Source organism: Streptomyces kanasensis (genome assembly GCF_043077165.1).
In the GTDB taxonomy this organism is placed as follows: Bacteria; Actinomycetota; Actinomycetes; order Streptomycetales; family Streptomycetaceae; genus Streptomyces; species Streptomyces changanensis.
Map to the genome: position 1 here is coordinate 162,454 of NZ_JBIBSF010000011.1, position 115,343 is coordinate 277,796.

A 115,343-nucleotide genomic window follows, 5' to 3' on the forward strand; every position below is an offset into this window, starting at 1 on the left:
CCATCGGGTCCTGCCGCGGCTGGCAACCGTTCGGGGCGGTCGTGTCCGGTGCCGCCGAGCTCGTATTGCACACATGATCTTGGAAGGGCAGCATGGCCTGACGGTGGGACGCGCCGCGGTCGTCAGGGGCGCGCGGTGGCCGCCGTCGGAGGGGGCGGGCATGATCAGGCTGGTGGACGGGCCCATGACGTGGGTGGCGACCGGGGACAGCATCACCCAGGGCGTGTTGCACACCCACGGGGCCCGCGGCTGGGTCGAGCACCTGCAGGAGCGCGTTCGGTGGCAGCTGGGCCGGCTCACCGACACCGTGGTCAACAGCGGTGTCTCCGCGTGGGGCGCCGTCGACGTCCTCGCGGCCCACGACCGCCTCATCGGCCGGTTCGAGCCGGACGTGCTGTCCGTGTCCCTCGGCACCAACGACTGCCTCGCCGGGGAGGAGGGCCTGCCGGAGTTCCACGACGCGATGCGCCGGATCGTCTCCGGGGCGGGCCCGCGGACGCAGGTCGTCCTGCAGACACCGGCGCTGGTCGGTGTCTCGGGCCGGGAGCGGCGCGCGGCACTGCCGGCGTACTGCCAGGCCGTACGGGACATCGCGCAGGACACCGGGTCCCTGCTCGTCGACCACGAGGCCCACTGGCGGGAGCACCACGGTGAGGCCGATCCCATCCCGTGGCTCGACGACCCGGTCCACCCGAACGCGGTCGGCCACCTGCGGATGGCGAACCACACGCTGGACGCCCTGGGCCTGGGTCCGCTGGACCCCCTCTGACCGGTACGTTCTTCGACGCGTTACGGCGCCCTGATCGCCCGCGGCGGTCAGCGGCCGGGAACGGTCCGCCGCACTGTCGGCGGACCGGACGGGAGAGAGCATGACCTTCGATCCGCAGCTACGAGCCCTGTACGACCAGCGTGCCGCACAAGGCGTCGTGCCGTTGTACGAGATGACTCTCGCCGAGGCCAGGGCGGCGGACCTGGCCGCCGTCCAGGACGCCGCGGGAACCCCCGAGCCGGTGCGGGAGGTGTTCGACGAGGTGATACCGGGCCCCGCCGGAACACTGCCCGTCCGCGTCTACCGGCCCGGGGCCGACCACGGACCCCTCCCGGTCCTCGTCTACTTCTTCGGCGGCGGCTGGACGCTGGGGAGCATCGAGACGAGCGACGCCATCTGCCGGAGCCTGACCAACGCGGCGGGCTGCCTCACCGTCGCGGTGGGATACCGCCTGGCACCGGAGAACAAGTTCCCCGCCGCGGTCGAGGACTGTTTCGCGGGCTTGCGCTGGACCGCGGAGCACGCCGCACGTCTGGGCGGCGACCCGTCGCGCATCGCTGTCGGAGGCGACAGCGCCGGTGGGAACCTCGCCGCGGCCATGACCCTCTTGGCACGGGACGCGGGCGGCCCCGCCCTCCTGGCCCAACTGCTCGTCTACCCCAACACGGACTACCACGCGGACACTCCGTCGCGCCGTGAGAACACCGACGCGCTGCTGTTCAACGACAAGTCCGTGCAGTGGTACTGGGACAACTACCTGACCTCCCCCGAGGAGGGAGGGAACCCTCTCGTCTCCCCGCTGCGCGCCTCCTGCCACGCGGGTCTGCCGCAGGCTCTCGTCATCACCGCGGAGTACGACCCCCTGCGCGACGAAGGCGAGCAGTACGCCCGGCGGCTGCGCGACAGCGGCGTCCCGGTCGAGTCCACGCGCTACCCGGGGGTGGCCCACGGCTTCTTCGCCATGTCAGGCGCCCTCGACGCGGGCGGCCGCGCCCTCGACCAGGCGGCCGCCTACCTGCGCGCCGCCTTTGCCGGCGGCTCCACCGCGGCCTGAGGAAACCGGAGGAGGGACCGCGTTCGCGCGGTCCCTCCTCCGGTAGGGCGGCCCCTTGGGACCCTGTCCCGCGCGGCCGTGTGGCCCAGGCGGTCAGCCGTCCGTCCGGTGCGGGCCTTCGGCGGCCGCGTCGAGCCGGTGCTCCCGCAGTGTCGCGCGCAGTGCGGCGGGGCCGGTGAACAACGCACCGCGCAGGCCGGCGGCGCGCGCCGCGTTCACGTTCTCCTGCCTGTCGTCCACGAAGAGGACGTCCGCCGGTTCGACACCCAGCGCCCGCACACTCCAGGCGTACGCGCCCGGACGGGGTTTGGCGTGACCGATCCGGCAGGAGAACCCGCACACATCGAAGTGCCTCAGCCAGGCGTGGTGCGCCTCGTAGTGCGAGGCCAGCTCCGGTGGGATGTTGGAGAGCAGACCGAGGCGCCGGCCCGCCGCCGCGAGTTCCTCGACGAGCGTGACCATCTCCCCGTCGACCGCGCTCCAGCTGCGGACGTCGGTCTCGATGAGCGTCGCGATCCGGGCGGTGTCGAAGCGCGCGCCCAGCGCCGTCCCCACCTCGCGCCAGTAGGCCGGACCGGTCAGCTCGCCCCGGTCGTACGGCGGGCGCAGTCGCCAGTACGCGTCCCAGAAGGCGGGCGGGGCCGCCCCGGAGGTCGAGACCAGCACCGCGCCCAGGTCCGGGGACTGGTGCCGCGCGATGACGCCGAACAGGTCGAAGAGGACCGTGCCGGGAGATGTCATGGTCCGTCTCACACCTTCCGTACGATGACGCCGGCCGCCGCCAGCGCGTCGGTCACCCCGGTCGGCGCCGTCTCGTCGGTGACCAGGGCATGGAGCGCGGTGGGTGGCGCCACGAACGCCAGGGCCGTGCGGGAGAGTTTGGCCGCCTCGGCGACGGCGACGGTACGCCGCGCGGATCTGATCGCGGCGCGTTTGACGGCCGCGTCGGCGAGGTCGTAGGCGGTCAGCCCGTCCTCGCCCGTGAGGCCGCAGCAGCCGATGACGGCCGTGTCGAAGCGGACCGCGGCGAGGGAGGCTTCCGTGAGGGGCCCAGTCAACGCCAGCTCGCCCGGCCTCGGCTCGCCGCCCGGGAGCAGCAGCCGCACCGACGGGGCGCCGGTCAGCGCGTTGGCGGCGTGCAGCGACAGGGGCATGACGGTGACGCTGCGGTCGCGAAGCGCCCGGGCGACCTCCAGGCACGTCGTCCCGCTGTCGATGACGACGGACTCGCCGTCGGCGATCAGCGCGGCGACGTCCGCCGCGATCCGGCGCTTGACGTCCACGCCCTCCTGCGCCCGCAGCCCGAACGGCGGCTCCTCGCCGCGGAGGAGCAGACTGCGGGCACCGCCGCGGAAGCGTTCCAGCACGCCCTGTTCCGCCAGGACCTCCAGGTCGCGGCGCACCGTCATCTCGGAGCAGTCGGCGAGCCCGGCCAGCTCGGTCACGCTCAGCTCGCCCGCCTCCCGGACGGCGGCTGCGATCCGGCGGTGTCGTTCAGTGGTTCCCATGAGGAGATTGCACACATTCCATGTGCGAAAGTCAACCTATCGAACGTTCAGGCTGTTCGTTATGCTCGCCGCCATGAATGCATCCCTGAAGGCCGCCCGGCGTGCCACGTTCGCCTTCTTCGCCCTGAACGGCTTCGTGATGGGCGCGTGGATCGTCCACATCCCCGCGGTCGAGTCCCGTACCGGGATCAGTCATGCCGTGCTGGGGTGGCTCCTGCTCCTGCTGGGCGCCGGTGCGTTCGCCGGGATGCAGCTGTGCGGCCGCCTCACCGACCGCGTGGGCGCCCGCCGGGTCGTGCCCGCGGGGGCCGTGCTGTGCAGTGCGGCGGTGGTGCTGCCGGCCCTGGCCGTCGACGCGGCGACCCTCGGGGCGGCGCTGTTCCTGCTGGGATTCGGCAACGGCTGTCTCGACGTCAGCATGAACACCCACGCCGTCCAGGTGGAGCGTGGATACGGCCGACCCGTCATGTCCGCGTTCCACGCGGTGTTCTCCCTGGGCGGCGTCCTCGCCGCGCTGGTCGGCGCGCGGCTCGTCACCTGGGGTTGGGACCTCGGGGTGACCCTGACCGCCGTCGCCGTGACCGGTCTCGTGGTGACCCTCTGCGCCACTCCGGCCCTCCTGGGTCCGCCCGTCCCCACTGGGGGAGGCGCGCGCTCCGACGGCACGGCGGCCGCCGGTGACGGCGCGCGCCCGGCCGGGCGGCGGCGGACACCCCGACGGGTGTGGGCCCTGGCCGTGCTGGCCTTGCTGCTCATGCTCTGCGAAGGCGTCGCCAACGACTGGAGCGTGCTGCACCTGGAGGACGTGCTCGGCGCGCCCGCCGCCACGGCGGCCTTCGCCTACGGTGCCTTCGCCACGGCCATGACGGTGGGCCGGCTGCTCACCGACCGGGTCGCCGCCCGCACCGGACCCGTGTTCGTGGTCCGCTACGGCGCGTCCGCCGCGGGCGTCGGTCTGGCCGTCGCCGCGCTGTCGCCCTGGGTGGCGCCCGCGCTGGTGGGATGGGCGGTGTTCGGGCTCGGACTGTCCGGCTGCGTCCCGCAGTTCTTCAGCGCCGCCGGACACGCCGACGAGGACGCGGCCGGCGCCCATGTCTCCCGGGTCGCGGGGCTGGGCTATCTCGGCATGCTGGCCGGACCCGCCGTGATCGGCCCGCTGACCCATCTCGTTCCCCTGAACCTCGCGCTGTTGCTGCCCGTGGCGCTCTGCGCGGTGGCGGCCGCGGCTGCCGGCGTGCTCCGCGCCGACCCGCCGCGCGAGGCGGACCGGAGCGGCAGGTGCCGGACCGAGGCGGTGTGACGACCACCCCCGCGGCAGGCGGCCGAACCGTCCCGTCCGACGGGTCGTACGGGCATCGGGGTCTCCGGGGCCGTGCGGATCGTGCGTCGCCGTGCGGCCGGCGCGGTCGAAGGCCGCGTCCCTCGGGACGCTCGTGGTGCCGACGGCGCGGCTGTCCGGGGTCGCCGACGGGACGGCCGGACCGGCGAGCCTGCCGTCGGTCGGCTCCGCGGGCCTCGGCGCGAGCACCGGCGGGCGGCGCTCCCGCCGCTCCGTGACCCACATCACAGCTGGTTCCTGTCAGCAATCGGGGCCCTGTTCCGCTCAAGTCACCGAGAGCAAGCGAACCGACAGGAGCGACCCATGAAGCACCGCATCGTCATCCTCGGCGCGGGTTACGCCGGGGCCCACGTGGCCGGGAACCTCGCCCGCCGGCTGTCCCCGGCGGACACCGAGATCACCGTGGTCAACGCCGAGCCGGACTTCGTCGAGCGGCTGCGGCTGCACCAGCTCGCGGCCGGCCGGCGGATCGAGGCGCGGAAGCTCACGGACGTCTTCGCGGGTACGGGGATACGGCTGCGCCTGGCCCGTGTCACCGCCGTCGACCCCGAACGCCAGGTCGTCGCCGTGGCCGACGCCGCCGGCGGCGGCGAACTCGGATACGACACGCTTGTCCACGCGCTCGGCAGCCACGTCGCCGACCGCGGCGTCCCCGGCGTGTCCCGGCACGCCTTCGACGTCACCGGCCGGCCCTCGGCGCTGCGCCTGCGCGAGCGCCTGGACGCCCTGGGCAGGCGGCCCGCAGGCGGGAACGTGCTGGTCGTCGGCGACGGGTTGACCGGCATCGAGACCGCCACCGAGATCGCCGAGCTCCGTCCCGGCCTGTCCGTGACGCTGGTCGCCCAGGGCGAGCTGGGCGACCGGCTCTCCGCCGGCGCCCGCCGCCATCTGCGCCGGGCCTGCGACCGGCTGGGCATCACCGTCGTGGAGCACACCAGCGTCGAAGCCGTCGAAGCGACACGGGTGCTGTGCGCCGACGGCACGGCCCTGGCGTCCGACGCGACCGTGTGGACGGCCGGGTTCGAGGGCGGCCCCCTCGCCGCCGCCGGCGGACTGGAGGTCACCGAGAACGGTCGGATCGTCGTCGATCGCACGATGCGGTCCGTCTCGCACCCGAACGTCTACGCCGCCGGCGACAGCGCCTACGCCATCGGCGACAACGGTCGGCCGCTGCCGATGTCCTGCGCCTCGGCCGGCTCCACCGGCATGCAGGCCGTGTCCGCGATCGCGGGACGCCTGACCGGCCGCACGGTCCCGAACACCAAGCTGGAGTACCTGGGCAACCACATCAGCCTCGGGCGGCGGGACGGGATCCTGCAGATGGTCGACGACGAAGGACAGCCGAAGCCGACGTACGTGGGCGGCCGGAAGGCCGCGCGGGTCAAGGCGGGCATCCTGACGATGTCGCTGTGGGCCACCTCGCACCCGACCTTCGGCCTGCCCAAGCGCAAGCGCCGCCTGACCACCGTGCCCGGCGCGTCCGCTGAGTCCGCCCAGCGGGCGATGGCCTAGTCACCTGAGGTGATCCCCGTGAGCAGCACCGCCACTGATCGCTTCGACACCAGCCGGTTCGAGGCCAGCCGGACCCGGCTGGCGTCGCTGGCGTACCGGCTGCTGGGCTCCGCCACCGACGCCGAGGACGCCGTGCAGGACGCGTTCCTGCACTGGCAGGCCGCCGACCGGCAGCGGATCAAGGTGCCGGAAGCATGGCTGACCAAGGTCGTCACCCACCTGTGCCTCGACCGGCTCCGCTCGGCACGGGCCCGCCGCGAACGCGCCGTCGGCGCCTGGCTGCCCGAACCGCTCCTCGACGGCGACCCGATGCTCGGCCCGGCCGACACGTTCGAGCAACGCGAGTCGGTGTCGCTGGCCGTGCTGACCCTGATGGAGCACCTGTCGCCCGTCGAACGGGCCGTCTACCTCCTGCGCGAGGCGTTCTCCCACAGCCATGCCGAAATCGCCGGGATCCTCGACATCACCGAGTCCGCGAGCCAGCAGCACCTCCACCGGGCCCGGCGCCGCGTCACCGCCGCCCGCCGACCCGGCGGCGAAGGTGACCCGGCGTCCGCCCGCAGGATCGTCGAGGAATTCCTCGCCGCTGCCACCTCGGGCCGCACCGAACGGCTGGTGGCACTGCTCACCGACGACGCGGCCGCCATCTCCGACGGCGCCGGCCTGACCGAGAGGCTGCTGCGGTACGACACCGCGCAGCGCATCGCCGCCGTCGCACGGGCCGGCTTCACGCCCACACCCGCGAAGCGGCGACTCGTCGGCGGCACGCCCGCCATCCACTACACGCTCGTCAACGGCGCCCCCGCCATCCTCGCCGTGCTCGGCGACCGGGTCGTCGGCGCGGTGACGTTCGACCTCGCCGACGGCCGGATCGCCACCGTGCGGGGCATCGCCGCTCCCGCCCGCCTCACCCGCCTCACCGAGGTCTGGCGGCAGCACGAACCGGGGGCGCCCCTCATCGCCCAGTGGTGACCCGACACCGACCGCGGCCGCACCCTCGGCGCGCCGAGGGTGCGGCCGCGGTCGGTGGTCGGACCGGGCGTCCGGCCGGCACCGCGGCGCGGGCCCCGCCTCCGGTGCCGGCATCGACCGGACACCCTCCGCGGCCCCGGTACGCCGGGCCGCCGCACCGCGTGGCCGTCCGCGGTCCCGCGCACGGGGTGGGTGCGCCTCCGGCAGTCCGCGAGGCCCGCGGCCCACGCGGGTCCGTACGGTACGGCCGCCCTCACCCTGACCGCGCTGTGCGTGTCATCGAGCGCCACCCGCGAGGGTGCCCGGCTGCGCCCGGCACGCCGCGCCCGGCTGCCGGGTCGCGTCCCCCGGTCCGCTCAGTCGTCCGAGGTCGACTTCACGCCCTTGCACGCGTCGGTGTCGTCCGCGGCCCCCGGGACCGCCGCCGCCTTCGCCGCGTTGAAGTTCGCCACGTACGCGTCGTGATGGGCGGAGTCGTCGATCTTGAGGAGCGCCTCGTCGTTCTCGCGCAGCGCCGGCCCCGAGTAGTTGTGGCTGCCGGTCCAGACCAGCTTGTTCACCGCGCCGTCGTACTTGCCGTCGATCAGCAGGTACTTGGAGTGGATCACGGAGTTGGTGGTCTTGGGATTGCCGTCCTCGTCGTGGTTGTGACAGCGCAGCGTGGGACCGCCGGAGGCATGGAGGGCCTCCCAGGTGCCCGGGCTCCCGGAGCCGGCGGCGCTGTCGGTCTCCGCGTAGAGCACGTCGACGGCGCAGCCCGCCCTGCGCAGCGCCGTCAGCTTCTCCGCGACGCCCTGCCGGGTCAGCCGCAGCACGGCGACGCGGATCTTGGTCTGGCGGGTGGTGGTGCCCTCGGTCCACTTGCAGGTCACCTTGTCGAGGGTGTTCCAGATGGTGTCCCGGGAGTTGCCCGTCCCCGAGTAGGGGAAGAAGTACGCCTTGAAGGGGGAGTGGGCGACCGACGTGTAGTTCCACGCCCGCCAGTCCATCGCGACGAGCTTGTCGAAGTGGCTCGCGTACGTGCCGTACACGGCGGGGTTGGACGGAATCACGAAAGCGTCGTTCCACATACGGGTGTACGCCGAGGGCGACATGTTCGACGAGCTCTGCACCACCAGGTCGGAAGCCCCGTCCACCTGGGAGAACAGCCAGAACTTGTTGTGGTTGAGGCCGTTGCTCGGCAGCGCGTCGGGGTTGCCCAGACAGGACTGCTTGGGCGGGCACAGGCCCACGAACGACGCCTTGGTGCGATCCGTGCCCAGGGCCTCCTTGAGGATGTCGTACGAACCGTCCGTGGGGATCACGCTCGTCGAGTCGAGCATGACCTGCACGTTCACCCCGCGCTGGGTGTGGGCGTCGGCGAGGGCCCGGGCCACTTCCTCGTCGTACAGGTGGTACAGCGCCACCTTGATGTCCGACTTGGGGGCGGCGGTGGATACGTAGGTCAGCAGCCGGATCCGAATGGCGTGCTGCTCCTCGTACGTGCCGGTGGGCTTGTTGAAGATCGGCCCCTGGGGCACGACCGCCGCCGCCTCCTCGGCGTCGCCGAGGTGGATCCCGGCAGTCAGCAGGATCGTGCTCAGGGCCGCGGCGAGCCGGCGTGACCTCCAGCGGGATGCCGTGCGCATCGTGTCCCCTCCCCGTTCAAGCCGCCGCCGTCGGCGACGGTCCTGAGGTGTTGTTCGGCATGGCCGATGGTCGGCGCATGACATGTCGACAGGGAAACGATCTTGCCAGAAGCAGCGGAACGCACCGCACGGGGCACCCCACCCGCCTGCCGGAACGGGAGGGAAGGCCCTCGCCGGCCGGGGGGGGGCCACTCGCCGGCCCGGTGCCCCGGCGGCGCGGCCGCCGGCCGGTCGGCCCGTCACATGGCCGGCGTGGGGACCGGGGCCTGCCCAGGCGCGGCCCCCGGACGGCACGGTCCGCGTCGCACCACGCCCGCCGGCCCCGAGGGGCGCTGCCCCTCGGGGGCCGAGGACCGCCGGCACTCCTCACGGCGTGCGGAACTGCTCCACCAACGCCACGTATCCGCTGGCGCCGTGACCGGCGGTCACCGCCCGCTCGGCCAGTGCCTTGACGAGTCTCGGCAACTCGGCGTTGACGCCGAGCGACTCACTCTCCTCGACCACGTGCGCCATCGCCGCCAGATGGGTGTCGACCGTGCCGTCGTCGGCCGGGTAAGTGCCGTCGTCGACCTGCCGCGCGTAGCCCGGCAGCCACCCGGCCACCGTGTCGATCGCCGTCTGTGCGACGGGGAGGTACGCCGTGGCGGACACACCGGCCGTCCCCAGGATCGCGGCCCCGTTGAGGAAGCCGTCGAGCATGCCCCACATGAGGACGAGCGTGGCCATCTCGTGCGTCGCCGACAGTCCGGGGTCGTCGCCGAGGTGGAGGCCCGTGCCGAGACTGCCCAGCGTGGTCTCGTGGGCGTCGTACAGCGGTCGCGGCCCGCTGTAGGCGACCACGGCGGCGGCCGTGCCGACGGCCTCCGGGACGGCCATGATCCCGCCGTCGAGGTATCCCCCGCCGCGGCGCGCCACCTCCTCGGCGAGCGCCCGCGCGCGCGAGGGCGTGCCCGAGGTCAGGTTCACCACGACCCGACCGTCGAGCGGTCCGTCGAGGACGTCCGCCACGGCGTCGTAGTCCGACACGCAGACCACCACGAGCGGGGCGGCCGCGAGCGCGTCCGCCGGAGACTCGGCGAGCGTCGCGCCCATGGCCACCAGGCCGTCGGCCTTGGCCCTCGTGCGGTTCCACACGGTCGTCGGGTGTCCCGCGCGCAGGAACGCCCCGGCGAGGGCGCCGCCCATCAGGCCGAGACCCAGAACCGTGACGGGTGTGCCGATGTGCGTCATGTGCTCCTCCTCTGATCGGTGGGACGATCGTCGACGTTCACACCGGTATGAAGGTCAAGGGGGAGTGCGCATGCTGATCGGGGAGCTGAGCCGGCGGACCGGGGTGAACCCGCACCAACTGCGGTACTACGAGGCGCAGGGCCTGCTGGTGCCCGACCGCGGCGACAACGGCTACCGCGCGTACGGCGACGACGCCGTCCTGGCCGTGGCCCAGATCAGGAAGCTGCTCGACGCCGGGCTGTCGACCCGGGAGATCGGGTACCTCCAACCGTGCGTCAGCGGCGCGGCGCCCGACCTGAGGCCCTGCCCCGAGACCCTGGACCTGTTGCGGGCGCGCATCGCCGCACTGGACGAGCAGATCGACACGCTCGTCGAGTCCCGCGGGACACTGCGGGAGTACCTGGTGGCCACGGAGCGCCGGCTGGCCGACCAGTAGCACCGTCCCGCCATCCGGCTGCCGAAGCAGCTGCGGGTCCTGCCCCCCGCCCACCCCGTCCCGCTGTTCGCACGCGGCGATCCGCCGTCCTCCCACGGGCCCCGTGCGGGTCCCACAGGCCCCCGTGCGGTCATGGGGACAAGGGCAGTTGGTCGCCGGTGGCGCCGACCTCCAGGCGCGCGTAATCGGGATGGTCCAGTCGGTGGTGCACGTAGATCTGGTCGGCCCACGGTGGGTCGAAGGGCGTGAACGCGCGCAGCCCCAGCACCCGGCCGATCGGCCTGGCGGGGTGGTCGGCGTTGAAGTCGGCGATGGCGGCGGCTTCGCCGATCTGCTCGATGGTGCCGGGCAGGTCGTCCAGGTAGCAGGTGACCCGCGGCAGCAGGTGCTCGTGCGCCGGACGCCGGAAGACCTCCAAGGCGGTCACGGTCGAGGAGTAGTAGTCCAGGTCCAGGCTGACGAAGCCGAGCGGGTGATGGCGCAGCAGCTCCGCCCGGGAGGTGAGGTACGCGGGCAGGGTCTCGGCGAGGTCCCCCAGTACCAGCTCCGCCTCGCCCAGGCGGGCGCGGAGCCGGTCGTGGTCCATGGTGTAGAAGCCGGGGCCGAACAAGTAGGGGATATCGCGAGGGTCCGTGGCGGCGGGCATGCCCGCACCGCTGTCGAAGCCGACCACCCGCACCGCCACCCCGGTGGCGGCGGCGTAGTACCGGGCGTGCTCGGCCAGAGCCAGCAGCCCGTTGCCCCCGGCCACCCCGAACTCCACCACCGTCACCCCCCGGTGACCCAACCGCGCGGCCAGCTCGGTGGCCCGGCGCACCCCGTAGGCGTAGTGCGGCCGCTGGACCAGACCGAACCGGTACGCCCCCGCGGAGCCGGTCCCGGGCAGCCGTCGCAACAGCCGGTGCAGGGCGGCGTGCCGGGTGCCGGACTTCGACCACTCCCACAGCACGTCCGCCACCCCTCCCTGCGGTCGACGGCCGAAGGGATGACCCTTCTGAGCGGTCGAACGTGAGCTCCTGGGCACCACGACACCCCCTGCACGACGGGCAATGGTCACCCGCAGCCTTCCCTCCCTCCCCCCACGCCCAACCGCGGGCCGTGCCGGGGAGCCCGCGCGTCCGGCCCGGCCCGGTGGGCGCGTCGCCGGGCCGGGAGCCACCGTGCAGCCGGTAATCCGAGGGCCGGAGCACGGGCCGGTCCGCATGGCCCCCTGACGGACACCGCGGGCCCGCGCGAAGCGGCGAACGCATCGCCGTACGTGCTCCGACACCGCCCGCACCGGCCGGCGGCCACCCCCGCGGCACCGCCCGCCGCTCCCGTGACGCGCCTGCGCCGTCACCTGGGCCGTCCGCCCGCGGCGCCCTCGATGGGGGGACGCGCGGGCCCGGCGCGGGCTGTCAGTAGAGTCGGGCCCATGCAGCGCACGACCGTCGACGGCGTCACCGTCCTGTGGGCCCCGGGACCGGCCCCCCTCAGCGCGGCGCTCACCTTCGGGTGCGGCGCCCGGGACGAGAGTTTCCGCACCATCGGGGTCACCCACCTCATCGAGCACCTGGCGATGAGCACGCTGCCCCGGCTGCACCACGAACACAACGCCTCCGTCGACCTGGAAGTCACCCGCTTCACCGCTTCCGGCCGCCCGGAACAGATCACGGCCTTCCTGGCGGCGATCTGCGCCGCCCTGTCCGACCTGCCGCTGGACCGCATCCGGCACGAGGCCGGCATCCTGACCGCCGAGGCGTCCTCGGTCACGTCACCGGCCGCCGCCTTCCTGCTCAACCAGCGGTTCGGGGCCCGAGGCCCCGGTCTCGCGCCCTACGTCGGACCCGGTTACGACCGGCTCCCCGCGGACGCCGTCCGGGCCCACGCCGCCGCGTACTTCACCCGCGTGAACGCCGTCCTGCAGCTCACCGGGCCTCCGCCGGAAGGTCTGCGGCTACCCCTGCCGGATGGCCGGCCGCCGCAACGCACGACTCCTGCCGCGCGTACCGGTCCGTCCTGGGACGAGGCGCCGATCGAAGGAGCCGCCATCGCCCTGGCCACGCCCGTGGGCTCACCGGCGGCCGCTCTCGGTCTCGCGCTCCTCGAGCACCGGCTCACCGAGCTCGCGCGGCACCGCCGCGGTCTGAGCTACGCGGTCCAGGCCGAGTCGAGCCTGCGGGACGCTCACACCGTGGACACCCTGCTCTCACTGGACTGCCGCCCCGGACAGGAAGCCGAGACGGCCGAGCTGCTCTGGCAGGAAGTACTGCGCCTGGGTCGGGAACTGCCCACCGAGGCCGAGCTGAAGGACGAGATCGAGGGCTTCCGGGAGAGCTACGAGGACCCGCGGGCCCTGGAGGCCGAGCTGGACCGGGCGGCTTGCGCCCAGTTGTTCGGACTGCCGTCCCGGGACGCCGCGGCCCGGCTGGCCGCCCTGCGCGCCGTCGTGCCCGAGGACGTACGTGCCTGTCTCGCGCGAGCCACCGCCGGCGCGCAGTTGGCCGTGGCGCCGGACGTCGAGCCCCGGCTGGCCGCCCCCGACGGACGGCCGCTGCCTCGGGGTGCCTGCTGGGAGCACGGCGTGCTGCCCGCGGGCGAGGTGTTCCGGCCGCCGCTGTCGGCGCGCGCGAGGTACGGCGCGGCGCGCCGCTCCCGACTGGTGCTGACCGGCGACGGTGTGGCGGAGATCGACGGGGACGGGCGACTGCACCACATACGCTTCGACGAGATCGTCGGCCTGGAGCGGGATGGTGACGACCGCACGCTCTTCGGGGCGTCCGGCTGCCTGATGGAGCTCTCGCCCCGGAAGTACAGCGGGTGCGGCAAGGTGATCCGCGCGGTGGACGCCGCGGTGCCGGCGGGTCTCGCGTACGAGGTCTCGGCACTGGCGCCGCAGGACCCCGAGAAGACGTAGTTCACGGACGGGCCGGGCGACGGGCCCCAGGGGGCGTCGCACGGGCGGGGGAGGAGCGCGGCCGTGCCGGGGGTCCTGGCGGCCCGGACGTACGGCGGGGGCCCTGCGGCCCGGACGCACGGCCGTGCCCGGCCCGCCCCTTGCCGCCCGCGAGTAGGTCACCGGGCCCGCCCGGCCCGGTGACCACCCGCCGCTCGGTATCCGCCCGCCCGTGGTCGTAACACCGGGGTCGGGGTCGGGCCGGTCACGTCGGGGTCGCCCCGCTGCCGGTGCCGCTGCCTGTGTCGTGTTCGGCCAGGGCCAGCCGGGCCTGCTCGACGGTGGGGGCGAGGGTCAGGATCTCCGGTGCGCCGACGAGCGTCAGGAGGGACATGAGCCGTTCCGGGGCCGCCGCCACCACCAGCCCTCCTCCGGCGTCGAGGACGGCCTTCCGGACCAGCAGCAGGATGGTGAAACCGCGCGAGTCGCAGAACTCCAGCCCCGCGCAGTCCAGTACGAGGCGCCGGTAGCCGGCTGCGAGCAGCTCACCGACCGCACCGGTCAACGGCGCCTCGCCGGCCATGTCGAGCTCACCGCCCAACGCCAGCACCGCGTCCCGCTCCACGATCGCCGGCGTGATCTCCAGCCTTGCCACCGGCATCCCGCTCTCCTTCTCCCTCGGCACGGCCTGACGGCACCCACCCTACGAAGCCCCCGACCGGAGCACCCTCCCTCGCGCGAACACTTCGATGCCCACCCCCCCCGCCGCACGAGCCCGCTGATCAATCACGGTCGCCGTGGTCACCCCCGGCGAGCAGCGGGAGGGCGAGGAGTGGCCGCGGCTCACACGGGAGCATCACCGTCCCGTCCGGGGTCGTCGGGAGGCAGCAGGTCGTGCACCCGAGCCGCCTGGCGGCGCACCCGCGCCACCGCCGCCGACATCTCCTGAGCCGCCTGCTCCGCGGCGTCCTCGCCCGCGGCAGCCGTCTCCGCTTCCGTGTCCTCCTCGCGGTCCCTGTCCATGGAGGGGTGAGTGCCCTGGCCACACACGGGTTAACGCCACCCGAACGGGTGACTTGACCAGCTCCTGGCTGAATCCCGCCCAGCGACGGAGCCTGCACGAGGCGCCTTCCGAGCCCGCACGAGTGGCGCGGCGTCTCCCGAGCCCGCGCGGCCGACCGGCGCGGCCGTCGTCCGCCGGGGCCGGGCCATTCGGCAGCCGGGTCCGGCGGGGGTGGGGGTGACGGACGCGGCCGGTCGCCAGGTCACGGAGGTGGCAACGCGGCGTCGGGGCGGTCGCCCGCTCGGCGGGTGGGAAACGCCGGTCCGAGCGCCGGTGGGCGCGCGGCGGCGGTCTCGCTGCGACCGGCCCGTGCCCGGCAGCCGGCCGGAGCTCCCGGGGACGACGTCCTCACCCGGCGCCCGCGCACGCCTCCGAAGGGGGGTGGGGGAGAGGTGGGTCACTGACGCAGGTGGGTGAACCAGGGCACGATGCCGCATGGAGGGGTGGTATGCCTGGGGAGGTCCGCCGCCCCTCCACACTCCTGCACGCCACGAGACCTCCACGGCAGGCTCCCCCCGTCGCCCGACCCGGCCGCCCGGCACGTGCCCCCCGGCGCCCTACCGGAGACAGGACACACCGCCCTTCCTCGACCGGCCGCCACACGCCGGTGAAAACGGCCGGACCATCCCGGCGTCGACTTCCTGATGCCGGGGCACTCGGTAGGACACCACCACGCCCGGACCCTCATGCGCACGGGAAGCGATCCATGACCCCCCACGAGCGTTCCCTCGACTTGACCGGCACCGCCACGGCATCCGCGCGGGCCCGGGAGACAGCCGCCGCCTTCCTCGCCGAGTCGGTACGCCGCCGCGGCCGCCCGGCAAGCCCCGCCGCGAGCGACGCGGTGCTCCTGGTGGCGAGCGAACTCGTCACCAATGCCGTACGGCACGCCCCCGGCCCGTGCACCCTGCGCCTGACCGCACACGAGGAGGTGGTCGTCGTCGAGGTCACGGACACGAACCCCGCGCCGCCGGAGCCCCGCGCTCCGGACATCACCGGCCGGCAGGGCGGCTGGGGCTGGAAACTGGTCACGCGCCTGGCCGATGACGTCCGTGTGCTGCCCGCCCCGGACGGCGGAAAGACGGTGTGCACCCGGCTCCCCTGGTGACCGGTCGACCGCCCCTCACGCCGTGGCAGTCGGCCCCCGGGGCGGTGCAGCGGTCGGCGCCGGGGGTCCCGCACCACCGCCCGTGTCTGCGGTCGTGAGCCCGGTTGCCGCGGTGCTCGTCGTGCCGCCGCCCGACCTAGGCCGGCCTCACCGCCCGACCCCGGCCGGCCTCACCGGTCGACCTCCGCCGGCCCCACCGCTCACCCACCGCGCCCTGACCGCCGCGGTCGACGTGCCCCGGCCGCGAGCTCCGGTCACCCGTCCCCTTCCCGTTGCGCTTCGACCGCGCCGCACCGCGCCGCACCCCGCTGCCCCGCCGCCTCACCGGCCCGGCAGCGCGGTGCGGCGCGGTGTGGATCGCGAGCCCGTCGCGGTCATCGAGTGCCCGGCCGGCAGGAGGGCACCGGCGCGGTGTGTCCGGTGGGCGTGCCGTGCGGTCAGGGAGCCGCCGAGGCGGGTGACTCCCCGGCCGAGCCGGAGGCGTGCCAGCCGACCGTGCCCACGTCGAGCCCCCGCTGCGCGGCGACGACGACGGCGGGGGCGTGAGACCGGCGCGGACGCTCGCCCCTTCCTACCGGCGATGCGCTGACGTGCTGCAACACCACCGTTGCTCCCGTCGGAAGCGTTGTCAGTGGTGACGGGCACGGTCACGCTTTCCTCGTACAGCCACGCCGAACGGGTCGTCTGGCGGGCGGCATTCGGCATGCCGGCAGTCAGGCCCTCCACCTACGCAGTCCGGGCGGGGGCGTGCGGGCGTGGCCCCCGGGGCCGATCGGGAGAGGGGCGGGGATGGTTTGGCTCGCGTTCGGGTACTTCCTTTCCTACATTCCCTACGTGCTGCTGTTGAAGGCGCTGACGGGCGGCATCCCTCCGGTGGCCGGCGTGCCGGTCGACGGAACGGTCCTGCTGCCGGCGGCCGCGCTGGGGCAGCTCGCCGTCATGCCCGTCTTCCTGGCGGCCAGCGGATGGTGGCGCTACGCGCGCGCGACCGGCACCCCGGGTACGGACCGCACCGTGGTGTCCCTCGCTCACGTGGTGGGGGCGGGGTTCTTCACCTCCCTCGTCATCGGCACCACCGCGCTCAACTTCACCTTCACCGGCGTCTCCGTGTTGCTGGTGCTGCTGCTCATGCGCGGGGGTGTCCTGATCGCCTCGCCGCTCATCGACAAGGCCCGCGAACGGCACGTGACACCCTCCGCGTGGACGGCCCTGCTCCTGAGCCTCGCGGCGGTGCTGGTGGCCGTCGGCGGGGTGCGGGACTTCCACCTCCCCCCGGCAGCAGTCGCGAGTGTGTGCGTCTACCTCATCGGCTATGCGGGCCGGTTCGAGATCATGAGCCGCGTCGCCAAGTCCGGTGTGGTCGCCAGCGACCGCCGGTACTTCGTCCTTGAGCACGCCACGGCTCCCGTCTGCCTGGTCGTGCTCCTGGTGGCCGGGGCCCTCGCCGGCCAGCCGGGACTCCGAGCGGGCTTCACCACCTTCCTCACGACCCCCGAGGCCTTGACGGCGGCAGCGGTCGGTGTGGCCTACGAGGTGCTGTTCGTCTTCGGCACGCTGATCTACCTCGACCGTCGTGCGTTCTCCTGGTGCGTCCCGGTGAACCGGTGCGCCAGCCTCGTCTCGGGCGTCATCGCCGCGTACCTGCTCCACCACGTGGCCGGGTTGCCGACCCCGACCACTGCCGAGCTGGTGGGCCTGGCCCTGGTCGTCGCCGCGATCGGCGCCCTGTGCTACCCGACGGTGGCCTCCCGGCGACTCCGCTCGGGCGGCGGCGCACGGCGGGTGCTGTTCGTCTGCGGGGGCAACACCTTCCGCTCACCCCTCGCGGAGCTGGTGGCCCGCGACGAGGTGGCCCGGCAGGGGAGGGCCGCATCCTCCCTGCGGATCACCAGCGCCGGGGTGACGGTCCCCGCGAGGTGGTGGGGGGCACGGATGTCGCCCCACACCACGACCGCCCTCGCCGGTCTGGGCATCCGCCCGGCCCCCGGGGCCGGACACCCCCGCCTGCGCCGCGCGCGACCGGTGACGCCGCGCCTGTGCCGCAGCAGCGCGCTCATCTACTGCATGACCCGCGACCACCGGGACGCCGTCCTCGCGGTCGCGCCCGAGGTGGCCGGCCGCACCCTGTGCCTCGACCCCGACCGCGACATCCCCGACCCGCACGGCGCGTCGGCGGACGTACACCTGCGCTGCGCCCGGCACATCCAGCGAGCGGTCAGGCAGCGGCTGCGCCAGTTCCCGGGCCCCGACCAGCACCCGCCCGCCCTCGGCACCGGCTGAACGGGACGGGCCGGCCGGCGACGTCCTCCTCGCCGCCCCCAGCCCGGGAGGCCGCCGTCCACCGCTGCGGCACCGCCCCCGTGCACCTGGCCGGGCGGTCGACCTCGCCAGAGCACGAGCCCCGGACGCAGCGGAGTGGCCGCGCACTCGGGGGAGGGGTGTGCCGGGGGACAGGTGCACCGGTGCCGGGAGACGACCGTGCGCAAGCGAGGTGCGTGGGCCCCACCACCTGCGCGGTGGCGGTGACAGCCGTCGCCGTCGTCCTGCTCACCGGTGGGTTCACGGGGCAGTCGGCGCCTGGTGCCCGCGTCAGCCTCAGCCGTCCCGCCGGCGGCTGCCGGCATGACCCGTCACCCGCCACACGACGGGGTGCGCCCCCGCTCGTCACCCCGTCACTCCCGGACCTCCTCAGTGGGCACGCCGCCACGCCTGGAGCCCGACACCCCGCCACGGGGACCACGGTTCCCGCTGGGTACTGCCTCCCCTCACACGGGCTGATCAGCCGCGTTCGTCGTCTCGTCGTCGGCCAGTGCGCACAGGGCGAGTACGGTCGCGTGCTGTTCGGCGGTGAACCCGAGGGGTTCGACGCCCTGCTGCTCGTACCCGAGCCACATGTCGCGCTGGCCCTCGGCGTACTCCCGGAGGATCTGCCGGGCCTCCTGCGGGGTGACGTAGAGTGCGACGGCCACCTGCCGCCAGGTGGCGCCCAGTCCGAGGGCCACGTGGATGCGGTTGCCGCGCCCGCACTCCACGTCCCGGCGGATGGACTCCCGTAGCGCGAGGACGGCCAGGGCGTCGTCGACGTCGCCGCCTTCGAGCTCGTGGGGGGACCGGGTGGGGGTTCGACGGGCGGGAATCCGGTTGCGGTACAACCGGTCCTCGTGGCGGCTCACCTTCTCGATCTGCCAGGACAGCGGGGTGGCGGCGGGCACGTCGTCGGGGGAGCGGACCTCCAGGCGTGTCCAGTCGGCGTGCTGGTCGGTCGTCATGGGTGCCCTCCAGGCGGTGGTTCGGTCGGGTCAACGAAACCACGGCGCCGAGGACCAGGCCGAGTGGGGCGAGCTGACCCTCGGTGATCCCATCACGGTGGCGGGGACCGCGAGCGCGCGCCCGTCGCGATCAGGGCGTTCGCCGAGCAGCACGGGTGGAAGTCCTCCCACTCGAATCGACCTTCGCGACGGTGGGGCCGGGGACGAGGCCACGAAGGGCGCCGGCTCCTGCGCGGCCGCCCTCGCATGGACGTCGGGCCGACCGAGTCCGCTTGAGGGCTGTGAGCGCACTCCCCTCGCCGCCCTGGTCGGGCCGGCGCCCGCTCCGACCGCGGTCGCCTCGTGGACCGCTCCGGGGCTCCCGGGCCTGGGCCACCCCGACGGACTGACAGATGCGGTCGGTCACTCGACCGAACCGACCTGTATGTAGGGCCGGATGCCCACCGTGACGTCCATGTCGAAGGCGTTCGACCCCGCCGCGGACGGCAGGCCGAGGGCCCGGTCGAGCACACGGCGCAGGGGGCCGCAGCCACGGGTGCCCGGGGCTGCGAAGCTCGTGTCCTGGGCACCGAAGGCGACGACCAGGGGGTCCTTGGTGATCACGCGGGTGGGATCGGTGTCCTTGAGCACGAGGTGGACCGCGTCCTCGTGGCTGCCCACCGAGCAGCCCGGCGACGGCACGGCCGGCGACCCGTGTGCCGAGCCGATGGCGAACGTGATGTCGAACTCGCCGCGCCGGGTGTCGTCGGACAGGAAGTCCGAGTAGCCGCCGTACTGCGGAGTCAGCGTCAACGGGGTGCCTCCCACCCGGATGGGCGCGGCGGTCATCTCCCCGAAGACCTGACGGAACACACCCCCCACACGACCTTCCGCGAAGGCGATCTTCATGGGCTCGGTGAGCGGCTCGTCGACGGCGCCCAGGCGCAGATGCCCCGTGGCGTGCATGACCTCGCAGCGCCAGGTACCGGGGTCCGCGCCGGCGGGCAGTTCGTCGATGGCCGGGCAGGCGGAGAAGTCGAACGGGGACGGTGCCGGCAGCCGTTCGGCTCCATGTGCGGGTGCGGCGACCAGGGTGAGGCCGGCCAGCAGGGCTCCCGCAACGGCACTGGCGCAGCGGCGGGCGACCGGACGGAAGGTCTTTCGGTTCGGCGTCATGCACCACAGCATTGCAGAGATTTCTCTGCAGAGGAAGCTCTGCAGAGAAATGACTGTGATCCGGATAGACTGCCGCCATGACGGACGAGCGGAGAACGGAAGCCGTACCGCGGCGCACGGTCGACAGCCCCGAGGTGCTCAAGGCCCTCTCGCACCCCCTGCGCCTGCGCATCCTGCGCCACCTCGGTGCGGCGGGCCCGGCCACGTCGACGACGCTGGCCGCCGCCCTCGGCGAGAACACCGGGACGCTCAGCTACCACCTGCGCATGCTGGAGCGCAGCGGCCTCGTCGAGGACATCCCCGAGCGTTCCGCCGGGCGTGAGCGCTGGTGGCGCGGGGTGCGCGGCCTCGACATCCGCAGGCCGCCGCAGGGCGAGCTGACGGAGGCCGAGCGCGCCATGTCGGCCGAACTGGACCGGATGAGGATGGAGGAGGACGTCGAGCTCGCCCGGCAGTTCACCGCCGGGCAGGCCGATTCCGAAGGCTGGATGCGGGGTTCACGCAGCCTCGTCCATCTCACGAAGGGGGAGCTGGACGCGTTCCACGACGACTATCTGGCGCTGCTCGCGCGCTACGCCCGTGACCCCGAGGACGCCCCCGGCGACGCACGACCCGTACTCCTGCGCTGGTTCGGCCTTCCCGCTGACTGACCGGCAGCGGCTCGCGAGCCGTCTGATCGACCGGCCGGGCGGCCGGGCCGGGTGACCGGACGGGTGGGAACGGAGGAACGCGCGCCGGTGAACCGCCCCGCTCCGCGTGCCGTCCGCGGGGCGGCTGTGTCCCCGCGTCGGTCGGGGCGCCGCAGCCGCGTTGCCGCGTCACCGTGCCGTCCGGCCGGCCGGCCGCGCGTCACCGTGTCGGCCGGCCGGGGGTTGCCCGTGTACCAGTGGTCAGCCGGGTTCGACAGCCCGGTCGAGGTCGGCGTCCCACTCGGGCCCGGCACGCCATCGTCGTCACGTCCGTCCGGCGGCGCCCGCGGGCGTCCCCTCGCACCGGGAAGTCAGGGACGTGAGCCGTTTCGCCACCTCGGGCCCCCGTCCCCCTCCGACCCCCTCCCCCCGACAGGGTTTGCTGCATGTTCTTGCAACAGCCTTGTCCAGTGGGGCTGTTGGTGCCAATGTGGTGCAGTCTGAATCAGACCTGTCAGCGGGAGGCGCAATGCGCAACGCGAGACGACTTCTCCTCAGATTCGGCGCCATGGCAAGCTCCGCACTCACCGTCGCAGCGATCGGCCTCATCGCAGCCCCTCCGGCCGCGGCCGTCGACCACTCCTACGAACTCCCCTACCCCTCGGGTGAGTCCTACCTCGTCACCCAAGGGCCCGAGGGCACGTACTCCCACACCGGCCCGTACAACGAGTACGCCTGGGACTTCGGCTTGCCGGCGAACTACGAGGTCTCCGCCGCACAAGGCGGCACGGTGCTCGTCTCCGACTGGTCGCCGTACTGGCAGAACGGCATCGAGGTCATCATCCGCCACTCGAACGGCCAGTGCACCCACTACGCGCACCTCAACCGCGCGATCTACAACACGGGCGACTGGGTCCCGCAGGGCCGGATCATCGGCTGGTCGGGAGCCACCGGGGCGGCGAGCGGCGCGCACCTGCACTTCCAGGTCATCGACTGCAACACCCGCGTCGGAATCCCGGCCACGCTGCAAGGCTGGACGCCGCCCACCGGATCAAGACCGGTGAGCGTCAACACGCGCGCCTGACAGCGGTCCCGCCCCCGCCGGGTGCCCGGGGTGAAGAGCGACCGGAGCGGCGGGGGCGTGCCCCACCCGAACGCCGGGCTCACGTGCGCCCGGATCCGTGTGCTGAACGCGTCGTCGGGCCGTTGTGCCGGTAGCGCTCGCGTCGAACTGTCGCTTGGTGGTGCGCGCGCACGGTCTGACCAGTACCAGAAGGCGTTGTACTGGTGGCCGTCCCCGAGGGCTCGTCTGCGGCATGGATGCCCCCCGCTGTCCGGCGCTGCGGGCAGCGTCGCGGCGAGGTGATCCGCCGCATCCGTCCGGCGCCGTCCGGCCGGACCTCCCCGCCCGTCAGGTCGCCGATCACGTCCACACCGACCTCCTCGTGGAGTGCGGCCGGCAGCCCGAGGGCGCCGCACTGGTCGCCCGGACTGCCGGCGGGCAAGGCGACACCGAGACCCGTGAGGGTGCCGCTGTGCTGCTGCGTGGTACCACCGGCACGAGGGCCGCCGATGGTGGCGCGGGCGCTGTCGAAGGCCGCGTCGCCGAAGCCGATGACCGACGTGGCGGCCCCGGGGACAGCAGTGGTGCGAGTGCTGACGGCGGGGGCGAACCGAGAACGCCGGTGCGCCGGCGACGTGGTGACGGTTCATGCACCGTCAACGGATGCCCGCGCAGGTCGCATACGGCTGACGGTCCCGGCCTGCGCCTCGGGCTCGGGCGTCGGGATGCCCCCTCCGCCGTCCGCGGACCGGTCGGCGGTGTCCTCCCGGGACCCGGGTGCCCGAGGCAGGTCTCGTACGCGGCGGGCGCGGGCCGGCGGCGCGGCGGCGCGCTGGTACACGGGTCGCCAAGCGCCGCGCGCACCGCGCGGACCCCGAAGCCGGACGGCAAGCGCCGGGCGCCTGGAGTGGCGCCCGGGGTCAGGGGCCGGCCGGAGCGTCTTCGGTGACGGCTGCGGGGGTGTCGCGCAGTCCCAGGCGCAGGTGCTCGACGTGGTGGAGCGCCTGGTCGAGGAGTTCGGCGACGTGGTTGTCGTAGAGGGCGTAGATGATGGAACGGCCGTGGCGTTCGCCGGAGACCAGGCCGAGGTTGCGCAGCAGGCGGAGCTGGTGCGAGCAGGCGGACGTCTCCATGCCGACGGCCTCCGCGAGGTCGCCCACGGAGCACGGGCCTTCTTGGAGATGGGCCAGGATGCGGAGCCGGGAAGGTGTGGCGAGGGCCTGCAGGGTGGCAGCGACGTCTGCCGTGCCGACGGCCTCCAGGCGTTCCCGGGTGGTGGCACTGTCGGCGGTGTCGATTCCGTGGCCCATGGTGCCATTGTACCTGCGACACTTGAATAGCTGTTCAACTGTTCCTGTATGGTGGTGAGCCAAGCCGACCTCCGCCCGTGAAGGGTTGTTTTGTCATGTCTTCTGCCGTGGAAGAGCGCCCCCCACCCCTCACTGCCGGGCCGAGTCCGGCACTCCCGCGACGGCGTACGCGGGTCCTCGCGCTGCCGGAGGCCCGGTGGGCGCTGGCCGCGCTCGTGCTGTTCCTGATCGCGCTCCCTCTGCACCTCGCGGGAGCACCGGCCGGGCTCTGGGCGCCGCTGTACGGCGCCGTCTACCTCACGGGCGGCTGGGGACCGGGACGGGAGGGCCTGAGGGCCCTCAAGGACAGGACCCTGGACGTGGACCTGCTGATGGTGGTGGCCGCGCTCGGCGCCGCCGCCATCGGCCAGGTCCTCGACGGGGCACTGCTGATCGTCATCTTCGCCACCTCCGGGGCCTTGGAAGCCGTCGCGACGGCGCGGACCGCCGACTCCGTGCGCGGTCTGCTCGATCTCTCGCCGACGACGGCGACCCGTCTCCTGCCGGACGGCCGTGAGGAGAGCGTCGCGGCCGGCTCCCTGACCGTCGGCGACACCATCCTGGTGCGGCCCGGCGAACGGGTCGGGGCGGACGGCCGCATCCTCGACGGGGCAGGCGACGTGGACCAGGCCACCATCACCGGCGAGCCGCTGCCGGTGCCGAAACGGCCCGGGGACGAGGTGTTCGCGGGCACCGTGAACGGCACCGGTGCCCTGCGGGTGCGGGTCGAACGTGATCCGGCGGACTCGGTCATCGCGCGCATCGTGAAGATGGTCGAGGAGGCGTCCGAGACCAAGGCACCCATGCAGCTGTTCGTCGAGAAGGTGGAGCAGCGGTACTCCATCGGCATGGTCCTCGCCACGCTGGCCGTCTTCGTGGTTCCGCTCGCCTTCGGCTCCGGGCTCCAGCCCGCCCTGCTCCGGGCGATGACGTTCATGATCGTCGCCTCCCCGTGCGCGGTGGTGCTGTCCACGATGCCGCCGCTGCTCTCCGCCATCGCCAACGCCGGCCGCCACGGCGTCCTCGCGAAATCCGCCGTCGTGATGGAGCGCCTCGGTCAGGTCGACGCCGTGGCGCTGGACAAGACCGGCACGCTCACCACCGGCACGCCCCACGTCACCGACATCCGCCCCCGGTCCGGTTCCGGCCTGGACGAAGAGGGGTTGCTGGCGTTGGCCGCCGCAGCCGAACACCCCAGCGAACACCCCCTCGCCCGATCCCTCGTCCGAGCGGCTCACGAGCGCCGGCTCACCCTCGACGAGGCGTCCGGCTTCACCTCCGAACCCGGCCGGGGCGTCACCGCCGTCGTCGGCGGACACACCGTCCAGGTGGGATCTCCGGCCCGTCTCGGCCCCGTCGGCGGTGACCCGGAGACGGGCGGTGTGGTGCGGGCACTCGAAGACGAGGGCCGTACCGCCGTCCTCGTCCTGCGCGACGGCGAACCGGTCGGAGTCCTGGGCGTCGCCGACCGGCTCCGTCCCGACGCGAAGAGCACCGTGACCGCGCTGGCCGGACTGACCGGTCGACCGCCGGTCCTGCTGACCGGTGACAACGAGCGTGCCGCGCGCCGCCTCGCCGCCGAGGTCGGCATCACGGACGTCCGCGCCGGTCTGCTCCCTCAGGACAAGGTGGCCGCGGTCAGGGAGTGGGAGGCGCAGGGGCGCCGGGTGCTGGTGGTCGGTGACGGCGTCAACGACGCTCCGGCGCTGGCCGCCGCGCACGTCGGCATCGCGATGGGCAAGGCCGGCTCGGATCTCGCGCTGGAGACCGCCGACGCCGTCGTCGTCCGCGACGAACTCGCCACGATCCCCGCCGTCGTGGCCCTCTCCCGCAAGGCCCGTCGCCTCGTCGTGCAGAACCTGGCCATCGCGGCGGCGTTCATCGTCGTTCTGGTGGCCTGGGACCTGATCGGCACGCTCCCGCTGCCACTCGGTGTCGCCGGCCACGAAGGCTCCACCGTCATCGTCGGCCTCAACGGCCTGCGCCTGCTGCGAGAGCACGCCTGGACCGCTCCCGCGGCGAGCACGTCACACGAGTGAGCGCGGCGGCGGCGAGCAGCGAGGCGGCGCGCAGGCGGCGGGCGGTCACGTCATCGGGACGGCTCGGCCGGTGTGCCGGCGCGGTCGTTGCGCCGCTGCCGCTGCCGCTGCCGCTGCCGCTGCCGCTGCCGCTGCCGCTGCCGCTGCGGCGCTCGGGACCGGGGGCGGTCCGTGCGGTCCCTGCGGCCGCGGCGGGGCCGGCCGCGAGTCGTGCTGGTCCGCCCGCCCGCCCGCGCCGCCGCCACGCGGTCAGGCCGACCACGCCACCGAGACGCCTGACGGCCACACGCGTCAGGGAGGTCGCAGGCGAAGGAGGCGCTCACGGTGGAATGGGCCGCGCCGGGGGCCGGGCGGGGTCGTGGCGAGTCCGGGCGAGGGCATCGTCGGCGCGGCGGACGACAGCGGGCCGGGGGGTGCCGGCCGCACGCTCAGGGAATGCTCCGCGACCGGCTCGTCGCCCTCGTGCCCCGTGCCCCCATCGCGTCCGCGTGCCTGGACCCGGAAGCGATACCAGCCCTTGCCCGCGGTCGCGCAGTTCCCCGCCTCCTCCTCCACGTCGTCACCACCGGAACAGCCGCAGGTTCCCGCTCGTGCTGTGGATGCTCACGTCCACACGGTCTCCCACTCCGGCCCCGGCGGAGGAGGTCCCTCTGTGCACTGCGCGGTGGTGAGCGGATCCAGCCGGTGTGCGTGCCGGCGAACAGCGTGAGGTGCTCCGGGCCTCCTGCCGCCAGGCTGTTGCCCTCGCAGATCCGCACGACCGTGTCGGCGTCGTCGTACGGAGTGAGGAAGTCGTCGCCCTGCAGGTAGCACTGGCAGTACGAGACGAACATGCGCTCCGAAGTCCGCCGTGTCCCGCTGATCCGGCAGATCATGCCCTGCCCCACCGACGTCCCCGACAGCCCTGCACGGCCCGACACGCACGGCGTGATGACGGGGGAGATCGCCTTGGCTTCGATCACTCCTGACGCATGGCCGACGAGCTGGTGAAGGGCGACTGGCCGAAGGCGTGACGGCTGACCGGCAGGGACGTGACCCCCAGCGGATGGGCGAGGGCGAGCAGCTTGATCGGTGGACGGGAGACGCTCCGTCCACCGCCGCCGGAGCGGGGGAGAGGTCCTGACGGCGACGTCGACGCGCCACGACGGGATCGCCGCCCCGCTCCGAGGCCACGGTGGGGAACTGCGCATCGCACCGATCCCGGGCGGGCGCCGGCCGGCGCCCCGATCCGTCGGACCGCTCCCCGGGAGATCACGATCCGGTCAAGAGGTGCCCTGGGGGTCTTGATTCACTGGCGTGTAATCGATTCCATGCTCCCGTCGATGTAATCGATTCCACGCGTGCCCGCCCCGTGCCGGCACCACTGATCCACAAGGAGGTGGAGCGGCGATGGCCAGTATCAAGGACGTCGCAGCGGAGGCCGGCGTCTCCGTCGCCACGGTCTCGCGCGTCCTGAACGACCACCCGTCGGTCAGCGCCGACGCACGCACCCGCGTGCTGGCCGCCGTCGAGACCCTCGGCTACCGCCCGAACGCCGTCGCCCGCTCCCTGCGCACCGACCAGACCCACACCCTCGGCCTGGTCATCAGCGACGTGCTGAACCCGTACTTCACCGAACTGGCCCGCTCCGTGGAGGAGGAGGCCCGCGCGCTCGGCTACAGCGTCATCATCGGCAACGCAGACGAGCGGCCCGACCTCCAGGACCACCACGTGCGCAACCTCCTGGACCGCCGGATCGACGGCCTGCTGGTGTCCCCGACGGACGGCGGCTCGCCGCTGATGCTGGACGCCGCCCGGGCCGGGACGCCCATGGTGTTCGTGGACCGGTGGATCCCGGGCGTGGACGTGCCGGTCGTCCGGTCGGACGGGCGGGCCGCCGTACGGGACCTCGTGGCGCATCTGCACGGGCTCGGGCACCGGCGGCTCGCGATCATCGCGGGCCCGGCGGCGACCACGACCGGCCAGGAGCGCGTGGCGGCCTTCCGCGAGGCGCTCGGCGCGTACGGGCTCGACCTTCCCGACGCCTACACAGGGCAGGGCGACTTCCAGGCCGAGAGCGGCCGCCGGGTCACCGAGGGGTTCCTCGCCCTGGCCGAGCCGCCCGAGGTCGTGTTCGCTGCCGACAACCTGATGGCGCTCGGCGCACTGGACGCGGTACGGGCGCGCGGCCTGCGCGTACCGGACGACCTCGCGCTGGCCGCGTTCGACGACATCCCGTGGTTCGTGCACACCGATCCGCCGATCACGGCGATCGCCCAGCCGACGGGCGAGCTGGGCCGGGCCGCCGTACGGGCCCTGGTCGACCGCATCGAGGGACGGCCCGGCGAGTCCGTCACCCTCCCCGCCCGCCTCGTCGTGCGCCGCTCCTGCGGCGAGAACCCCGACGGGAACCCCGTGACGAACAGGAGCCAGTCGTGAGCAACACGGAAGAGTTGCTGCGCATCGAGGGCATACGCAAGACCTTCCCGGGCGTGGTGGCGCTGGACGGCGTCGACTTCGACCTGCGCCGGGGCGAGGTGCACGTGCTGCTCGGTGAGAACGGCGCGGGCAAGAGCACCCTCATCAAGATGCTCTCCGGCGCCTACACCCCCGACGCCGGACGGATCCTGGTCGGCGGCGAGGAGACGCGTGTCCAGGGCGCGCAGGACGCCGAGCGGCTCGGGATCGCCACGATCTACCAGGAGTTCAACCTCGTACCCGACCTGACGGTCGCCGAGAACATCTTCCTGGGACGCCAACCGCGCCGCTTCGGCATGATCGACCGGAAGAGGATGGAGGCGGACGCCGAAGTCCTCCTCGCACGGGTGGGCGTGAACGTGTCCCCCCGCGCGCGGGTGAGGGAACTCGGCATCGCCCGCCTGCAGATGGTCGAGATCGCCAAGGCGCTCAGCCTCGACGCGCGCGTGCTGATCATGGACGAGCCGACGGCCGTGCTCACCTCCGAGGAGGTCGACAAGCTCTTCGCGATCGTGCGCAGGCTGCGCGAGGACGGCGTCGGGATCGTCTTCATCACGCACCACCTGGAGGAGATCGCCGCCCTGGGCGACCGGGTGACGGTCATCCGGGACGGGAAGAGCGTCGGGCAGGTCCCGGCCGCCACGCCCGAGGACGAACTCGTACGGCTCATGGTCGGCCGCTCCATCGAGCAGCAGTACCCGCGCGAACGGGCCGACCGCGGCGCCGCGCTGCTGTCCGTCGAGGGGCTCACCCGGGACGGCGTCTTCCACGACGTCAGCTTCGAGGTGCGCGCCGGCGAGGTCGTCGGCATCGCGGGGCTCGTCGGAGCCGGCCGTACCGAGGTCGTACGGGCGGTCTTCGGGGCCGACGCGTACGACCGGGGCACCGTGAAGGTCGCCGGCACCCCGATCGCCAAGGACGACGTCAACGCGGCGATGACCGCCGGCATCGGGCTCGTCCCGGAGGACCGCAAGGGGCAGGGCCTGGTGCTCGACGCGTCGGTCGAGGAGAACCTCGGCCTGGTGACGCTGCGGTCGGCCACGCGCGCCGGGCTCGTCGACCTCAAGGGCCAGCGCGAGGCCGCCGCGCGGATCGCCGGGCAGCTCGGCGTGCGGATGGCCGGACTCGGTCAGCACGTGCGGACGCTCTCCGGCGGCAACCAGCAGAAGGTCGTCATCGGCAAGTGGCTGCTCGCCGACACCAAGGTGCTCATCCTCGACGAGCCGACGCGCGGCATCGACGTCGGCGCCAAGGTCGAGATCTACCAGCTCGTCAACGAACTCACCGCCGCCGGCGCGGCCGTCCTGATGATCTCCAGCGACCTTCCCGAGGTGCTCGGCATGAGCGACCGGGTGCTGGTGATGGCCCAGGGCCGGATCGCCGGCGAACTCTCCGCCGAAGAGGCGACCCAGGACGCCGTGATGGCACTCGCCGTCAGCACTCCCACCAGCACGACCGGAACGGAGGCCTCCCGTGGCCACTGACACGCTCAAGAGCACGACGGGCGCGGGCGGCGCCTCGGGGGGCCTGCGCCGCCTCCTGCTCGACAACGGCGCACTCACCGCGCTCATCGTCCTCGTCATCGCGATGTCGGCGCTGTCCGGTGACTTCCTCACGACGGACAACCTCCTCAACGTCGGCGTCCAGGCGGCCGTGACCGCCATCCTCGCCTTCGGCGTGACCTTCGTGATCGTCTCGGCGGGCATCGACCTGTCGGTCGGCTCGGTCGCCGCGCTGTCGGCCACGGTCCTCGCCTGGAGCGCCACCTCGGCGGGCGTCCCGGTCTTCCTCGCCGTGCTCCTCGCCGTGGCGACGGGCATCGTCTGCGGCCTGGTCAACGGCATCCTGATCTCCTACGGCAAGCTGCCGCCGTTCATCGCGACGCTGGCCATGCTGTCCGTGGCCCGCGGCCTGTCCCTCGTCATCTCCGAGGGCTCCCCGATCGCCTTCCCCGACTCCGTCTCCCACCTCGGGGACACGCTCGGCGGGTGGCTGCCCGTGCCGGTGCTGGTGATGGCCGTCATGGGCCTGATCGCCGCCTTCGTCCTCGGCCGGACGTACATCGGCCGCTCCATGTACGCGATCGGCGGCAACGAGGAGGCCGCCCGGCTGTCCGGCCTGCGCGTGAAGAAGCAGAAGCTCGCCATCTACGCCTTCTCCGGCCTCTTCGCCGCCGTCGCCGGTGTCGTGCTCGCCGCCCGGCTGTCCTCCGCGCAGCCGCAGGCCGCCGACGGCTACGAACTGGACGCGATCGCCGCCGTCGTCATCGGCGGCGCCTCCCTCGCGGGCGGTACGGGCAAGGCGTCCGGCACACTGATCGGCGCGCTGATCCTGGCCGTGCTGCGCAACGGGCTGAACCTGCTGAACGTCTCCGCGTTCTGGCAGCAGGTCGTCATCGGTGTCGTCATCGCGCTGGCGGTGCTGCTCGACACCGCCCGCCGCAAGGCCGGCGCGACGCCGGCCCCGGCCGGCACGGGTGGCGACAAGGGCAGGCAGGCGGCGACGTACGCGCTCGCGGCCGTCGTCACCGTCGCGATCGTCGGCGCCACGTCCTTCCTGCACAACGGCTCCTCCGCCACGAGCGGCCCGAGGATGGGCCTGTCGCTGTCCACCCTCAACAACCCCTTCTTCGTGCAGATCCGGGCCGGCGCCGAGGCCGAGGCGAAGAAGCGGGGTGTGGACCTGACCGTCACGGACGCCCAGAACGACGCCTCCCAGCAGGCCAACCAGCTGCAGAACTTCACCAGTGCCGGCCTCGACGCGATCATCGTCAACCCGGTCGACTCGGACGCGGCCGGCAACTCGGTGAACGCGGCCGGCAAGGCGAAGATCCCGGTCATCGCGGTCGACCGGGGCGTCAACAAGGCTCCGGTGGACACGCTCGTCGCCTCCGACAACGTCGCCGGCGGTGAACTCGCCGCCAGGACCATCGCCGAGAAGCTGGGCGGCAAGGGCAAGATCGTGATCCTGCAGGGCCAGGCAGGCACCTCCGCCGCCCGTGAGCGCGGTCAGGGCTTCGCCAACGGCCTCAAGGCCTACCCCGGCATCCGGGTCGTGGCCCAGCAGCCCGCCGACTTCGACCGCACCAAGGGCCTCGACGTGATGTCGAACCTTCTCCAGGCCCACCCGGACGTCCAGGGCGTCATCGCGGCGAACGACGAGATGGCCCTCGGCGCGATCAAGGCGCTGGGCTCCAGGGCCGGCACGTCGGTCTCGGTGGTCGGCTTCGACGGCACGCCTGACGGTCTCAACGCGGTCGGGGGCGGCACGCTGTACGCGTCCGTGGCGCAGCAGCCGTCCCAGCTCGGCAGGATCGCCGTGGACAACGCCCTGAAGGCGCTCCAGGGCAAGGAGGTCGAGGAGACGGTGAAGGTGCCCGTGAAGGTGGTCACGAAGGAGAACGTGGCCGGCTTCACCGGCTGACATCGGGGAACGGCCGGGCGGTCCTCCACCACTGGTGGGACCGCCCGGCCCTGTCACTCACAAGGGGAGACAACGCATGTACGACTACGACCTCCTGGTCGTGGGCTCGGCCAACGCCGACCTGGTGATCGGAGTGGAACGCCGGCCCGCTGCCGGCGAGACCGTGCTCGGCTCCGACCTGGCCGTCCATCCGGGCGGCAAGGGCGCGAACCAGGCGGTCGCCGCCGCCAGGCTCGGTGCCCGTACGGCCCTGCTGGTCCGGGTCGGCGACGACGCGCACGGCCGGCTGCTGCTGGACTCGCAGCGTGACGCCGGCGTCGACACGGTGGGCGTCGTGGTGGGCGGTGCGCCGACCGGCGTCGCGCTGATCACGGTCGACCCGTCCGGGGACAACAGCATCGTCGTCTCGCCGGGCGCGAACGGCCGGCTGGCCCCGCAGGACGTACGGGCCGCGGCAAGCCTGTTCCAGGGCACCCGGGTGGTCTCGGCGCAGTTGGAGATCCCGCTGGAGACCGTCGTGGAGGTCGTGCGGAACCTGGCGCCGGGCAGCCGCTTCGTCCTCAACCCCTCACCGCCGCGCCCCCTGCCGCCGGAGGTGCTGGCGGCCTGCGACCCGCTGATCGTCAACGAGCACGAGGCGAAGGTGATCCTGGGCGGCTCCGCCGTCGGGGACGCTCCCGAGGACTGGGCGCGGAACCTGCTGGCGAAGGGGCCGCGGTCGGTGGTGGTGACGCTGGGCTCGCAGGGCGCGCTGGTGGCGTCGGCGGAGGGCGTCAGCCGTGTCGCGTCCGTGGAGGTGGACGCCGTGGACACGACGGGCGCGGGCGACGCGTTCACGGCCGCGCTGGCCTACCGGCTCGGTGCGGGCGAGTCCCTGGTCCAGGCGGCGGCGTACGCGGCCCGGGTCGGAGCGGCGACGGTGACGAAGGAGGGCGCGCAGGCGTCCTTCCCGACGGCGGCGGAGGTCGCCGCCCGGTGAAGAGGACCGGAATACTCAACCGCCACCTCGCCGGCGCGCTGGCCGAACTGGGCCACGGACACGAGGTGCTGGTGTGCGACGCGGGCATGCCCATACCGGACGGCCCGCGTGTGGTGGACCTGGCCTTCCGGGCCGGGGTGCCGGCGTTCGCGGAGGTACTGGAGGGGCTGCTGGCGGAGCTCGTCGTCGAGGGTGCGACGGCGGCGGAGGAGGTACGGCGGGCGAATCCGCAGGCGGCGAAGCTGCTGGACGGCTGCTTTCCCGCGCTGGAACTCGTCCCGCACGAGCGCCTCAAGGAGCTGTCGGCGAGGGCCCGGCTGGTCGTCCGCACGGGCGAGGCACGGCCGTACGCGAACGTGCTCCTGCGCTGCGGCGTCTTCTTCTGAGACCACCGGGCTCGCCCCGCCGCGCCCGGGCCCGGGCGGGCGTGGTCGCGCCCGTCCGGCCGGCACCCGGGCCCGGTTGCCGCATCGCACCAGCCCTCGCCGCGGTCCCGCCCTCGGGGACCCGATGCCCGCCCTGCCTGCCGACCCGTCGACGACGCGCCACCTCGGCCCGGCGGACGTACGGGAGGTCCGCGCGTGATCGGTGCCGTGCGACGATCGCGCGTGAACCCGAGGAGGAACCAGTGCAGTTGCGCGAGGTCTCACCCGGCGACGTCGATGTCCACGTCCGGATGCGGTGCGATCCCGTCATGATGGCGGGCCTCGGTGGGCCGCTGCCGCGTGAGGGGATGACGGACAAGGTCCGCCGGGACACCGAGCAGGCGAGCGCCGACCTCGCCTGGATCAAGATGATCGTCCCCGACCCCGCCACCCCTGAGAAGGTGGCCGGGACGGTGACCCTCTGGTCCCATGACGCCGGCCACGGCGAGGACGACGGACCACTGTCGGAGATCGGCTGGATGGCCCTTCCGGAGTTCCAGAGGCAAGGATGGGGCAAGCGTGCCGTCCGCGCCCTCCTGGAGCAGGCCCGGGACCGGAACCGCTGGGGAGTGGTGCACGCCTTCCCGGCCACGACCAACGCCGCGTCGAACGGCATCTGCCGCTCAGTCGGCTTCCGCTCTTCGCCGGCCGGGCCTTCAAGGCCAACCACTGGACCGTCGACCCCAGGAGGGACCCGGCCTGACGACGCCCTGCGCGCCGTGGGGTGCCGGTGCCGCCTCCGGCGCCGCGGCGAGGGGGCACGCGGCAGGGGACCGCGGGCTTCCCCATCCCGGCGCTCACGGACGGGCCGGCCCGTCCGCTGCCGGGCGTCGGCGCCGAGGCCCGGCACGCGTTCGCCACCGCGCCGGAACCGGCGGCCCGCATGAGCACCGGGATGCCGGGGTGTCGGGATGCCGGGGCGCCGGCCACCGCCACCGGCCGGTCGGAGAGGACGGCGCACTCACGGCAGGTTCCGGCCCGGACGGTCCCACTGGCGTCGCCGCCACCAAGCCCGGTGCGAGCCGGCCACCACTGCGGTCAGCCCCCGATCTGCCTGAGCGCACCCGCGCCCGTGAGCAGCGGATCCCCAGGCGCGGTCCCGCGTCACGCGACGAGCGGGTGGGCGGCGACGGCGCCCGCCCCGGGCCACGGCCGCGGTCCCGGCCGCTCGGTCCCCGGGTGGAACGCCGTCGTCTCGAACGCGGACGTGTCCCCACGCCGTCCCACGGACCCCGCCCGCGGCATCAGTACGCCCGGGGGCCGTCCGGGGTGGCGCGCATCGGCTGCGGGTAGTACACCTGCCCGTCCTTCATCACCTGCTGGCAGGTGTACGGGGTGGGCCCCATGGGCACCGCGACGGCCTCGGGGATGTCGTTGCACCGGATGTGGGCCAAGGAGTCACCGCCGTTGCCGAAGATGATCCGCTGGACGCCCTCCTTCGAGATGATGCCCTTGCGGGGTGTCGCCGTGAACTCCACGTAGTTCTCCGACCAGCCCGGCTTGTCGCCGATGGCGACGTCCCACTCCACTTCCGCGCCCTTGTAGCTGGACGTGCAGACGACCGTGGTGCCCTTCTTCGAGCCCACGTCCGCCGGGCACTTGGCGGTGACCTCACCCGTGGCGTTCGCCAGGGTGAGGGTCTTCTTGCGGAGCTCGTACTCCAGGTTCGCCGCGAACGGCGCGTCAGCGGCCGGTGACGGCTGCAGTTCGCCCTCCGGCTTGGGAGCCGGACGGTCCAGCTTGTGCGGGAGCCGGCTGACGGATGGCTCCGGCTTGGCGCTCTTCGTCTCGGAGCCTCCACACCCGGCGGCCAGCACGCCGACGCTCAGCACGCCGCCCACGATTGCCATGATCTTCATACGCATGATCGAAAGGGTAGTGCGCCGAGGTGGGGCGCCCACGGCGCGGGCCGTGCCTCAGGGCCGGCGCCCGCTGCCGCCGATCGTCGTTCCCGTCCGGACCGCTGTCCGGCGCCCGCTCCGCCGTCTGTCCCACGTCGGTCCTTCGCCGGGGAACCCCGCCGGCCGTCGGATTGTCGGCCCTCGTCCCTCTTCGCGGGCCGGTCAGCGGGTGAGCACGTGACCGTCGTGGGGGGGGGCGGTGGTCGCGGGAGCGGCGCAGGTCGGTGGTGACGTAGGTGCGTTGCAGCCAGCGGTCCGACCTCACAACCGCTCGGTGGTACGACCGGCTGCGCGCCGGACCGAGGTGTACTCGTCACCCTTGGGTGTGTTCACGGCCCCTCGACGTACAGGAACTCCGGGCCGTACGTCCTGCCGCTTCCGTCGGGCAGTTCCCGCTCCATCAGGGCCCGCGCCTTGGGGCCCATCTGGAACATGTGGCCCACGGCCTTCCCCACCTCGGCCTTGGCCGCGTTCGGGTCATCCGTCTGCCACGCCTTCTCCAGCGCCCGCAGCATCGAGCTGAACTCCCTGTTGAACAGGTCGAGGGCCTGCTGGACCTCGGGACCGGGCGCGTTCTCGCCGCCGTTGACCCACCCGCCTCGCGGAACCCTGCCCATGGGGTGGGCCGGGGGGAAGGGCACCTCGTCACCCGTGAAGTCCCACATGTCCGGGGATTCCGAGACCTTGACCAGCTTCCTGCCGTGGAAGAGCTCCCGGAACGCGTAGAAGTGCGCCAGCTCCCCTTCCTTGCCGGGGAAGGGGTTCTCGGGTGAGGCGGAGGTGCCCTCGCCCTGTTCCTTGATGACCTCGATGGCGCCGCGCACCCTCTCGATGCTGTCGAGCGGGAGGATGTCGTTGCCCTGTCCGTGATGGGTCATGGAGTAGGCGAGCTGCCGGGTGCCCCTGATCAGGTGCTGGTGCGCCTCGAACGCCTCCTCCACCGCGGTGTAGAAGGCTCCGATCGAGGTGAAGGTCTCGAACTCGGCCACGGGGTGGTCCGGGCGCTCGATCTCGGAGAACATCTCGACCGAGTCCTTGCTCAGGCCCTCCAGGAACACGGTCAGTTCGGGCCGTACGCCACCGGGCAGCGGGTACTCGTACTTCGGCGCCACGTTCGGGTCGGCGAGGATCGGAGAGCCACCGATGGTGGTGAGCATGTTGCACACCAGCCCCATGTGGCTCATCTCGTCGAAGATGACCCTCCGGATGGTGTCGTAGACCGGCCCCGAGCCCTCCTTGATCGACCACATGGCACTCGCATAAGGGCCGATGGTCGCGATCTCCACCATGATCGCCTGTTGCAGGGCGTCCTTGAGCCAGGCCTCGTCGCGGTCCACGGGGCGGACCTCCATCAGTTCGACGATGGCGTTGCTCTCGTATGCGAGAACTGTGGTCATGGCATGCCCTTCGGGTTCACTGGTGGACTGCGTTCGGGTGTGGTGTGCGCCAGGTCCGCTTGCGGGTGGCGCCGATCCGTTGCCGTGTGCGTGCCGGGCCGGTGACGCGCGTACAGACGACCAGGGGGTTCCCGGGGGGAACCGCCGCGCGAGATGCCGGCGGTCGCCTGGACGCTCGGGTCACCGGCCGGGCATTCGGCCGTATCGGTACGTCCCGGGCGGGTCGCGCGGGACGCGGGGCTGCCTGCCGGCGGCGGGCAGGTGCTCCGGGTGGGGCCTACCGCGTGAAGTTCACGTCGATGACCTGGTAGAAGGCGTGGCCGGTGTCGGCGACCTCCCACACGCCGAGGATCACGTGATAGCCGGAACGCGCCGGCAGCTTGATCGTGTGCGGCTTGTCGAGGTTCGGGTCATGGGGGGCCTCCGGCATCTCCCAGTGCGGGATGTCGCCGTACGGCTTGTACGTCGCGAACGGCACGGGCTCGAACTGGTCGCGGCTCAGCGGCGCCGCGGGGTCCCAGCCCTCCTTGGTCACGAAGTAGTTGAAGCGACGTGTCCGGTGCTTCATCGTGAAGTTCCACTGGAACGGAACCTCAGCGCCTGACTGCAGGTCGTTCTTGGGCCAGTCGCGCACCTCGTCGAGCCTGGCCGCCGCCGGCTCGCTTCCGCCACTGGCGATCCGGCCGTCCGGCGGCACCGGCTTGGGTCCGCTGGGGGTGTCCGTCGGCACCTCCGGGTCGGCCATCCCGACCTGGGTCGCCGGGAAGAACTTGCCCGCTTCCAGCCCGCTGGACGGCCAGCCGCCGTTGAAGGCGATGTCCGCCCGGGAGCGCGGGTGCGTCATCCACCCGTGCCGTGGAGCGGCCTCCACGCGATCTTCCGTGGCCATGTCTTTCTCCGTTCTCCGTCGATGCGTTGGGCATCGGTGGTGTCCGCTCACGAGGCGGCGAGGCGCGCGGCGTCAGAGCGGCCGCTTCGCCACGGCGTGAGCGCGAGGTCACCGAATGCTACTCTCCGTACATGGAATTTTTACGGAGCGTGACCAAAAGGGGAGTGTCGTCGGCCTCCGGAGTGCTGGCCGAGCCGGGCCGGGGGAGCGTGCACCGATGCTCGCGCTGCTGCGCCGACCGCCTCCCCCGCGGAGCCGTCCGGTTGCCGCGCGGTCTGCTTCGGGCCGTCGACCCGTTCGGCGACTACCGGGCGTTTTCGGGGTAGGCGGGCGCCATGTTCTTCTTCAGTAACCGGGTCGGCTGTCTGGGTTCGCTGCTCATCAGCGTGACGGCGACCGCCATCCTGTACATGATCTTGGCACGCTGATCCGGCTGCTCGGCTCCGGCTCCGACGGCCTGTCGATCGCAGCCCTCGGCCGGCCCCCGCCGTGCGGCGGCCTGCCGGGGCTGTCCGGCCCGAGCCCGGCCGGCTGGCGCCGGGACCGCCCACGATGGCGCACGAAGGTGAGGGATGCGAGTGCCGTCATGCCTCCGGCACTGCGGGGGATCTCGGACCGCGTGGACGACCTGCCGGACAGGACCTAGGCGTCGGCGAGGAGGGGGTCGTACGGGGTGCTCGTGCGGCGGCCCGACATGAAGGACACGAAGTCGCCCACGAAGGCGTTCCGGCCGTAGGCGCCGTCGGTGACGGTGAGGTCGCGGTGGAAGGCGGTGCGGAACAGGGCCCGGTACTCGTCCGCGTCGATGCTCCCGCTGCCGTCCCTGTCGGTGGCGTCGAAGAGCACCTCGGCGACGCGGATGAGTGCGGGGCCGGCGAGGGAGGGGACGGCGGCGGCGTACTCGTCGGCGCTGACGCGGCCGTCGCCGTCCGTGTCCAGGGCGGCCTGGAGTTCGCGCCACCAGGCGGCGAAGGCGTCGTAGAGCCGGGTCTCCTCGGGTTCGTCCAGGTCGAGGCGGGTGGAGAGCTCACGGGCCATGGCGGCGAGGTCGGGCCAGTCGAGGTGGCCGTCGCCGGTCTGGTCCAGCACCTGGCGGAAGAACGCCTCCGCCGAGCGTCGGGCCTCTCCCGTGCCCGCTGAGGGTGCCGGGTCGGGGCGGAGGTCGGCGTCGCCCAGTGGGGTGAGGAGGCGGAGCAGGGCCGAGGCCCGCTTCATGCGGGCGCGCAGGGCGGCGACCGTACGGGCGCGAGGGTCGTCGCTGCCGGGCGAGAGGGAGAGGGCGTCGATGATGCTCTCGGCGTTGATCCAGCCCTCGGGCAGGAAGCGGGCGAGCCCGGCCGCGAGGTAGGCGCCCTGCATGAGGGTCGGGGCGCCGGGCATCTCCGGCAGACCCGCTCGGCGCCGGTACGGCTCGGGGAGCGAGGCGACGGTGATCGCGCCGAGGAGCGGTCCGGCGACGGCCCGGCCGGCCGCCCACAGCGTCGGCGCGCCGTCGAGCAGCGCCGGGGCGGGCAGGTGGTCGAAGAGACGGTAGAGGATGATGCGGACCGCCTCGGTGTTCTCCAGCTCGTCCACGACGACCCGGTCGAAGTACCGCCAGAAGTCATGGAGGTCCTCCGGGAGTTCGCCGGCGTCGCCGTCGAGCGCGGCGAGGTACGCGCGGTACTCGGCGTACATCCGCTCCATCGTGTCCTGGTCGAGCGGCTGGCCGCTCAGCCTGCACATGGTGACGGCGCTCTCGAAGAGGGTGGCGACCACCCAGGCGCGGACCTCGCGGTCCATCGCGTCGTAGGCGCGGCCGCGGGAGTCGGAGCCGCTCATGCGCGCGTGCAGCCGGTTGAGCCGGGCGGCCTCCCGCTCGCGCACCGCCGGGTCGCTGCCGAACATGCGCCGCATGCTGAGGAAGGTGTTGCGCAGCCGGCGCCAGGGATGGGCGACGAAGGTGGAGTTGTCGACGAGGGCGGCACCGATCTGCGGGTGAGCGGCCTCCAGCACGGTGGCGCGGATCACGGCCAGCGCCCAGCGCGGGTCGTCGAAGAAGGTGGCGAACTGTGATCCCGGGCCGAACAGGGGCGGCTCGTCGGCGGTTCCCGTGGTTCCGATGGTCATGCTGGGTCTCCGTTCGTCCAGGGCGGCACGCCGCCGAAGCGGCGGTCGCGGCGCCGGTAGGTGTGCAGGCAGGCGAGGAAGTCGGGGGCCCGGAAGTCCGGCCAGAGCACCTCGGGGAAGACCCACTCGGCGTAGGCGACCTGCCAGAGCATGAAATTGGAGATGCGCTGCTCGCCGGAGGTGCGGATGACGAGGTCCACGTCGGGGGTGTCGGGGAACGGCAGGTGGTCGGCGAAGAGCCGCTCGGTCACCTCGTCGGCGGGCGTCCCGCTGCGGATCAGCGACCTCGCGGCCTCGACGATGTCCCGGCGCCCGCCGTGGTCGAAGGCGACGGTCAGCGTCATCCCCCGGTTGTCGGCGGTCAGCGTCGTCAGGTCGTCGAAGTCCCGGGCCAGTCCCCGGGGGATGCGAGGGTCGGCGACCCCGAGGAAGCGGCAGCGGATACCGCGGGCGAGGAGCAGCGGCGCGTGCTTCCGTACGACCCGGCGGACCAGCCGCATCAGGTAGTCGACCTCGGTGCCGGGACGGTTCCAGTTCTCGGTGGAGAAGGCGTACAGGCTGAGCCACTCGACGCCGGCGGTGCGGGCCGCCTCGATGATGTCGATGACGGTGGTCTCGGCCGCCTGGTGGCCCGCCGTGCGGGGGAGCGAACGCTGCTGCGCCCAGCGGCCGTTGCCGTCCATCACGCAGGCCACGTGCCGCGGCACCGCGCGCGCCGGTCCGTCGTCCCGCTGCTCGCCGGGCCCGTCACCGCACTGCCGCCCGTCCGGCCGGTCCTCGGTCGCCACGCGTGCGCGCGGGACGCCGTGGTCCGTCACACCTGACCCCGTCCCGACCGGAGCGGCAGGACCGGTCGTACCGCGTTCGGCCACGCTCACCCCCTCTCGCCCGTCCCCCTCGCCCACGCGTCGCCCGGGCGCTCCTTCGGGGAGTCTGGCAGTCCCAAAGGGCCTGACCGGCCGAAACAAGTGACCGTCACCCTTGGTCCGTACGTCCGAGTCCCTCGTGTCGGCACCGGGCAGCCGGCAGGGACGGGCGCAACCGGCCCGCCGGCTGGGAGCGGCGCTCCCTGGTGTGGGCGTGCGGGCTTGGTGGGGCGCGATGAGCCCACACGGTCGTTCGTGAGGCGCGGCAGGAAACCGACCGGGGCAGGGCCTCCGGAGGTCTCCCGCGCGGCGAATGAGATCATGAGGGCCGGAAACGCCGCCGTGCGGCGACGCGGGGGAGGACAGAGCGTGGCCCAGGGGCGGATGACGTACAACGTGCGGTACGGGACGCCCTTGCCGGTCGTCGTCCGCAACGGCGACGGCACGGGGCGCGAAGGGGATGCCACCGTCGGACTGCTCCACCGCGTGCCCGGTGGCCACGGGGGCGCCGCGCACCCTTCCACCCGTACCTTCGACATCCTCGATGTGGGCCGGACCGTGATCGCCCGGGTGTCGACGGAGGAGACAGGCTCGCCCGTGAGCGGACGTCCCGCCGTGTACCGCGTCGACGACCCATACGGCGTCCCGCTGGGTCGGATCACGTACCGGCGCGGACTCGCCCTGCGTGGCGCCCGCGCGCGCTGGACCGTCGAGTCGGTGACCGGACACTCCGTGCGCGGTTTCCGTGGGCGCCTGTTCTGGTGGGTGGTGTGGTGGCCTGTCGGTCTGCCGGTGAGCCTGGTGTGGCTGGTCCTGTCCCTGCTCGGCGAGGGCGACGACGCCTTCGGCAAGCCGCGCAGGGTGATCTGGCGTGACTCCTCACGCAGGGCGAGCCTCGTCTTCCGGGGAGTCGCGGACGAGTACCGGGTCCTCGACGGGAGCTGGGACCCTCGGCTGGTGGCCGCGCTGCTCGGGCTGCACCAGTCGTACGACCCGTCGGAAGGCAGCGGCGAGAACGGCTGGTACGCGCGACCCTGAGCCAGGACCAAGGGCTTGACCACGGGCTGGGGGAAGCCCGCCCCGTTCCCCGCCACCCAGCCCCGGACCGCCTGGTTTCCCACCTCCGCCGTACCACCGTCCCTCGCGCCGCCACCGTCCCTCGCGCCGGCACTGTCCGTCGCGCCGCCACCGTCCGTTGCGGGCCGCCTGTCCGTTCCCAGGGCCGCCTGCCGCCGGAAGCGATCCGGGTGCCCCGCAGTGACCGGGGCGGCCCACGGTCCGGCCCGCTCACTCATCGGTGACAAGGCTGCAGCCCTCATCCTCGCCTCCCTCCCGAACGGGCGTGACCTGCGACGGAGCGTCCCAGGCCGGTGGAAGGCGCGGGGCAACAACACATCCAGGTCGCTCACCAGCTGGCGCACATCCTGCGGTTGCGCATCGAGAGGACGTCCCGCTGGTCTTCCTCGCAAGCCCCTGTCCGCGGAACCCACTCGCGGCCGGCTCCGGCATCTCTGTCGGCACCGCCCGGCACACGGCGAAGCCATGTTCCTGGTGCGGCGGAAACTCCAAGCGGCGGTCACCCTCCCGGGTGGCGGTGAGCATCGTGACCGATTCGGCCCGGGTGGGAGGAAGGCCGAGTGCGGCAGGATGGGCAGTCAACTTGGTAAGCATGTCCATGCGTTGAGAGCGGACTCCCGCGCCCCGGCCACCCACACGGAGAAGACGGCCGACGGCCTTGGCGGCCAGGCCAGACTCGCCCACCACATTGTCCGCTCCGACCTTCTGGTCCAAGACGGCGTGGGCCGCGGCAGCCGGCCCGGTCGGCCCGACCCTCGCCCCCCGACGGTACGGAAGGCAGACACATGCTGTTCGACTGGGCCGCCTGGCAGCACTCCTGGAACGCCCCGCACTCCACGTCCGACCTGTTCTTCCGAAGTCTGTTCGCCATCATCCTCGCTGTCGCATCGACCGGACCGTTCAGAGAGCTGAACACCGCCTCCAGCTGGCGGGCAGGCACGGTGGGGGCTCGCTTCGGCGGCTTCCTCACTCCCGCCTGGGCCCGTGTCGCACTGTGCTGCGCAGTGCTGCTGTCCGGCGGCGCCTTCGCGGCGAACGTGCTCGCCCCGGTCGCCGTCGCCGTCATGACGGTGTGCTTCCTGCTCCTGGCGACGGTCTACCTGTCGCAGGAGTTCGCCGGGACCGTCACCGAAGAGGACGACGGCAGACGCCACTTCACAGTTCACCACCACCTTCACCTGCTGGGGATGGCGGCGCTGGCGATCACGGCCACCGGGCTGTGTGCCGCAGCCGCGGGGTACGGCGCCACCTCGCATCGGACCACGGTCTGGATGGCGCAGGGACTGTGGGGGGCGATCCCCGCGCACTACTTCGTGTCGGCCGTCTCCAAGGTACGCAAGCGTGGCCTGCGCTGGCCCGATCCGCGGCTCTTCCCCTTCTACGTCACGCTCTTCGCCCGCTTCGAGGCCGGCGACGGCAAGGCGGTGACGCGAACCGGTCCGGGCTGGGCCCTGGCACGCCGGCCGCGCTGGGGTGTCGTGACCCTGTGGGCCGTACTGCTGCTGGAACTCTCGACCCCGTTGGCGGTCCTGGGCCCGGCACCCCGCGCCGTGATCTGCGGGAGCCTGCTGCTGTTCCACCTCGGTTCGCTGTGGGTTCTGTCGGTCGACTTCCGGGAGAACGCCATGCTGGTGGCGCTGGGCATGCTGCCGCTCCCGTTCGTCGGCGGCCCCTGGGTGGGCCTCGGCCCGCAAGCCCCGGCGGTCATGGTGTTCGCCGCCGCGACCGTGCTCTCCCTCGCCTTCGATGACCGGGTCTACCCCTTCTCCAACCTCCCGATGTTCGCCGCTGCGTACCGGCCCGCGTCCGTGGTCACCCTGCGTTCCCCCGACGGCTCCGAGATCTACCCCACCCCCGAGGTCGCCAACTGCTCCACCTCCGGCCTGTCGCGGGAGTACTCGGCCGCGGAGTCGTCCTCCGACGCGTTGGACGCCTTCGTCGACCGGGTCGGCCGTAGAAACGCCGCCGCCCCCTCCTCGCTGCCTGACGGCGCCACGCTCTGGGTGGAGACCGTCGACGTCGACCCCACGGGTACGGTCCGCACGTCGCAGCGCAGGTTGTGCTCTCTGTTCCCGTCGACCGCAGACGGCCGCTGAGCGGCCCACCGGGGAAGCCGGCTGCCGTGGTCGCCGTGCCGTCCCTTGCCTGCCGGGCCGTCACGGGGGCGGGCCGCATCTCCGCCGGGTTGCCGGTCACGTGCCGCCCGGCCGCCGCCCCTCGCGTGTGCCGCGTACCGCCTTCCGTCCCGAGGGGGCCGGTCGGGCATTCACTCGGTACGTCCGCAGGTCGGCAACGGTTCGCGGTGAGAAGGGATCGGAAGTGTCTCCCCCAGTCGCTCCTGCCAGGACGGCGTACGGGAACACGGGCGGGCAGGCGGACGAAGTCTGAGTGAACCGTTGACGCGCAAGCGCTTCGATTCTACGGTCTCGTCCGATGACACGATCGCCGTTCGGCATATCGGACAACCTGTGGCGGCGGTCCCCACCATCGAAAGGAGACCGGAGTGAGCCGTCACCACTGCCACGACAGCCAGGACAGCGGCACGCACAAGTCCGGCGTCGACCCCTCGAATTGGAGCTACGGATGGCCCGTCGCCTCCTGACCCTGCTCGCGGCCCTCCTCCTCGGCATCGGCGTGGCGCAGGCCGCGCCCGCCGCCGAAGGCCGCCCGTACACCAACCCGATCAAAGCCCAGAAGGGCGCCGACCCCTGGATCTCCTACCACCAGGGCAACTACTACCTGGTGACGACGAGCTGGACCCACGTCATCACCATGCGCAAGTCACCCACCCTGGCCGGGCTCGCCACCGCGCCGAGCGTGCAGGTGTGGGACGGCAAGGCCGACCACGCCTCGCGCTGCTGCAACATCTGGGCCCCGGAACTGTACTTCGCCGGTGGCCGCTGGTACCTCTACTACACGGCGGGCGAGGACAGCACCGACTTCGGCTCGCAACGCATGCACGTCCTGGAGAGCAGCGGGTCCGACCCGCAGGGCCCCTACCACTACAAGAGCCGCCTGCAGCACTCCTCGCAGAGCGGCTGGCTCATCGACGGCAGCGTCATGACGGTCGGCGGCAAGCTGTATCTCCTGGCCAGCGCCTGGCAGGGCAGCAACCAGAACGTGCTGATCGCCCCGATGTCCAACCCCTACACGGTCAGCGGCGCGTTCACCACCATCTCGTCCCCCACCCACGCCTGGGAGAAGGTGGGTTCGAACGTCAACGAAGGCCCTGAGGTGCTCCAGCGTGGCGGCAGAACCTTCGTGATCTTCTCGGCCAGCGGCTGCATGACCCCCGACTACAAGCTGGGGCAGCTCGAACTCACCGGCCCCGACCCGCTCGCCGCGTCCTCCTGGACCAAGAAGTCCACGCCCGTCTTCCAGCGCGACGACGCGGCGGGCGTGTACGGACCCGGTCACAACGGCTTCTTCACGTCACCGGACGGGACCGAGAACTGGATCGTCTACCACGCCAACGACTCGGCCTCCGACGGCTGCGACAACGGCCGTACGACGCGGGCGCAGAAGTTCACCTGGAACGCCGACGGCACCCCGAAATTCGGGAAGCCGGTCGCTCTCGGCACCACCCTGCCCGGCCCTTCGGGCGAGAGCGCGGTCACCCCGACGGCGTACACCCTCACCAACCGCAACAGCGGCAAGTGCCTTGAGGTGGCGGGCGGTTCGACCGCGGACGGCGCCAACGTCCGGCAGGGGGGCTGTGACGGCGGCAGCGACCAGAAGTGGCGGATCGAGGACCGGGCCGACGACACGAGCCGCCTGGTGAACGTGGCGAGCGGCAAGGTCCTCGACACCGCCGACTGCTCCACCGCCGACGGCGCGGCTCTGCGTCAGTGGTCGTGGCTGGACAACACCTGCCAGAGGTTCCGCCTCATCACCACCGACGCAGGCTGGATCCGCCTGACCAACCAGGCCACCGGCAAGGTCGCCGACGTCGCCGACTGCTCGACAGCGGACGGAGCCGACGTACGCCAGTGGACCTGGCTCGGCAACAGCTGCCAGCAGTGGCGGCTCAAACCGGCCTGACCTCGTTCCCCTCGCCGCCGGCGGGCTCGTTCACGCGGGAGGCATACGGGGCTCCACGGGCCCGGCACTGGTCGCGCACGGCCGAGGCCCGGCGGTGGGGTGCAGGAACTGCTGACCGGTGATCACGACGCGAGGCGGCAGGCTCCGGACGCGGGGATGTCCCCCGAGGGCTGGCGGCACGACGTGACGCCCAGCCCTCGGGGGACCCCGTCGCGAGCCCGCGCCGAAGCCGGCGGTCTCGCCGGCCGTGTGGCGGAGTCGGTGCCGGTGCACACTTCTTCGCTGTGGAGACCGTGAGGGCGGGCTACGGCGCCTCCGGTCCGGGCCTAGAGCCGAGGACGGCCGGGAGCGGTCGTTTCTCGTACGGGCCTGGTTCACCGCCGGGGACCCCGCCCAGGTCGTCGCCGATGTGCGTACGGTGCTGACGCGCGTGGTCGAGCGGACAGGCGACCGGCCCGCGGGTGAGCGGTGGCCGCAGCCGGCTGCTGCCGACGTGGTTCATCCAGCGGTGCGCACCCGAGCCCGTGGAGCCGGGGCCTGACGAGCCGTTCGTTGTCGGGGCACGGCTGCGGCAATGGCAGGCGATGACGCCGGGCAGAGGGGTGGCCGCTGACCAGGGGCGACAGGCCAGATCACGATCCACGGCTGGAGTGCCAAGGGTTCAGGTGATCGACAATAGGCGCATGGACGTCCCTGAGCTGCTCCGATCAGTGTCCCTGCTGGTTCCGGAGGAGACCGCCACCGGTGACGACATCACGGTGCGAGACATCTGGGACTACCTCGTCCACGACGAGTGGGAGATCGCCCTTGGCCTGCTGGAGGAGCTCGGGGACGGTCGCTCGCTCCCTCTGGCGTTCTGGGAGCGGCTCGCCGAAGCGGCTGAGCAGCTGCGGTTGGAGCGGAGCGCGGCCTGGTGCCACTGGCGGTGCTCCGAGATCCGCAACGGCGTGATCCGCGCAGACCTGACGCTCCGTCCTGCCGCCGAGGCGCGACGCACGACGCCGATCCCAGGCGCCGGTGTTCTGCGACCCATGTGGGACATCGGACACCTCTCGCCCACCGGCGGACGTGCGGTCAGTATCGCCTCGCTCTGGGTGGAGAACACGCCCATGCCGGAGCCCGGCGGGCGGGCCACGGTTCGCCTCGTGCCCCTCACTCCCTCCCACTGGACGCACGTCCAGCCTGGCCGGCGGATCACCATGCACGAAGACCGAAGCGTGGCCGGCACCGCCGTCGTCCTGGAGGTTCACGGTCCCGTCACCGACATGCCCACGGGATGACGTGACTGGCTCACAGCCCGTCTGCTGGTGCGCGTATCTCGTACGTGGTGGAGCACGCCAGGCCCTGGCCACCCCCGCCTGCCCATGACTCCGACGGCCCCGACGCCGCGGACGCGACCTAGCCCTGCGCCGGGTTGTCGTGCAGCTTGCGCCGTTCCCGGCGGTCGGGGTGGCGGATCGCCACTCCTCCCGCGCCGCCGGACCCGGTGAGCCGGATCAACGGAGTCCCCGGGAGCCGGTCGGGGGTGGTCTTGTCCGTCAGGCCGCCGACGCCGGGATCCATGCCGCTGGTGTCTGCAGCCCAGGCGTCGGGGATGACGATCGTGACACCGGACGTCTCCCCGTACGCCTCCACCGTGACCTCCGTGCGGCGGCACTCGACCCGGGTGAAGTCGATCTTCACACCCCCCAGGCCTCCGCGAGCGATCACGTGCCCGGGAACCTCCCAGCGTCCGGGGCCGCGAGACGCGCCGTACAGGCCGCCCTTGAGTACCAGTGGGGACTGGTTCTCAGGGGAGGTCAGCCTCGGCAAGTCGGCGGTCAGGACGGCCAACTCGGCGTGGGTCTTGGCCGTCAACGCCTGTTCCAGACGGGAATCCAACTCACCGAAATCGATTCGCCCCTCGGCTGCCGCATCACGCAGCTGCTCCACCACTGCCTCCCGGTCGTCGTGAGAGGCGCGGAGTTCTCCCGACGGGGCGGGTCGCGGAGAGGGCTCCGGAGGCTGGGTAGTCATGGCCATGAGGATAAGCGGCCGGCGAACAGGGTGACCGGACCGGGATCGGGCGGACTGGGCGACGGGCGGGCCGAGACGGCACATCCCAGGTGGTGCCGATGAACGCACCCGTTGTCCTCGCTGCTTCCCACGGACGTGCGCCTGCGCATCGTGAGCCGGCGCGCGGAGTCGGCGGACGTGACCGGGTGCCTTGCTGCGCGGGCTTCCGTCGGGAGGCCGGGGCGTTTGACGGCGGCCGCAAGTCCGTCCTGCTCGGGTACTGCTGCGGACGCGGCGGCCGGTCGGATGCCGGCGAGCCCGTTCCCGGCGTGCGGGAACGGGCTCCTACGGCGTCGGCCCTACCGGGCCGGGGCCGGCTACTTCAGCTGGAAGAGCTGGTTCCTGACGTTCTTGCACTTCCACAGGATGAGGCGGGCGCCGTTGCTCTTGCTGCCGCCCTCGACATCGAGGCACATGGTGCCGACGTGGATCTGGAAGAGGCCCTTGCCTCGGGCGACGGGGTGCCACGCCTGGTTCAGCTTGCTGTGGCACGTCCACTGGAGAACCTTGCGGCCCTTCTTGCCGTCACCGCTGTCGAGGCACTTGTTGCTCGACTCGGACTTGATCCAGTAACGGACGTCGTTCTGGACGAACGCCCAGCGCTGGTTCCTCTGCCCCTTGCAGGTCCACTGGTCGATCTTCGCCTTGGTGCTCGTGTCCCAGCCGTGCACGGTGACGCACATGTTCGGCACGTGGGCGGGCCGGATCTCGTGCACTCCGGGAATGGGCGCCGCGGCCCTGGCGGGCGCCGCGGCCCTCGCGGGGGTCACCGCGGTGGGTGCCGACGAGGCCGGCGCCACGGTCGTGAGAGTGCCGGCCACGGCGAGTGCGGCGAGCAGGTGGGGGCCACGCTTGATCATGGTTCTTCGTCCTCTCCGAACGGTGGTCAGGCGCGGACCGGCTTGAACTGCTGGTTGGCGACTCCCTTGCACGACCACAGCACCGCGCGCGTGTTGTTCTTCTGCGAGGCGCCGGGGATGTCCAGGCACTTCGTCGAGATGTGCAGGGGCTTGATGGCCATGTGACCGGTGAGGTTCCGCACGTGGAACGTCTGGTTCTTTCGGCTGTTGCAGTCCCAGGTGATGAACTTGGCGCCGTTCGCCTTGCTGCCGCCCTGCACGTCCAGGCACTTGCCGCCGTTCTCCGACACGATGTAGGCGAGCCCCCACTGGTTCGTGTGGAGCAACCGCCACCGCTGGTTCGCCCGGCCCAGGCACGTGTACTGGTCGACTGCCGCGCCCCTCGCGGTGCTGGCCCCGTGGACGGTGAGGCACTTCCCGCTGTGCTTGGCCCTGAAGTACCAGACCCCACCGTCACGTACCGCCGACGGCCCGGTGACGGCCGGCCGGGTGCCCGCCTCCGCCGCGACGGCGGTGGCGGGCGTCTCCTTCGGCGACGCCCCCGCCGGGGCCGTCACGGTCAGGCCCACGCCGACGGCGGCCGACACGACCGCCACCCCCCAGCGCCTACTGCTCCACTTCATGTTCGTCCTCCCGTTGGACGCGCCCCACCGGGGCCCGTTCGTGTGCCGCCCCGGAGCGGGCCGGCGGGACCGAGTCCACCAGCCGTGCCGTTTGTTCGGCAGGCCCCTTCCCTGGGACCGAACAAAGACGAACGCCCCGGTCGCCGGCCCGGGGCGGCGCCTTGAACGGCGCGGGGGAGGCTTCCTAACGTGACGGGGCGAGGGAACAGGCCGAGGGGGGCTCCTCGGCACGGGGGTGGGGGAGACACGTATGGGACGCCGCGAGACACCGGTCGATCCTGCCGCGGGGCCGGTACAGCGCCTGGCACACGAGCTGCGCGCGTTGCGGCGGGAGGCCGGCGGACCGACGTACCGCGAGATGGCACGCCGGGCCCACTACTCGGTGACGTCCCTGTCGCAGGCCGCCGCCGGAGAGGCCCTGCCATCGCTGGCGGTCACCTTGGCGTACGTGGAGGCGTGCGGCGGCGACCGGGCGGAGTGGGAGCGGCGGTGGCACGCCACACGCGAGGAGGCGGCCGCCCGGACGGCCGAGGACGACGACACGCCGCCGCCCTACCAGGGGCTCGCCCGCTTCGAGCCAGGGGACCACGACCGGTTCTTCGGGCGGGCGGAGCTCACCACGGCGCTGTGCCGTGCGGTGGCCGGGCATCGCTTCACGGCCCTCTTCGGAGCGTCCGGCAGCGGCAAGTCCTCCCTCCTGCGAGCCGGGCTGATCCCGGCCCTGCGGCGGGGCGGGGACGCCGGCGGTGGCGAGAGGGTGCGGCTGGCGGGGATACGCATCCTGACCCCGGGCGAGCACCCGATGACCGCCCACGCCGACGTGCTGCGACCGCGCGGGAAGCACCAGGACGTGCCGGCCGGGGGCTCCGGCACGGTGCCGGGCGTACCGGCCGCGGGCTCGGAGGTGGCGCCGGCCGTGAGGGCCGGCGGCTCCGGGGCAGGACCGGAGGTACACGCGGGGGGTCCCGGGGCCGGGCCGGTGCGGGGGCCGCGATCCGGGCGGGGGACCGGCTCCGGAAGCGGACCGGGGACGGGGGACACCCTGGTCGTGGTCGACCAGTTCGAGGAGCTGTTCACGCTCTGCCCGGACGCCGCCGAGCGCGCGGCGTTCATCGACCGGCTGCTCACGGCGTGCCGGCCGGACAGCGGGCTGCGGGTCGTCGTGGCCGTGCGCGCCGACTTCTACGGCCGGTGCGTGGAGCACCGCGCTCTGGCCGAGGCACTGCGGACCTCCACCGTCCCCGTCGGTCCCATGACCCGTGAGGAGCTGAGGGAGGTCATCGTCCGGCCGGCGCAGGCGGCGGGCTTCATCGTCGAGCGGCCCCTCACGGCCCGACTCGTCGACGAGGTGCACGGCACCCCCGGCGGCCTGCCGCTCCTGTCGCACGTGCTGCGCGAGACCTGGCGCCGGCGCCGGGGCCGCGTCCTGACGGAGGAGGCGTACCGTGCCGCAGGCGGGCTGGAGGGCGCCATCGCGCAGACCGCCGAGGACGTGTACGCCGGGCTGTCCCCCGACCGGGCGGAGCTGGCCCGGTTCGTGCTCCTCAGGCTCGTCGCCCCCGGTGACGGAACGGCCGACACCCGCCGCCCGGTGGACCGCGCGGAACTGGAGACGGGTCGCGTCGAACGGGCCGCCGAGATCGACGCGGTACTGGAGCGCCTGGCCCGCGCCCGGCTCGTCACGTTGGACGGAACCACCGTCCACCTCGCCCATGAGGCACTGATCACCGCCTGGCCCCGGTTCGCGGCGTGGATCGAGGACGACCGGAACCGGCTGCGGATCCTGCGCCGCCTGACGCAGGCAGCCGTGGCCTGGCATGACCTGGGACGCGACAGCGGAGCGCTGTACCGCGGAGTGCGCCTCGGAGAGGCCGAGGAATCCTTCGGCGGCGACCTCGGCGGCAAGGACCTGACTCGGCTGGAACGGGAGTTCCTCGACACCAGCCGGACCGCCCGCGCCCGGGACCGGCGCCGCCACCACGGACTGGTCACCTCCGCCGTCCTGCTGCTCGTCCTCGCCGTGACGGGCGGCGCTATGGCGTGGCAGCAGAATCGCGACGGTGAGGAGGCGCGTGTCGCGGCCGCCGCACGCCGGGCCGCCACGACCGCAGACAGCCTCCGCCCCTCCCAGCCGCGGACCGCCCTGCTCCTCAGCGTCGCCGCCTGGCGACTGAGCCGCACGCCGGAGACACACTCGGCCCTGCTCGGCGCCCTGGCACAGCACGAACGGCCCCCGTTCACCCCTCCGGGAAGCTCAGCGGACACCGACCTCCTCGGCGCTGACGGCCGGACGCTGCTCACCACCCGGGGGGACGGGTTCGTCCTGTGGGACCTCCACACCCGCCGCGTCACCGCCACCCACCGGGGACCGACGGACGCGGACACGTTCGCGCTGGGCCACCAGCTCTCACCGGACGGCCGCTACACGATGGTCGGGACGGAGACCGGCACGGCGCAGATGCGCCTGTGGGACGTGCGCGCCCAGCGCTACCACGGCCCGCCCATCGGACCCGGCCACCTCCTGACCGCCGGACCCGACGCGGACGTGGGCGTGGACGGGGGCGTTGGCGCAGGCGTGGACGGCGCCGACCTGGCGTCCGCGCCGGCGTCGTTCGCCCATGGGTTCAGCTCCAGCGGACGCTCCGTCCTCTTCCACGTCGGCGACCGCGTGGAAGTGTGGGACGTCCCCAGTGGCACGAGGCAGTTCGCCCGCGCGTACCCGGGAGCCGAGGACTCGGCCGCGGGCGACGTCTCCCCTGACGGCCGGTTGTTGGCCCTGTGCCTGCCGGACGGGCTGGAACTGTGGGACCTGCGCACCGACCGCCGGGCGGACACCGGCTGGCGTGGCAAACCGGACTGCGGGGATGAGCTCTCCCCGTCGTTCACCCCCGACGGCCGGACCGTCGCCCTGCAGGACGACCACGGCCTCCGGCGCATCGACGTCACCTCCGGCAAGGAACTGCCCAGGCTGGAGCAGGTCGCTCCGGTGGCCTTCGCCTTCAGCCCCGACGGGAGGTTCGCTGCCGGCGCAGGCTCCGGCGACATCCTGCTGTGGCGCCTGGACCGCCCCCACGGTCCGGTGTTCCGGCACCCCCTGGCGGAGGACCAGCCCGAGGACGTGCGCATCGACGTACGGGCACGGGCACTGCGGTACACCACGCAGAGCGCCGACGGCACGCAGACCGTGCACAGCCTCGACGTGGGGGGTGCGCTGTCCGCCCCCCGGCAGGGCACCGCGGTCACCCAAGCCGTGCACAGCGCCGACGGCAGCGTCGTCACCGTCCTGCGTGCCGGGCGCCTGGCCGTCCTGGACGGTCGCACGGGCCGACACCGGACCACCCTCCCGGCCGCAGTGTCGACGGGTGCCAGTGGGGAGGCCCCCCTGCTGCTGTCGCTCAGTTCCGACGGTCGGCGCCTCGCCTTCGGCTGGACTCCGGACGAGTCCCCGGACCGGCCCACCCGCGTCACCGTGTGGGACACCGTCCGCAACCGCCGGCTCACCGACGTCACCGTCCCGTCCCCGGACGTCACGTTCACCGGACTCGCTCTCAGTCCGGACGGCCGGACGCTGCTGACGACGACCGACATGGACGACGGCATCACGCTCCGGGACGCCGCCGACGGCAGGAAGCTGCGCGTCCTGCGCCAGGGCAGGAGCGACGCCGCCTTCGGGGGAGGAGGCGCGCTGTCCGCCCTCTCACCCGACGGCGGCACGGTCCTGACCGACGCGGGAGCCCTCGTGAGGACCGCGGGGGAGGACGTCGAACGCTCGGCGCTGGACAACTGCGCCTGCACCACGGTCTTCAGCCCCGCCGGGGACCGCGCCGTCGTGGTCGAGTCGGAGAGCGACATCACCCTCTGGGACGGGCGGCTGCGCACCTCACTGGGACTGCTGTCCGGCGGCCTGTCCAAGGGCCTGCCGGGCGAACCCGAACAGACCACCGCCGTCGCCTTCTCGCCCGACGGGTCCACCCTGGCCGCGGCCGGATCGTACGGCACGATCCGACTGTGGGACGTCGCCTCACAGCTGCCCCTGGGCACCGCCCTGCCCGGTGCGGGAGACGCCGTCCTCTCCCTCGCCTTCGACGAGGACGGCAGGACCCTGTACGCGTCGGGTGCCCACGTACCCGTCCAGAGATTCGACGTCGACCCCGAACGGGCCGTCACGGAGGTGTGCCGGCGGGCTGGTGGCACCCTCACGCCGACGGAATGGCGGACCTACCTGCCAGGTGTCCCCTACCGGCGCGTGTGCTGAGCGCGGCGGCGGCCCGGTCCGTGGGGCGCCGCGGTCGGCGCAGGCGCCGCTCGACTGCCCGGGCCGGCCGCCGCCGGAGCCGGCCCGCCGCCACGCCGCACGCCGTCGTCCCGCGACCGGTCCACCCGCCTCGTCGGGCCGCGCCCCCCGCCGGACGCGCGCCTTCACCGGGCGGGGCGGGCCCCGCCCGCCCCCGGCGCCCCGCCGGGCCCGGCTCACGGCCGGGTGCCCGCCCGCACGTCGCCCGGTCCGCGTGCCGGCTCCCGGCGACCCGGGGCCCGGCGCCCACCCGTTCCCGCCCGGCGCCGGTCTGCTCCCGTTCCGCCCCTGGGGCGGGTCCGCGTGCACGACACACACCAGAGCCTGGCAGGATCCTCCTTATGTCCACCAACGTTTTCTTTGACATCACCATCGACGGCGACGCCGCGGGCCGGATCGTCTTCAAGCTGTACGACGACGTCGTCCCCAAGACGACCCGGAACTTCCGTGAGCTGGCCACCGGCGAGCACGGCTTCGGCTACGAGGGCTCGGGCTTCCACCGGGTCATCCCCGACTTCATGCTCCAGGGCGGCGACTTCACCCGGGGCGACGGGACCGGCGGCAAGAGCATCTACGGCGAGACGTTCGCCGACGAGAACTTCACACTCAAGCACGACAAGCCGTTCCTGCTGTCCATGGCGAACGCCGGCCGGAACACCAACGGCTCCCAGTTCTTCATCACCACGGTGCTCACGCCGTGGCTGGACGGCAAGCACGTGGTCTTCGGCGAGGTCGTCGAGGGCCAGGACCTGGTGACGAGGATCGAGTCGCTGGGCTCGTCCTCCGGTGCCACCCGGGCGAAGATCGTCATCGCTTCCTCGGGTGTCGTGGGCGAGTAACGACGAAGTCCCGGCATCACCGCGCCCAGCCGATCCCAGGCTCGGCGGGCGCGGTGAGCGATGCCACACCGCCGGCCGGCGCGCCGTCCCGCGCCGGCGGGGCGACGGGGCCGAGGGCCGTTGGCGGGGGCGAGCGGCCCGACGAACGGCTCCGGCCGGCCCCCGCCGCCCGTCGTCCGGCACCCCGGCCCCCGCCGCCCGTCGTCCGGCACCCCGGCCCGCCCCGGGTGGCCGCACCACCGGCCGCCCGTCATCCCGTACGCGGGCCCGCCCCCCGCCCCTTGGGCTCCCCGGCTCCCCGGATTCCCCAGACCTGCCGGGCCGGACGTTCCTGCGGGCGCGCGCCGGTCGCCCACGAGCCCTCGGTCGCGGGCGCCGAGTCGAGGGCCGCCCGCCTGACGGGCGGTCGACGGCCCGGTTTCCGTCCCGTGACACCCCGCCGCCTTCGCACCCGTCGTCCGGTGGGAGAGCAGCCGCGCGTGCTGCTCCGGGCGGACGACGGTCACCGGCCCGGCCCCCGCCCGTTTCCGTCGCTCCCAGCCCGCCCAGCCCGACGCGCGGGCCAGGCCCGCCTACCCGCACCCGCGCGCTCGTCCGGCCGACCGTCACGTCCCCGACTGTCCGCGTCCTGGCGTTCGGCGAGAGACCGGCCACCACCCGCCCACCGTCTGCACGAGTCGTCGCCAGGACGCCGCCACGGCCGGAGCCGCCCCGCTGGTCCGCCCGGGCCGGTGCTGTCGTTCCGTACCGGATCCGCCCGCGCGGACCTGCCGCTGCCGACGGGGTGGTACTGGCCCGCCTGGCGGCCCCCGCGACCGGGGTCACCCCCGTGCCCGTGGCCACCACCCCGGCCACCGCCGGCGAAACCCTCATCGCGGCGCGATTCGGCCGGACCAAGACGGAATGGGACCCGCTCCGGCTCCACACCGCCACCTTCCACGTGGACGGGGTGGCGGACACCACCATCGACCTCACCGGCAAGACGGCGGGGGACGCCATCTGCAAGGGCGACACCGGTGGCCCCTGCTGCGCCAGCGAGACGGCCGGTTCGAACTGGTCGGCATCAACAGCCGCTCCTGGCAGGGCGGCTGCTTCGGAGCCGACCCGGGGCCGAGACCCGCACCGGCGCGATCGACACCCGGGTCGACGGGCTCGGCGCGTGGACCGCCCTGACGACGGGCGCGCGCTGGGGCCAGGCCGGCGAGAGCGCCGACGCCTCCCAGGAACTCGCGGGCGACTTCGACGGGGCAAGGCCGACACCGCCGTGCTCCACACCTACCCGCCCGCCGCGGGCGGCGCCAACCACACCGCCCTGTGGACGTTCTCCAGCACCGCCACGAGCACGGACAACCCGGTCAGGCCCTGGGACAACCTCGCCGCCGGGCCGGGACCGTGGAACGGGGACGCGTCCAAGCCCGTGACCGGTGACTGCAACGGCGATGGCAGGACCGACCTCACCGTTCTCTACGACAACGGTCAGCAGACGGACGGCATCCACCGCACCGCCTGTGGCGGTTCGCCGGCACCGGAACCGGGTTCGCCAACCCCACGCGAGTCTGGGACAGCAGCAACATCGCCCGCTGAGCAGGCCGTCGCCCGCTGGGGACGGTTCCCGCGACCGGCACCGTCCCGGGCGTCGCGGGCCCCTGCGCCGCTGAGGCACGCTTGCCCGTACGAGGAGGCCCCGGGCGTTCCCGCCCGGGGCCTCCGGCATGGAGGGGCTCCGTGGGAGGACCAAGCCGCGGCCGACCGCCCCCCCAGCACCCCGGACCACCTCTCGGGATCTCGCGGCACTCCGGGCCTGCGCGCCGGGGAAGTCGGTGGCCGGAGAACGGTGACAGCCCGGGGGCAGCTGCGGGCCGGCGGGTCAGAAGAGGGCGTCCTGGTCGGGCTCCTGCCGGGGCAGGTCGGCGACGTCCTCACCGCGCCACTTCGCCTCCAGGTGCCGCCGCCACCCCTGCGGCGGCGGAAACGGAATGCCCCACTCCGCGAGTTGCTTCTTCGTCCACCCACCGTTCTCGGTCATCGCGGCGGTCACTTCATCCGGGGAGGGCACGTAGCTCGGCACGCGTCCATCATGCACGGCCCGGTGCCCCTCCACGGTGCCTTTTCGCCTGCACGGGATTGCCGGTGGCGACGCGGTCCTGGAGGGGATTCACGCCGTTCTCCAGGGTGGCCCCGTCATACCCGAAAGCCGGGGACCTCCGCAACGTCCGTCGATCCTGTGACGTCGCATGACCCCTCCCGCCGAGCATGGCAGGCCGTCCGCGCCGGACGCCTCTGATCACCCGAACCGGCGGGAGCTGCGGCGCCGGGCGGCCGGGGACCGACCGTCTCCCCTGTGCCCGGGGCAGCGGCTGCAGGCAGGTATTTCGACGGGACGGCAACCGTTCTCGATCCTGCGGCAACTGTCGAGCAGCCCGTTCCTCACGGGCGCCCCCCACATACGGACAGATGGGTACACACGCATGACAGAGCTGCACGGCCGCGGCAAGGCGCGGCACCGCCGAAGGAAGACGGTCCTGCTGGCAGGGATCCCGCTGGCGCTGGCCGCGGCGGGGGCCATGGCCTACGGCACGGCTTTCGGGGTGTTCGGAGAGGAGGCACAACCGAAGGCCGCGGCGGCGCCGTCGAGCGCGTCCGCCTATCCCGGTCCCGGGCGGGTCACCGGTGACGTCGTCGTCCACGACCCGACCATGTTCCGCGCGCCCGACGGGCGCTACCTGCTCCACTCCACCCACGGGAACCTGGAGGTCCGCACCTCCACCGACCGCGTCGCCTTCGGCCGCAAGGGCGACGCCTTCTCGAAGCCTCCCGCTTGGTGGTCGCGCTACTCGGCCGAAAACGACCCGTGGGCTCCCGACCTCTCCCACCACGGCGGCCGGTACCTGATGTACTACTCCGTCTCCAAGTTCCACTCCAACACCTCCGCCATCGCCCTCGCCACCTCCACGACCGGCAAACCGGGCAGCTGGAAGGACCAGGGCATCGTCTACTCCTCCACGGCCGGCAACGACTACAACGCCATCGACCCCGACCTGTTCGTCGACGACGACGGCAAGTGGTGGCTCGCGTTCGGCTCCCACTGGAGCGGGATCAAGATGATCCGCCTCGACCCGCGGACCGGCAAGCAGCACGCGGGGGACAAGACCCGTCATTCGCTCGCCTCCCGCTCCAAGGCGCCGAGGGCGGTGGAGGGGCCGACCGTGGTCAAGCGGAACGGGTACTACTACCTCTTCGCCTCGTACGACACCTGCTGCAGCGGCACCGCCTCGACCTACAAGATCAAGGTCGGCCGGGCGACCAAGCCCACCGGGCCGTACTACGACCGCAAGGGCGTCGCGATGACCAACGACGGTGGCACCGTGGTCATGGCGTCACACGGATCCGTGATCGGCCCCGGTGGGCAGGACATCATGCCCGACGGCGGCAAGGACCTGCTCGTCTACCACTACTACGACGGCAAGGACAAGGGTGCTCCGAAGCTCGGGGTCAACCTGCTGAACTGGAGCGGCGGTTGGCCCACCGCCTACTGACCGGCGCTCGGCCGCGAGGAGACGGCGGTCCGACGTGGGGACCGCCTGTGTGCTGCTCCCCGTGCCCGCGGGGATCGGCCCCGGCCACAGAGATGGATCTGCGGCCGGGGCCGTCGTACGCGCGCCGTGTCGGCACCGGGGCCGGGCGGGTCGTACGGTCGTCCCCCTTTACTCGACGCGCCGCTCGGCAGCCTTGTCCGGCGCGTTGTCGTGCCGCGTTCCCGGCTCGGCCACCGCGTCCGGCCGTTCCCCTGGGCGGGGGCCGTGTTGCCCCGTCCGGCAGCCCCCGGGGTCTCTCGTCCACCGCCGCGCCGCCGGGCGGGCCGGGCCAGGTGCCGCTCAGCCGGCCCTCTGCGGGGAGACGTCCTGCGGATCGGTGGGGTGTGCGGAGACCGGTCGCTCGAAGAAGGTCTCCAGGACGACCGTCGCCTGCGTCCCGCTGACGCCGTCGATCGCGTAGATCCTGCGCAGTACGTCCTGGAGCTGCTCGGTGGTCGCGGTTCTCACCTTCACCAGCACCGACGCGCTGCCCGCGATGACGTGTGCCTCCATGATCTCGGGGAGTGCGGCGAAGCTCTCCGCCGAATCCCCCATCCATGACGTCGACTCGACCATCACGTAGGCCAGGACGCCGCACCCGACCGCCGACGGGTCCACCTCGGCCATCGTGCGTCGGATGACCCCCCGTTCCCGCAGCTTCCTGACCCGCTCGTGGGCGGCACCGGCGGACAGGCCGGCGGCCCGGCCCAGCGCGGCGTACGACTGGGTGGCGTCCTGCTGAAGCTGCGTCAGCAGGATCCGATCGATGTGATCCACAACTCTCCGTTCGGCGTGGCCTTGTGTGAACCATATGACATCCTGCAGTCTCGCACTTGAGTCGAACCAGATTCTCCACAATCGCCATTTGTTGGACGGAAGGACATCCGATGTCCGGTGAGAGCCCCGCGCTGTACGAGAGCTTCGACGACCGGTTCCGTACCGGCCAGTGCATGAACGGTGACGAGGGCCTCGAGGTCCTGTACACCGGCTGCCGCTGGGCCGAGGGGCCGGTCTACCTGCCCGCCTGGCGGCAGCTGATCTGGAGCGACATTCCCAACGACCGGATGCTGCGCTGGGACGAGGAGACGGGTTCCGTCAGCGTCTTCCGCCGCTCCGCCGGGCACACGAACGGCAACACCCTGGACCTCGAGGGACGGCTCGTCACCTGCGAGCAGGGAAACCGCCGGGTGACGCGTACCGAGCACGACGGCACCATCACCGTGCTGGCCGACCGCTGGCAGGGAAAGCGCCTGAACAGCCCGAACGACGCGACGGTGAAGTCCGACGGGTCGATCTGGTTCTCCGACCCGGACTTCGGGATCACCAGCGACTACGAGGGCTACCGTGCGGAGAGCGAGATCGGTGCCAACAACGTGTACCGAATCGACCCGGTCACCGGCCGGGTGAGCCTGGTCGCCGACGGCTTCGGCGCGCCGAACGGCCTCGTCTTCTCGCCCGACGAACGGCAGTTGTACGTCTCCGATACCGGGGCCGGGTTCATCCGGGTCTTCGACGTCCGGGAGGACGGCACGCTGTCGGACGGCAACGTCTTCGCGGCGACCGGAGCCCGTACGGCGGCCCGCTTCGACAACCTTCGCTTCGACGATGACGGCCGGCTCTGGGCCGCCGCGATGGCGGACGGCGTGCACTGCTACGACCCTGACGGCACACTGATCGGCCGGTTGAACGTGCCGGGAGCGGTGTCCAACATCTCCTGGGGCGCCGCCAAGCGGAACCGTCTGTTCATCACGGCGGAGACCAGCCTCTACTCACTGCTCATGGGCGTCACGGGGACACATCCGACAGGACCCGGGCGCAGGCCCTGGCTTCCGGCGCGCTGAGACACGCGGCCGGCGGACGGGCACAGCCGTCAAAGGGCGCACGCCCTGGGGGAACGGCCGGGTCCCGGGCCTTCCTCACCCCGGCGGGCTGACGCGGACGCTGGCGATGACGACTCGGCCCGGACGTAATCCTCGCGGTGGCCGGGGTTGACGAGGAAGGCCAGGGGGCGGCCGTGTCTGTCGCAAACGCGGTGGTTGGTCAGTCCGCCGCGCCGGCGCCCGAGTGCCAGGTGGCGGATGAAGGTGGCGAGGAGCGCGCGATCCGCTATGCCGATGCATAAGGAGGCGCGGCTGGGGTGGCGATCGGTCCGCCCGAACTCCCGGGGCTGCTCCTGGTCGCCCGCGGTGCTTGGGCTGGCGAGTCGGATGCCGGAGCGTCGGCAGACTGTTATGAGTCCGTGCGGGAACCTCCAGGCCGGCAACCCGGCCGGCATCGTGCGGCGGTGGCGTCGGAGGTTGAGGCATCATCCGGCTGGCAGCGGATCCGGGTGACATTCCTGGGATCCGGGAGGCTTCGACCTCTTGTCCCTCTGTCGGCAGAACGCGGTGAGCCAGTCAGACCACTGTGGTGGTGCGGGGGTAGCGCCGCGATTTATGGTCGCGGAGCACGGGGTGCCCGCCGATCGAGGTGTCGCGATGTGGATTCGGAAGGTTTCCCTTTCTCCCCTGAAACTTCTATTGGTGGGCTTCAGTGCTGTCCTTGTCGCTCCGGTTCAGGCGGTCGCGGAGCCCAATCCTGGCCGAGTTTGCGCTGAGGCAGCCCAGCTCATCGAAGCGGGATACCTGACGGAGGCCCGGGCGCTGTTCAAGCGTCTTCCGGATGAAGCCCCGGTCCCTTGCATGGCCGAGAATCTCCAGCTGATCGACGCGCGCCGGGCAGCGGCAGCGGCCAAGGTGAAGGAGGGCCTGAAGGCGCACGACGCAGGGAATGAGCACAAGGCGGTGACGGCCTTCGAGGCTGCCTTGGCCCTGGAGAGAGACAATGCCGCTGCTCTTGCCGGCTTCCCCAAGGGGCTATCGACGGAAAAAGGCGACTGGGATGCCTATTACCGCGACTGGCTGGTGCCACTGCTCCAGTTGGTCGCTGCGGGAGCGGTCGGCGTCGTCATCCTTGGAGCGCTGAGCGGCCTGTTCGCCCGCTTGGTGGTCAGGTCGCCGTCGGTCGAGTGGCCCCGAGCAGCCCGCATTGCAATCGGAATGCTCGGGGGTATTTTGCTTGTCGGCTGCGGAGTGATGCTGCCGGTGTATGTGATGTTCAAGCCGTTCACCGCCTCCCACCTCCTACTTGCTCTGGCGGTACTGGTCATCCTCCTGCTCCTGCTGTCAGTGGTGGCGACGGTCGCCTGGGTGGCTGCCAGGGCAGGGCAGTCACGCAGAAGGGTATGGGCCGACTGGTGTCCCTTGCTGGTTTGCCTCGCTGTCACCAGCATCGCTGGTCTGCCGGCCTTGATGGCAGTGTTCTCCGAGTCGTACGAGAGTCTTGGGGCCGTGTATGTCGTTCTGAGTTGCTTCGGTGTCTTGCTGACGGCCACCGCGCTCGGACAAAGTCTCCGGCTGCAGGTGGAGGTGCAAACGGAGGCGGGAGAGGCGGACGCAGCTGCCACTGATTACCTGCTGGCACGGTTGCGAACTCTCGGCATGGAAAGACGGCAGGAATTGAACGCTGTTCCTGCGATCACATCGCTGTCGAATATCCGCACGGAAGATCTGAGCGCCCTACCAGCCGGAAAGGTTGCGAGCACAGTTTCTCGGCTGTTCTTCTCGCTGCGTCCTGACCGCACTTGGCGGGCTCGGGTCACCTCCATGGACGCGAACCGGATTGCCGTGACCCTCAACAGGAACGGCCGGCATGCGGAAAGTCTGATTTTTAGTCGCCTGGATCTCGGTCTTCCCGTAATCGAGGATGAAAAGGCAGAAAGTCGACTTCGCGCTCAGCTGCTCACGGGTGCCGCTGCGATCATTCTTGTTCGGCTCAGTCAATCGCATCCCGTGCTCCGGCCCGGTCTCCTCGGTGCGCGGAACTGGAGGAGCGTCACTCTCCAGGTCATCGCGAGCAGCGAGTCACTCATCGACGCTCCGGATCAACGGGTCCCCATGTTGGGGCGGGCGGTCAACGAAGATCCTGGAAACAAGCTGGCGCGCCTGGAATATCTTTGGGCCCACCAGGACTCCACCTCGTTCGACAGCCCTCTGGCTCGCCAGATCACCGAGGCCACCGATAAGCTGCTGGAGGACCTGCCCAGCACCGATGTCGCGCGCGCCCTGCGCATCCGCGGCCACTACCGCAACACCGCCCAGTGGCTGAACATGCATGCACAAAGCGGCTACACCGACACCGGCCTGCTCGATCACGCAAGCGATTCTCTCAGCCGGCTGGAAACTGCCTGCAAGCCCTCCGGTGATCAGAACTCACCGGTTGCCCAGCTCGCCGATCGCGCCAGGCCACTTGCAGGCGCTTTCCGCGGCGCCATCGATGCCTTGTCGCCGCCGAAAAAGAAACCTGCGACCGAACCAAGTCATCCGCCTCATCCCACTCACTTCCAGTCGCCCCGGCTCGCGTATGAGAACGCGTGCTTCGAGTGTGCATTGCTATCAGACAGCAGGGCGGAGCAGCCGCACGCGCCAAAGTTGACCGACAAGGCGCTCCACGTCGATCACGCGGTGCAGCACCTGCGGGTGGGACTGCCCACCTCGCGGGATGTAGAGCTGGCCATCAAAGATCCCAGCCTGGCCCTGCTCCGGGGCGAGGCGGAATTCCAGTCGCTGGCGGGCACCACACCGCCCGCTGAGTTCTTGAAGCTGCAGACGTTCACTGCTCCGGACTTCGCTGGTGTGGCCGAGAAGCTCGACTCGGCGGGCCTCAGTCAACCCGAGGAGATCATTCGCCGCACCAACAGATCGAAAGGACGCGCAGAGCTCGCGACCTACCTCGGGATCTCCTCACTTCTGGTCGACCGGATCCGTCAGATCGCCCTCTTGGCGAAGGTCCATCCGGACCTGGGTGATCCGAGGATGCTCAACTTGCTGCTGAGAACCGGGATCGATTCGCCGTCACGATTGAAGAAAGAAATCCGGGAGGGCAGGGAGGAACTCGTTAATCGACTGAAGAAGTTGGCCGAGACGGAGGGAACGTCAGGTCTGAAGGGCATCGAGCGCCCGAACGGCTGGCTGGCCGCCGGAAGGCGCTGACCTGGCGGGCCGGACAATCGCGACCCGCCATGCGCACAGCTTGCCCGGCGGACAGGTCCCGGACCTTGCCGGCCGGCGGCCGTCCGGCTGGCCACCGTGCCCTGCCCGCCGCCATCGGCTTGCGCGCCCGGCCGCCGCGCCGCCTCTCCGCCGGTCCGACCTCGGGCCAGTCTCGCCGGTCCCGAAGTCATCGTCCGTCCATCGCCGCGCGCCGCCGTCCACCGCAGCCAGGTCGCCGCCGCGCGGGGCCCGGTTGGTGGCCGCCGTTCTGGCGGCCGTGGCTCCGCCGCCTCGAGACCGCCGCCCGCCGATGGGGCTGCTGCCCGCCGTCGTCCGGTCGCCCGCGCGCGGCCCGCCGTTCGGGTCCCGCCGCTGCCAGGCCGCACCGCTCGACAAGGTCGCCGTTCGGCTGCCTGACAATGGCTCGTTCAATGGCTCGTTGCCGGCGCGTCGCGGCAGGGCCGACGGATCGCCGCGACGGACCGCGGCCGACGCCCCCTCGTAGGGATGCGGCATGGGCACCGATACGGAGCCATGGCTGCCGCAATCTTTCGATTGGGCACCCTACGCCGTCGACCGTCAGGCCGCCGACCTCGGCTCCATGCTCACCCTCTACGGCACGGAGAACCTCCACTGCGTCGTGAATCTCCTAGCACCGAACCTGTCGGCCAGCCCGCCGGTTTCCGGCGCCGCGCGCCCGCCTTCTGCCGTGCCGCTTCTGCGTGCGGCGACCATGCCGCCGCCGCCCGGGGTCCGCCCGAGCGCCACTACCTCCGCCCTGGACGTCTGCGTGGTCGCGATCCTGGACGCCGGCCGGGCGCCGGCGTGCCGAGGCGGCCACTCACCGGACCTGATCCTGTACGGCCGGGCCCGCGGATGTCAGTGCTGCGGGCCATACTCGTGCCGCGGCGCCGCTCGGGTACCGCAGAGCGAGGGGGAGCAACATGGCCGAGGTGCTGGTCTTCCACCATGGACACGGGCTGACCGCAGGCGTCCGCGAGTTCGCCGAGAACCTGCGACGGGCCGGACACACCGTCCACGCCCCGGACCTGTACGAGGGGCAGGTGTTCGAGAGCCTCGACGAAGGCATCGACTACGCCGGGAACGTCGGGTTCGACACGTTCACCGAGCGTGGAACCGCCGCCGCCCAGGGGCTGCCCGCGGCACTCGTCTACGTCGGGTTCTCACTCGGCGTTCTGCCGGCGCAGAAGCTGGCTCAGACCCGCCCCGGCGCCACGGGCGCGCTGCTGCTCGAGGCATGCGTCCCGCTCTCGGAGTTCGGCAGCGCCTGGCCCCGGGGTGTCCCGGTCCAGATTCACGGCATGCACGCGGATCCGTTCTTCGCCGGGGAGGGGGACGTGGACGCCGCCCGCGAGGTCGTCAGGACGGGTGCCGATGCCGAGCTGTTCCTCTACCCGGGTGACAGGCACCTGTTCACCGACAGCAGCCTCCCGTCCTACGACGAACAGTCCGCCGTACAGGTTCACCGCCGGGTGCTCGATTTCCTCGACCGCGTCGAACAGGGGGTTTCGACAACCTGATCCGGTCGGCGGCGGGGCGGCCGCTCGCATGGGGCCGAAGACGAAGTCACCGATACTGCTCGAGCCCGCGTCGCGCTCATGATGGGGGAGACGCTGCCAGGACCTCGGGCTTCCGGTCAGCGACATGACGGCCGACCATCCGGGGCCCACAAGGCCGCCGACCGGGGCGGAGCCGTATCCGCCGCGCCACCGCAGACCCGGCAGCGCCCCGGGGGCCACCCGTGGCGCTTCCCGCAGCGCCCGCACCACGACGACGGTTGTCCGTCCGGTCCGCCCGGCACACGGCCACGACGTGGACGATCGCTGCGCAGATCGCGCTGAGGCAGAGCACCAGGAGCAGCACGGGCGACCGGCGGGCCCCCTTCCGCACGCGCGAGCAGGCCGGTGTGTCCGTCGACGGCTCCGAACGCCGGTACGACCACTTCGCCTGAGCGCCACCTCCATCAGCCCGACGACATCGCCACCCGGTACAACCTTCTGATGTGATCAAGAGTCTGATTGGGCGCGCAGCTCCTGGTGTGCGCCCGGTAGCTTGAGAGGAACCCCGTTTTGAACCATGTTCGTCCCGCCCGACAGCAGCTCGTCGCGGCCGTCTCCACCGTAGTGGCCGTGACCGTCGGTGCGGGCCTGGTGACGGTGCCCGCGCTCGCCGCGACGCCCACCGCTGCCGTCGCCGCGGCCGCCGGATCCGCCGACGCACGGGCGAGCGTCGACGGCGTGATCGCCATCCCCCGCACGGACCAGATCCTCAGCGTCGGCCCGACCGGGTTCCTGTCGGTGGAGCGCCGGTGGGACCACACGTACTACCGCTGGACCAGTACCGTCGACGGCACCACCACGACGCTCCCGGAGTGGTACAGCGGGTACCGCGGCGGCGGTTCCGACACCGTCGTCGCCAAGGAGGACGGCACGACCCGCTACCTGCTCCATGACATGTCGTCGCCGGGCAGCGACCCCGCGGTCGTCGACCAGACCGACACCCGGCTCTCCTGGAAGGGCGTGGTCGGCAGGACGCTCGTCTTCTCGTCCTGGGACAGCCAGAGCAAGGTGGGCGGGCTCCGTCTGATCGGCGAGGGGAACCAGGCGGGCAGCGACCGGCAGGTGACCGGCCTCGGGCCGAACTCGAGGGTCCAGAGCGTGGAGGCCCTGTCGGACGACTCGGCGCTCGTCCGGTACGTCTCGGCGGATGCCGACACCGACCGCTCCTACCTCGCCGTCGTGGACGTCGCCACCGCCACCGTCGTCGAGAAGCGGGAGGTGGGCGTGTCCGCGTACGACACCGACACGGCCCTCTCCGGGGACCGCTGGGTCTGGGTCGACGCACCGACGTCCGCCCATGCCAAGCTCATGCACGCCACCCGCGACGGTTCGGGGAGCACGCCGGCCGTGGAAGCGGCCGACCTGGGCAACTCCGTCCGCCCGCACATCGGCGTCCTGGGCGACTGGGTGACGTACGCGGCTCCGGGCGGGGCCGCCGCGACCGAGGCGTCCCCGCGCTTCGCGCTCAGTGCCGTCAACCTCGTCGACGGATCCACGGTCAAGCTCCTCGACCACGCTTCGTCCACCGTCCCCACCGCCGACGGCGCGCTCCTGGTGCGCGGCGGTACGGTCGCCCACGGCGAGGGGGTCTACCGGATCGCACTCGGGGCGGACGGCAAGCCCACCGCCACGCTCATCGCGAGCACCGGCGAGCCGACCGCGCTCACGCTGGACTCCGCGGCGACTCCCCAGGTCGTCGACCTCGACAAGGACAACGGTCAGGCCCTGCTCCGCTGGGTGCTCTCCCGGACCAACGCCCAGGGCTCGGTGACGATACGTCATGTCGCCACGGGCCGCAGCGTGCGGCACGACTTCGGGCAGGCGGCGACCTTCGAGGGCAAGGGGTCCGTCGACTTCCGCTGGGACGGGATGCTCCCCAACGCCGACGGCATGAAGGAGTTCGCGCCCAGCGGCGACTACGCCTGGGACTTCACCGCCTCCCCGCTCAACGGCATCGGTCCGGGCGTCGCGCAGACCGGTACCTTCAAGGTCGCCCGCACGGCCGGCCTGCACGACTACACGGACAACAGCACACCGGACCTGCTCTCCCGTGACGCCGCGGGCGTGCTGTGGCGCGACGACTCGGCCAAGGTGGCGTCCGCGCCGCAGCCGTACTCGACGGGGCGGGTGAAGGTCGGCGGCGGCTGGCAGATCTACAACCAGCTGGAGGCCGTCGGGAACATCGCCGGCAGCCCGGCCGGCGACCTCGTCGCCCGTGACAAGGACGGCGTGCTCTGGCTCTACCAGGGCAACGGAAACGGCAACTTCGCCGCCCGTACGAAGATCGGCGTCGGCTGGCAGATCTACCCCGGCATGACCGGCGGCAGCGACCTCGACGGCGACGGGAGGTCCGACCTCCTCGCGACCGACGCCGCCGGCGACGTGTGGTTCTACAGGGGCACGGGCAGCGCGAGCGCGCCGTTCGCGTCCCGTAAGAAGATCGACTCGGGCTGGGGGATCTACAACCAGCTCACCGCCACCGGCAACATCACCGGTACATCCGCCGGAGACCTCGTCGCCCGCGACAAGGCCGGTGTCCTGTGGCTGTACGAGGGCAAGGGCGACGGCACCTTCGCGCCGCGTACCAGGATCGGCGCGGGCTGGGGCGTCTTCACCCACCTCGTCGGCATCGGCGACGCCGACCGCGACGGGCGGGGCGATCTCTACGCGGTCGGAACCTCGGGCGCCAAGTTCTACGCGGGCACCGGCGACACGGCGGCCCCGTTCAAGGCCGCTGCCCCGGGCAACCTGCTCTGGAACTCGGCACCCGTCGACTCGGTTCTCTGACGACGTCGACCTCCATCCGGTGACCCTGTCCTGGAGAGGATGTCGGGCGCGGTCGCCGGGACGGTCCCTTCGCCGCGGCGGTCCGTGGCGGCGACCCGGGCGCCGGGGAGGGCGGATACGAGCAGCAGCCCGCATCCGCCCTCCCCAGGTGCCGCGGGGGACCGGCTTCCTGCCCCGGCGCCCGCCCGCTTGCCGTGAGCCACCGGCTTCCCGGCCGCGCGCCGCCGAGTTGCCGATCCCCGGATCCCGCCGTGCCGGGCGTCCCGCCGCGCCGCTCCGTGCTGCCACCGCACGCTCCGGGCCCGGACGTCTGCCTGCACCGCCCGGGCCGCCACCGCCTCACCACCCCGCTCCCCGGTCGCACGCCGCCGCCCCGTCACCGAGGTGTACGTGAGGCGCGGTGCGTGCACGCGCCACCACCTGGCTCTTCGAAGTCCGCCGCCACCTCGCCCACGCGCTGCGCGGCCGACCCCACCGGGCGGGCCCGGACGAACAGATCGTGCAGGCGGTTGTCGACGGCCACACCCGCCCGTCGGTCGACGGATGCGGGCGCCGACCTGCGCACGTACCCCTCACCGCGACACCGAGGACGGCCTTGCTGCGCCCGCTGTCCGGCGAGCGGAGCGCCTCGCTGGACGAGGACCAGGAGCCACGGCCCGATGAGCCTCCGGGACGGCAACCGGTCCGGAAGCGGCCGACGCGGAGTGTTGACGGGTCGGGCGGCACCGGGCCTTCCCGCGCGGGCGGAGCGCGGCGGGGTCTCAGCGCCAGTCGTCGATCACGTAGGCGTCGGGGTGACTGTAGCCGGGTTCGTTGGGCCTGTGCATGGCCACGCCCTGCAACCAGGTGCGGAATCCGCGGTCGACCATGCGCCGGTAGGCATCGTGTCGGGACAGGTTCGTTCCGGCGTCCAGTTGCCCCAGGCCGCGCTCGGCTGCGAGCCGCTCGCACGCGGTGAGCAGTCGTTCGAACCTGTCGCCCGCCTCCGGGCCGGGACGCACGGCGCCGAATTTGACGAAGCACACGTCTTCTCCAGCCTCCGACCCGGCTCCGCAGTGGCAGACGGCCAGGCCATCGAGCTCGGAGCCGGCCCCCTGGAGCAGGATGGTGTCACCGAGTCCCTGCGCGTGCGTGGCCACGATCTCGCGTTCCAGGCTCAGGCCCTCGAGCACGGTCCCGGTCAGTGCGCGACAGAGGCTCAGGGCGTCGAGCCGCTCGGCGGCGGGGATCTCGCTGTACAGCACTCGGCCGGGGGCCGCCGCACTGCCTGTGACCTGCTTCTTCATGATGGCTGTGAGAAATCGGGGCCAGAAACCGTACCGGCGGTAGAGCTCCAGGTGCTTCGGACTGTGCGAGAAGGTGAACAGACCCAGGTGTCGGTTCCCCCAGGTCTCGAAGCAGTCCATGACCGGCTCCATGAGGCGCCTGCCGATGCCCTGGTCCCAGAGGTCCGGATGGACGGTCAGCGGGCCGAAGTAGCCGACGCTGCCCCAATTCACGGCGAAGTTCGATGCGACGACTTCGCCCTCGACCGTCGCTGCGAAGGCCGCCTGTGGATCGGCCGCCCAGCGAGTGCGGACGTAGTCGGCGGTCCCGAAGAACGTCTTCGGATCGGGATCCCCGAGGAACGTCCCGAAGGCGACCCTGAAGATCTCGTCGGCCCGATCCAGGTCCGCCTCACCCAGCGGGCGGACCGACACAGGGCCCGTGCCACTCTTGCGCTCCGCTTCCGATGGGATCATCGCTCTCTCCTTCCCGACCCCCCGTTTCATGGCACCACGGGCGTGCGCGGCAAGCGAGGCGGGAGCTCCACCGAAACCCGGGGACCGAGGATCGGGCCCACCCCCCTGCTCAGTCGACGGGTGCTGTCCGGGATGGACAACTCCCGTCGTGATCCGTGAACGAGAACCAGCCGACCGACCCTGGCGCGCGGGCCGGGCACCCGTGGCCGGGATCACGGGCAGGTCGTGCCGGTGGGGAGAGAGTGTGCGGGGCAGGCCCGGTGCCCGGACGCGTTCCGGGGGCAGGACCACCGGGCCGCCTCCTGCCGCCGCCGGCCCGCCGGGCCGGGTCGGGCGATGATCGGCCCGCCCAGCGGCATCGGCGCCGTCCTGCCGGACCGGGCCCGCGCCGAGGACGGTGGCCGTGGAGCGGGAGCGGGCAGAGGCCCGGCGTGGCGCCGCCCGCGCGCCCTGCCGCCTGTCCGGGTACCGCTGCTCGGGTCGGCGCGACGGCCGGACCGCAATGGCGGCAGGCCCGTGGCGATGGTGGCGGGCCCGGTCGGTGCTGAGTCCGGAGGTCAGCCCGATCGCTGTGTTCGCCTGGTCCGGATCGGCGGGCCGGCTGCCTCGTTCACGGGGTGTGAAAGTGGATGTGATCACTGGGCAGGACGATCAGATCACCGGCTGCATCGGTCGACATGATGCTCAACCCGTGGCTGGCCAGGACTGCTGTGACCGCGGTACGAACGATCGACCCCGTGGAGCGTCCGGAGGAAGCCGTTCCGCAGACTTCCGAGGCCCCGCCGAGTGCTGTCCAGCGTACGAGCACCCCGGAGGGGATCTTGCTGACCCGCATGCCGGGTGTCTCGTCGTCAGCCGTGTCGACGAGCCGGAACCCGGCGTGCTGGAGCACGCTACGAACATGCGACAACAGAAGGGCAAGAGCAGCAGACACCCGATTCCCTTGCCCCGAATGTGCCTGATCACTCGGTGTGCGTGAGCTCCGGGGCCGCTCCCACCATCATCCGCAGGCCCGGGCTTGCACGCACGCTGAGGGCGGTGCACGGGTCCGCTGCCCAGCCAAGGCAGAAGGCCGGCCGCGTTCCGGGGCAGACGACCGACGTCGCCACGGAGGAGCAGACCCGGCGGGCGGTCGCCGCGGCCGCCCCCGCCAGGGCCCGGGAAGGCGCCCGGGAGCGTGCCCTCGTCCACGGCCCCCGCCGGATCTCGACCCAGCCCGGCGACGGCCCCACCGCCGCAGACCCATCAGCCGGGCGCCGTCAGCTGCACGCGGTGTCTCCACGCGGTAGCCGGCCGAAGAGGTCGGGCCGTGACCCGCTTCCCGGCCCGGTCAAGGCCGCCGCCCCGGGCCGTGACCAGGCCCGGGGCGGGGCGGGCGCGTCACCATCGGCGCCCTGGAAGCGGGTCACGCACCGGAGAGCGCGAGGAAGGGCATGAGGGACGGCCGATTCGTCGTTCCGTACCGCATGTCGTCGAGGTTCGCGTAGCGCCGGCCGTTGACCGTGACGGCGTCACCGGGGGTCAGGGTGTTGTTGATCGAGCGGTGCACGAGGCGCGAGAGGCGCGCCCAGTTGCGCTGGAGGTCCACACCGAAGGGGCCGAGGTGGGAGACGTAGTTCTGTCCGTCGTAGTCGCTCCCGGCACCGATGCTGCGGGCGATGCGGTTCTCGATCCAGCCGAAACGGGCCGCTTCGGACGTGGCGTTGATGATGAAGGCGAGCTCGGGCGCCCGCTCGTACCAGTTGCCCGGCGTCAGCTGCGACACCGCGTTGAGGTACGACTGCAGACTGGACGGGGAGTAGCGGGCGTCGGCGCGGGACAGGTCGCTGGCGAGGTCGCCGTAGTTCCCGGTGTAGGGGAGGTTCCGGAACAGCATGTTGCCCTGGTTGTTGTAGTGCCGGGTGAAGCCCGTGACCAAGGCCGCCGGGGCGTTGCTGAAACGGTAGTTCTGCCCCACGACCGTGAAGCCGTCGAGGTAGAGGTTGTCCGCGCGGAAGTACAGGGTGAGCCGGTACTGGTTGCTCTCGCTGCGGTCCCTGACCCTGACCTCGATGTAGCGGCCGGTTCCTGCCGGCATGCTGTCCCGCACGTCGTTGACGATCTGGTGACTGGAGATGTCCCGCAGGCGGGCGATCATCTCCCGGTACCGGCTGGAGGCGCCCGCGCTGGCGCTCGCGCCCCTCATGCCCGTGATGTCCCACTCGATGACGGTCCACGGGTTGGTGGTGTCCGCGTGGGCCGGTGTCGCGTCGGCGTTCACCAGGGCGCAGGTGGCGATCAGCGCCAGGCACAGCGCGGTCAGGCGCCTGCCGGCGCGGCGTACGACGGCGATCAGTTGCATGGAGGGGCTCCGATGGGAGTGGGCGGGCGCGCACGCGCTCGTGCGGCGAGAAGGCCACGGACCGGGCTCGCCGGTGGTTGCGGCCGCACGTCCGTGGTGCCTTCAGCCAACCCGATCGGCCGGGGGTGAACCAGGAAGTTCCACCGGCAGGAGCAGCTCCGTGCATACTTCTGCCGGGGAGGGCCCGCTGTTCTGGCGGGACCACGTTGACCAGGGGATTTCCAGTCATGAGCACCGGCATATCGGCCACCGGCGGGTTCGGGGAGCGCCTGCGCGCCTTACGGACGGGCGCCGGGCTCAGTCAGGAGGAGCTGGCGCAGGCCGCGGGGGTGAGCGTGCGGGCCCTGTCGGACCTGGAGCGCGGGCGCACCCGGGGGCCGCAGCGCCGCACCGTGGAGGCCCTGGCCGACGCCCTGCGACTGGACGCGGCCGGTGCGGGGGAGTTGGAGCGGGCCGCGAGCCTGGGCCGCCCCCGTCGGACCGCCGCGTCCGGCACCGGGCCGGCCGGCACGCCGGGGGCCGCCCAGGCCCTCCCCCACACGCTCGCGCTCCCGCGCGACCTGCGCGACTTCACCGCCCGCGGTCCGGCCCTCGACCGGCTCCTCGCCCTGGCGGACGGCATCGATCCCGCCCGTCCGCCGGTCGCGGTGGTCTGCGGGCAGCCCGGCCTGGGCAAGACCGCCTTCGCCGTGCACGCCGCCCACGCCCTCACCCCGTCCTTCCCGGACGGGCAGTTCGCGGTCGACCTGCGCGGCATGGACGCCCGGCCCACCCTTCCGCACGACGCCCTGGCCCGGTTGCTGCGCGCCCTGGGCGTGGCCGGCGGCGCGCTCCCGGCCACCACCGACGACCGCGGCGGCCTGTTCCGCTCCCTGCTGCGCGACCGGCGCGTGCTGCTCCTGCTGGACAACGCGGCCGACGAGGAACAGGTCCGTCCCCTGCTGCCCGGCCACGGTCCCTCGCTCACGCTCGTCACCAGCCGCCACTCACTGGCCGGTCTCGAAGGGGCGCACCGCACCGCACTCGCGCTGCTGCGCCGTGAGGAGTCGGTCGAACTGCTCACCCGGATCATCGGCCCCGAGCGGGTCGGCCGGGAGAGCCAGGCCGCCCGCGACCTCGCCGAGCTGTGCGGGCACCTTCCCCTGGCCGTACGCATCGCCGGGCAGCGCCTCGCCTCCCGGGCCGGCGAGCGCATCGCCAAGCTCGTCACGCAACTCGCCGCCCAGGGACGCCGACTGGACACCCTCGAGGCCGGTTCCCTCCAGGTCCGGGCCGCCTTCGCCCTGTCCTACCGGCAGCTGGACCCGCGGGCCCGCACCGTGTTCCGCCGCGCCGCACTCGCCGACGGCCCCGACTTCGGCCCCGAGACCGTCGCGCTCCTGGCGGACGTGCCGCTGCGACAGGCGGCCCGGTGCGCGCAGGACCTGACCGAGGCCGGGCTGCTCCAGCCCGACCCCGCGGCCGACCGCTACCGCTTCCACGACCTGCTCGCCCTGTTCGCCACCGAACAGCTTGCCGAGGACGACGAGCCCGCGCAGCTCACCGCCGCCCGGGAGCGGGCCGACCTGTGGGTCCTGCGCCGGGCCACGGCCGCCGCGCGGCTCTTCGACACCGACCGGCGCCCCGACGGCCCCGCCACCACCGGCGGCCCCGCCCACGGCGACGACCCCGACCCCGCCACCGCGCCCGCCGACCTCGAGCAGGCGCACGCCTGGCTGGAGTCCGAGCGGGCCCAGTGGCTCGCGGCCCTGCGCCGGGCCCAGGCCGCCGGCCGCCACCGCCAGGTCGTCGACACGGCCGAGGCGATGCACTGGTTCTCCGACCGCACCGTGCACTGGGAGCTGTGGACGGAGGTGTTCCGGCGGGCCGTCGATTCCGCCCGGGCCCTGGGCAGCAGACGGGACGAGGCGGTCCACCTCAACTACCTGGCCTGGGCCTACAACCTGTGCCGCTACGACCACACCGCCGCCCTGGCCACCGCGGAGGCGGCACTTGCGGTGGCGCGCGAGGTCGACGACCAGGTCCAGGTCGGCTGGGCCCTGGGCTATGCGGCGGGGGCGCTCCACCGGCTCGGCCGGACCGACGAGTCCATCGCCCGGCTCCGTCAGGCCGCCGACCTCCTCGGCCGGCAGCCGGGCGCGGCCGGCAGCCTCGCCGAACTGACCATCCTCAACATGCTGGGTCAGTTCCTGCGCCAGGCCGGACGTGCCGTCGAGGCGTTGACCATCCACCGGCGCAGCGAGGAGGTCTGCCTCGCCGGCGTACCGGGCCAGTCGCGTGAGCTGGTCGACCTCTATCTCGCGGTGACCCGGCAGCACATCGGCAACGACCTGGCCGCGCTCCGGCGGTGGGATGAGGCCGAGGTGCCCCTGCGCTACGCGGTGACCTACTTCGAGGCGGCCCGGATGCCCGCCTGGAGCGAACCGGCCCGTCTCGACCTGGGCATCGTCCTGCGCCATCTCGCCCGCCACGGCGAGGCCCGGGACACCGTCTCGGAAGCCCACGACGCCCTCGTCCGGCTGAACAATCCGCGCCGGCACGAGGCCGCCGAAGAACTCGGGCGGCTCGACGAGCCCGTGGGGCGGGGGTAGGACGGCGCCGCCCGTGACGCCGTACCGGACGCCGAGCGAGGGGACCCGTGTCCGTGGTCCCGCGCCTGGAAGGAGCCGATCGGGGCACCGAACGGGACACTCGCTTCACCGTGCGTCGTCCTTCGCGGGTGTGGGGGTGGGCATGGCGGTCAGGCGGCGGACGGGGGAGAACCACAGAAGGCCGGCCGGGACTACGTGGAGCGCGGTCCTGACGAGCAGCGCCGCGTGGACCGAGAAGGCGGCGGCGATGCCGCCGGCGGTCAGGGCGGCGGCCGGCCGCAGACCGGTGATCAGCCGGACGAGGTCTGCTGCGCGCGGGACTTCAGCTCGATGCCTCCGGGCGGCGCGCAGGCCGCAGCGCTGCCGCCCCGTCCGCTCACGACCGGCCACGGGCCAACCCGCCCACGGCCCGTCCCCGCGCCGCCCCGTCATCCGGCCGCCGGGCGGTCCCGTCCGCCGTGCCGCCGAGCCCGGGCCACCCGTTGGCTCCCAGCCCGTCCCCGCTACGGTGCCGATCGCCGGCGTGTCAGTCCACGCCGCCGCCCGCTCCGGCCGTCCCCACGCTCCGGACCGCGGTCCACCCGCCGCGCCCGCGCCGCCCCGCCGCCCCGCCGGGCTGCCGTCCGGCCGGGCTGCCGTCCGGCGGCCACACCGTCCGGCTGCGCTGTGGTCCCCTTGCCGGGCCGTGCCCGCGACCCCCACCGGCACCGACGCTCCGCACTGTCCTGCCTGAGCCCGTTCCCCGCGCGCCGACCCCCGCCGAGAAGCAGGACCTCGACAGCGAACTGGAGCGGCGGCGGCAGGCCGGACAGATCGGCGGCCCGGGCCGAGGCCTCTCCGGCCCGGTCAGCCGTACATGGCCACGCGGTAGAGATCCGCAAGCGCGTCGTCGATGGGATGGGGCTGCGGCTTGCCGGCGGAGTCGAGCCTGTTCCACCTCTGCAGGTTCACCGCGACGGCCATCTGCCGCTTGCCGTCGTTTCGGGTCATGGCCAGCGCCCCACCACCCCAGACCGTGCCGCCATGGCCCCAGAAGGTGCCCTGACCGGGACCCTCCATCGGGTGCAGCCCGAGGCCGTAGTCGATCGTCTTTCCCTCTTGGGAGATGACCGGGACAGTGCGTTGCATCTGCGCCAACGACGACCGGCTGACGATCTCCCCGGCCAGCAGCATGCGGTAGAAGCGGTTGAGGTCCGCGACGGTTGAGATCAGCGAGGCCGACGGCCCCACCCACGACATGTCGTAGACGCTGTAGTCGCGCGGGGGGTCGATCATGCCGAACCACGCCTCGTAGAGCTGCGAGTGCGGCCCGCCGACGTACGGCCCGTCGGGGAGTTCGGTGTCGCGCAGCCGGGAGCGCTCGATGATGTTCCGGGTGATGTACCGCTCGGCAGTGGTGCCGGTCACCTGCTCCAAGAGCTGGACCAGGAGCAGGTAGTTGGTGTTGGAGTACACCCCCGGAGTGCCGCCCGGGGTGCCGACGGCAGGTGCGGTGACGCCCATCTCGATCAGTTCAACGGGGTCGAACCGCGTGAACCTGTGGTCGTCCAGGCTCTGGGGTCCGGTGTCCGCGAGGGCGGGGAACGCCTTGAGGGAGGGGTAGGCGTACGGGAGGTACTCGGCGAGGCCGCTGGTGTGGTTGATCAACATCCGCACCGTGATCGCGTCACCGCGTTCTCCCGGAATCATCTGGGGAAGGTACCGGCTGATCGGTGTGTCGAGACCGATCTGCCCGCTCTCGACCTGCTGAAGGACCGCTGCGGCGGTGAAGGTCTTGGTGATGCTGCCGACGCGGTGCCGCATGTCGGCGGTGACGGGGCGGCCGGTGGCGACGTCGGCGACCCCGGCGGCGCCGCGCCAGACCTCGTCGCCGTCACGTACCTCGGCGAACAGGCCCGGCATCCCGGCGCGATGGACGTTTTCGATGGCTGCGCTCAGCGCCGCGGGATCCAGTGGGTTCTGCACGTCATGCGTCCTTTCCTGTTCACCGAGACGGGCACCGCAGCGGTCGCCTGACCCGGACAACCAGGGCACGAGTGGCATGCCGGCCCACCCGGCATGCTCATGTCCTCATTATGCACGCAGTGCGTGCAACGCCAAGTGCACCGGTAGTATGAGGTTCGGCGAGAGGAGCGGGATGGCAGGCCGAAGGCGTTGGTCAACCGAAGAGATCCTGGATGCGGCGGCGGTGCTGCTGCGCACGAGCGACGCGGATTCGTTCAGCGTGCGCAAGCTGGCCGCGGCCCTCGGGACCGATTCCTCCAGCCTGTACCGGCACTTCCGCAGCAAGACCGAACTGCTGCGCGCGGTCGCCGACCGGATCCTCCTGTCCGCGATGGACGGCCACCACCCCGAGGGTGACTGGAAGCAGCGCATCACGTCCCTGGCCCTGCGCGTGAGAGAGGCCTTCGGGCAGCAGCCCCAGCTCGCCGCGGTCTGGGGGCGCTACGCGTCAAGCGGTACCGGTTCCCGGCTGGTCATGGAAGAGGTGCTGCAGGCTCTGCGCGCGGCGGGACTGCCCGACGAGGAGATCCCGGTCCGCTACCACCGGATCGCGGTCCTCATCGCCGCGTTGATCGCCTCCGAGGCCGGGGTCAGCACCGTCACCCCCGAAGAGTACGAACAGGGCATGGAGTTGTTCCGCGTCGCGGTACTCGGCGCCGACCCCGAACGCTTCCCGGCCCTGGCTCACTTCGCCCGCGACGTCCGCCCTCTCGGGGCGGACCGCCGTGCCGCGTTCGAAGAGATCCTCGCCGCCCAACTCGCCCATATCGAGGCCGCAATCGGCCCGAGCCAGCCGATCGGCTCGGGAGTGTCGGCAAACGATCGAATGACGACAGACGAAACGGGCGTCCGATGAACCCGGACTTTCCGGGGCCTCGCGGCGGTCCCGATCCCGTCGGAAGCAATGACGGCTGATGACATGGTCGATGACAGCCGGAGCCTGATGCGCTCACACGAACGGGAAGCGGACCACCACAAGGACCCGGACGAGGATCGGGACTGGCACGCGCCTGACGTACCGTCGCCCGCACCGCCAGCCGGTGTGGGCCCCCCGGAGACGGGGCCCACACAGGCTGCCGCGCGTCGCGGCGGGCTCAGCCGCCCTGGAGCCGCAGCCGGAAAGCCGGACAGACGACCGGGTGGGCACTGCGCGCCCGCCAGCAACGGCGGCGAGCCAGGCTTCCGGCTCGTCGTCTGCGGACGGCTCGGGCCCGGCCTGGGCCGCGGTGCCGGCTACCGGCTCGTCCGCGAAGCCGTCGTGCTTGGTCCCCTCGGGTGGCTGCCCGGTGAACCGCATGACGGTGCACACCACCGACTGGTGGATCGGCCGCGCGGCGTGCTATCCGGCCAGGTCCGATGGCTTTGTGCCATTCGTCGGCGACCGGCCGCCGGTATCAGTCAGACCCGGCTACACAAGAGGGCTGAGGCGGCGAGCCATCGGCCCCGGGTGTTGGCCGAGGGGGAGGTCTGGACGGTTGCTGACCATCAACGTGGCCGTACTGCTGGCAGTGATCGTCTTCTTCCGGCTGCGGCGCCGTACGCAGGCTCGCAGCCGGAACGAGGAGAGGACCACTGCCGTCATCATCCTGGCGCTGGGCGTCGTGCTCGCTCCCACTCCGGTCGGCCAGGGCATCCTCGATGTCCTCGGGCAGTTGGCGAGCGGCGTCACTCAGGCCAGCCGATGAGCCCCCGCGCGCGCAAGTCGAGGGCGACGACACCCAGGCGCCCACCGGCGCGGCGGCGCACCCGCAGGCCGGCCAAGCGGCGGCAGGGTGCGGAGGACCGGCTGCTCGGTCCTCTCATCGCCGTGGTCCCGGCCGTCGCCCTGGTGGTGGCCGTCGTGAACTGGCTGCCGGCCCACTGGTGGGTTCTGCTCGCCCTCGGCGTGCTCGCGTTGCTGGCGGGCGGCGCCTGGCTCCACCACAAGCAGCAGACGGCGCGGTGGGAAGCGGTCCGCGCGCGGGGCCTGCGCTACGGGCTGGCTCAGCTGGACGCCTTGCACCACTCCCGGTTCGAGGAGGCGGTGCGGGACCTGATGCGACGCGACGGCTGCCCGGACGCGGTCCGCGTCGGAGGCGGCGGGGACCTCGGCGCGGATGTGAAGGCCACCGACCCCTACGGACGTCGTTGGGTGATCCAGTGCAAACACAGGCGCGACGGCCTCGCCGGCTCCGCGGTGGGCACGCCGGACCTCCAGGTCCTCAACGGCACTGCCCGCCAGGTCCACGGCGCCGACGTCGCGGTCCTCGTGACCAACGGCCGAGTGACCGCCCCGGCCGTCGTCTTCGCCCGGCAGCAGCGCCTCCACGTCGTCGACCGCCACACCCTGGGAGCCTGGGCGGCCGGCTCACGCCCGCTGTGGGAGCTGCTCAAGACTGTTCCACCGCCTCGGAGGCCGACCGCTTTGTCCTGAACAGGACCTGCCCAAGCGACGGACCACAGTGCCGGCGCCGCCCACCGGGGCGATTGCCGGGCCGGCGCCGGCGGTCAGTGGTACAGGTCGTTGGGCCGCAGGTCGACGGAGAGGGCGTTCACATCGGTCACCTCCGGGGCTCGTCGACGTGATCGACTGGCGGCCGGACTCCCCGCCACGCTCGCCCACCTCGGGCCGTCGGACTGGGGGAGTGGCACCCTGGGGCACGCCGCGGCAGTGAAGCCGCCACGGAGGGGCGCAGCTCGGGGCCCCGGCGCGGCAGCCCGAGAGCTCGTGACACGATCATGTAGAAGTGCCCTGGCCGGGCGTGACCGTTGGGTGGTTCGGCCCTTGCTGTGAGCGAGCGGCTCACGTGATCGCGAGGTGGCGGGTCCCCCGAATGGCTCGCCGATGCGACAGGCGCCGGGGCAGGGCCTTCACTGGGAAACATGTCCCGCCTTGACCAGGCGCATGCCCTGCGCCTTCCCTCCGCTGCGGCACTGGGCCTGGTGGCGGCCTTGGCCGGCGGCGGCTGCACGGGTCCCGACGCCTCCGCCGTCCACAGGCCGGCCGCCCAGACGTCGCCACTGCCCACCGTCCCGCCGGCCCAGCCGCCGCCGCGACTCACACGGGACGAGGTCGACGCCGCGGTGGACCGGCTCGACGGAGTGGTACGGGACGCCATGCGCAGGACCGGTGTGCCGGGGGTCGCCGTCGGCGTGGTCCATGACGACGAGGTGCTGTATCTGAAGGGCTTCGGCGTACGGAAGGCCGGCGCGGAGGGCCGGGTCGGACCCGACACCGTCTTCCAGCTCGCCTCGGTCTCCAAGCCGGTCGCATCGACCGTGGTCGCCGCGGCCGTGGGTGAGAACACCGTCGCCTGGGACGACCCGGTCGCGAAGCACAGTCCCGGCTTCGCCCTCAAGGACCCCTGGGTGACCCGCCACGTCACGCTGGCCGACCTGTTCTCGCACCGCAGCGGGCTGCCCGACCACGCCGGGGACCTTTTGGAGGACCTGGGCTACGACCGCCCGTACATCCTGGAGCATCTGCGGTACGAACCGCTGGATCCGTTCCGTGCCAGCTACGCGTACACCAACTTCGGGCTGACCGAAGCCGCGGTCGCCGTCGCGCGGGCGGCGGGCACCAGCTGGGAGAAGCTGTCCGCCGACAAGCTGTACCGGCCGCTGGGCATGGACTCCACCAGCTCCTCCTTCACCGACTACGAGAAGGCCGGGAACAAGGCCGTCACCCATGTGAAGCAGGGCGACACCTGGCAGGCCGAGTTCGTGCGGGACGCAGACGCCCAGAGCCCGGCGGGCGGGGCCAGCTCCACCGTCCGGGACATGACGAAGTGGCTGCGCCTGCAACTCGGCAACGGCAAGTTCGAGGGGCGGCAAGTCATCGACAGCGACGCGCTGGACGAGACCCACCTGCCGCACGTCGTCTCCGAGCCGCCGCACGCGCCCGCGGGCAGGACCGGGTTCTACGGGCTTGGCTGGAACGTCAGTTACGACGACCAGGGCAGGCTGAAACTCGGCCACTCCGGTGCCTTCGCGATGGGCGCGGCCACCAATGTGACGCTGCTGCCCTCGGAAGACCTCGGCATCGTCGTCCTCACCAACGGCGAGCCCGTCGGCGTACCCGAGGCGATCGCCAGTACCTTCCTCGACACCGCGCAGACGGGCGGGCCCACGGTCGACTGGCTGACGTTCATCGGCCCGATCCTCCAACAGGCGGCGCAGGGCGCCCGCTCTGAGACCGACTACGCCAAAACTCCGCCACGGCCCGCACCGGCCAGGGCGGACAGCGCCTACACCGGAACGTACGCCAACGACTTCTACGGCCCGATGACCGTGAGCACCCAGGGCGACGACCTCATCATGCAACTGGGGCCGAAGAAACAGCGGTTCACCCTGCGGCACTACGACGGCGACACCTTCAGTCACCGCACCACGGGCGAGAACGCCGTCGGGCTGTCCGGCGTGACCTTCAGCGTCGGGTCCAACGGACGCGCCGACAAGGTCCGGGTCGAGAACCTCGACACGACCGGCCTCGGCACCTTCACCAGGGAATGAGTTTCAGCGGACCAGTCCAGCTCGGCGAGCAGGATGCGGCGCGTCGTACGCCGCTGGGCCAAGAACATGGACGCCGCCGGCCGTGCCCTCGAGGACGCCGGTTTCGACGCGCCCGTGTGGAGCCGGCGGGGTGTGGGATCTCAGCGACCAGCTGCTCGCCGCCGCCGCGCCGGGCACCGTGTGCGACCCGGACACCGACGACGACGTCCAAGCTGAAAACTCATCGCCGGGGCCGCGGCCGCCCTCATACGCGAGGCGCAGGGGCTCGTCGCCCGCACCGACGAGCCGCTGCGTGAGCTCAGGGCCGGAGCAGGCCAAGCCCTGCGGGGGCGACGAAGCCGTCGTTCAACGTGCCGCCCGTCGCCGCGGGCGGCGGCTCGGACATTCCGCCGCCCGCCGACGGGCCGCCGTCGGCGACATGGCAGCGGATGTGGTGCACGCCGCGTTCCTGGTGGATCAGGCCCACCCAGCGCACCGGGTAGGCGTCGGTGTGGATCAGGCCCGCCCAGCGCACCGGGTAGGCGTCGGTGTCCAGGCTGGTGACGTGCCAGGCCGGCGCCCGGCCTTCGTTTCGGGGACGGACTCGGCGACGGCGGCGACCGGGGTCACGGTTCTCACTCCTTCGAGGGGCGCGCTGGCACTCCAGCCACGGTGCGGAAGGAACAGGTGCACCGGCAGCCGCGAGCCCTGGGACGAGTCCCACTGAGCCGTTCACGGGTGCAGGCGGCATCCGGTGTGCCGCCCGCCGACGTGCAGCGCCATGGCGAACAGATGAGCGCGCGCCGCGACCCGTGCATCGGTCGCGACGCGCGCTTCGCCATGTTCCGTCCGCTCCGGCGACGGGCCGTTGTGTGCCGAGAGAGCGTGCGGACGCCGCCCCTGCGGGCGCAGGGGGGTTCAGGCTGTGGTGTGGTTGTCCTGGCAGGCGGCGAGCGCGGCCTCGGCGCTGGGATGGGTGGGCAGGAAGGTGTCCATCCCGGTGGTGGCGAGCAGTCGGCCCAGCCGGTCGGGGATGGCCGCCAGGGTCAGGGAGCCGTCGGCGTCCTTCGCGCAGCGCCAGATGCCGACGAGGGCGCCCAGCCCTGAGGAGTCACAGAAAGTGACGCCCGACAGGTCGGCGATCAGGTCGGGGTGTCCGGCCGCGATGAGGTCCAGGGCGCGGGCCCGGACGGCGGGGGCGGCGGCGATGTCGAATTCACCTGACAGCGCCATCACGGCCACGGTGCCGTCGGCGTGGGGGACGTCGAGGTGGAATGCGTCGGTCATGGGCGTCGGTTCTCCTGCCCGACGCTGGCGTCGGCGGGTGCGGTCGGGGCGGCGGCGCTGTGGGCGGTGGTGGTGATGCCCGCAGGAGCGGCGTCCGCGGTGGGGACGGACAGAGCCAGTAGCGCCACGTCGTCGCGTTCGGTGTCGGGGAGGGTGTCGAGCAGGGCGACGGTGTCGTCGATCAGGACGCCGGCACTGACCGGTGCGGGCCGCCGGGCCAGGAAGTCCGTCAGGCCCGTATCGGCGAGCATGTCGCCGTCGGCCGTGCGGGCCTCGGTCAGCCCGTCGGTGTACAGCAGCAGTCCCTCGCCGGGCGCCAGGTGCAAGGTGCGTGAGGCGAAGGCGGCTTCGGCGAACGCGCCGACCAGCATCCCTCCCTTGGCACGGACCGCCTCGACCCGCACACCGCCACCCTCCCCGGTGGGGCTGAGGTGGTAGGCGGGCGGGTGGCCGCCGGTGGCCAGCGTGACCGTGAAACCGCCGTCCCGGGCCGGATCGAGCAGACCGAAGATGGCGGTGCAGAAACGGGTACCCACCGCGGCGTCCAACAGCAGCGCGGTGTTCAGCGCCTTCAACGTGGCCGTCGGGTCCGCGTCGACGAGGGCCGCGGCCCGCAACGTGTAGCGGATCAGTGAGGTGACCGAGGCGGCCTCGGCGCCCTTGCCGCACACATCGCCCAGGAAGAATGCCCACCGGCCCCCGCCTACGGGGAACACGTCGTAGAAGTCGCCACCCACTTCCTGCGGGGAAGCGGTCTTGTAGTGGCAGGCCAACTCGAGCCCGGGTACCGCGGGCAGCACGGGAGGCACCAGGGTGCGTTGCAGGGTGGAGGCGAACGCGGCGATGGCCGCCTTGTCCCGCTCCGCACGCTGCCGGGCTTCCTCCTCGGCCTGGCGCTTCTCCTGCTCGATCCGGCGGCGCTCCTGCTCGGCGCGTACCGCGCGCAGTGCCGACAGCCGCAGCTCCAGCTGGTCACGCACTACTGCTGCCAGGTCCTCGAGGGTGGAGGAATCGGCCCTGCTGATCTCGCGGGGGCGGGTGTCGAGGACGTTGACCGTACCCAGGCGGTGCCCGTCGACGGTGATGATCGGAGCGGCGGCGTAGAACCGCACTCCCATCGGGCCGGCGACCAGGGGGTTGGAGCAGGCGACCGGGTCGAGCAGGGTGTCGGGGATGACGGTGGTGTCGTCGGTCAGCACCGCCGAGGCGCACAGGCCCGGATCCCGGCCGATCTCGCTGACACCTTCCAGCCCGTGCGCGGCCTTGAACCATATCCGGTCCTCGTCCACGATCGTCACCGTCGCCACCGGCACCTCGAACAGGCGGGCGGCCAGCGCCGCGACCCGGTCGTAAGCGCCGTCCGGCGGAGTGTCGAGAATGTCGTAACGGCGCACCGCCGCCATCCGCGCCGCCTCGACCGCTGTGGCCAGAGGACCGTTCGGTGCTATCGCAGGCGGGCTCGCTTGCTCCGGCATGTCCCTCGTCTCGCTCATCCCCCCCGGGAAGGCACCGACCGGACAGCCAGCACCCCGGAACCATACCGAACACCCCCGGACCCGCCTGATCGGACGACGAGCTTCGTAGTGCACATCCAGGCTCGTGGCACAGCCCCCGGAGCGCCGGCCCAACCGAATGCACCTGGCAGTCCGGGCGCCGCCGACGGCTTCGACCACGTCGGGCAAACGCCGACGCGAACGCGTCGGCCAGCGGGGAAGACGAGAAGGGCGCCGTGCCCGGCGCCAAGCGCAGCAGGTCGATCAGCTCCTCACCCACCACCACCGCCGGCGGCACCTCACCGAGCGGGACGTCGAACTGGTCGTCGAAGAGGAAGAACCAGCCGTACACGTCGAAGGCCAGATCAAGGTCCGTACCTGCCGCGTCGGGATACGAGTACGCGGCCACGTCAGCCGCCTGCGCGAACCGGTACCGCCGCTCAGCCTCCCCGCCACACACCAGCCCCATGTGCCGCGCCCATGCAAGGTGCCGCTCGCGGGCGGCGGCCAGCTCGGGGGTGGTCCAGGAAGGCAGGGGACGTCGAACTCCACGTCCTGCGGCACGCGTCCTCCTCGAGGCTGCTGATCTCAGCCCGCACAGCGCCCTGACCAGCGTGGATGTCGAAGTCAGCGTCTCGCGGTCCGCAGGCGTACCCGAGCTGACTTTCGGCCGGGTCGGGGCCGCCCGCTCGTCGGCCAGTGCGGAACCGTGGCTCACCCGTGCGCTGCTAGGGTCGCCTCGTGAGCGAGATCGTGGTGATACGTGATGGCTCTGGGCCGGAGGTCCTGTTCGTGCATGGCGGTGCGGGCCCGCGGACGACGTGGGGCCCGGTCGCTCCACTGGCCGACCGGTGGACGCTGGCCTACGTCTACCGCCGTGGCTATCCGCCGAGCCCGCCACCGCAGGAGCGTCAGGACTTCGCGGTGGACGCCCTGGACCTGGCACCGCTGCTCGACGCCCGCCCGCATGTTGTCGCCCACTCCTACGGCGCCCTGGGGACATTGATCGCAGCCGCTGCCGCGCCGGGCAGCGTGCGCTCACTCACGCTGATCGAGCCGCCGCTCAACTACCTTGTCCCTGACGATCCCGAGGTGGCACGGCTTGAGCGCCTCGGCGACACGGTCCTCGCCCACGGGATGGATACCGCACCGACCCCACTGCGCGAGTTCCTCCGACTCGCGGGTGCGCCCATCGGCGACGGTCCTCTCCCCGAGAACGTGGTGACCGGCGTCAGGCGGGCGCACGGTGGCCGACCGACCAGCGAGGCGCGCCCACAGCTCGACGTGATCCGTGACGCCGGCATCTCCGTGCTCGTCATGTCCGGAGGCCACGCGGCCGCGTTCGAGAGGATCTGCGACGCGCTCGCCGATGCGCTCAGCGGCGAGCGCAGCGTGCATCCGGGCGCCGGTCACTTCGTCGCCGCAGCACCAGGCTCCACCGAAAGGCTTGAGACCTTCCTGCGCAAGAACGGCACGTGACGAGCTGCTTCCACGAGGGGAGCGTGGCGGCGAGGGAGAACGTGACGAACCAGTTGGCCGTGCGCCCGTAGCAAACGATCAGCCAGGCAGTGGGGCGTTCCGTCTCCTGGAGTCCCCCCTGGCATGGGCAGGACCGCCCAGGGCGCACGCGGTGATCTGCTCGCCGAGGGTGGGTTCCAGCAGGTGGAGACGGCGATCTCTTCGGCGAGTCCGGTCGTGCCCCCGCGGACAGCGACGGGGTGCCGGATCTTCGAGCGGGGCCGCGGCGAGCGCGCCGCTCAGCGCGCCTTGGCCGTCGGGCAGCCGCACGGCCAAGGCGCCACGGGTGGGCGGCCACGCCGACGTGGCTGACGATCGGCACATCCGTCTCCGGGCGAGCGCCGGTCATTCTGTCAAACCTCGACGCACCGTGCCGAAAGTCGGGTCGCTTCGGTCCCTGCCGGTGAACTGCCTGAACCGCACCCTGGCGGTGCTCGAAGCGGACCGCATGGTGAGACCGCGAACCTCGCCTCCGCCCTGAACCGGTTCCAGGCCGGCCGCGTCCGCTCCGCACGCGGCGTGGGGCGGGTACGGGCCCCAGTGCGCACGCGTCGACGCCGGCGGCGGGCGGTTCGCCTATGTGGTGCGACCGCCAACGAGCGCGGCCTCTGTCGGGGTCGTGTCACTACACTGCGCCGGGGCATCACAGGACGTCCACGGCATGTGGCCGGGATGAAGGGGAGTGGCATGGCTACGGGGGGATGGGGGCCGGGCAACGGTCCCGGTCAAGCTGCCGGCAACGGACCGGGGGACCTGGGCGGCCGGGGCGCTCCCCACGGACCACCGCAGGGCGGCCCGTATGGTCCACCACCACCGAATCCGGACCCCAACCGGCCGGTGTACCCCTACGGTTCCCAGCCCACGCGGCCCCCCGTCCGGCGTTCCCGCGGCTGCCTGTCGTACGTCTCACTCTTCGGGCTGGTCTCCGCGATCCTGCGCTCCGCGCACCGCGTCGCCACCCGGCTCTTCGCGCAGGAGGGTGAAGGCCGGATCATGGACCGCGTCGCGGACCGCGTCCAGCTGGCCCGCACGGTGCTCGGTGCTGCCGCCACCATCGCCCTGGTCCTCGCCTACAACGTGGACTGGAAGCGCTTGGAGGCCGCGGCCTGGGGCGGCGTCGCCAATCTCATCGTCGCTCCGTTCGTGCTGCTCGTCGCCGGCCCTTTGGTCATCGTCGGATTCATCTACTACGCGCCCCCGCACCTGCGACCGCATCTGCGCTCCCGGCTGCGCGCTCCGCTCAAGGCGGTCGGCTGGTACGTGCTGACGTTGGTCGTCATCGGCGGGATCCTCGGTCTTGCGGCCCAGATCGACGACCGCGACGGGAAGAGCTGGTGGGAATACGTAGTGGCCGTCGCCGCGCTCCTCGTCATCGTGTGGGGTTTCCCCTTCTTCTTCCTGGCGTCGCTGTACTCGGCTCGAAGTGCCTTCAACAGCGCCCAGGTCCACCCGATGCTGCCGCCCGTCCTCACCTTGGCGCTGGTGTGGGTGTTCGCGGCCTTCAACCTGATCGGCGACGGCATGCCGGGGGGCCCGCCCCTCGTCCAGTTCTGCTCCATGCTGGGGGGACCGCTGTCGGTAACGGCCGTTTCGTTGTGGGAACTGCGGCGGATGAGGACCCGTTTCGGCGTCACCCTGCGCGCCTGATGCGGCTTCGGCGCCCCCCGCTCGCAGCTGACGCGCCGCGCGGCGTGGCGAGCGGCGTGGCGAGCGGCCCAACTGATCGTTCGGAATGAAGTCCGTATCCCGACCGGGCACGCAGGGGTTCTTCCGACGCACACAGGTCGCCCAAAGGCCCTTCAGGAGCGACCACCAGCTCCCGCGAGTGCCGTGAAGGCCGCGCGCGGGGTCCTGCCCGGCGCGCTCGCGTTCGAGGCCCGGTTCGACGGCTACGGGTGCCTGCTGTTCACCCGGCCCGGCCGGGGCGCCGGTGCTCCTGCAGTCCCGGGGGAGCGTGACCGGTGTTGTTTCCCCGATCCGTCACCGGGGTGGCGCAGCTGCCGTACAGCCTGGTTCTCGACGGCCAGTCGTCGTCTGGCCGTAGGGGCAGCCGCTCCTCGTGCTGATGGCATCGGTCCGGACGCTTTGCCCCTGCTGGCGAGTCCGTGGCGCGTAACGCGGCTTCCGGTAGCGCAACCGCCGTGCTCGACAAGCCGTTCGGGAGTGCTTCGTTTGATCGCCTTTCAGACAGTTCCGGTTTTCTCCGGTCCAGGCAGGAGACCGTGGTGGTGCTGGATCGCATGGCGGGTGCGATGCCGCGCCACGGTTTGAGGCGGATGAAGCACCGTTCCACTACGCTGCGGCGTTCGTAGGCCTCGCCGTCGAAACGACATGGGCACCGGTGGTGCGTTCCTGTGGATCCTTGGGGAACTCGTCGCGTCGCGGCGTCCCGCACGCCCGGCAGTATGGTGGCGGCCGTGATCAAGAACAGGTTCCTCACCACCCTCCTCACCGTGGGCCTCCTCATGACCGGTGCGCCGGCCGCCACCGCGCAGGACGAGACGTACGTGAAGACCGGCGTCGTCTTCAACAAGCCGACCGGCACGACCGCTGAGCAGGGCGCGATCCTCAGCCACCTCGGTCGCCTCGTCAACGGCGCCCCCCATGGGTCGACCATCCGCATATCCCTGTACGCGTTCGGGTCGTCCTGGCTCGCCGACCAGCTCGTGAAGGCGCACCAGCGGAACGTGAACGTGCAGGTACTCGTCGACGACACGAGCATCACCGCGGAGTGGATGGGCACGGCGGGGAAGACGGTCCGGGACAAGCTCCAGGCCGCCTTCGCCGCGCAGTCCGTGCCCGGTCAGACGTCGTGGTTCCGGGTGTGCGCGGCGGGCCGACCGTGCCTGGCCGCGGGGACGAGCGGAGTGAACCACAACAAGTTCTTCCTGTTCTCCCGCTCCACCGGCAGCGGCTCGCCGACCACGGGCGCGGTGGTCGAGAACATCGTGGTGCAGTCCTCCGGCAACCTCACCACGTGGGACCGCGAGTCCGGCTGGAACGACGCGATGACCGTCACCGACAACGCCGCCCTGCACGCCGGCTACGTCCGCTACTTCGACCTGATGGCCGCTTCGCAGGCTCAGCCGGACGGGTCGAAGACGGTGAGCGACCTGGCGATCGACGTGGAGGCCGGGCAGGCCAAGGGCTACTTCTTCCCGCGCTCCTCGACCGACGTCGTCGAGAACATCCTGAGCATGGTCGAGACCCGCGTGCCGAACGCCGACGGGACCGCCGCTCCGGTCTGCTACGGGAACACCCCCGGCCACGGCACGGCGGACGGCCGCACCGTCATCCGCATCGCCAACGGTCACATCTCGCGGCCGGCCGTGGCGGAGAAGCTGTGGAAGCTCGCCGACGCGGGCTGCTACGTCGACGTCGTCTACGGCAAGCTCTCCGACTACTCGGCCGTCGGCACGCACCGCGAGACGGCGTACTGGCTGACGCGGTCGACCGCGAAGGGGAAGATCTCCCTCCACCGCCTGCAGAACGACGACGTGACGAACCCCGCCGAGCCCGAGGTGTCCGGCACGGCCACCCACACCAAGTACCTGCTGATCGAGGGCTCGTACAAGGGCGCGAAGGACCAGAAGCTGGTCTTCACGGGCAGCCACCCGTACACCGGCCTGGCGCTCACCGCCAACGACGAGGCGCTCCTGAAGTACGTCGGCCCCGAGATGCACGACGCTTACGTGACGAACTTCCGCGACCAGCGCGCCGCCGCCCTGGCGGAGTCCCAGTACGGCGGTGTCTTCTAGTGCTGTGACCGGGATGGTCCGCCGGGTTGCCCGTCGCGCTGGTTGGACATGAGACGCCGTTGGGTCCGATCTCGGTGGGGTGGTCTCTCCCGCCTGCCATGAGGTTCAGTCGCGGACCTGGTGGTGGTCGAGGCCGACCTGCCTTGGCTGCCTGGAAGCACTCCTCGACGCTCCAGCGTGTCTTCGGACCGGTTGATCCGCTGCCGGCCGCGTGCCGCGGGCCTGTCGTCGCTTGTCGGCCGTGCCGGGTTTCTGTCTCTGCCGCGGGTCCTGCTGCCCGTCCGCGACCGTGTCGGGCCGGGGAGGGCACGGCGGGCCTGGACGGCGTCCAGTCCGCCAGGGACGGGTCGCACGGGTCGCACGGGTGCGCGGCGTGTTGCCGTGCACCCCTTGTAGGTGTGGCGGCTCGTGTCTGCGCCGCGGAAACGGTCGTTGAGGCGCGGAGCCCTTTCGAGCAAGGCGTCCCGACGCGGCTTCGGGTGGCGTCCGTGGCCGCGCGTCGGGGTCATCCCGTACGGTGTGTGCCGTTCATGGATCAGGAACGTCCGGTCGAGTCGCTGGTTGATGGCGTCCGAGACGGCTGGTCGGCCGCGGATCCCTCCGGCGGTTCGGGTTCGTTCGCGGTCGGCGGGAGCCCGGTGAGAAAGGCGTGGATCTCGTCGGCCTCGGGTACGGCGAGGGCGGTGTAGAGGTCGAGCGCCCGGCGGGCGTGGTCGCGGGCGAGGTCGAAGCGACCGAGGTCGCGTTGGACGTGCGCCAGACCGTCATGGGCGCGGGCCTGCTCGGGGCGGTAGCCGGACTCGCGGGCGAGGGCCAGCGCGGAGTCGTGTTCGGCCGCGGCCCGGTCGAGCTCGCCCATGGACCGGGCGGCTTCCGCGAGGGCGTTGAGCGACTCGGCCTCGTCTCCGGGGAAGTCGAACCTGCGGCTCAGCTCCAGGGCCTGGTGGTGATGGCGTCGGGCCTCGTCGTAGCGGCCTTGCCGTTGGTACACCAGCCCGATGTTGTTCAGCACGACGGTCTCGCCGATGCGGGATCCCGTCGCGCGGTGTACCTGCAGTGCGTGCCGGTGGTTCTCGTGGGCGGCCTCGTACCGTCCCTGGCGTTCGTCGATGATGCCGAGGTAGGTCAGGCATCTGGCTTCGCCACTATGGTCCCCGAGCTCGCGGAAGAGCAGGAGGGCCTGCGTGCCGTGGTCGTGGGCCTGGTCGTATTCCCGTCGCCGCGTGGAGACGGCGGCGAGGGCATGCAGTGCGTCGGCCGCTGTGCTCCGGTCGCCGATCCCGCGCGCGAGGTCCAGGGCGTGCCGGTAGTGCTCGGCCGCCTGCTCGTAGGCGCCGTGCCACCAGAAGTGCACCTGGCCGCGGTCGATGAGCGTCCGGGCTTCGGCGGCTGTGTCGCCGCTGCGGCGGGCGGCTTGCAGTGCCAGGTCGTTGAGGGTCAGTGCGTCGACCTGGTGGGCGTGACCCAGCAGGTAGCGGTGCAAGGTGGCGGTCAATTGGCTCGTGTGGGACAGCCAGTCGTGTTCGGCCGCGTACTGGCCGGACGCCATGAGGTTCGCCCGTTCGGTGTCCAGCCAGCTGAGCGCCTCGGGCTCGTCCCGTGGGGGCGAGGTCGGGAAGTCCGGGGCGGGAACGCGCGGTCTGCGGTTCTTCCCCTCGGGGTAGAGGTGGTCGACGGCCGTGCCGGCGGTGTGGAGATAGTGGTGGAACAGCCGGCCGAGGGCCTCGCGCTGGGCGTCGGGAGACTCCTCGGCGGCGGCGGTGGCGAGGGCGTGTTCCCGCAACAGGTCGTGGAAGGTGTAGCGGCCGAGCTGGTGCTGGGTCAGGACGTGCGCGTCCAGCAGGTCTTCCAGGAGCGTCTCGGCGTCGTCGAGCGGGAGGTCGGCCAGCGCGGCTGCCGCCTCGGGGCTGATGTCTCGGCCCGGCTGGAGCCCCAGGAGCCGGAACATGCGCTGCTGGTCCGGGGTCAGCTGTTCGTACGACAGGGTGAACGCCGCTGCCACCCCCCGCTCCGACGTAACCAGCTCGGAGAGTCTGCGGCGCTGATCGCGGAGCCGGTCCGCCAGGTACGCGACGGTCCAGCGGGGGCGATGGTGCAGGCGGGCGGCGGCGATGCGGACGGCCAGCGGCAGGAATCCGCACAGCTGCAGGACATCGAGGACGGCCAGGGGTTCGGCGGCCGCCCGCTCGCCGACGATCGCCGTGAACAGCTCCACGGCGTCCGCGGCGGGCAGCACGTCCAGGGACAGCGCGTGCGCACCGTCCAGGTCGGTCAGCCGTCGGCGGCTGGTGACCAGGACCAGGGTGCTGGAGACCCCGGGCAGCAATGGGCGGACCTGGTCGGCGCCGAAGGCGTTGTCGAGTACGGCCAGCACGCGGCGGCCGGAGAGTTCGGACCGCCACAGGGCGGCGCGGTCGGCGGTCGAGGCGGGTATGTGCTGGGCGGGCACACCGAGTTGGCCGAGCAAGGCGCCGAGCGCCGCACCGGCGTCGAGCGGCGCCTGACCGGCGGTGTGCGCCTGCAGGTCGACGAAGAGCTGTCCGTCCGGGAACCGGTCCGCGAGGCGGTGTCCCAGGTGGACGGCGAGCGTCGTCTTGCCGACCCCGGCCATCCCGTCGATCGCCGAAATCGTCACGACGCCGGCGTTGTTGCCGGACCACAGGCGGATCAGCGCGTCGAACTCGTCCTCGCGTCCGGTGAAGTCCGGGACGTCGTACGGCAGGAAGCTGACTCCCTGCGGCTTCGCCGGAGCGGTGACCGGCGGCCGCAGGTCGGGGGCGTCCCGCAGGATGTCCTGTTCGAGCTTGTTGAACGCGTGGCCCGGGTCCAGTCCCTGCTGGTCGGCCAGGGTCTCCCGGAAGGTCCTCGCCACGTGCAGCGCGTCCGTCTGGCGTCCGGCGCGGTGCAGGGCGAGCATCAGCCGGCAGCACAGCCGCTCCCGCAAGGGGTTGGCCGCCGCGTGGACGGACAGTTCGTCGATGAGGTCCTCGTGCCGCCCCCGGGCGAGTTCCAGTTCGGCCAGGCGCTCGACGGCGGTCAGCATCTGCCCGTTCAGACGTACTCTGGCACTCTCGACGTAGTGGGCGGTGATGCCGGCCAGCGGCTCTCCCCGCCACAGCGCCAGCGCGGCACGTATCCGGTCCGCGGCACGCCCCGGGTCGTCGGAGTCGGCCGGTGACTTGGCGGTCAGGCTGGTGAACTCGTCCAGGTCGAGTCGTCCTGGCTCCGGGGTGATCACGTACCCGGCCGGGCGTGTGGTCAGCATCCGGTCGGCGTCCGCGGCGCGCAGCATCCGTCGAATCGCGGCGATCGTGGTCTGGATCTGCGCGCGGGCGGAATCCGGCGGCAGCGGCCCCCACATTGCGTCGATCAGACGATCCGTACTGATCGCGACCCCGGCGTGCAGCAGCAGATAGGCGAGCACCGCGCGATGGCGGGGCGCCAGGGCGGGCACGTCGGAACCGGGAGCCACGGCCTCCACCGGGCCGAGGATCGTGAACCGCATGCCGTCACTCCAGGGGTCGTCATCGCGTGCATCGAAGAAGCATCGGGAATGTATCAAGATCAACCGTCAGGGTTACCGGCATGCATTCACTCCACACCGTCGAACCCGAGAGCGCGACTGGTGAGACCGCAGCCCTGTTCACCGCCACTCACCAGGAGCTGGGAATCGTCCCCAACCTGGCCCGAGTGATGGCCAACAGCCCGGCCGTGCTGAAGGGGTACCTGGGCGTCGTCGGCGCCCTGAGTACGCGGGGAACCCTGCCGGCGCACGTGCGCGAGAGCATCGCGCTGCTCGTGGCGCAGGAGAACGGGTCCGACTACTGCCTGTCGGTGCACATGTTCCGCGGAACCAAAGTGGCCGGGCTGGGTACGGACGAGGCCACCCGCGCGCGCCATGGCAAGGCCGACGACCCGTGGGACGCCGCCGTCCTGGATCTGGCCGCCGTGATCGTCCGCAACCGCGGAGCCGTCACCGACGAGCACCTGGCCGCGGCCCAGCGCGCCGGCCTGTCCGACGGGCAGATCGTCGAGGTCGTCGCCCACGTCGCTCTCAACGTGTTCACCACCTACCTCGCCACGGCCGCCCGCATCGACGTCGACTGGCCGCTCGTGCGCCACACCGACGGATAGAACGCGAAGGCGATCACGCGGTCAGACAGCCGCATCACCTGAACCGGGTCACACCCACCCTTCCAGCACTCGACCACGAAGGCCATCACCTTGTCCATCTCAGTACGTGTCCGTCCGCTCCAGCGCGTCACGCCCGCCGAAGCCGCCGCCTGGCATCGGGTCGTCACCGCCTCTACCGCCCACGACCTGCCCGGAGTACCGACCCCCGACCCCGGACAGATCCACGCCCAGCTCACCGGCCCCGCACTGGGCAGCCGACGGCTGGCCTGGCTGGCCACCGGTGCGGATGGCACTCCGGTCGGAATCGCCGGCCTGCGGGTATTCACCTCCCCGGGCCAGGAGCACCTGGCCGAACTGGAACTGCACGTCGACCCCGCACACCGCCGCCGGGGAACCGGCTCCCTCCTGCTGTCGGCGGTCGTCGCGGCCTGCCGCACCGAGAACCGGCGCAGCCTGATCGCCGCGGCCGCGGCCGGCAGCCCGGGCGAGGAGTTCGGCGAACGCCACGGCTTTCGCCGGGCGCTCACGCTGGATCACCTCGTCCTGCGCCTCGACGAGCCGGCCGTGGCCGACCTGCTGCGGACCGCCGACGCGGAGCACCCCGGTTACCGTCTGACCGGCTGGACCGGAACAGTCCCCGACGACCTCGCCGACGCCTTCGCCGAGGCCAAGAACGCGATGAACGACATGCCCGTCGGCGACCTGGACTACGGCGGCGTGGCGTGGGACGCCGACCGCGTCCGCACCATGGCCACGGTGGTCGCCGACCGCGGCGACACCCTGCTGACCATCGCCGCCGTCCACGACGACGGCACCATCGCCGGCTACACCGAGATCCTTCTCCCTCAGGGCTCCGGGCCTCGCGCCCAGCAGTACGACACCGCCGTCGTGCCCGCACACCGCGGCCACGGGCTGGGCCGGTGGGTCAAGGCCGCCATGGTGTGCCGGCTGCGCGCCGAACATCCCGACGTCGTCGAGATCGAGACGGACAACGCCGAGGACAACGCCCACATGCTCGCGGTCAACCGCGCCCTGGGCTTCCGCCCCTACCGGCGCACCCGCGAACTCCAGCTCGACGTGCCGACCGGCTGATCCGTACGACGAGATCCCTACAGCAAGATCATTGAGGCATGATCATCAAAGGTCGGGTCATTCGGCAAGGCCATGCCGCCCGAACCACGACGACGAGATCCGCACCCCGGCCCGTCCCCCTCTCGAAGAATCGAGCCAGTCCATGCGCAAGCTGACCTACTACGTCGCCGCCACCCTGGACGGCTACATCGCCGGCCCCGACGACCAGTACGACTTCTTCCCCTTCGAGGGTGAGGAAGCCGCCGCGGTCCTGGCCGACTTCCCCGAGACGGTGCCCGCAGCCGCACGCGAGCCGCTGGGCATCGCCGATCGCGCCGCCGAGCGCTTCGACACCGTCATCATGGGTCGCGCGACCTATGCCCCGGGTCTGAAGCTGGGGTGGACCAGCCCGTACGCCCACCTGAAGCAGTACGTCGTCTCCCGCACGCTCACCAGCCCCGATCCGGCGGTGACCGTCACCGACGACCCGGTCGCGCTCGTCCGTGAGCTCAAGCAGCAGGATGGCATGGGCATCTGGTTGTGCGGAGGCGGCAAGCTGGCGGCCGTCCTGCGCGACGAGATCGACGAACTGATCATCAAGCGGCACCCCATCGTCCTCGGCTCCGGCACCCCCCTGTTCGACGGCCCGTACAACCCGACGCGCTTCGCCCCGGCCGGCACGCGCGCCTTCGGCTCCGGCCTCACCATCACCCACTTCACGAAGGACCCGTCATGAACGTCTCCTCCTCCACCCTCTCCCTGACCGTCGCCGACGTGAACGCCTCCCGCGAGTTCCTGTGCACCTACCTCGGCTACGAGGTGGCCATGGCCGACGACGGCTTCGTGTCCCTGACCCGCGGTGACGCCGCCGTCCACGTCGTCCTCCTCCGCGGAGGCACGGACGTCCTCCCGCCCGAGCAGCGCGACCAGCGGGCGGCCGGCCTGATCCTGGCCCTCACGGTCACCGACCTCGCGGCGGAGGAGGCCCGGCTGCGCGGGGCGGGTGCCCCCATCACCATGCCGCTGCGCGAGAAACCGTGGGGTGAGCGACTGCTGCAGATGACCGACCCGAACGGTGTCGTCGTCCAGCTCGTCGAATGGGCGGCCCCCGCCGACGCCGCTGGTCCGGCCGATCCGGCCGACAACGACGAGAGCGCCGCCGGGATCGTGATCACGCCCTCCGCCGACCACGTCACCGTCTCCCCGAACGCGACCATGACCGGTCTGGCGTCCCCCGGCCGCGGCAGCACGGAACTCAGCACCTGGACGGTCGTCATGGACGCCGGCGCCACCGGCCCCGAGCACTCCATCAGCCGTGAGCAGGTCTGGACGGTCACCGCGGGCGCGCTGGAGGTGACGTGCGGCGGTCGCACGGAGAAGGTCGCGGCCGGCCAGACCCTGATCCTTCCGGCCGACCGCCTCCGCCGGATCCACGCCCGGGAACGTGCCGAGGCCCACGTCTCGATGCGTTCCGACGGGGTCGCCTCCGTTCCCGGCACCGAGGGCACCCGTGAACTGCCCTGGGCTCGGTAACTCAAGAAGCACAGGTAACACCATCCGCTACCCGGGCCGTACCTCAGAACGATCGGCCGGGTCAGAAGACCACGAAACAGGAGATTCAAGAAGTGCGTGTGCTGTTGTCGACGTATGGGTCGCGTGGCGACGTCGAACCGCTGGTGGGGCTCGCGGTGCGGTTGCGGGAGCTCGGCGCGGAGGTGCGGGTGTGTGCGCCGCCGGACGAGGTCTTCGCGGAGCGGCTGGCCGGGGTCGGGGTGTCGGTCGTGGGCGTCGGCCCGTCGGCACGCGCGCTGATGACCGGGGCGCCACCGCCGTCGAAGACCAACCTGCCGCAGCGCGCGGCGGATCTGATAGCCAGTCAGTTCGCGGTGATACCCGCGGTGGCCGAGGGATGCGACGTGCTGGTGGCGACGGGCGCCATGCCGGCTATCGCCGGGGCGCGGTCGGTGGCCGAGAAGCTGGGCATCGGCCACGTGTCGGTGACCTTCCAGCAGCTGACCCTGCCCTCACCGCAGCGCCCGCCACTGGCATACCCGGGGCGCCCGTTTCCGCCGGAGGTGACCGACAACCGGGCGCTGTGGGACCTGGACGCCCTGAGCATCAACGCGCTGTTCCGTGAGGCGCTCAACACCAACCGCGCGACGATCGGCCTGCCCCCGGTGGACAGCGTCCGCCACTACGCCTTCGGTGACCGGCCGTGGCTGGCGACCGACCCGGTGCTGGACCCGTGGCCGGAGACGCCGGACCTCGACGTCGTACAGACCGGTGCGTGGGTGCTCCCCGACGAACGCCCGCTGCCCTCCGACGTGGAGGCGTTCCTGGACGCCGGCACGCCGCCCGTGTACGTGGGGTTCGGCAGCATGGCCGTGCGGGCGGGCGAGGAGGCGGCCCGGGTGGCCGTCGAGGCGGTCCGATCCCAGAGCCGCCGGGTCCTCGTCGGACGTGGCTGGGCGGAACTGGGCCTCGTCGACGACCGGGACGACTGCTTCGCCGTCGGCGAGGTCAACCACCAGTCCCTGTTCCCCCGGGTCGCGGCCGTCGTACACCACGGCGGCGCGGGCACCACGACCACTGCCGCCCGGGCCGGCACACCGCAGGTGGTGGTACCCCAGTTGGCGGACCAGCCGTACTGGGCCGCCCGCGTGGCCGAACTGGGCATCGGCGTGGCCCACGACGGCCCGGTACCGACCTACGAGTCCCTGACGGCCGCCCTCAAGACGGCCCTGGACCCCGAAACCGCCGCTCGGGCGAAGGCCGTGGCCGGCACGGTCCGCACCGACGGGGCGATGGTGGCCGCGAGACTGCTCCTCGACGCCGCCCGCTGAGCAATCCGAGACGGGGCCCGGAGGACCGGGCCCCGGACCCTCGCCGGCCAGGCCGGCACCCGCAGAAGAGAGAGGTCATGCGTGTGCTGTCGATGACCTACTGATCACACGGCGACATCGCGCCGCTTGCCGGACTCGCGGCGCAGTTACGGTACGTCGGCGAGGGGATCCGCGTGTGCGCACCGCCGGACGAGGAGTTCGCGGAACTGCCGGCCGGCGTCGGCGCCCGCGCGCCCCTTCTCGTCGGCGCCGGGCGGCCGGCTTTCTGGCGCCGCTTGCCGCCGGTGCCGTCGTGCTGAGCCGCACTCGTGCTGCCGACCGCTGGCCGCCACCGCGTCCCGAGCCGGTGTGGCGGCCGCCACCCGGGGCCTCCCCGCGGCACCGGCCTCCTCCGGTACGACCCACCCTGCTGGGCCGACCGAAAGCCGCTCGCCAAGATCACAGCAGTCCGGGAAAGAACCGGATCCCGGATCTCGCGCAGGGCGACGCCTGCCCCATGGCCCGGCCGTCTGACTGGTACCGGCCGGTGACCACCACACGGTGACCACCCACCGGCCGGAACCTGCCCGCCCACACCGCCCCGGCACGAGCCGCCCTACGTTCGTGCCGGGGAAACGTGGGGCCGGGGCGGGGTTGTCAGTCCCTCCAGCAGTGGAAGGCCCAGATGGCTCTGGTAGGCGTGGCGGCCCGTCCCGCTTGTCCAGCACGCAGTCCAGGAAGGTGCGCACCAGCGGTGCCTCGTCCGGGCAGACCAGGCGAGCCGTGGCCAGCCCGGGTCTGGCCGCGGTCGCTTGCCGTCGGTACCCCGCTCCGCCGTGCCGTGGCCGCGTGTCGCCGAGTTGCCGATCCCTGGAGCCCCGCCGGCGTTGTAGGCCGGGACCGACGGGGTCCGCTTCCACGCCCCCCTACGGGGGCGCCGTGCTGCCGTCGTGTGGCCGTGGCCCCGGCGCCCCGCCGCCGCTTCCCGACGGCGCGCCGCCCATGCCGCTGCGCTGTCCGCTGTTTCGGCACCGTCCACGGCCGCCCCCCGCTGCCCGGGCTTCGGCTCGGCTGTTGGTACACGCACACCATCGTGCCTGGCCCGTCGACCTTCGGGGCCGCGCCGTCGCTCCAGTCCTCGGGCCGCCGTTCCGTTGCAGCCCGCGCGCCGCCGGCCGGCCGCCGCTTCGAGCCGTGCCGGGTTTCTGCCTCTGCCGGGGGCTGCCCGGTCGCGATCCCGGCAGCACCGGATCGGCAACGTAGCAGCTCGCCGCGAAGCGCGTGCTCTGTCCCGGGTGCGGCACTCAGGCGCCTGGCTGTGGTGACGATGCCGGGTGCGGCGGGCGTCCGGTCGTCGGGATCACCGTGTGCAGGAGGCCGGTCGCCGTACCCCCGTCACGGATGCGGGCCGTAGGGCGACCGAACCGCCCGGCAGAGGCTGAGGGGGAGCGGCTGCTGCCGCCACGTCGGCACGTGGGCTCTGATGCGGTGTGCGGGCGGGATCCGGCCTGTGCCACGGAGGACAGGGGTCCACGCGCACCTGACCTGTTGGCCCGTTGCGGCCGGCCCGGTGAAGTGGAGGGCGTCTCTCCACCCGTCCGGGGTCCGGTACAGGACGAGGCTGGTCGGCGTCCCGAGGGTGCGCCAGTACGGCGGCCGTTTGCTCGCCGTGCCGGCACGCTACTCGGACTCACTGCCCATGCGGCGCGTTCGCCGTCACCGGGGACGTACGCGCCCCCGACCGTCCGGACAAACGGATGGTGGGGGGCGAGCGTGACGCGGCAGGATGCTCCGCATGACCTTGCCCACCCCCGAGCTGCACACCGCCCGCCTGCGACTGCGGCCGTTCACCGACGCCGACGCGGCGCCGCTCTACGCGCTGCACAGCAGCGCCCACGTGCTGCGCTACTGGGACTCCCCGCCGTGGACCGAACCGGCCCGCGCACAGCGCTTCATCGCGACCTGCCGGACGATCGAGGAGGAAGGCACGGGAGCGCGGATGGCCGTCGACCGTGTCTCCGACGGCGCGTTCGTCGGCTGGTGCGGCCTGACCAACTGGAACTCGGACTTCCGCAGCGCGTCCCTGGGCTACGTCTTCGACGCCGCCGCGTGGGGCCACGGCTACGCCACGGAGACCGCGCACGCCGTCCTGCGGTGGGCGTTCGACACCCTGGACCTGAACCGCGTCCAAGCCGAGACCGACACCCGCAACGTGGCGTCGGCCCGGGTCCTGGAGAAGCTCGGCTTCGTCCGCGAAGGGACCCTCCGCGAGGACTGCGTCGTCAACGGCGACGTCTCCGACTCCTGGGTCTTCGGCCTCCTCCGCCGCGAGTGGCACCCGACGGCCACGCCGACCGCCGGCTGCTAGGACCGAGTCCGGCCTGCCTTTCGGTCCGCAACCCCCACCGAGGTCACCGTGGGAGGCTCCGACGAGCTCAACGTCTTCGCTCGCCCCACCGATCCCGACCATCCGCACCGCTGGAGCATCCGGCGGCTCGTAGAGTCCCCCGTGAGCGGCAGCATTCTCATCGGCGTGCGCGGGTGCTGTCGCTTCTCGTGAACATCGGACAGGCCGCGGCCGGGATGTCTCCCGAAGACTGAACAACGGCTGTCGAAGCCGGTGAACAAGGCCACCTCATCGACCGCGGCCAGTGGCGCCGCGCGCTCCAGGTCCTTGCCCAGACCGCCCTTTCGGCGCAGGTTGGCCATGTACTGCCCGATCGGCATCATCGCCTCGCCCTCGCCCCACACTGCTTCCTGCCGCGGCGCGAGGCGCCCTGTGGCCCGTCGGCAGGACCGGAGCGCGGCGAGTTTGTTCTCCCACGCCTCTTCACCCGGCTCCGCACCATCCCGGCCTCCGGGGCGTCCAGCAGCATCTTGCGCCGCGACTCCAGCTCCCCGGCCCGCGGGCGCCTTCCTCTGCTCATGAATCATCGGCCAAACGGGAAATCCTTCGTGACCCTCACGTCGACCTCGACGCCGTAGGGGACGGCGTAAGCCGGCCGGAGTCGCTGGTATGTGGTGCAGCGTGTACCTGGCTGCCTCGTCAGCCCGCCCGTGCCCCTCTGGACGGGGGCACCGACGTGCCCGACCCGTGTGCTCCACGGCCCATTGGGCTACTGCTCACGAGCCGGTCGGCGCCCAGCCAGGAGCCGGACGTGGGCGGACCCCCGGTATCCGGCACAGTCACGGTCTGGTCCTGGACGTCGCTGCACGGCTTTTCAGGACACCACCTGGCCGTCGATGTCCAGGCTGATCAGGACGGGTCCGTGACCGCCTCCAGCACTCGGGGCAGACCTCCGGGAGGCCGGTGCGCAAGGTGCCGGAGGACGGGGCTCCCACCCAGAGGGGGGTGGGAGCGGTGATGGCCCTGTCGCGGTGCGGACCCGGCGGCGGCCGCCACCCCGGCCGCGCGTGCGCTGTCTGCCAGCGGGTGGTGCTACTGACTTTGCTCCGGCTCCGGGCCAGCGGGGCGAAGGAGTTCATCGTTGAACGAGCAATCAGAATCCGGGTCGACCACGAGGCAGAGGTTGTAGCCGTGCTCGTCCCGTCGAACGACTGCTGACAGCGAGCAGTGGTCTTCCATGCTGGTGGTGCTGATGTTGACGGTGTCGCCACTGGTCAGCGAGGCGTCAGCAGCGCTGAAGCCCTCATCTGTCGGGGCGCTGTAGAAGCTCCACGTCCCGCTGAGCGAATCGGGACAGGAGAAGCTTCCCGGGAGGGCGCTGCCCAGCTCGGTGCCGGTCGCGCGCCGGTCAGCTTCGAACACGAGGCGCGCTCCGGCCTCGTTCGTCCACGGGCCGACCAGTCTCGCTTGGTCGATCGACGCCGTATCGCCACCCGCGGTGCAGGCGACCGATGACCATGCCAGCAAAGCCGCCAGTGCCGCGGCGCGGTACACCTTCGGGGCCATGTCACCCTCCACCCCCCACCCGATTTGAACGCGTTCAGTATAGCGGTCACGTGTGCCGCCCCAGTCGGGCTTCCCGGGCGTGGCCTTGTCGACGAGTACGCCGCGGGGCGTCAGCCGCTCCACCCACGCTGGTTGTCTGGATGCTCCGTGATCACAGAGCCGGGGATGGCGGCCAGCCGAAGGCGGTCGCCCCGGTCGTAGTGCTCCACCTGCACTTCGATGGCTGAGGCGCCAAAGCGAAGAGTGAAGCAGGCGTCCACGTCGAGAAGCCCTTCAAGGTTTTGGCGGGCGACGTCGTCGAACGGCGGCAAGACCACGGCCCGCCACTCACCTGTGCTGGGGGTGGCGATCACTCGGACCGGGACCCGAGCCAGGCACGTCGATTGATCGGCCCACCACTCCAGATGCGCCGCCTCCTCGTCACAGTCCACACCCCGAGCGTAGATGCCAGCACCTCTCGCCCGCACTGCTCGTTGATCGGACACCGCCGCCTCGAACGACGCGCGTGACCACCAGGGGCACCTCTACAACGACGGTTACCGCAACGACCCGTACTCGCTGGGTGGCGGCTGGGACTCGTTCAACGGCCTGACCGGCCCCGGTGACGGCCAGGCCGACCTCCTCGGTGCGGGCGGCACGCTGTACCCGTACCGCGGCGACGGCCGGGGCCACCGCGTCGCCGACCGCACCGGCCTCGGCACCGGGTGAGACGCCTGCATCGCCCTGGCCGGCGCGGGCGACCTCACCGGTGACGGCCGCGCCGACCTGTAGGCCCGCACCCCGAGCGGTACCCGCGGCTCCGGCTCCCGAACGGCATCCAAGGCGCGTGTACGTCACTCCAGGATCGACCGAGTGACGGGGGAAAGCCTTTGCCGCACCCGCCGTGACGGCGCCTCCGAGATCCCCAGGCACTCGATGAGGCGGACGGCTTCGGTCATGGCAGAATCGCGCCTCCAGCATGGCGTGCGGTGCCGGCTGAACATCACCGGGGTGGGACGTGGACAGGCTCAAGACCACAGCGGGGATCTGCGCTGTGACGGCGTCGCTGTTTCTTGCAGGCTGCGCGAGCGACACGGGAGCGCCGTCCGCTTCCGCACCGCAGCGGCCGGGGGCGTCCGCCGCGGTCTCGGCGGCTCCGTCCTCGGCGGTGGGGAAGGGCCGAGCCGAGGTACTGAGTGACCTTGTGTTCGCCACCCGGGATCTGGGCGGGGAGCCGCGCATCGTCAAACGCTCGGAGGAGCGCCTCGAAGCGTGCTCCATCGACGGCTCGGGGGTGTCCCCCACCGTCCTGGGCAGGCGTGAGCTACTCGCCGCAGTCAACCGACTGCAGCAACGGGGATGGACGTTCGGGGGCTCCGACGCCGTGGATGCCTCGAACGAGGGTGTGCAGACCCATGTGACGTCGGGCGACTGGATGGTCTTCATAGGCGCCGGTCCGGCGCCGGCAGACGCCTCGGGGCAGGACGGGACGAACGCGAGCGTTTTCGCGTTCTCAGCGCAGGCCACCTGCAGCGCGTCGTAGAGAGCGGGCAGACGCCGTTTCCCCGATGGTGGCTCAGCGGCGGCCCGGACACTTCGCGCGGGCGAGGCCGGCGGGATCCGGGCCTACGGGGCCGCCGCTCCCTTCACCAGCTCACGGGCAGCCGGAGGGGGAAGCGTCGGATGGTCTCCGTGTCCCATTGCACCTCCGAGTCGGGTACGGCGAGGCGCAGGTGGGGGAAGCGGGTGAGGAGGGCGCCGATCGCCGTTTCCAGTTCCGCGCGTGCCGGGGCCGTGGCGATGCAGTGGTGGCCGCCCCAGCCGAACGTCATATGGGGGTGCGGCGCGCGGTCGAAGTCAAGGGCGTCCGAGTCGAGGAAGACGGCCGGGTCCCGGTTGGCGGCCAGGTAGGAGACGTGGACGAAGTGACCCGCGCGGATGCGTGTTCCCTCCGGGTCCACGTCTGGCAGGGCCATGCGCGGGATGCCGACGCCCTTGCGGAAGGGGATGTGTCGCAGGAGTTCGCCCAGCACCCGTGGCAGGCGTTCGGGATGGCGCTGCAGCAGGGCACGGGGTGCCGGGGTGGTGAGCGGGGTGTAGGCGATGTTGCTGATCTGGCAGGTGGCTGTGTCGTTCCCCCTGAGGATGAGCGTCAGCGCCAGTACGGCCAGTTCGTCGTCACTCGATGGCTCGTCGTCGTCCTCGTGACCGGGGGGTGGCCATGGTGCTGATCAGGTCGTCCCCGGGCGTCGTCCGCCGCAGGGCGACCAGCGCGGTGACGTAGTGTCGCGGTAGCGTCGGCGCACGTCCTCCGCCCGTCCGGCGAACGCCCGCAACCAGCCACGGACCGTGCCCTCGGCGAAGCCCAGACAGGCGGCGACCTGGCGGTGCCCCATGCCCAGAGCGGCTGTCTCCAGCCCGGCCCCGATCACCACAGCCGCATCCGCCCGCCGCGGCCAGGGCACCTCTGCCAGAAGCACATGCGTGACCTTGCAACCCGAGCAACGCGTACGGCTGGCCGCAGGAAAAGTCGGGCTCCCGGATCACCCCGGACTTGCCGGGGCCTGCCATGTCCCCACGGCGCCAGGACCGCACGGTATGACGGACACATCAGCCGACCGTCCCGCAGGTGCCGTCCCACAGCAGCACGTCCGAGTCCACAACCAGCACCGACAGCCTCCGTCTGACCTGCAACGATCCGCCGGAACCTCTCCAGACGGGCCAGTATGCATGTTCGAATCTCCCGGTCGGCGGCCTCATGAGAACAGCCTCACCCCGCCGTGCTGCCGTTCCCGGGCAACAGGGACGATGCCTCCGTGGCGACCACCCTTGAGCTCTTCGCGGACAACCTTCGGATCCACGCGGTCCATGTGCCAGTTCACGACGGCGGAGGCCGGCTCGTCGGTTGCCGGCGCGCCGTCGAGACGGAAGGGCAGATGCGCGTCGCCGCCGGCCGCGATCTCGTGCCGGATCCCGGCGTGCTCGGCGATGCGCACGGCATAGGCGGTGTCCTCACCGCTGGTCTGCCCGTCGGTGTAGGTCACGGCGCGGACCGGGCCGGCAGCGGACGCGAGCAGAACGGCGGTCGCCGAGTCCAGTCCGCCGGACAGGTCCGCGCTCACCTCCGCGACGTCGATCGCTGTCAGAGGTCACTCAGCTTGCCCGTGCGCCGCGCCGTCGCGGTGGCGGGTGCGCGCCGGTGAGACCAGCGCGGCGTGATCCGGTAGCGTGCCGGTGCGGTGGGCGCCATCCGGTGATCGCTTGGTCCAGCGCCCGCCGTCCGCCCTGAGGTTCAGGCGCTCTGGCCCGGGGGCGGAAACCGCGCCGCGGGTGGCCGCGCGGCGGTCTCGGGCGGCGCCGCGTACCGGCCGGAGCGCCGGGGCGGGCTCCCAGCGGCGGCGTAACCCGTCGAACCCGCTCCATATCCACTGGTGCTGCTCGTCTGCGGTGCGAGTCATGCCGAGGTCGTACAGCGAGGGCCGGCCCGCCTTGGATCGGCTCAGGCCGAGCGGTACGGCCCTTCGGCCGCCTTCATGCGCTGCATGGCCGTCAGCCGGACCGCGAAGTGCACTGCGGCCGCCGCCGCGGCGATGTCCAGGATGTCGGCCGCTATCACCTGAAGCACGGCGTCCCGCACCTCTCCGAGGCTTTCGGCGTCCTGGTAGCGCTGCCAGGCGTACCGATTGAACAGGATCGTGGTGACGAACATGCCCCACCACAGGTTCACCGGCCAGAAAGAGACCTTGTACGGCTCGCCGTCGGCCGGCAGCCGCGCGCTGGCCCCCACATGTCGACGGCGACCCGATAGGGCATCCTGAGGTTCGCCAGCGGGATGAACCAGGACCCGATCGCCCAGCCGGGGCCGTTGCGGAACCGGTCCGGCCCGAGCACCCCGGCGTCCCGGCGCATCCAGTGGAACCAGACGATGAAGACGATCGCGCGGGCAAGAAACGTGACGCTCTGGAGCTGTCCTGCCGCCTGGTACAGCGCGTCAGCACCGTCCAGCTCCTGCTGAGAGGGTTCATCGCCCTGCGGTCACACGTTCAAGGAGTGAACGGTCCAACCGTCGCCTTCCATTTCAGGCCGCCGCAGAGCTCTCGATTCGGCGTGTGCGCTGCCGACAGGAGCAGCAGTCAGCCGATCACCTTGGCGCTGCTCTTGACGATGGTGACTCTGGGGCTTTCCGGTACCGGCTTGCCCTCCGAATCGGTGAACGTGAGTTCCGTCGGCCACGAAGCGCCGGGATAGACACCTACTGTATCGGTCTCCATCGAGCGGGTGACATCGAACCCGCCGGGGCCGGTCACCCGTATCTCCACCTGGTAGAACAACCGCTTGTTGCTTTTGTTGGTGATGTGCACCGGCACTGTGAGCTCGTTGCCGGTCGTGGCGGGGGAGAATACGGTCACGTCTCCTTGCTGTGCTACGGGGGCCCCGGGATCCGCGGCGCTCCGGCTCGTGCCGGGTGCCACCGGCACGGCACCCGGCACGGCTTCTCGTTCCGCCCGCTCCTTGCTCACCTCGTCCTGTTCCTTCTGCGGTGGCTTGAGGGAGGCAGGCGGGGCGGAAGAGGCGGTTACCGCAGGTGGCGGTGCAGCCGGGTCTGCTGTGTCGGATTGCGCTGCACCGCCGCAACCAGTGGAGAGAGCGCCAAGAGCGGTAAGGACTGACATGACTGCAGCGGCTATTGTGCGACTCATCGTCGATGATGGCATGGTGATCCGGTCTTTCAGTTGCAGTTGATGACGAAAGTGCGGTCGATCAGTGCAGTGGCGGAGGTCTTGGTGGACTTCATGATCGCGGTGACGCGCGAGCACCATCCGTCCTTCAGGCGCACCGGGCCGGCGTATTGGATGAAGTCGCCCTCATTTACCTCGCATGGCGACGAGAGCTTGTTGGGGCAAAGCTTCGACTTCATGTACTTTCGCGTTCCCAGATTGTTGTCGAATACCGCACACGTCTCGAAGGGCGAGTTGTCTTGCTGGTAGGTGTACAAGGTTCGGAAGCGCCGCTCGTCGGGGAGCGGTTCGGCACGCTGGAGAAGGAACCCGGATCCGCATAGGTTCGATGCAGCCTGCGCTTCTCGCGGAGAGGCCGCAGCTATTCCGTCCCTGACTGCCTCCTGCGGGTCAAGGGCCCCCGGCCCCCCGCCCCGACTCACCCCCAGGTCAGGGCTGGTCGTACCAGGAAAACGCCGCGATGCGCCAGCCATCCGGGGTGCGGACGAACTGGATCGCCTTCGTTCCGCTGCCCTCGAACGGTTCGCCGTCCAGGATCCCGGCCTTCCGGTACTCACCGAACCGCGACGCGACGTCCCCCGCGATCTCCGTCCGCTCGGAGGTCTCCCACTCGGAGAACTCGGCGAGCCGTCCATCCGTCAGCAACCGCTGCCGGGGCTCGATGAACTCGTCCACGGTGTAGACCGCGAAATGCGGGCCGGTCGCGACGATTACCCCGCCCGGGATGACCAGCCGACGAATGCGCCCGACTTCGGGCACCTTACCGTCCCGGTTGTCGAAGGCACCGAAGAACTCGGCGGTCACTCTGTCTATCTCGGTCTTGGACATGGCGCCGACCGTACACCGTCTGGCCGCCGGGGAACGGCGTTCCGCCCGCTCCCTCCGCCTCGCGATCGCACGCACCAAGACGCCCCCACCCCCCTCCGGGCGGACGACGCTACTTCCGAAACACGCCATGTGCTGCATGGGGTGTGCGTCATGCGTTTTCACTGGTGCTGACCTGGGCTGTGGAGGTACCTGGATGTCTTTTACTGGTGAAGGTAGGTGGCGTTTGGTGGGTGGGAGGCTTGCCGCTCCTGTCCCCCCGACCCGACCCGACCCGACCCGACCCACGCTCGCCCGCGGCGGCCCGTGGTACCGGTCCTCGGTGTCGTCCTGCTGTGCTCGATGATGCCGGCGCCGGGCTCCCCCGCCCCCGATCCGTCCGCAGGGTGACCGACAACACCCCGGCCCCAAACGATCACGTTCGGGGCCGCCAAGTGTGCCGAATCCGACGCCACACCCGGGCCCACCAGCACGGCCAGCTGCGCCGCGCTCAGCTTCCCCCGCCTGCTTTCGCCGTTCGCCGCCCGTCACCCGGGGGCCGCCCTGTCGCCGTCACTGCTCCTGTCTCTTGGCCTCTCCGCTGTCCTGCCGCCCGAGGTCTGCCGCGGCGTTCCGAGCCGGTGTCGCGGCCGCCGTCCGGCCACCCGGCGGCCTCCTGCCGGTGCCTCGCCGCCGCGGGCTGCCGCCCGTCGCTGCTGCTCGTCGTTGTGCCGGGTGCCGATCCGTCCTGTGCCGTCCTGTCCGCCCTGCTGCCGTCCGTCCCCAGGGGTGCCGCCGTCGGTCCGTCGCGGTTGTACCCCGCCCCGCGGCGTTGTCCGGTTGCTGTCCTGTCGTGCTGCCGATTTTCGGCCGGCCTCTGCCCGGGGACCGCAACGACTGCAAGGCATGGGAGGAGTCCGGCGCCAAAGCCGCCGTCGGCAACACCGTCACGATCGCCGACGGCGGCTATCCGGGCACCGGACTCGTCATCCCGCACCGGCGGCGGCGCGGCCAGGCCGAACTGCCGGACTGGAATGAGGACCACAACAAGTCCCACAAGCAGGTCCGGGCCCGCGTCGAGCACGTCTTCGCCCGCATGAAGACCTGGAAGATCCTCCGCGACTGCCGTCTCAAGGGTGACGGCGTCCACCACGCCATGCTCGGCATCGCCCGGATGCACAACCTCGCCCTCGCCGGATAGACCAGGGGATCACACCGCAACCAACGATGCCCGGGACGACTTGAAGATCATTTACGGGACAGCCCTTAGGAACAGTGTGAAGACCAAGATTGCCGCGTCCGTAGTCATGGCGGCGCTCGTCCTGAGTATCGCCCCGACCGCTCACGCGGGACAGCAGGTGGATGTCATTCAGGAGCACAACGTCACCAACTGCTACTTCGACAAGAGCAAGAGCGGCAAGGAGCGAGCGAAGTACTGCAATGCGCTTCAGGGACGCCCCATGACCAAGGCCGCCAGGGACTGCCTGCTCAGGGCAGGCGTCGGCAGTGCCGCGGCCTTGATCGTGGGTAAGGTGAACAAGTCCCTGGTGGTCTCTCGCGTGGAGGTAGGTGACCTCACACATGCGTACGAGCTCGTTCGCCGTCTTCTCGACTTCCCGCAGGAACGCGGCAGGCGCTGTCCTGGCTGCCGCCTCGGCACCGAAGACGTACTCCCACTTCCAGCTCAACCGCACACCGCCCGCTGCGCATCGTCGAGGACGGCGCTGATCTCGGCGAGGGCGTTGTTCACGGCCTCCTCGTCGTCGTGCTCACCCTTGTCGTACCCGGTCAACACGTCCTGTGCGCGCTCATAGCGTACGCGCAGGTCCAGGCGCCGGGCGATCTCGATGTCACGTGACCAGGCCAGCAGCCATGCCTGGATCGGGGTGAGCGACTTCTCATCGATGGCCTGGGAAAAGGCCGCGTCCATCGTGCGTTGCATCTCCTCCAACCGGGCCGGTGCGACCTTGGCCAGGGCCGCGCGCAGGGCACCCGCAGACCGTTCGGGTCGGGGGATCAGTTCGTCCGAGGTGTCGTGCTGGGGTGTGGGCGCCACGGAGTGCTCCTTTCGTCTGCGACTCGAAGCTACCGGTCCCAGGGTGATCATTTGCCCTCTTGGCTGCGCCCGGGCGGAACGGAAGGGGCTGGTCTGGCCGCTCGTGCCTGCAGGCCGCCGGACGGTCGCCGTCTGGCGGCCGTCCGGCTACTTCGCGCGCCGAGGTTGCCCCCGCGGCGTCGATGTCCTCGAGCTGGCCGGCGACGGTCTCCTCTGCCCTGGATTCTGGCGACCGGTCAATTGTGGGAATCGGGCGTAAGTGGATTGTTCCTGATCCAGCGGCGTACTTGCTCCGCTTCCTCTTGACGCCCGAGTGCCTCAAGCAGATCCGCCTGCAGGCCCAGCGGGGCGTGCACTTGCGGAAGGACGGAGGGCATCGTTCCAATGTGGCTGCGGTAGAGATCCACAGCCTCCCCAGTTAGGCGTAGAGCCCCGGGAAGATCACCTCCCTCTGCAAGAGGGATGGCAAGGATGGACAGCGAGCGGGCGAGGTCCGGTTCGTAGACGGCCGGGTTGTCGGCCGCGAGCCGGCGGTAGATCTCCACCGCCTCCTCGGTGGCGGTCAGGGTCTGCCCCCGCTTTCCTGCGGCCGCCAGTTGGTTGCCGAGGTTGGACAGCGAGCGGGCGAGGTCCGGTGCGTAGACGGCCGGGTTGTCGGCCGCGAGCCGGCGGTAGATCTCCACCGCCTCCCCGGTGGCGGTCAGGGCCTCCCCGCGCTTGCCTGCCGCCGCCAGCTGGTTACCGAGGTTGGATAGTGAGGCGGCGAGGTCGGGCTCGTAGGCGGCCGGGTTGTCCTGTGCCAGTTGCTGATTGGCCTGGACGAAGGCGCCGGTCAGCCGCAGGGCGAGGGAGGCGAGGATGCGGGAGGGGTAGGGAAGCGCGGTGGTGGCGGACCGGATGGCTCGGTAGGCGAGGACCGCGGTGTCCAGGGCTGTGTCCAGGGTGTGCAGAACATGTCCGCTATCGGTGGTACGGCCGGCGTTGTAGTGGGCGATGGCGGCGCGGGCCAGGACGGTGACGAGCTGTGCTTGCTGTCCGGGTGTGGCTGCGGCGAGCAGGGCAGGCAGCTGGATGCGGTCGTGGGTGAGGGTTTGCGAGGCGTGGTATTCGGCGATTCGGTCGGGTTGAAGAGAGCCGCAGTAGCGGTCGGGACCGGCCGGGTACAGGCTCGCCAGCCATGCCGCCGTGCGGGGCGCTTTGCCGGCGGGCAGGTCGGGGAGCGCCCCGAGGACGTGGGTGGCCGCGTCGGCGGTGGTGGCTCCGCACAGAGCGGCGATGGCCACCGTGGCGGCCAGCGCGGTGGTGGGCAGGTTCAGTTTGAAGGCGGGGGCTTCGGCGCTGTCCTCCCAGAATCGTCCTTCGTGCTCCAACAAGATTTTCTCGGCCGGGGCGCCGGGGGGTGTGTCGGCGGGTCTGGGGCCGTGCTGCAGGAGGGTGACCAGGGCGGTCAGTTGCAGGGTGAGGGTGTTGTCGTAGCGAGGATGGCTCAGGTCCTCTGGAGGCTGGAGGGCCGTAGCCAGGGCTGCCCAGTCGTGCGCGGGGACGCTGGAGACGAGGGGCAGCAGGCGGGCGAGGTCGCAGGCCGCGCGGGTGAAGGCGGTACGGCGGTCTGTGGAGGACCGGCTGCGGGGGATGAGCGGGTCGAGCCCGATGACGGGCGCCGCGGCGAGCAATCTGCGCACGGCGGGGGTGGCGCTGAGCGGATCGGTGCGCCATTCGCCGTCGGAGCGGGCGAGCAGCAGCAGCCGTACGCGGTGGCGGGAGCGGTGCAGGTGGGTGATCAGGCGGCGCAGCAGGCGGGGGCGGGTTCCGGCGTAGTCGACCGCGTGGCGATCGCCTCGGCAACGTCCCACTCGGCTCGACGGGACCGTGTGGCCGATTTCGGCGAGCCGGACCCAGGCAAGTACGCATTCCAGGACGGCGGGGCACGGGGTGGCCGGATCGACGTCGTCCAGAACGATCCAACGGTCCGTCACCGCACGTCAGGCCCACAGGGACGGCCCGACACTGCGCCGCCGTGGCCCGTCGCACGTGTCTCGAAAAAGCGCGCCCACCGAAAGCGGCATCGCTCATACCCGCACTTCGCCGGACTATGACCGACTGCTGGGGACACTCATGCAATACGCAGGTGAAGCACGCACGAAATGCAGCGGAAGCGCCTTGCCGGATGGCCTGTGTGCGCTGTTGCCGGAGGAAATGCGCGCACCTAGCTTTGTGCACGGCGTCGGCGGCGCACCGCTCGATCGGGTCGTGCCGCAGGCTCACGTACGAAAACAGCACCAGCCCTGTTCATCCCACAACGAAAGGGTATGACGATGGCCTACGAGCGTCCCACTCTCACCAAGGTCGGCGACTTCCAGAAGGTCACCGGACTGGCCGGCCAGGGCAGCCCCGACCTGCTGGGCGGCCACAGCCTGCTGTGATCCGGCCCGCCCATCGGCCCCGGGTGACCTGAGCACCGACGGCACGTCCTGGGGCACGTCGGGTCCGGAGTGTGGGCGGCGTACCGCGCCGCCCACACTCGTCCCCCGTACCGCTGCTGAAACCGCATCGACCAAGAGAGGCCTGTGCATGGCGACCGGTACGTCATTACCCACGGGGGCGAGTTGGTTCCTGGTCCTTCCGGACACCGACGCCGTCGCGGCCCTGGCCGCACCGGTTCGCTCGCGTGCGGTACGGGAGATCAGGCATGCCTCGGGCCGGCCCTGGCTGTTGGGGTGCTGGCCGGAGGACAGCGTGACGACGGCGGTCTGCGGGCGGACCCGGTTGTGTGTGCTGGGGCAGCACGCGGTGACCGAGCGGGAGGCGGCGCGCGCCGCCGGCGCCGGATCCCCCGCGGCGGCCGAGCGGCTCGCCCGGACCTGGCCCGGCAGTCACCATCTGCTCGCCAGCTTCGACGGCGAGGCCCTGGCCCTCGGCACTGTCACCGGCGTGCGCAGCCTCTTCGTGGCGTCGGCCCGCGGCGCGGACGGCGCGTGCGTCGTGGCCGACCGCGCCGACGTCCTGGCCGACCTGGTCGACGCGGAGCCGGACGAGGGCCGACTGGCCGTCCACCTGCTCAGCCCCGGGATCCTGCACCCCCTGACGGCGCAGACGGTGTGGCGCGGCGTCGACGTGGTGCCCGGCGACCACCGCCTGACGCTCGACCGCGACGGGCACGCCCGTACGAGTCGGCACTGGTCGCCGCCGCCGGCGGAGCTGTCGCTGGCCGAGGGCGCCCGGCTGGTCCGCGACAGGCTGGCCGACGCGGTCGCCGTACGCGTCGCGGGCGACGGGCCGGTCACCGCCGACCTGGGCGGGGTCGACTCCACCGCGGTGGTCTGCACCGCGGCCCGCCAAGGAGTGAAGATCGTCGCCTACACGGCCGCCGTTCACGACGTCCTCGGTGACGACGTCACCTACGCGCAGCGCACGGCGGAGGCGCTCGACGCGCTGGAGCACCACGTGGTGCCCGCGACCGCCGTCCCCCTGACCTTCGACGGCGTGCACGAACTCCACGACACGCTCGACACCCCGTCGCTGTATTCCGTCAACCGCCACCGGCGCATGTACATCATCGAGCGGGCCGCGGAGCGCGGCTCCTCGCTGCACTTGAGCGGGATGGGCGGGGACGAACTCTTCAGCGGCGCCAGCGCCCATGTCCACGGCCTGCTGCGGCGGCATCCTCGTACGGGCTGGCGGCATACCCGCGGCTTCGTCACGAGGCACCGGTGGTCCCGCCGGACGGCATTGCGTCAGTTGCTCGACGGCCGTTCGTACGGGGCCTGGCTGGACCAGGTGGCCCGCGACGTCACGCTGCCCCAACCGCCCATGTCCGTACCCCTCTTCGAGTGGGGCACCCCGCCACGGCTGCCGCCCTGGGCCACCGGCCAAGCCGTCGAGGCCGTGCGGGACCTCATCCGTACGCAGGCCGCGGAGGCGGAACCGCTCGGCAGTGGACACGGCGTGCACCGCGAGCTGGCCACGATGCGCACCCTCGCCCGCTTCGCCAGGCACGTGCAGCAGATGTCCGAGCCCCTGGGCATCACCTTCGCGTCCCCCTACTACGACGACCTGCTCGTCGAGGCTGCGCTCGCGGTACGCCCCCAGGAGCGGGTGACCCCCTGGCGGTACAAGCCGCTGATCGAGGAGGCCATGCGGGGCGTCGTGCCTGACGCCAGCCGCCGGCGGACCACCAAGGCCCACGCGGCCTTCGAGGAGGAAACCGGGCTGCGCAGGCACCGCTCCTCCTTGCTCGCCCTGTGGGACGACGCCCGTCTGCACGGCCTGGGACTCATCGACGTGGAGGCCGTCCGCGCATGGTGCCGCCGGCCACTCGCCGCCGACCTGGAGAGCGCGCTGCTCCACGCCACCGTCGGCTGCGAGGTCTGGCTGCGTTCCCGGGAGAACTCCGCCGGCCGAAGGGGCCGGCCCCGAACCGACACAGGAGGCAACCCCGCATGACGATGACCCTGCGCCCCGGCGTGGTGACGGCCGACACCGAGTACGGGATGGCCCTGCTCGACCAGAGCAGCGGCGAGTACTACACCCTGAACCCCACCGCCGCTGTCATCGTGCGCGCCCTGCTCGACGGCACCACCACCCACCAGGCGGTGACCGCGCTCACCGACCAGTACGACGTGAGCGCCGAGCAGGTCGAGGAGGACATCGCCCGCATTCTGCAGGAGTTGCGCGACGCCCGGCTGCTGACGGGGTGAGTCCTGGCACGTCCCGGCACGCGCCTCGTCGCCGTCCGTCACCGCCGCCCGGCGTCCTCGCGGGAGCCGCCCGGCTTGGCGTCCGCCCGCGTTCGTCACCGTGTCCGGCTTGGCGTCCGCCCGCGTTCGTCACCGTGTCAGGCCCGATCCCGGCTCGTGTCGGGTATCGCGTCCGGCCCGCATTCGCCGTCGAGTCCGAAGGGTAGAGCAGTGTCCACCTCGCAAGTCGTCCCGTACGACCCCCGGTCGGTTCCGCTCGGCCGGCGGCTGGTGACCCGGCTGGTCGTCGTCTGCGCCCACGTCCTCGCACGCCGGTCCCCGGCCGGTATCCGCGACGTACTGCGGCGGCTGCGCAAGGGCGCCCGGCCGGCGACGCTCGCCGAGGCCGCCCGTGCCCGCGAGACCGTCCTGGCCGTCAGCCTGGCCGCCGGAGGGCAACAGGGCTGCCTCGCCCGGTCGCTGGCCACCGTACTGCTGTGCCGCCTGCGCGGTCAGTGGCCGACCTGGTGCGTCGGCGTGCGCACCCAGCCGCCGTTCGCCGCGCACGCCTGGGTGGAGGCCGAGGGGGTCCTCGTCGGCGAAGGAGCCCCGGCCGACTACTTCCAGCGGTTCTTCACGGTGGACTGAACACAGGTGGCCTCCTCCCCGTACTTCGCGGAGCCTCCCCTCCGACCGCCCGCGCCCGGGCCGACGGACCGCCGCACACAGCCGCCACCCGCCGGGGAGGAGCCCCCCGTACCACCGAAGCACGGCCCGAGCGACTCCCCAGCGGCAGCCGGCGCACGCCCCGGGACAGCCGTACGCGACGAGCGGACGCGCCCCTGGCTCGTCCTCGCCCACCTGCGGCCGCACCGCCCCGGCATCCTCCTGGGCAGCGCGCTGTCCCTGGCGGGAAGCCTGCTGGCGCTCGCCCAGCCGCTGGTGGCCAAGCAGATGGTGGACGCCCTGGACCGCGGGCGCCCCGCGGTCGGCGCGCTGGTCCTGCTCAGTGCCCTGGTCGTCGCCGGCGCCGCTACCGCCGCACTGGGCCAGTACGTGCTGGAGCGCACCGCCGAGTCGGTCGCCTGCACGGCGCGCCGGCGCCTGTCGGAGCGCCTCCTGCGCCTGCGTCTGCCCGAGCTCAACCGCACCGAGCCGGGTGAGCTGATCTCCCGGGTGACGTCCGACACCACGGTGCTGCGCCAGGTCGCCACCCGCTCGATCGCCTCAGCGGGCAGCGGCCTGCTGGTCATGGTGGCGACGCTGGCCCTCATGGCGCTGCTGGATCCGGTGCTCCTGACCATCACACTGGTCACCATCGCGCTGATCGGCGGGACCGTCGCCGCAGCCGTCCCCCACATCGCCCGGGCCGCCCGCCAGGCCCAGGAGGCGGTCGGCCGCATGGGCTCCCTGCTCGAACGCACCCTGGGCGCCTTGCGCACCATCAAGGCGTCCGGTGCCGAGGGCCGGGAGACGGCCGGCCTGCACCAGGCGGCCGAGGACGCCCGTCGAGCCGGCACCCGGGCCGCCCGGTGGCAGGCCCTGTCGGCCACCACCTCCACCGTCGCCGTACAACTGTCCTTCCTCGTCGTACTGGGCGTCGGCGGAGCGCGCGTGGCGACCGGGGCCATCACCGTGTCGACCCTCGTCGCCTTCCTCCTCTACGTCTTCGCCCTCGCCCCCCGCGTGGGACAACTGGTCGAGGCAGTCGGTCTGTTGCAGGCGGGATCGGCCGCCGCCGCGCGTATCGGCGAGGTCCACTCCATGGACACCGAGCCGGCCGGTCCGCCTCAGGCCCCGGCCACCACGCCGGAGCCCCACCGGCCGGTCGGCGTCGTCTTCCAGGGTGTGCGCTTCTCCTACGGCCCCCAGGCCCCGCCCGTGCACGAGGACGTGACGTTCACCGTGCCACCGAAGACCACCACGGCCCTGGTCGGCCCGTCCGGAGCGGGCAAGACCACCGTCTTCTCCCTACTCGAACGCTTCTACCAACCGGACCGTGGCCGCATCCTCCTCGACGGCGAGGACATCGCGCGGCTCCCGCTGTCCCGACTACGCGCCCTCATCGGGTACGTCGAACAGGACTCACCGATCCTGTCCGGCACCCTGCGGGACAACCTCCTCCTCAGCGCTCCCGATGCCGATGCGGCGCAGGTGCGCGACGTCCTGCGCCGCACCCGCCTGGACTCCCTCGTGGCGCGCCTGCCCGACGGACTCGACACACCCATCGGCCACCGCGGCAGCACGCTGTCCGGTGGCGAACGGCAGAGAGTGGCCATCGCCCGCGCCCTCCTGCGCCGCCCGGGGCTTCTGCTGCTGGACGAGGCCACCTCCCAGCTCGACGCAGCCAACGAGGCCGCGCTGCACGAGACCCTCGCGGACATCAGCCGCACCACCACGATTCTGGTGATCGCCCACCGGCTGTCCACGGTGACCACGGCCGACCAGATCCTGCTGCTGGAATCCGGGCGGGTACGGGCCGCCGGCACCCACGCGCAGTTGCTCGCGACCGACGTCCTCTACCGTCGCCTGGCAGCCGCGCAACACCTCGCTTGACGGTCCGGTGCGGCAGGTCGCCCCCGGCGGGCGGGCCGCGGCGGGACCGTCCCGCGCCGCGCGCGGTCGTCCGCCGGAACGCGCCTTCTCGAAGGACTGTCGCCACAGCCCGGCGAGAGGGCCCGCACGTCGCCGTGTTCGGCGCAGGAGTGCCGAACGCGAAAGGGCCTGACCCGAGGCGGGTCCGCGCCGGCCACCGCCACTGTGCCCCGGGTGGGATCAGTGGGGTGGGAGGATGCCTTCTTCCTGGGCGACGTGGGAGCAGGCCATGGCCGCGGCCGTCATACCGAGTCGGTCGAGTACCTCGATGGATTCCAGCAGGATCCGGGCGTCGGCGTCGGCCATGGCGTTGCCGCAGCGGTCGCGTTCGGCGAGGTCCTCGGCGGTCGTGGCGGTGCGCAGTACGGTCACCCGGGCGGCCAGCACGTCGCGTGAGGCTTCCATGGCGGCGATGCCGCGCACGGCGCGGGCGATGTCTGCGTCAGTCAGCTCGTTCATGCCCTCCCAGACGGTGCCCGTCTGCCTCTCGTCACAGTGTCGTCCCTGCCTGTGAGGGAGAACACTGCGACGCCGCACCGGCTCTTGCCCCGGGCGCCGTGCATCCGCCGCCGGGCGCGGTCGCCCCGTCGCTGCAGGGTTGTCCCCCCTCTCTTCGGCCGGAGCCCGGGGCCTTCGGTCCCCGGCCGGCTCCTGACTCTCGCTGCTGGCCCGGCCAGAGTCCAGCCTGTGGCCGCTCGTGCGCCGCCGGCCGGCCGCCGCTTCGAGCCGTGCCGGGTTTCTGCCTCGGCCAGGTGCTGCCGCGTGGCCGCTGCCCCGCCGCCCTGCTGTTGCGTCGTCGGGACGCCGCCGGCTGTGCGGTCGCTGTGTCACTCCCCGTCGTTGGGCCGGTCCGCCCGCCGCCCGCCGTTGCTCCTCGTCGCCCTGCCGAGTGTCGCCCCGTCCCGTGCCGCCATGTCCGCGTGTCGGGTGCATGCCGGCTCCCATGAAGTGGCGTGCCGTGTGTCCGCTGTGCCGCCGCCAGCCTGCCGTGCCCACTGTGCTTGCCGCTGTTCTGCCGGGCCGCGCTTGTGGCCAGCGCGGTTGCTGCTTCTCGGTCCGTCCGCCCCTGCGCTGGCCGGGTGCACCGCTGGGCCGCTTCCCGCCGTGTCCGTCCTGCTGCTCGCTGTCCGCCGCCGCGTCCCCAA

The 115,343-nt window shown here is 72.1% G+C and carries 89 protein-coding genes and 4 pseudogenes; 52 read left to right on the forward strand and 41 right to left on the reverse strand.

Annotation, left to right across the window (positions count from 1 at the left end):
- Positions 1–160: 160 nt before the first annotated feature.
- Together ACF053_RS25695 and ACF053_RS25700 are read left to right on the forward strand one after the other, a co-directional pair.
- Positions 161–769, forward strand: a complete 609-nt coding sequence (locus ACF053_RS25695; protein ID WP_391956130.1) for an SGNH/GDSL hydrolase family protein — start codon at positions 161–163, stop codon at positions 767–769.
- A 100-nt stretch (positions 770–869) separates the two neighbouring features.
- A complete protein-coding gene (locus ACF053_RS25700) occupies positions 870–1,823 on the forward strand; it encodes an alpha/beta hydrolase (RefSeq protein WP_391956131.1) in 954 nt (317 codons plus the stop codon).
- Positions 1,824–1,916: 93 nt separating this feature from the next.
- Here the strand turns inward: ACF053_RS25700 and ACF053_RS25705 are convergent, their stop codons facing one another.
- Together ACF053_RS25705 and ACF053_RS25710 are read right to left on the reverse strand one after the other, a co-directional pair.
- Positions 1,917–2,564, reverse strand: a complete 648-nt coding sequence (locus ACF053_RS25705) for an HAD-IA family hydrolase (RefSeq protein WP_391956132.1) — start codon at positions 2,562–2,564, stop codon at positions 1,917–1,919.
- A gap of 8 nt (positions 2,565–2,572) precedes the next feature.
- Positions 2,573–3,331 carry a DeoR/GlpR family DNA-binding transcription regulator gene (locus ACF053_RS25710; RefSeq protein ID WP_391956133.1) on the reverse strand — a complete coding sequence of 253 codons (759 nt, stop codon included), beginning with the start codon at positions 3,329–3,331 and terminating at the stop codon, positions 2,573–2,575.
- Positions 3,332–3,404: 73 nt separating this feature from the next.
- On the opposite strand from ACF053_RS25710, the gene ACF053_RS25715 reads away from it, so the two are divergent.
- The 3 genes from ACF053_RS25715 to ACF053_RS25725 all read left to right on the forward strand — a co-directional run bounded on the left by ACF053_RS25715 (position 3,405) and on the right by ACF053_RS25725 (position 7,154).
- Positions 3,405–4,631 carry an MFS transporter gene (locus ACF053_RS25715; protein ID WP_391956134.1) on the forward strand — a complete coding sequence of 409 codons (1,227 nt, stop codon included), beginning with the start codon at positions 3,405–3,407 and terminating at the stop codon, positions 4,629–4,631.
- A gap of 342 nt (positions 4,632–4,973) precedes the next feature.
- Positions 4,974–6,182: an NAD(P)/FAD-dependent oxidoreductase gene (locus ACF053_RS25720; RefSeq protein WP_391956135.1), complete on the forward strand. Its 1,209-nt coding sequence runs from the start codon at positions 4,974–4,976 to the stop codon at positions 6,180–6,182.
- A gap of 18 nt (positions 6,183–6,200) precedes the next feature.
- A complete protein-coding gene (locus tag ACF053_RS25725; protein WP_391956136.1) occupies positions 6,201–7,154 on the forward strand; it encodes a sigma-70 family RNA polymerase sigma factor in 954 nt (317 codons plus the stop codon).
- A gap of 356 nt (positions 7,155–7,510) precedes the next feature.
- On the opposite strand, the gene ACF053_RS25730 is transcribed toward ACF053_RS25725, so the two are convergent.
- Both ACF053_RS25730 and ACF053_RS25735 read right to left on the reverse strand, forming a co-directional pair.
- Positions 7,511–8,782, reverse strand: coding sequence for a phospholipase D-like domain-containing protein (locus tag ACF053_RS25730; protein ID WP_391956137.1), 1,272 nt, complete (start codon positions 8,780–8,782; stop codon positions 7,511–7,513).
- A gap of 366 nt (positions 8,783–9,148) precedes the next feature.
- Positions 9,149–10,012, reverse strand: a complete 864-nt coding sequence (locus tag ACF053_RS25735; protein ID WP_391956138.1) for an NAD(P)-dependent oxidoreductase — start codon at positions 10,010–10,012, stop codon at positions 9,149–9,151.
- A gap of 70 nt (positions 10,013–10,082) precedes the next feature.
- On the opposite strand from ACF053_RS25735, the gene ACF053_RS25740 reads away from it, so the two are divergent.
- Positions 10,083–10,448, forward strand: a complete 366-nt coding sequence (locus ACF053_RS25740; protein WP_391956139.1) for a MerR family transcriptional regulator — start codon at positions 10,083–10,085, stop codon at positions 10,446–10,448.
- A gap of 130 nt (positions 10,449–10,578) precedes the next feature.
- Here the strand turns inward: ACF053_RS25740 and ACF053_RS25745 are convergent, their stop codons facing one another.
- On the reverse strand, positions 10,579–11,406 hold the full coding sequence (locus ACF053_RS25745; RefSeq protein ID WP_391956140.1) for a hypothetical protein: 828 nt from the start codon (positions 11,404–11,406) through the stop codon (positions 10,579–10,581).
- A 456-nt stretch (positions 11,407–11,862) separates the two neighbouring features.
- Between ACF053_RS25745 and ACF053_RS25750 the strand changes: the two genes are divergently transcribed.
- Complete coding sequence (locus ACF053_RS25750) at positions 11,863–13,344, forward strand: hypothetical protein (RefSeq protein WP_391956141.1); 1,482 nt, start codon at positions 11,863–11,865, stop codon at positions 13,342–13,344.
- Between the two features lie 244 nt (positions 13,345–13,588).
- Here the strand turns inward: ACF053_RS25750 and ACF053_RS25755 are convergent, their stop codons facing one another.
- A complete protein-coding gene (locus ACF053_RS25755) occupies positions 13,589–13,984 on the reverse strand; it encodes an STAS domain-containing protein (RefSeq protein WP_391956142.1) in 396 nt (131 codons plus the stop codon).
- Positions 13,985–14,166: 182 nt separating this feature from the next.
- Positions 14,167–14,346, reverse strand: coding sequence for a hypothetical protein (locus tag ACF053_RS25760; RefSeq protein WP_391956143.1), 180 nt, complete (start codon positions 14,344–14,346; stop codon positions 14,167–14,169).
- Positions 14,347–15,092: 746 nt separating this feature from the next.
- Between ACF053_RS25760 and ACF053_RS25765 the strand changes: the two genes are divergently transcribed.
- Together ACF053_RS25765 and ACF053_RS25770 are read left to right on the forward strand one after the other, a co-directional pair.
- The gene (locus ACF053_RS25765) at positions 15,093–15,494 is read left to right on the forward strand and encodes an ATP-binding protein (protein WP_391956144.1); all 402 of its coding nucleotides are present in this window, start codon (positions 15,093–15,095) and stop codon (positions 15,492–15,494) included.
- A gap of 834 nt (positions 15,495–16,328) precedes the next feature.
- Positions 16,329–17,774, forward strand: a complete 1,446-nt coding sequence (locus ACF053_RS25770) for an arsenate reductase/protein-tyrosine-phosphatase family protein (protein ID WP_391956145.1) — start codon at positions 16,329–16,331, stop codon at positions 17,772–17,774.
- A gap of 485 nt (positions 17,775–18,259) precedes the next feature.
- On the opposite strand, the gene ACF053_RS25775 is transcribed toward ACF053_RS25770, so the two are convergent.
- Both ACF053_RS25775 and ACF053_RS25780 read right to left on the reverse strand, forming a co-directional pair.
- The gene (locus ACF053_RS25775; protein ID WP_391956146.1) at positions 18,260–18,763 is read right to left on the reverse strand and encodes a hypothetical protein; all 504 of its coding nucleotides are present in this window, start codon (positions 18,761–18,763) and stop codon (positions 18,260–18,262) included.
- Positions 18,764–19,165: 402 nt separating this feature from the next.
- A complete protein-coding gene (locus ACF053_RS25780; protein ID WP_391956147.1) occupies positions 19,166–19,918 on the reverse strand; it encodes a hypothetical protein in 753 nt (250 codons plus the stop codon).
- A 77-nt stretch (positions 19,919–19,995) separates the two neighbouring features.
- Here ACF053_RS25780 and ACF053_RS25785 point away from each other — a divergent pair, with 77 nt between their 5' ends.
- Together ACF053_RS25785 and ACF053_RS25790 are read left to right on the forward strand one after the other, a co-directional pair.
- The gene (locus ACF053_RS25785; protein ID WP_391956148.1) at positions 19,996–20,568 is read left to right on the forward strand and encodes an ArsR/SmtB family transcription factor; all 573 of its coding nucleotides are present in this window, start codon (positions 19,996–19,998) and stop codon (positions 20,566–20,568) included.
- A gap of 547 nt (positions 20,569–21,115) precedes the next feature.
- A complete protein-coding gene (locus tag ACF053_RS25790; protein ID WP_391956149.1) occupies positions 21,116–21,631 on the forward strand; it encodes a M23 family metallopeptidase in 516 nt (171 codons plus the stop codon).
- A gap of 899 nt (positions 21,632–22,530) precedes the next feature.
- Here the strand turns inward: ACF053_RS25790 and ACF053_RS25795 are convergent.
- A complete protein-coding gene (locus tag ACF053_RS25795) occupies positions 22,531–22,920 on the reverse strand; it encodes an ArsR/SmtB family transcription factor (protein ID WP_391956150.1) in 390 nt (129 codons plus the stop codon).
- A gap of 95 nt (positions 22,921–23,015) precedes the next feature.
- Here ACF053_RS25795 and ACF053_RS25800 point away from each other — a divergent pair, with 95 nt between their 5' ends.
- The 8 genes and pseudogenes from ACF053_RS25800 to ACF053_RS25835 all read left to right on the forward strand — a co-directional run bounded on the left by ACF053_RS25800 (position 23,016) and on the right by ACF053_RS25835 (position 32,985).
- A complete protein-coding gene (locus tag ACF053_RS25800; RefSeq protein ID WP_391956151.1) occupies positions 23,016–24,998 on the forward strand; it encodes a heavy metal translocating P-type ATPase in 1,983 nt (660 codons plus the stop codon).
- Between the two features lie 831 nt (positions 24,999–25,829).
- On the forward strand, positions 25,830–25,988 hold the full coding sequence (locus tag ACF053_RS25805) for a hypothetical protein (RefSeq protein ID WP_391956152.1): 159 nt from the start codon (positions 25,830–25,832) through the stop codon (positions 25,986–25,988).
- A 399-nt stretch (positions 25,989–26,387) separates the two neighbouring features.
- Positions 26,388–27,416, forward strand: a complete 1,029-nt coding sequence (locus tag ACF053_RS25810) for a LacI family DNA-binding transcriptional regulator (protein WP_391956153.1) — start codon at positions 26,388–26,390, stop codon at positions 27,414–27,416.
- Complete coding sequence (locus ACF053_RS25815) at positions 27,413–28,939, forward strand: sugar ABC transporter ATP-binding protein (protein ID WP_391956154.1); 1,527 nt, start codon at positions 27,413–27,415, stop codon at positions 28,937–28,939. The genes ACF053_RS25810 and ACF053_RS25815 overlap by 4 nt, the downstream gene beginning before the upstream one ends.
- Complete coding sequence (locus ACF053_RS25820) at positions 28,929–30,878, forward strand: ABC transporter permease/substrate-binding protein (RefSeq protein WP_391956155.1); 1,950 nt, start codon at positions 28,929–28,931, stop codon at positions 30,876–30,878. Before ACF053_RS25815 ends, ACF053_RS25820 begins: the two co-directional genes overlap by 11 nt.
- 76 nt (positions 30,879–30,954) lie before the next feature.
- On the forward strand, positions 30,955–31,857 hold the full coding sequence (locus ACF053_RS25825) for a ribokinase (RefSeq protein ID WP_391956156.1): 903 nt from the start codon (positions 30,955–30,957) through the stop codon (positions 31,855–31,857).
- Positions 31,854–32,243, forward strand: a complete 390-nt coding sequence (rbsD, locus tag ACF053_RS25830; RefSeq protein ID WP_391956157.1) for a D-ribose pyranase — start codon at positions 31,854–31,856, stop codon at positions 32,241–32,243. Before ACF053_RS25825 ends, rbsD begins: the two co-directional genes overlap by 4 nt.
- A 242-nt stretch (positions 32,244–32,485) precedes the next feature.
- Positions 32,486–32,985, forward strand: a pseudogene (locus ACF053_RS25835) (GNAT family N-acetyltransferase).
- Positions 32,986–33,526: 541 nt separating this feature from the next.
- On the opposite strand, the gene ACF053_RS25840 reads toward ACF053_RS25835, so the two are convergent.
- From ACF053_RS25840 to uppS, 5 genes are all read right to left on the reverse strand, one after another.
- On the reverse strand, positions 33,527–34,147 hold the full coding sequence (locus ACF053_RS25840) for a hypothetical protein (RefSeq protein WP_391956158.1): 621 nt from the start codon (positions 34,145–34,147) through the stop codon (positions 33,527–33,529).
- Positions 34,148–34,512: 365 nt separating this feature from the next.
- Entirely contained in the window at positions 34,513–35,580 is a 1,068-nt protein-coding gene (locus ACF053_RS25845) for a ferritin-like domain-containing protein (protein ID WP_391956159.1), read from the reverse strand.
- A 277-nt stretch (positions 35,581–35,857) separates the two neighbouring features.
- Positions 35,858–36,469, reverse strand: a complete 612-nt coding sequence (locus tag ACF053_RS25850; RefSeq protein ID WP_391956160.1) for a lytic polysaccharide monooxygenase auxiliary activity family 9 protein — start codon at positions 36,467–36,469, stop codon at positions 35,858–35,860.
- Positions 36,470–37,111: 642 nt separating this feature from the next.
- Complete coding sequence (locus ACF053_RS25855; RefSeq protein WP_391956161.1) at positions 37,112–38,578, reverse strand: oxygenase MpaB family protein; 1,467 nt, start codon at positions 38,576–38,578, stop codon at positions 37,112–37,114.
- Entirely contained in the window at positions 38,575–39,261 is a 687-nt protein-coding gene (uppS, locus tag ACF053_RS25860) for a polyprenyl diphosphate synthase (protein WP_391956234.1), read from the reverse strand. The genes ACF053_RS25855 and uppS overlap by 4 nt, the downstream gene beginning before the upstream one ends.
- 552 nt (positions 39,262–39,813) lie before the next feature.
- Between uppS and ACF053_RS25865 the strand changes: the two genes are divergently transcribed.
- The 4 genes from ACF053_RS25865 to ACF053_RS25880 all read left to right on the forward strand — a co-directional run bounded on the left by ACF053_RS25865 (position 39,814) and on the right by ACF053_RS25880 (position 45,842).
- Positions 39,814–40,482: a hypothetical protein gene (locus tag ACF053_RS25865; protein WP_391956162.1), complete on the forward strand. Its 669-nt coding sequence runs from the start codon at positions 39,814–39,816 to the stop codon at positions 40,480–40,482.
- A gap of 824 nt (positions 40,483–41,306) precedes the next feature.
- Positions 41,307–42,617, forward strand: a complete 1,311-nt coding sequence (locus ACF053_RS25870; protein WP_391956163.1) for a hypothetical protein — start codon at positions 41,307–41,309, stop codon at positions 42,615–42,617.
- 487 nt (positions 42,618–43,104) lie between these two features.
- Positions 43,105–44,562 (forward strand): family 43 glycosylhydrolase, encoded by a 1,458-nt coding sequence (locus ACF053_RS25875; protein ID WP_391956164.1) that lies wholly within the window; start codon positions 43,105–43,107, stop codon positions 44,560–44,562.
- A 683-nt stretch (positions 44,563–45,245) separates the two neighbouring features.
- On the forward strand, positions 45,246–45,842 hold the full coding sequence (locus tag ACF053_RS25880) for a hypothetical protein (RefSeq protein ID WP_391956165.1): 597 nt from the start codon (positions 45,246–45,248) through the stop codon (positions 45,840–45,842).
- 118 nt (positions 45,843–45,960) lie between these two features.
- Here ACF053_RS25880 and ACF053_RS25885 read toward each other — a convergent pair whose 3' ends face one another.
- The 3 genes from ACF053_RS25885 to ACF053_RS25895 form a co-directional block, all read right to left on the reverse strand.
- Positions 45,961–46,578, reverse strand: coding sequence for a DUF1707 SHOCT-like domain-containing protein (locus ACF053_RS25885; protein WP_391956166.1), 618 nt, complete (start codon positions 46,576–46,578; stop codon positions 45,961–45,963).
- Positions 46,579–46,934: 356 nt separating this feature from the next.
- Positions 46,935–47,477 (reverse strand): RICIN domain-containing protein, encoded by a 543-nt coding sequence (locus ACF053_RS25890; RefSeq protein WP_391956167.1) that lies wholly within the window; start codon positions 47,475–47,477, stop codon positions 46,935–46,937.
- Between the two features lie 26 nt (positions 47,478–47,503).
- On the reverse strand, positions 47,504–48,100 hold the full coding sequence (locus tag ACF053_RS25895; protein WP_391956168.1) for an RICIN domain-containing protein: 597 nt from the start codon (positions 48,098–48,100) through the stop codon (positions 47,504–47,506).
- A gap of 250 nt (positions 48,101–48,350) precedes the next feature.
- On the opposite strand from ACF053_RS25895, the gene ACF053_RS25900 reads away from it, so the two are divergent.
- Both ACF053_RS25900 and ACF053_RS25905 read left to right on the forward strand, forming a co-directional pair.
- Positions 48,351–52,355: an nSTAND1 domain-containing NTPase gene (locus ACF053_RS25900; protein ID WP_391956169.1), complete on the forward strand. Its 4,005-nt coding sequence runs from the start codon at positions 48,351–48,353 to the stop codon at positions 52,353–52,355.
- A gap of 380 nt (positions 52,356–52,735) precedes the next feature.
- Complete coding sequence (locus tag ACF053_RS25905) at positions 52,736–53,233, forward strand: peptidylprolyl isomerase (protein WP_391956170.1); 498 nt, start codon at positions 52,736–52,738, stop codon at positions 53,231–53,233.
- A 1,867-nt stretch (positions 53,234–55,100) separates the two neighbouring features.
- On the opposite strand, the gene ACF053_RS25910 is transcribed toward ACF053_RS25905, so the two are convergent.
- Positions 55,101–55,301, reverse strand: coding sequence for a hypothetical protein (locus tag ACF053_RS25910; RefSeq protein WP_391956171.1), 201 nt, complete (start codon positions 55,299–55,301; stop codon positions 55,101–55,103).
- A gap of 496 nt (positions 55,302–55,797) precedes the next feature.
- On the opposite strand from ACF053_RS25910, the gene ACF053_RS25915 reads away from it, so the two are divergent.
- Positions 55,798–56,769 carry an arabinan endo-1,5-alpha-L-arabinosidase gene (locus ACF053_RS25915; RefSeq protein WP_391956235.1) on the forward strand — a complete coding sequence of 324 codons (972 nt, stop codon included), beginning with the start codon at positions 55,798–55,800 and terminating at the stop codon, positions 56,767–56,769.
- Positions 56,770–57,108: 339 nt separating this feature from the next.
- Here ACF053_RS25915 and ACF053_RS25920 read toward each other — a convergent pair whose 3' ends face one another.
- Entirely contained in the window at positions 57,109–57,585 is a 477-nt protein-coding gene (locus ACF053_RS25920) for an Lrp/AsnC family transcriptional regulator (RefSeq protein WP_391956172.1), read from the reverse strand.
- A gap of 110 nt (positions 57,586–57,695) precedes the next feature.
- Between ACF053_RS25920 and ACF053_RS25925 the strand changes: the two genes are divergently transcribed.
- The 5 genes from ACF053_RS25925 (at position 57,696) to ACF053_RS25945 (ending at position 66,205) form a co-directional block, all read left to right on the forward strand.
- Positions 57,696–58,649: an SMP-30/gluconolactonase/LRE family protein gene (locus tag ACF053_RS25925; RefSeq protein WP_391956173.1), complete on the forward strand. Its 954-nt coding sequence runs from the start codon at positions 57,696–57,698 to the stop codon at positions 58,647–58,649.
- Between the two features lie 636 nt (positions 58,650–59,285).
- On the forward strand, positions 59,286–61,838 hold the full coding sequence (locus tag ACF053_RS25930; protein WP_391956174.1) for a DUF4332 domain-containing protein: 2,553 nt from the start codon (positions 59,286–59,288) through the stop codon (positions 61,836–61,838).
- 944 nt (positions 61,839–62,782) lie between these two features.
- A complete protein-coding gene (locus ACF053_RS25935; RefSeq protein ID WP_391956175.1) occupies positions 62,783–63,379 on the forward strand; it encodes a dienelactone hydrolase family protein in 597 nt (198 codons plus the stop codon).
- Between the two features lie 221 nt (positions 63,380–63,600).
- Positions 63,601–63,810, forward strand: a complete 210-nt coding sequence (locus tag ACF053_RS25940; RefSeq protein ID WP_391956176.1) for a hypothetical protein — start codon at positions 63,601–63,603, stop codon at positions 63,808–63,810.
- Positions 63,811–63,928: 118 nt separating this feature from the next.
- Positions 63,929–66,205 carry an FG-GAP repeat domain-containing protein gene (locus tag ACF053_RS25945; protein ID WP_391956177.1) on the forward strand — a complete coding sequence of 759 codons (2,277 nt, stop codon included), beginning with the start codon at positions 63,929–63,931 and terminating at the stop codon, positions 66,203–66,205.
- A gap of 761 nt (positions 66,206–66,966) precedes the next feature.
- On the opposite strand, the gene ACF053_RS25950 is transcribed toward ACF053_RS25945, so the two are convergent.
- The 3 genes from ACF053_RS25950 to ACF053_RS25960 form a co-directional block, all read right to left on the reverse strand.
- Entirely contained in the window at positions 66,967–67,947 is a 981-nt protein-coding gene (locus ACF053_RS25950) for a GNAT family N-acetyltransferase (RefSeq protein WP_391956178.1), read from the reverse strand.
- A 610-nt stretch (positions 67,948–68,557) separates the two neighbouring features.
- Complete coding sequence (locus ACF053_RS25955) at positions 68,558–68,839, reverse strand: hypothetical protein (RefSeq protein WP_391956179.1); 282 nt, start codon at positions 68,837–68,839, stop codon at positions 68,558–68,560.
- Between the two features lie 513 nt (positions 68,840–69,352).
- Complete coding sequence (locus ACF053_RS25960) at positions 69,353–70,288, reverse strand: ribosome-inactivating family protein (RefSeq protein WP_391956180.1); 936 nt, start codon at positions 70,286–70,288, stop codon at positions 69,353–69,355.
- 227 nt (positions 70,289–70,515) lie between these two features.
- On the opposite strand from ACF053_RS25960, the gene ACF053_RS25965 reads away from it, so the two are divergent.
- Entirely contained in the window at positions 70,516–72,879 is a 2,364-nt protein-coding gene (locus ACF053_RS25965) for a helix-turn-helix domain-containing protein (protein WP_391956181.1), read from the forward strand.
- A gap of 105 nt (positions 72,880–72,984) precedes the next feature.
- Here the strand turns inward: ACF053_RS25965 and ACF053_RS25970 are convergent, their stop codons facing one another.
- Together ACF053_RS25970 and ACF053_RS25975 are read right to left on the reverse strand one after the other, a co-directional pair.
- Entirely contained in the window at positions 72,985–73,269 is a 285-nt protein-coding gene (locus tag ACF053_RS25970; RefSeq protein ID WP_391956182.1) for a hypothetical protein, read from the reverse strand.
- A 456-nt stretch (positions 73,270–73,725) separates the two neighbouring features.
- Positions 73,726–74,844 (reverse strand): serine hydrolase domain-containing protein, encoded by a 1,119-nt coding sequence (locus ACF053_RS25975; RefSeq protein ID WP_391956183.1) that lies wholly within the window; start codon positions 74,842–74,844, stop codon positions 73,726–73,728.
- 172 nt (positions 74,845–75,016) lie between these two features.
- Here ACF053_RS25975 and ACF053_RS25980 point away from each other — a divergent pair, with 172 nt between their 5' ends.
- The 4 genes from ACF053_RS25980 to ACF053_RS25995 all read left to right on the forward strand — a co-directional run bounded on the left by ACF053_RS25980 (position 75,017) and on the right by ACF053_RS25995 (position 79,374).
- Positions 75,017–75,739, forward strand: a complete 723-nt coding sequence (locus ACF053_RS25980) for a TetR/AcrR family transcriptional regulator (protein ID WP_391956184.1) — start codon at positions 75,017–75,019, stop codon at positions 75,737–75,739.
- 619 nt (positions 75,740–76,358) lie between these two features.
- Complete coding sequence (locus ACF053_RS25985; protein WP_391956185.1) at positions 76,359–76,568, forward strand: hypothetical protein; 210 nt, start codon at positions 76,359–76,361, stop codon at positions 76,566–76,568.
- Positions 76,565–77,296 (forward strand): restriction endonuclease, encoded by a 732-nt coding sequence (locus ACF053_RS25990; RefSeq protein WP_391956186.1) that lies wholly within the window; start codon positions 76,565–76,567, stop codon positions 77,294–77,296. Before ACF053_RS25985 ends, ACF053_RS25990 begins: the two co-directional genes overlap by 4 nt.
- Before the next feature lie 449 nt (positions 77,297–77,745).
- Complete coding sequence (locus tag ACF053_RS25995; protein ID WP_391956187.1) at positions 77,746–79,374, forward strand: serine hydrolase; 1,629 nt, start codon at positions 77,746–77,748, stop codon at positions 79,372–79,374.
- Positions 79,375–79,672: 298 nt separating this feature from the next.
- Here ACF053_RS25995 and ACF053_RS26000 read toward each other — a convergent pair whose 3' ends face one another.
- The 3 genes from ACF053_RS26000 to ACF053_RS26010 all read right to left on the reverse strand — a co-directional run bounded on the left by ACF053_RS26000 (position 79,673) and on the right by ACF053_RS26010 (position 82,043).
- On the reverse strand, positions 79,673–79,888 hold the full coding sequence (locus tag ACF053_RS26000) for a hypothetical protein (RefSeq protein ID WP_391956188.1): 216 nt from the start codon (positions 79,886–79,888) through the stop codon (positions 79,673–79,675).
- Positions 79,889–80,271: 383 nt separating this feature from the next.
- Positions 80,272–80,640 carry an STAS domain-containing protein gene (locus tag ACF053_RS26005; protein WP_391956189.1) on the reverse strand — a complete coding sequence of 123 codons (369 nt, stop codon included), beginning with the start codon at positions 80,638–80,640 and terminating at the stop codon, positions 80,272–80,274.
- Positions 80,637–82,043 (reverse strand): PP2C family protein-serine/threonine phosphatase, encoded by a 1,407-nt coding sequence (locus tag ACF053_RS26010; RefSeq protein ID WP_391956190.1) that lies wholly within the window; start codon positions 82,041–82,043, stop codon positions 80,637–80,639. Before ACF053_RS26010 ends, ACF053_RS26005 begins: the two co-directional genes overlap by 4 nt.
- An 831-nt stretch (positions 82,044–82,874) precedes the next feature.
- Here ACF053_RS26010 and ACF053_RS26015 point away from each other — a divergent pair.
- The 3 genes from ACF053_RS26015 to ACF053_RS26025 all read left to right on the forward strand — a co-directional run bounded on the left by ACF053_RS26015 (position 82,875) and on the right by ACF053_RS26025 (position 87,409).
- Positions 82,875–83,612: an alpha/beta fold hydrolase gene (locus tag ACF053_RS26015; protein ID WP_391956191.1), complete on the forward strand. Its 738-nt coding sequence runs from the start codon at positions 82,875–82,877 to the stop codon at positions 83,610–83,612.
- Between the two features lie 876 nt (positions 83,613–84,488).
- Positions 84,489–85,298: a hypothetical protein gene (locus ACF053_RS26020; RefSeq protein WP_391956192.1), complete on the forward strand. Its 810-nt coding sequence runs from the start codon at positions 84,489–84,491 to the stop codon at positions 85,296–85,298.
- Between the two features lie 770 nt (positions 85,299–86,068).
- Positions 86,069–87,409 (forward strand): phospholipase D-like domain-containing protein, encoded by a 1,341-nt coding sequence (locus tag ACF053_RS26025; RefSeq protein WP_391956193.1) that lies wholly within the window; start codon positions 86,069–86,071, stop codon positions 87,407–87,409.
- A gap of 535 nt (positions 87,410–87,944) precedes the next feature.
- Here the strand turns inward: ACF053_RS26025 and ACF053_RS26030 are convergent.
- The gene (locus tag ACF053_RS26030; RefSeq protein ID WP_391956194.1) at positions 87,945–90,914 is read right to left on the reverse strand and encodes an AfsR/SARP family transcriptional regulator; all 2,970 of its coding nucleotides are present in this window, start codon (positions 90,912–90,914) and stop codon (positions 87,945–87,947) included.
- Positions 90,915–90,994: 80 nt separating this feature from the next.
- Here ACF053_RS26030 and ACF053_RS26035 point away from each other — a divergent pair, with 80 nt between their 5' ends.
- The 6 genes from ACF053_RS26035 to ACF053_RS26060 all read left to right on the forward strand — a co-directional run bounded on the left by ACF053_RS26035 (position 90,995) and on the right by ACF053_RS26060 (position 97,804).
- Positions 90,995–91,543 carry a carboxymuconolactone decarboxylase family protein gene (locus tag ACF053_RS26035; RefSeq protein WP_391956195.1) on the forward strand — a complete coding sequence of 183 codons (549 nt, stop codon included), beginning with the start codon at positions 90,995–90,997 and terminating at the stop codon, positions 91,541–91,543.
- A 90-nt stretch (positions 91,544–91,633) separates the two neighbouring features.
- Positions 91,634–92,635 carry a GNAT family N-acetyltransferase gene (locus tag ACF053_RS26040; protein ID WP_391956196.1) on the forward strand — a complete coding sequence of 334 codons (1,002 nt, stop codon included), beginning with the start codon at positions 91,634–91,636 and terminating at the stop codon, positions 92,633–92,635.
- 142 nt (positions 92,636–92,777) lie between these two features.
- Complete coding sequence (locus ACF053_RS26045; protein ID WP_391956197.1) at positions 92,778–93,350, forward strand: dihydrofolate reductase family protein; 573 nt, start codon at positions 92,778–92,780, stop codon at positions 93,348–93,350.
- The gene (locus ACF053_RS26050; RefSeq protein ID WP_391956198.1) at positions 93,347–94,147 is read left to right on the forward strand and encodes a VOC family protein; all 801 of its coding nucleotides are present in this window, start codon (positions 93,347–93,349) and stop codon (positions 94,145–94,147) included. The genes ACF053_RS26045 and ACF053_RS26050 overlap by 4 nt, the downstream gene beginning before the upstream one ends.
- A gap of 92 nt (positions 94,148–94,239) precedes the next feature.
- On the forward strand, positions 94,240–95,457 hold the full coding sequence (locus ACF053_RS26055) for a glycosyltransferase (protein ID WP_391956199.1): 1,218 nt from the start codon (positions 94,240–94,242) through the stop codon (positions 95,455–95,457).
- Between the two features lie 1,774 nt (positions 95,458–97,231).
- On the forward strand, positions 97,232–97,804 hold the full coding sequence (locus ACF053_RS26060; RefSeq protein WP_391956200.1) for a GNAT family N-acetyltransferase: 573 nt from the start codon (positions 97,232–97,234) through the stop codon (positions 97,802–97,804).
- A 269-nt stretch (positions 97,805–98,073) separates the two neighbouring features.
- On the opposite strand, the pseudogene ACF053_RS26065 reads toward ACF053_RS26060, so the two are convergent.
- The 3 genes and pseudogenes from ACF053_RS26065 to ACF053_RS26075 form a co-directional block, all read right to left on the reverse strand.
- Positions 98,074–98,432 (reverse strand): annotated as a pseudogene (locus ACF053_RS26065) (DEAD/DEAH box helicase); the annotation flags it as partial.
- A gap of 443 nt (positions 98,433–98,875) precedes the next feature.
- Positions 98,876–99,349 carry a hypothetical protein gene (locus ACF053_RS26070; RefSeq protein WP_391956201.1) on the reverse strand — a complete coding sequence of 158 codons (474 nt, stop codon included), beginning with the start codon at positions 99,347–99,349 and terminating at the stop codon, positions 98,876–98,878.
- Between the two features lie 110 nt (positions 99,350–99,459).
- On the reverse strand, positions 99,460–99,780 hold the full coding sequence (locus tag ACF053_RS26075; RefSeq protein WP_391956202.1) for a hypothetical protein: 321 nt from the start codon (positions 99,778–99,780) through the stop codon (positions 99,460–99,462).
- Positions 99,781–100,346: 566 nt separating this feature from the next.
- Between ACF053_RS26075 and ACF053_RS26080 the strand changes: the two genes are divergently transcribed.
- A complete protein-coding gene (locus ACF053_RS26080; RefSeq protein ID WP_391956203.1) occupies positions 100,347–100,871 on the forward strand; it encodes a hypothetical protein in 525 nt (174 codons plus the stop codon).
- 103 nt (positions 100,872–100,974) lie between these two features.
- Here the strand turns inward: ACF053_RS26080 and ACF053_RS26085 are convergent, their stop codons facing one another.
- The 6 genes and pseudogenes from ACF053_RS26085 to ACF053_RS26110 all read right to left on the reverse strand — a co-directional run bounded on the left by ACF053_RS26085 (position 100,975) and on the right by ACF053_RS26110 (position 104,895).
- Positions 100,975–101,361: a cytochrome P450 gene (locus ACF053_RS26085; protein WP_391956204.1), complete on the reverse strand. Its 387-nt coding sequence runs from the start codon at positions 101,359–101,361 to the stop codon at positions 100,975–100,977.
- Positions 101,362–102,084: 723 nt separating this feature from the next.
- The gene (locus ACF053_RS26090; RefSeq protein ID WP_391956205.1) at positions 102,085–102,450 is read right to left on the reverse strand and encodes an asparagine synthase-related protein; all 366 of its coding nucleotides are present in this window, start codon (positions 102,448–102,450) and stop codon (positions 102,085–102,087) included.
- 377 nt (positions 102,451–102,827) lie between these two features.
- Positions 102,828–103,333 (reverse strand): annotated as a pseudogene (locus tag ACF053_RS26095) (DUF4328 domain-containing protein).
- A 128-nt stretch (positions 103,334–103,461) separates the two neighbouring features.
- A complete protein-coding gene (locus tag ACF053_RS26100) occupies positions 103,462–103,737 on the reverse strand; it encodes a hypothetical protein (protein WP_391956206.1) in 276 nt (91 codons plus the stop codon).
- Positions 103,738–104,057: 320 nt separating this feature from the next.
- Positions 104,058–104,246, reverse strand: coding sequence for a hypothetical protein (locus tag ACF053_RS26105; RefSeq protein WP_391956207.1), 189 nt, complete (start codon positions 104,244–104,246; stop codon positions 104,058–104,060).
- A 250-nt stretch (positions 104,247–104,496) separates the two neighbouring features.
- Positions 104,497–104,895 (reverse strand): DUF4440 domain-containing protein, encoded by a 399-nt coding sequence (locus ACF053_RS26110; RefSeq protein ID WP_391956208.1) that lies wholly within the window; start codon positions 104,893–104,895, stop codon positions 104,497–104,499.
- Positions 104,896–105,733: 838 nt separating this feature from the next.
- On the opposite strand from ACF053_RS26110, the pseudogene ACF053_RS26115 reads away from it, so the two are divergent.
- A pseudogene (locus tag ACF053_RS26115) lies at positions 105,734–106,072 on the forward strand (transposase); the annotation flags it as partial.
- 483 nt (positions 106,073–106,555) lie between these two features.
- Here the strand turns inward: ACF053_RS26115 and ACF053_RS26120 are convergent.
- Positions 106,556–106,927, reverse strand: a complete 372-nt coding sequence (locus ACF053_RS26120) for a hypothetical protein (protein ID WP_391956209.1) — start codon at positions 106,925–106,927, stop codon at positions 106,556–106,558.
- 236 nt (positions 106,928–107,163) lie between these two features.
- Positions 107,164–108,903 carry a tetratricopeptide repeat protein gene (locus tag ACF053_RS26125; RefSeq protein WP_391956210.1) on the reverse strand — a complete coding sequence of 580 codons (1,740 nt, stop codon included), beginning with the start codon at positions 108,901–108,903 and terminating at the stop codon, positions 107,164–107,166.
- Between the two features lie 339 nt (positions 108,904–109,242).
- Between ACF053_RS26125 and ACF053_RS26130 the strand changes: the two genes are divergently transcribed.
- The 5 genes from ACF053_RS26130 (at position 109,243) to ACF053_RS26150 (ending at position 114,159) form a co-directional block, all read left to right on the forward strand.
- Positions 109,243–109,350, forward strand: a complete 108-nt coding sequence (locus ACF053_RS26130) for a keywimysin-related RiPP (RefSeq protein WP_165995458.1) — start codon at positions 109,243–109,245, stop codon at positions 109,348–109,350.
- Between the two features lie 148 nt (positions 109,351–109,498).
- Positions 109,499–111,370 carry an asparagine synthase-related protein gene (locus ACF053_RS26135; protein WP_391956211.1) on the forward strand — a complete coding sequence of 624 codons (1,872 nt, stop codon included), beginning with the start codon at positions 109,499–109,501 and terminating at the stop codon, positions 111,368–111,370.
- Positions 111,367–111,624, forward strand: a complete 258-nt coding sequence (locus ACF053_RS26140; protein ID WP_391956212.1) for a lasso peptide biosynthesis PqqD family chaperone — start codon at positions 111,367–111,369, stop codon at positions 111,622–111,624. Before ACF053_RS26135 ends, ACF053_RS26140 begins: the two co-directional genes overlap by 4 nt.
- Positions 111,625–111,834: 210 nt before the next feature.
- Complete coding sequence (locus ACF053_RS26145; RefSeq protein WP_345491812.1) at positions 111,835–112,251, forward strand: lasso peptide biosynthesis B2 protein; 417 nt, start codon at positions 111,835–111,837, stop codon at positions 112,249–112,251.
- Positions 112,252–112,464: 213 nt separating this feature from the next.
- A complete protein-coding gene (locus tag ACF053_RS26150; protein WP_391956236.1) occupies positions 112,465–114,159 on the forward strand; it encodes an ABC transporter ATP-binding protein in 1,695 nt (564 codons plus the stop codon).
- Between the two features lie 219 nt (positions 114,160–114,378).
- Here ACF053_RS26150 and ACF053_RS26155 read toward each other — a convergent pair whose 3' ends face one another.
- Positions 114,379–114,657, reverse strand: coding sequence for a hypothetical protein (locus ACF053_RS26155; RefSeq protein WP_391956213.1), 279 nt, complete (start codon positions 114,655–114,657; stop codon positions 114,379–114,381).
- Positions 114,658–115,343: the final 686 nt, after the last annotated feature.

Coding starts and splice junctions, on each gene's coding strand:
- ACF053_RS25925 (WP_391956173.1), top strand. CDS start 57,696: ATGTCCGGTGAGAGCCCCGCGCTGTACGAGAGCTTCGACGACCGGTTC.
- ACF053_RS26050 (WP_391956198.1), top strand. CDS start 93,347: ATGAACGTCTCCTCCTCCACCCTCTCCCTGACCGTCGCCGACGTGAAC.
- ACF053_RS26030 (WP_391956194.1), bottom strand. CDS start 90,914: ATGCGGTTCACGATCCTCGGCCCGGTGGAGGCCGTGGCTCCCGGTTCC.
- ACF053_RS26010 (WP_391956190.1), bottom strand. CDS start 82,043: ATGGCGGCGGTGCGCCGTTACGACATTCTCGACACTCCGCCGGACGGC.
- ACF053_RS26035 (WP_391956195.1), top strand. CDS start 90,995: ATGCATTCACTCCACACCGTCGAACCCGAGAGCGCGACTGGTGAGACC.
- ACF053_RS25730 (WP_391956137.1), bottom strand. CDS start 8,782: ATGCGCACGGCATCCCGCTGGAGGTCACGCCGGCTCGCCGCGGCCCTG.
- ACF053_RS25755 (WP_391956142.1), bottom strand. CDS start 13,984: ATGCCGGTGGCAAGGCTGGAGATCACGCCGGCGATCGTGGAGCGGGAC.
- ACF053_RS26070 (WP_391956201.1), bottom strand. CDS start 99,349: ATGGCCCCGAAGGTGTACCGCGCCGCGGCACTGGCGGCTTTGCTGGCA.
- ACF053_RS25930 (WP_391956174.1), top strand. CDS start 59,286: ATGTGGATTCGGAAGGTTTCCCTTTCTCCCCTGAAACTTCTATTGGTG.
- ACF053_RS25790 (WP_391956149.1), top strand. CDS start 21,116: ATGGCAAGCTCCGCACTCACCGTCGCAGCGATCGGCCTCATCGCAGCC.
- ACF053_RS26060 (WP_391956200.1), top strand. CDS start 97,232: ATGACCTTGCCCACCCCCGAGCTGCACACCGCCCGCCTGCGACTGCGG.
- ACF053_RS25935 (WP_391956175.1), top strand. CDS start 62,783: ATGGCCGAGGTGCTGGTCTTCCACCATGGACACGGGCTGACCGCAGGC.
- ACF053_RS25980 (WP_391956184.1), top strand. CDS start 75,017: ATGGCAGGCCGAAGGCGTTGGTCAACCGAAGAGATCCTGGATGCGGCG.
- ACF053_RS25845 (WP_391956159.1), bottom strand. CDS start 35,580: ATGACCACAGTTCTCGCATACGAGAGCAACGCCATCGTCGAACTGATG.
- ACF053_RS25765 (WP_391956144.1), top strand. CDS start 15,093: ATGACCCCCCACGAGCGTTCCCTCGACTTGACCGGCACCGCCACGGCA.
- ACF053_RS26105 (WP_391956207.1), bottom strand. CDS start 104,246: ATGAAGTCGAAGCTTTGCCCCAACAAGCTCTCGTCGCCATGCGAGGTA.
- ACF053_RS25710 (WP_391956133.1), bottom strand. CDS start 3,331: ATGGGAACCACTGAACGACACCGCCGGATCGCAGCCGCCGTCCGGGAG.
- ACF053_RS25890 (WP_391956167.1), bottom strand. CDS start 47,477: ATGATCAAGCGTGGCCCCCACCTGCTCGCCGCACTCGCCGTGGCCGGC.
- ACF053_RS25850 (WP_391956160.1), bottom strand. CDS start 36,469: ATGGCCACGGAAGATCGCGTGGAGGCCGCTCCACGGCACGGGTGGATG.
- ACF053_RS25785 (WP_391956148.1), top strand. CDS start 19,996: ATGACGGACGAGCGGAGAACGGAAGCCGTACCGCGGCGCACGGTCGAC.
- ACF053_RS25750 (WP_391956141.1), top strand. CDS start 11,863: ATGCAGCGCACGACCGTCGACGGCGTCACCGTCCTGTGGGCCCCGGGA.
- ACF053_RS26155 (WP_391956213.1), bottom strand. CDS start 114,657: ATGAACGAGCTGACTGACGCAGACATCGCCCGCGCCGTGCGCGGCATC.
- ACF053_RS25700 (WP_391956131.1), top strand. CDS start 870: ATGACCTTCGATCCGCAGCTACGAGCCCTGTACGACCAGCGTGCCGCA.
- ACF053_RS25885 (WP_391956166.1), bottom strand. CDS start 46,578: ATGACTACCCAGCCTCCGGAGCCCTCTCCGCGACCCGCCCCGTCGGGA.
- ACF053_RS26135 (WP_391956211.1), top strand. CDS start 109,499: ATGGCGACCGGTACGTCATTACCCACGGGGGCGAGTTGGTTCCTGGTC.
- ACF053_RS25705 (WP_391956132.1), bottom strand. CDS start 2,564: ATGACATCTCCCGGCACGGTCCTCTTCGACCTGTTCGGCGTCATCGCG.
- ACF053_RS25715 (WP_391956134.1), top strand. CDS start 3,405: ATGAATGCATCCCTGAAGGCCGCCCGGCGTGCCACGTTCGCCTTCTTC.
- ACF053_RS25795 (WP_391956150.1), bottom strand. CDS start 22,920: ATGGGCCACGGAATCGACACCGCCGACAGTGCCACCACCCGGGAACGC.
- uppS (WP_391956234.1), bottom strand. CDS start 39,261: ATGGACGGCAACGGCCGCTGGGCGCAGCAGCGTTCGCTCCCCCGCACG.
- ACF053_RS25810 (WP_391956153.1), top strand. CDS start 26,388: ATGGCCAGTATCAAGGACGTCGCAGCGGAGGCCGGCGTCTCCGTCGCC.
- ACF053_RS26045 (WP_391956197.1), top strand. CDS start 92,778: ATGCGCAAGCTGACCTACTACGTCGCCGCCACCCTGGACGGCTACATC.
- ACF053_RS25735 (WP_391956138.1), bottom strand. CDS start 10,012: ATGACGCACATCGGCACACCCGTCACGGTTCTGGGTCTCGGCCTGATG.
- ACF053_RS25875 (WP_391956164.1), top strand. CDS start 43,105: ATGGCCCGTCGCCTCCTGACCCTGCTCGCGGCCCTCCTCCTCGGCATC.
- ACF053_RS25695 (WP_391956130.1), top strand. CDS start 161: ATGATCAGGCTGGTGGACGGGCCCATGACGTGGGTGGCGACCGGGGAC.
- ACF053_RS26110 (WP_391956208.1), bottom strand. CDS start 104,895: ATGTCCAAGACCGAGATAGACAGAGTGACCGCCGAGTTCTTCGGTGCC.
- ACF053_RS25915 (WP_391956235.1), top strand. CDS start 55,798: ATGGCCTACGGCACGGCTTTCGGGGTGTTCGGAGAGGAGGCACAACCG.
- ACF053_RS25895 (WP_391956168.1), bottom strand. CDS start 48,100: ATGAAGTGGAGCAGTAGGCGCTGGGGGGTGGCGGTCGTGTCGGCCGCC.
- ACF053_RS25805 (WP_391956152.1), top strand. CDS start 25,830: ATGCGCTCCGAAGTCCGCCGTGTCCCGCTGATCCGGCAGATCATGCCC.
- ACF053_RS25855 (WP_391956161.1), bottom strand. CDS start 38,578: ATGACCATCGGAACCACGGGAACCGCCGACGAGCCGCCCCTGTTCGGC.
- ACF053_RS25965 (WP_391956181.1), top strand. CDS start 70,516: ATGAGCACCGGCATATCGGCCACCGGCGGGTTCGGGGAGCGCCTGCGC.
- ACF053_RS25905 (WP_391956170.1), top strand. CDS start 52,736: ATGTCCACCAACGTTTTCTTTGACATCACCATCGACGGCGACGCCGCG.
- ACF053_RS25950 (WP_391956178.1), bottom strand. CDS start 67,947: ATGATCCCATCGGAAGCGGAGCGCAAGAGTGGCACGGGCCCTGTGTCG.
- ACF053_RS26140 (WP_391956212.1), top strand. CDS start 111,367: ATGACGATGACCCTGCGCCCCGGCGTGGTGACGGCCGACACCGAGTAC.
- ACF053_RS26130 (WP_165995458.1), top strand. CDS start 109,243: ATGGCCTACGAGCGTCCCACTCTCACCAAGGTCGGCGACTTCCAGAAG.
- ACF053_RS25990 (WP_391956186.1), top strand. CDS start 76,565: ATGAGCCCCCGCGCGCGCAAGTCGAGGGCGACGACACCCAGGCGCCCA.
- ACF053_RS25780 (WP_391956147.1), bottom strand. CDS start 19,918: ATGACGCCGAACCGAAAGACCTTCCGTCCGGTCGCCCGCCGCTGCGCC.
- ACF053_RS25775 (WP_391956146.1), bottom strand. CDS start 18,763: ATGACGACCGACCAGCACGCCGACTGGACACGCCTGGAGGTCCGCTCC.
- ACF053_RS25880 (WP_391956165.1), top strand. CDS start 45,246: ATGGACGTCCCTGAGCTGCTCCGATCAGTGTCCCTGCTGGTTCCGGAG.
- ACF053_RS25825 (WP_391956156.1), top strand. CDS start 30,955: ATGTACGACTACGACCTCCTGGTCGTGGGCTCGGCCAACGCCGACCTG.
- ACF053_RS25760 (WP_391956143.1), bottom strand. CDS start 14,346: ATGGACAGGGACCGCGAGGAGGACACGGAAGCGGAGACGGCTGCCGCG.
- ACF053_RS25870 (WP_391956163.1), top strand. CDS start 41,307: ATGCTGTTCGACTGGGCCGCCTGGCAGCACTCCTGGAACGCCCCGCAC.
- ACF053_RS26005 (WP_391956189.1), bottom strand. CDS start 80,640: ATGACCGACGCATTCCACCTCGACGTCCCCCACGCCGACGGCACCGTG.
- ACF053_RS25900 (WP_391956169.1), top strand. CDS start 48,351: ATGGGACGCCGCGAGACACCGGTCGATCCTGCCGCGGGGCCGGTACAG.
- ACF053_RS25740 (WP_391956139.1), top strand. CDS start 10,083: ATGCTGATCGGGGAGCTGAGCCGGCGGACCGGGGTGAACCCGCACCAA.
- ACF053_RS25840 (WP_391956158.1), bottom strand. CDS start 34,147: ATGCGTATGAAGATCATGGCAATCGTGGGCGGCGTGCTGAGCGTCGGC.
- ACF053_RS25960 (WP_391956180.1), bottom strand. CDS start 70,288: ATGCAACTGATCGCCGTCGTACGCCGCGCCGGCAGGCGCCTGACCGCG.
- ACF053_RS25995 (WP_391956187.1), top strand. CDS start 77,746: ATGTCCCGCCTTGACCAGGCGCATGCCCTGCGCCTTCCCTCCGCTGCG.
- ACF053_RS25800 (WP_391956151.1), top strand. CDS start 23,016: ATGTCTTCTGCCGTGGAAGAGCGCCCCCCACCCCTCACTGCCGGGCCG.
- ACF053_RS25720 (WP_391956135.1), top strand. CDS start 4,974: ATGAAGCACCGCATCGTCATCCTCGGCGCGGGTTACGCCGGGGCCCAC.